Source organism: Rhizobium sp. FG113 (assembly GCF_057809895.1).
The window spans coordinates 114,612-229,954 of record NZ_JBMDKV010000001.1 but is presented as its reverse complement, the minus strand read 5'-3'; the positions used below and the strand labels follow the sequence as shown (position 1 = coordinate 229,954).

The window sequence follows — 115,343 nt, the reverse complement described above, 5'->3', positions numbered from 1 at the left end:
CGACGACAGGCCGCCATCATTGACGGTGACATTGATGACACGCGCGGTCGTGCTCGGGTTGTCGCCGGTGTTGGAGAAGGTGATGGCCTTGATCGCGGTGGCGTAGCTCGCCTTGGTGGCCGAGCCCGTCAGCGTAACGGTGACCTGCCCGGCAACGGAGGTATCGACCGATCCGGTGATGCCGCTCGGCAGGGTGCCGACGGTCAGCACATCGCCGGCCTGCGCGTTGGTGAGGACGATGGTCGCCGAGCGCATGTTGGTGCTGTCGAGATCGCGCACGTCAGTCGCCGTGCTGCCGATCGATACGCCGGCGCCGTTTTCCGTGTAGGTCGTCGTATAGTTGACGCCGGCCACCGTATCGACATTGCGGAAGGCGCTGACATTGTCGATGAAGATGTCATCCGTGCTCGGTGTCAGAAGACCGCCCGCTGCGGAATAGCTGAAGACGAGGTCGCCAGTGGCGACCACCGTTGAGGGCAGGTTGATGGTGACGGCGGTTCGGCCCCAGGCCGTCGTGCCGGCGGCCGATGCGGCGACCGTGGACGGTGATCCGGTCGCACCGTTGAAATAGGTGATCGTGGCGGTATTCGGCGTGCCGTTCAGCGTGCCCGTGGTGATGCGCGCATAGAGCACGCCGCCGATCGTGACATCCACGGTTGCCGGCGTGTTGTTATCGTTGGAGATACCGAGCAACAGATCGTTGCTCCAGCCCACATCGAATGTCAGCTGCGCTGCACCAGACGGCGCAAGGCCATCGGTCCAGCCTGACACGTTCGCTTGTGTCAGCGTGCCGGTTCCGCCGTTGAGCGTCCAGGCAAAGCCGCCGTTGGCCTGCGCGCCCGCGGTGCCGCCGACCGTCCAGCCTGTGGTCCCCGGCGTGCCGCCATTGGTGATGATCTGCGTCGGCGTCGTGCCGGAATTGAGGTCGACGATGGGTGCCTGGGCATAATAGCCGAAGTCGGCCGCGAGGTTGGCGGCGCCGATCGTGGCGAGCGCAAGCGATTGGGTCGTGCTTCCCGTCGTAAGCGTCGCCGTACCAAGCACACCGTTCGCGTCGGTGACGCGCACGATGTACTGGCCGGGGAGAACGCCGGTGAAGAGATAGTTGCCGTTGGCGTCTGTCGTATCCGTCGCCAGAATGCGTTCGCCGGTGCTTACCAGGCCGTCGCCGTTGACGTCATCGATCAGTTGTACCGTGACACCGCCGATGCCGCCATCGCCGGTGTTGAAGGTGCCGCTCTTGTCGTTGTCGGCGAAGATCTTGTCGCCGATCGTCCCCGTCGGCGGCGTCCAGCGCGCAGCGTCGGAGATATTGGTGAGCGCGGTCGTGCCATTGGTCGTGATCGTCACGGCCGATCCGATGGCAACACCCGTGACCGGGTTGATCTGGCGAATATCGGTGCCGACGATATAGGTGTTGCCATTGATGTCACCACCACCCTGCGCACCAGTGCCGCCCGTGGCATTGGTGATGCTGTCGATAATCGCGCCGGTAGTCAGATTGTAGCGGGTAATGCCAAGCGTGGTGATGCTAAGCAGCGTGTTGTTGGTCGCATCGATCGCGAAGTCGCCCCAATCGTTCGCTGCAGTGATCTGCGCGCCGAATGCCGTCGCTCCGGCCATGGTGCGGCCATTGTTGCTGAAGGTGATGCGGTAAATCTGGTCGTTGCTGCCGGAAACGTTCTCGACGCCGAGATAGAGGCCGCCGTTGTAGAATGTCGCGGCGCCGCCGCCGACGCCGGTCGTGCCCGTAACAATATTGGTCGCGGCACCCGTGGTCAGATCGGAATCGACTAGGATATGGGTGTTGTTGATGTAGTCATAGGCAAACAGAGCCCTGTTGCCTGAAACGGCGTTGCTATCGGTGTAGTAGATCAGGCCATTTGACTGATCGGCTGCCAGCGAGTTGATGGTGTCCGACATGGTGATGCCGCCGACGCTTCCCGGCACCGTCGTAATCATCGTCGCCTTGCCGGTCAGAACATCGACGCTGTAGATCGAGCGCCCGGCCGAAACCAACAGCGCCCCATTGCCGTTTGACGCGGCGATGTTCAGCGTATCGGCGTAATCCGCATGGCTCTTGTCCGTGCCGATGAGGTCGGAGGCGATATCGCCATCGTGGTATTCGAGATCCCAATTGCCACCGAGGGCCGCACTTCCCGTCGGGTCAGTCGAGGCGGCGACGTCGGCGCCGGTGAGGTAGCCGAGCATCTTGACGGCGTTCGTGCCCGTTTCACCCTCGGCGAAATTGCAGCCGTAGACGAGAATATCGGCATTATCGGTCAAGAAGCCGCGTATCGACGTCAGGTCGGCGGCGTAATCCGTCGCCATCGTCGTTGCCGTCAGCGACGCCGAGCCGAGCTGCAGGAAACCTTCCTTGCCGTGCGAGATGATGTGGATCGCCTCGACATCGTGCATGGACGAAAGCGTCTCGGCGAGTTCGTGAACACCGTTCTCGTTTGGATCGACCACGATGATCTTGAAATTGTCGCCCAGGTCTTTGACCAGCGCCTGGTAATCGGGCACGGAGGAATCGATCACCACCACCTGACGCGGCTGTGCGACGGCTGATGTCTCGGGTGCTGCCGAGGCGGCCTGGTGTTCGGCAAGTGCAGCGACCAGCGCATCATGACCATCGCTGGCGCCGTCGTGCTGCGCGGTCTCGGCGGAGCCGTGATCCCCTTGATCCTGGTTAGCTTTTTCCTGGGATTTTTCCACGGTCGCCGCGCCGGCAGCGTCGAATGCGATGCGTTGTTCCAACTCCATCAACATCGAGCCGTATTTCGGCTTGGCATTCCTACCCCGCATCTTTTCGACGCGGTCAGGGGCGGGGCGAACGTAGCGTTCGTTCATGGGGTTTCCTCCACGACAGATCGTTTTCGTTTGGCCGGGTGCCCGTACTATCCCGGCATGTCAGCGATGTTAGTCATCCTCAGAACCGACTCCCAATGTCGGCTTTTTCAACCGTAGTGAGCAGAGAATTAACAAATTCCTAATTTTCCGCACAAGCAATTAGTTTGTACTAAATCAACCATGACAGGAGCTTGCGGCCGTATCCATCCGAGACATCATTTAGCACACACCAATAAAGAATGCTCTGAAAAATTGTGTTTTGTTAAGTCTTGATTAACCATGTTAGCAAAGACTGAAGGCAATCAGGCGGCAGTTTCGCATTCAAAGTACTCGTCATGATTGTGTATTTTACACCCTTGCAATTGCATTTCCGCAGACTTCGCCCATGTCAGACACCGTTGTCTGCGGTACAGGTTCGAGGAATGAATGAATGAAAATCCCCGTATTTCTGGTCGTTTCCGTCAGTTTGATCGCGAGCGGATGCACAGTTACGCCGAAACCGTTACCCCCTGAGGCACATGCAAATTTCGGTAAGGAGAGGCTTGCCCTTGCCACCGCCAATCAGGAGCCCATTTCAGACAAGGTAGACTTGTACGAGGCCATGGCGAGGGCCTTGAAGTACAACCTCGATACGAAGGTAGAGGTCATGCAGGCGGCGCTGAAATTACGGGAGGCGGATCTGGTGAGCTATTCCGCACTGCCTAAGATTGTAGCCGGCGCAGGGTATGCCGGCCGCAGCGAAGCCGACCCCACCGAGGCATCTACCCGCGATGATAGTATTGTCACAGCCGATCTAACATCCTCCTGGAACATCCTCGATTTCGGCCTCTCCTATGTGCGCGCCAAGCAGGCGACCGACGAAGTGCTGGTTCAGGATGAGATGAAGCGGCGGATGGTCAACAAGGTCATCGAGGATGTTCGCACGGCCTATTGGCGCGCGGTGAGCTACCAGCGTCTCGTCGGCCGCATGCGCGCGCTGGAAGGCCGCGTCGCTCGCGCGCTCAAGGATACCCGCAATCTTTCGTCCAACGGCGAAACGTCGCCGCTGGTAGCGCTGACGTATGAGCGCGAACTGATCGAGGTCAAGCGCGAGGTGGAGCTGCTGGAAGGCGAACTGCTGGTCGCCAAGACGCAGCTTTCCGCTCTGATGAACGTGAAACCCGGCACGGAATTCACGCTCGAGGTTCCCAAGCGCCGCGATACGCAGCTGAAGATCAGCTACACCTCGCAGGAGATGTTCAATATCGCTGCGACCAACCGCCCGGAGATGCGCGAAATCTCCTACCGGCTGCGGATCAACGAGCGCGAGGTGGATGCGGCACTGCTCGACCTGCTGCCCGGCATCAACCTTTACGCTGGCCCGAATTACGACTCCAACGACTATATCGCCACCAACGACTGGGTGTCGTGGGGCGCCAAGGTCAGCTTCAATCTGATGAAGCTCGCGACCCTGCCGGCGGTCAACAAGAAGATCGAGGCCGAAAAGCAGATGCTGGATACGCGGTCGCTTTCGGTCGCGATGGCGGTGATGACGCAGGTCCATATCAGCCGCGCGCGCTATGCCCACCTGAAGCATTCCTATTCGACGGCGGCCGCTCTCTCTAACGTCTCACACCGGATCCTGACCCAGGTGCGCACCGAGACGGACGCGCAGAAGACCAGCGAGCAGATGCTGATCCGCGAGGAGATGAACGCGCTGCTGGCGGATGCGAAGCTCGATATGGCCTATGCCGACCTGCAGAACGCCTATGCGAACATCTACGCATCGCTCGGCATCGATCCGTTCCCGCAGACACTGCGCACCACCCAGCCCGTGAAAGAAATGGCTGGCGAGTTGCGTGACATGTGGCTGGAGCGCGGTGAATTGAAGACAGACCTCGTTGCGGCCAAATAACCGCCGGCATGGGAGACCGTGATGAAGCACATAGCGGCATCCGTTCTGATGATACAGCTCTTGGCAGGTGGCGCAGCTTACGCCGCCGGCAATGATGCGGTGGATGCCACGGCATCGCTGGAAGGGCTGCGCGGCATCGTTCGCGCCGCCGATGAAGCCTCGATATCGAGCGATCTCGGCTTTGCCATCGCCACCCTGCCCTTCAAGGAAGGCGAGAGCTTCAACAAGGGCGACATCCTCGCCACCTTCGAATGCGGAGATATCCAGGCCCAGCTCAAATCCGCCGAGGCGGCGCTGGCGGCTGCCCAGATCGCCGTTGCCAATGACGAACGCCTGGCACGCTCGAATGCCGCCGGCAAGTTCGAGGTCGACATATCGCGCGCCAAGGCCAACCAGGCCGCGGGCGAGGCAGACGCCTATCGCAGCAAGCTTGGGCGCTGCACGATAAGAGCGCCCTTCGACGGCCGGATCGGCGCCATGCCCTCCCACGCGCATGAAACCCCCGAACCGAGCCGCCCGATCATGCATATCGTCGCCAGCAACGACCTGCTTGTCGACGTGCTGGTACCTTCCGTCTGGCTGCGCTGGTTGCGCGAAGGCGAAGAATTTTCGTTGAGCGTCGACGAGACGGCCAAGACCCTGCCGGTCGATATTATCCGCATCGGCGCGACCGTCGATCCGGTCAGCCAGACGGTGAAGGTGACCGGGCGTTTTTCCGGCCAGGCCTCCGGCGTCCTGCCGGGGATGAGCGGCCCCACAGTGTTCAAAGTCCCGAGTGAGTAGGCTTACGCAGATGCAAGGTGTCGAAAAGCCAGTCAACGATCCCATCAAGCTTCAGCCACCGGCAGCGGCCGCCGCCCAGCACGCCTACGAACTGTTGCTCAGGATCGAAGCCGATGCGCGCCGTGTCGAAAGCGTCGGCGAACTGCGCTTCCTCATCGCCAACGAGACGATGAAGCTCACCAAGGCCAGGCAGATCTTCGTGCTATCGGTATCCAAGGGCGTCTTCAAGGTCGAGACGGTGTCCTCGATCGGCGCGGTGGACAGAAACGCGCCACGCATCCGCTTCGTCGAGGGCGTCATCAGGCAGCTGTCGCGCGAGGCAGGGCTGGCAAAGATCAAGGCCTTTACCCTTCCCGCCTATTGTCCGCCCGGCGAGATCGAGCAGGACAGCTATCCCTTCCGCTTCATGGCCTGGGTGCCATTTCAATTACGCGACGGCCATATCTTCGCGGGCATGCTTTTGGCGCGCGAAACGCCATGGCCGGAGGCGGATCTGCTACTGGCCGAAAGGTTGGCCGAGACCTATTCCCACGCGTGGCGGGCGCTGAGCGGACCAAGACGCCTGAAGCGCAATCTGCCGATCAAGCCGCTGATCGGCACCGCCGCCTTGCTGGCAATAGCGGCGATGTTCATCCCCGTCCACATGACGGTGCTGGCGCCGAGCGAGGTGGTTCCGGTGGCGCCGGAGATCGTCGCGGCACCGCTCGATGGCGCGATCGAGGAGATTCTCGTCAATCCGAACGCAAGCGTGGTCAAGGGGCAGCCCCTCTTCAGGCTGGCCGATACAGCCCTTCGAAACGAGCTGCGCGTCGCCGAACAGGACGTGAAGGTGGCGCAGGCGAAGCTGATGCAGATCAGCCAGCGCGCCATCGCCGACCCGGAAGCCCGGCGCGATCTGGCGGTGACCCGAAGCGAATTGAGCGTCGCATCGGCCAAGCGCGATTACGCGGCCGACATGCTGGCGCGCACCAGCGTGAAGGCTGAAACCGACGGCGTGGTCATCTTCACCGACAAGCGCGACTGGATCGGCCGGCCAGTATCGATCGGCGAGCGGGTGATGGAAGTGGCCGACCCCAAGCGCGTTCAGCTGCGGATCGACGTGCCGGTGGCAGACGCGATCGCGGTCGAGAACGGCGCTGCGGTCAGCGCCTTTCTGGATGCCGATCCGCTGCATCCGGTCGCGGCGAAAACGCTATCGTCCTCCTTCGATCCGCAGATGATCGAGGGCAACATTCTGGCCTATCGCATCTATGCCGGATTTGACGCCGTGCCCGAGCGTGGCCTTCGTCTCGGTATTCGCGGGACGTCGCAGATCTTCGGCGAGAAGGTGCCGCTGGCCTACTATCTGTTCCGGCGGCCGATTGCCGCGATCAGGCAGCGGCTGGGTCTATGAGCGTATCACCCTCGCCCGATCTCCGGCTGCCGCCCTTGCGCGAGGATCTGCAGATCGTGCGCGGCGGCACCAGCCTGTCGGGCGAGCCGGTCTGGATCGTGCTTGATCCAGTCCGCAACCGCTTCTTCCGCATCACCTTCGAGATGTTCCAGCTGCTGACGCTCTGGAACTTCGCCCGCTCGCTGCGCGGTCTGATCCAGGCCGTGCAGGCGCAGTTCGGACGGCTTCCCGAGCAGGAGGAGATCTATGCCGCGATGCGGATGCTGGAGACGAGCTTTTTCGTGACCGAGCCGGCATCCGCGACCTGGCGCGCGCTTCATGCCAGCGCGACACGCCGCCATTCGCTCTTCATGCGGCTGATCCACAATTACCTCTTCTTCCGCATTCCGCTGGTCAGGCCGGATCGCTTTATCCGAAAGACCGCGCCTTACATTACGGGGCTTTTCAGCCCGGCCTTCCATGCTTTTACCATATGCGCCGCCATTCTCGGCCTCTATCTGGTGTCCCGGCAGTGGGATGCCTTCACCGGCACGTTTCCCTATATCTTCACGCTTGAGGGCATCGTTGTCTCGGTAATCTCGGTCGGCTTCATCAAGTCGATGCACGAGTTGGGCCACGCCTATGTCGCGCACCGTCACGGCTGCCGCGTTCCCACCATGGGTATCGCCTTCATGGTGCTGGTGCCGCTGCTCTATACCGACGTCAGCGATGCATGGCGGCTGAAGTCGCGTTTCGATCGGCTGAAGATCGACACGGCAGGCGTGCTGACCGAGATGCATATCGCCGTCTTTGCGCTGCTTCTCTGGGTGTTCCTGCCGGATGGCCCGTTTCGATCCGCGGCTTTCGTCCTTGCGGCGACCGGCTGGGTGCTCAGCCTCATCGTCAACCTCAATCCCTTCATGCGCTTCGACGGCTATTACATCTTCGCCGATCTCCTCGGTGTCGAGAACTTGCAGCCGCGCGCTTTCCGGCATCTGCGTTGGCGGATCCGCCATCTACTGTTCAACACCGGCGAGGAAAGGCCCGATCGCTTCGGTCCGAAACTCGACGTGATCGTGACGCTCTATGCGATCGCCACGACGATCTACCGGCTGTTTCTCTATTTCGGCATCGCGCTCCTCGTCTATCACTTCACCATCAAGATCGTGGGCGTGATGCTGTTTGCCGTCGAGATCGGCTTTTTCATCCTTAGGCCGATCCTGTCCGAACTCCGGGAGTGGTGGACCATGCGCCATGACATCATCACGAGCAGACGCAGCTATCTGTCGCTGGCGATCTTCCTTGCCATCGTCGCATTGCTCTCGCTGCCGATCTTCAAGAGCGTCTCGGCCCCGGCGGCGCTTTATCCCAACGAGTTCACGCGGCTTTTCCCGATGGAGCCGGGAAAGATAGAGGCGATCGGGATCAAGCGCGGCGACGTTGTGAAGAAGAACGACGTCCTGTTTTCCATCGTCCGCCCCGAGCTGCAGCAGGAACTTCGCACCACGGAAATCGAGGCCGAACTGACGCGCTACCGACTGGCGCGCGTGCTGGCCGATCCGCAAAACCTCGTCGACCGCGGCATCCTTCAATCGCAACTGGCCGCACTTGAGGCCAAGCGTGACGGGCTTGCGCGCCGGCAGGCATCGCTGATCGTTCGCGCACCGTTCGATGGCACCGTGATCGACATCGATCCGCAGGTTCATCTCGGCCGCTGGATCAGCCGCAAGGACCAGCTCGCGACCATCGCCGGCGCATCCGGCATGGCGGCACGCGGCTTCGTGTCCGGCGGCGACCGCGGCCGCCTGGAAGTCGGCGCGACGGGCCACTTCATCCCCGACGATCTCACGCAGTCATCGCTGCCCGTGCAGCTCACCTCCATCGCCTCGGCGGGCGCCTCGGAGATCGATATTCCGCAGCTGACATCCGAATATCACGGCGAGATCGCAGTTCACCCGCAGAACGCCCATGAACGTCTGCGCCTCAGCCCTGTTTCGGCACAGTATGCGATTACCGCCGAGGTATCCGGCAAGGCTTTGTCGGAGACCGTCAGGGGCGTGGTTGTACTGAACGGCAAAGGCGAAAGTATTGCCGGCCGCGTCTGGCGTCAGGTTGTAAAAGTTCTGGTCCGCGAGGCCGGCGCCTGACGTTTTCGTAACAACTATGAAACCATAGGCCGCACGCTACCCTTGAATAGCTTACTAAGGATAGTATTTTGGATGATGAGGAATCGACTGAAAGGATGCGAAAATGCGCCTCTTCAAGAGAAGAACAAGTCATCATGGTCTGTGGCAACGCGACAACGCGGGTCGCGCCTTTGCGAGCCACGGACGCTTTCGGCTGACGATCAATGGCGCGGATGAACGCTGGTTCTATCGTGTAACAGATATGCGCGGTGAACTGCCCGCCGTCGACAGCAGCCCGTTTCCGAGCGAGCAGGCAACGCTGAGGGCCGCGCAGGCCGAGCTTGAGGAAAATGCCGACCAGCTTCCGGCGCCGGCGGAATACTAACGCTGCAAGTAGACACCACATCAATGTTGGTTGTCAGCCTTTGGCACCGGTGGCGGTTTTCGCCTTCACCAGATGGCTATCTGTCTTCCCCAGCCAGATCATGGCCAGCCGGTCACCGGTCTGCTTTGCCAGATACATGTAGTTGTCCGCACGCTTCACGAAGGAAGCCGCGTCGTCCTCCGGCTGCAGCAGGGTGACGCCCATCGCAGCACCCAGTTCGACAACCACGCCTTCGACGGCGATCGGCTTGAAGATGCGATCCACCGCATCCTTGAGCGTGAGCTCGACGTCGTTCAGATGCGAGGGATCGACCTCCAGAAGAACGACGAACTCGTCGCCGCCGATGCGCGCGATGAAATCGTTGGCACGAAAGCTGTCGCGGAAGCGGCTGGCGATGATCCTCAGCACCTCGTCGCCGGCGGCGTGTCCCATCGTGTCGTTCACAGCCTTGAAGCCGTTGAAATCGATGAATGCCAGCGCCAGGAGCTTGTCGGTATCGTCGCGCCGCTCCAGGTGCTCGGCCAGAACCTCATCGAAACAGGCGCGATTGGGCAGGCCCGAGAGCGCATCGGTGCGCGCCGAAGCGCGGAGCGCAAGCTCGATCTCGTGCTGATGGCGAACACGCGCGGAGACGTCGAGAATGACTTCGACATCGAAGGATACACCATCGATGACCGTGCGCTGCGCGGAGATAAGCGTCGGCAGGATCGTTCCGTCGGCATGACGGATATCGACTTCCTCCAGCACATAGCCCCCGTCTTCGGCGAGCATGCGATGGCGCCGATCTCGCGCCGGGCTGCTGATCGCGGCCCCTTCCGAAATCAGCGTTCTGCCACTGATATCCTCCCATTTCAGGCCCGTAAGCCTGAGATAGGCGTCGTTCACTTTAAGGTAACTGGATGTCTCGGTGTCGCTGGTCGACACGGCCATGGCGATCGGTGCGAACTCGAACATTCGCATCAATATCGAAGTCAGGATCTCTGGTGGAAGTATCTCTTCGTCGGCCATACACGTGATCGCAACAGGTATGGCAGGTTGTGTAACAGACGAAAGTTAAGCTCTTCTGACTTAAAACGCTAATTTACCAAACACATGGCAACGATGCATTCCCGGGTTCCGCGCGCGATAAAATCGGAGCCGCCGCTTTGCAACCGGTGTGATTGCACCTATCTTGCGTCATCATCGTCAACGAACAAGGGCTCCTGTGTTTCTCGAAATTGGAATTGTGGTCTTGCTCACCATCCTGAATGGTGTGCTCGCCATGTCGGAATTGGCTGTCGTGTCTTCCAGGCCCGCCCGCCTCAAAGTTCTCGCCGATCACGGAAGCAGAGGAGCCGCACAAGCCATCAAACTTGCCGAAAACCCCGGCAGGTTCCTGTCGACCGTGCAGATCGGCATCACGCTCGTCGGCGTCCTCTCCGGCGCCTTTTCGGGCGCCACGCTCGGTAGCCGCCTGACGGCATGGCTGCAGCTTCAGGGCATGTCGCCGACAGTGGCCGATGCAGTGGGTGTCGGTACCGTGGTCATCGCCATCACCTACCTGTCGCTGATCGTCGGCGAACTCGTGCCGAAGCAGATCGCGCTGCGCGAACCGGAAGCCGTCGCGGCCAAGGTCGCGCCCGCCATGGCGGTCCTGTCGAAGATGGCGCTGCCGCTCGTCTGGCTGCTCGATGCATCCGGTAAGCTCGTCCTCAAGCTCTTGGGGCAATCCGGCAAGGGCGGCGACAATGTCTCCGATGAGGAGATCAAGACGGTTCTCGCAGAAGCGCAATCGGCGGGCGTTATCGAGAGCGAAGAATCCGCCATGATATCAGGCGTGATGCGGCTTGCCGACCGCACCGCGCGTGCACTGATGACACCGCGCCGCGATGTCGAGATCATCGACGTGGACGACAGCCTCGACGAAATCCGCGCCCAGCTGCACAACACCAAGCGCTCGCGCTTGCCGGTCAGAAAGGGCAGCTCGGACGAGGTTCTCGGCGTGCTGGCGGTCAAGGATTTCTACGACGCGATGTCCGTTCAGGGCACCGCCGACCTGAAGGCGATCACGCAGGACGTGCCGATCGTCTCGGATCTCTCCAACGCAATCAGCGTCATCCAGGCGATCCGCACGTCGCCCGTGCACATGGTGCTTGTCTTCGACGAGTATGGACATTTCGAAGGCGTCATTTCCTCCGGCGACATCATGGAAGCGATCATGGGCGCGCTGCAGGATGGCCCGATCGACGAACAGGCGATCGCTCGCCGCGACGACGGGTCCTATCTCGTTTCCGGCTGGACGCCGATCGACGAGTTCGCGGAATTCATGAGCCTGAAGCTTGGCGACGATCTCGAATACCAGACCGTCGCGGGTCTCGTTCTCGAGGAGCTGAAGCACCTTCCGGTGCTTGGCGAAAGCTTTACCAAGGATGGCTGGCGCTTCGAAGTCATCGACCTCGACGGGCGACGGATCGACAAGATTCTGGTCAGTTCGCTGGACACGCGCCAGACGGCAGACGTCGAGTAATCAGGTTGGAAGACATGTCGCGAGCGGTATCCGGTCAGGATATCCGCTCGCGGCGCAATGCCTATCTCAGCGCTTCATGTCAGGGCAGACATACGGCACCTTGGAGACGCTGTAGCGGTGCTCGACCGTATCCTTCCCTGCTTTCACGCTCAGTGTCAGCTGGCTCGGCGACACCGATTTCACCTTCGCGGTGATTTTGGCGCCATCCTCGTCCCAGGTAACGGTATCGTGAGAGGTGCGGCTCCATTTGCGGAGCGCGTAGGTTTCCCAGCAGGAATCCATCAGCAGGCTGCCATCGGCCATGAACACCATCATCACGCCGGGAAGGCCGGATTGCGATTTCGTCTCGATCCACGCCCGGCCGACAAGCGGGTCGGCGGCCGGCGTCTGAGCCGCCGCGATCGGCGCCACCATCGTTGCCATCGTTCCCGCCGCAATTGCCAACGTCTTGTATAGATTATTCAATTCTCGCTCCTCCATTCTGGAATCATGTCCCAAGAGATAAGGATCGAAGCGACAGGATTGTGACCGTCGAGCGATTTTCTTGCGGTCATGTCGCTTTGCGGGACGCTCGACAACCGGCCACCCGGATGCGCGCGCCTTCCCCACCTTCCGCGCCGCGCTCGATCCGCCGAACGCCCAAGCAGCGAGTCCAAGGATGGCCCAACTGTCCCGATAATCCATTCCTCATAAACGATACGTTAGGGATCTGTTGACCATAATCGACTGCAAAGCGACCTCGCCGATCGCAAGCATCCGGCCATCGCACCCTTCAACAATGACGGAAGTCGTGTTCGTGTACCATGCAGTCTTTTCCGTTCCCGTGACCACGCTGGCCCTGGCTGTGTCGCTTGCAGCGCATCGCATGGTCTTGATCGCTCTGGTCATATTCGCGGCCATGGCCGGCGCCGCACAGGCGGCCGCCGACGACCGCGCGCTGAAACTCTATTTCACCCACACGGGAGAGCGGGCGACGATCGTCTTCAAGCGCAACGGCAAGTTCGATCCGAAGGGCCTGGCGCAAATCAACCGCTTCCTGCGCGACTGGCGCCGCAACGAGCCGACCAAGATGGATCCGCGCCTGCTCGATTTGGTGTGGGAAGTCTATCAGCGCAGTGGTGCCAAGCAACCCATCCACGTCGTCTCCGCCTATCGCTCGCCCGCTACGAACAACATGCTGCGCACCCGCTCGCGCACCACAGGCGTCGCCAAGAAGAGCCAGCACATGCTGGGTAAGGCGATGGACTTCTACATTCCGGGCGTGAAGCTTGCCACCTTGCGTGGCCTTGCCATGCAGATGCAGGTGGGCGGCGTCGGCTATTATCCGACCTCGGGCTCGCCCTTCGTGCATCTCGATGTCGGCAATGTTCGCGCCTGGCCGCGCATGTCGCGCCTGGAATTGGCGCGGCTTTTCCCAAGCGGCCGCACGCTGCATCTGCCGGCTGACGGCCGTGCATTGCCCGGTTATGAGCTGGCGCTCGCCGACCAGAAGAAGCGCAACCGCCCTGTCGCGATCGAGACCATCCGCACGCCTGAGAGCGATGATGACGAAGGCGCTCCGGCACCCTCCCGCGCTCTCGTAACCGCGATGCTGCCGGTGCCGCAGACACGCGCCGAACGCGGCCTCGAGCTTCAGCTTGCACGGCCGACGCCGCGCGCCGACAATACCGATAGCAAGGTTCCCGACCTCGCCTCCCTCACCGTGCCACTGCCAACCTTCAGGCCGGCGCTCGATGAAACCACCACGGCAAGCGTTCCCACGCCCGCCGCTCCTGTTTTGCTCGCCACCGCCGTCACCGGCAAGGGATCGGCGGGGCAGCTTCTCTTTGCCCGTCACGCAGGCGGCTCGCTTGCCGGCGGGGCGGCAAAGCGTCCTGATATGACCGCGGTCGCTCCTCGGGAACCGCAGGTCGTATCGGCAGGCGTCGGCGCCATGTCCGGCAAGGCGCTGGTCGCTTGGGCCTTGCAGCCACCGGGTATGAAGATCGAGATGACCGCGCCGCGGCCATCGGGCATGCGCCTGACGACGCTCGAAGATGTCGGTCCAGCAATGGATAGCGACACCGACGAATTTGCCGAAGAGGAATTCGATGAGGACCGCTTCGCTCTCGACGGCTAGAACAAGCCTTCTGTTGCGGTCCCAGCCAACGGTCAGTATTGCGTGAAATCGCCGGTTTCCGATTGCAGCAACGTCAGCGGGTAACGGGCCGGATGGTGTACGAGCGCGGTCATGTTGACCGGCCGATTGCGATCGTCAAAAGCGATCTGGTCGACCGTCAGCACTGCCGCCGGCGGCGCAAGCTGCAGCAATCGCGCCTCGTCTTCGCCGGCCAGACGGGCGCTCAGCGTCGTCTGCCCACGTTTCGGAAATATGCCGTAGCGCTGGCGCAGCTCTTCATAGAGCGAGCGGTTGGCGATGCCCCAATCGAGATCGAGCAGCCCCGGCACACGCCCGGCCGGAATCCAGTCGGTCTGGATCACAGCCGGAATATTGTCGAGCAGACGAAGGCGCGATAGCACCACGACCTCCGCGCCGGGCGCGAGGAAGAGCGGCCTGCTGACTTCGAGCGGCGCCCGCACGAGGCTTGCCTCGATCAACTGGTGACCCGGCGTGCGGCCATTGGCCAGCGCAATGCTGGTGAAGCTCTTCAACACCTGCAGCTCGAAGCCGCCGCCGCGTTCCGTGACATAGAGCCCCTTGCCCGGCTGGCTATGAACCACCCCCTGCTGGATGAGTTCGCGCACCGCGTGGCGAATGGTGATCCGGCTCACATCATAGAGATCGACGAGTTCGCGCTCGGAGGGCAGCTTGCCGCGCAAAGGCAGACGCCCGTCGCTGATCGCCGCCAGCAGCGCCTCATACACCTGCTTGTGCAGCGGCCGGGGGTCGTCGCGATCGATGACGCCGCGTGTTGCGATCAATGTATCCTCGGTTTCGAGCGTCTTCAAATTCGATTTTCCCTGGGCCTTGGCCGCCTTTGCCAATGTCATCTTCAACGCAATTCTCTCGAAAGTCCATATTGACATAACTGGTCATAACCAGTCCTATTATCGCAAGGAGCCAGAAGAGCCCCGACGATGCCGTGCATTATCACAATCAAGGGAACCCATCATGCTTAAGAAGAGCCTTGCCGCCCTCGCGTTCTCCGCCGCCCTCTGGAGCGGAACGGCCCACGCTGAGACGATTTCCGTATTTTGCGCGCCGACGGAATTCGAGCTGTGCACCAATGTCGCCAATGCCTGGAAGGAGAAGACGGGCAATGAAGCGAAGATCAACAAGATGCCGGCGCTGCTCGATGACGCCATCCCGATCTATCAGCAGCTGATTGCCGCGAAATCCACCGATATCGACGTGCTGTTCCTCGACGTCATCTGGCTCGGCATGTTCAAGAACGGCCTCCTTGACCTGAAGACCGTCATCCCGCAGGCAGATCAGGACAAGCACTTCGCCTCCACGCTCAATGCCGCCAAGCTCGACGGCAATCTGGTCGCGATGCCTGCCTACATGGACGTTGGCCTGATGTTCTACCGCAAGGATCTGCTCGAGAAATACGGCAAGCAGCCGCCGAAGACCTGGGATGAGCTGGCCGCGACCGCCAAGGAAATCCAGGACAAGGAGCGCGCCGACGGCAAGGGCGACATGTGGGGCTATGCCTGGCAGGCCAAGAGCTATGAAGGCCTGACCTGCGACGCGATCGAACTCGTTGCATCGAACGGCGGCGGCACGATCATCTCCGACGACGGCAAGGTCACGATCGACAACCCGAAGGCCGCCGAAGCCATCGAAAAAGCCAAGGGCTGGATCGGCTCGATCAGCCCCGAGGGCACGCTGAACTACGACGAGGAAGCCTCGCGCGCCGTCTTCGAATCCGGCAACGCCGTGTTCCACCGCAACTGGCCCTATGTCTGGGGCACGTCGCACAAGGAAGGCAGCGCCGTTGTCGACAAGGTCGGCGTCATGCCGCTGCCCGTCGGCACGGAAGGCCAGAAGTCGAGCGGATGCCTCGGCCCGATGTATTACGGCGTCTCGAAGTACAGCGCCAAGGCTGACGTCGCGGCCGATTTCGTGAACTTCATCACCGGCCCCGACATGCAGAAGAAGCGCGCGCTTCAGGATGCGGTCAATCCGTCGATCCCGGCGCTCTACACGGACCCGGACGTGCTGGCGAAGATCCCCTTCCTCAAGGACAACCAGCAGGCCTTCGCCGATAGCGCCGTGCGTCCCTCGGGCTATACCGGCACCAGCTACAACCGCGTGTCGCAGGCTTTCTATCGCTCTGTCCACGACATGCTGTCTGGTGGCGGCGATATCAAGTCTGGCCTGACCTCGCTCGCCGGGCGGTTGGAAAAGCTCAAGGAAAGCCGTTGAGCCTCGACTGAACGCACGGGGGCAGGCCCACGCGTGGTCTGCCCTCGTCTCGCGCATCGCAAATCGCCGCCATCAAGGGGGCGAACCTTTTATCGTGATCAAGTCCGGGTGAAAAATGGCATCGGTTTCGCTTGAATCCGTTTCGAAGAATTTTGGGACGCACACCGTCATTCAAGGCGTCGACCTCAGGATCAACGACGGCGAGTTCGTCGTCTTCGTCGGCCCTTCCGGCTGCGGCAAGTCAACGCTTCTGCGCATCGTTGCGGGGCTTGTCGCCGCATCCAAGGGTGTCGTGACGATCGGCGGCGAGGACGTGACCGATGTCCCGGCCTCACGACGCGGCGTCGCCTTCGTCTTCCAGTCCTATGCGCTCTATCCGCATATGAGCGTCGCCCGCAACATCGGCTTCGCGCTGGAAACACTGGGCATGGCCAAGGACGCCATCAGCCAGAAGGTCTCGTCGGTGGCACGCATGCTCAAGGTCGACCACCTGATGGATCGCCGGCCGCGCGAACTTTCCGGCGGCCAGCGCCAGCGCGTGGCGATCGGCCGGGCACTGGTGCGCCAGCCGGAAATCTTCCTGTTCGACGAGCCGCTGTCGAATCTCGATTCCGATCTCAGAATGGAAATGCGCATGGAGATCGCCAAGCTCCATGATGACCTGAAGACGACGATGATCTACGTCACCCATGATCAATCCGAAGCGATGACACTCGCCGACCGGATCGTCGTTTTGAACCACGGCCGCATCGAGCAGGTGGGAACGCCGCAGGAGCTCTACCACGCCCCCGATAACCGCTTTGTCGCAAGCTTCATCGGCAGCCCCCGGATGAACTTCCTGGCCGTCTCGCCGAAGACAGGCGCAGATGCCGGCACGATCGTTGGGCCCGGCAATCTATCGATCGCCATGGTCGCCAACAATCCGGCTGGCCCGATCGCCGAGATCGGCATCCGACCGGAAGGACTACGCCTGGTCGGCGCGAACGAAGGTCGCATCACCTGCACGCTGGAGCGCGTGGAGGACCTCGGCCACGAGCATTTCGCCTATTGCCGGATCACCGACGACACCGTCTGGGTGATCCGTGTCGCGAGAGCACCGGCGCATGATCTCATCGGTCATCCTGTCGGCCTGGATTTCACTGATACCGCCGTCTTCGCCTTTACGGCCGACGGCAAGCGCGTTCTGCTCAGCCAGCCGGCCAGCGGACAGGTGAGCCAACCATGAGCGCCAAACTTGCCCGCCGCGATTACCGGGCCGCATGGCTGTTTCTGGTTCCCGTCATCGCCGTTATCCTCTTGGTCGCCGTCTGGCCGCTGAGCCGGACCTTCTTCTTCTCCTTCACCGACGCCTATCTCGACGACCCCTCCGTCTATTCCATGGTCGGTCTCGACAACTTCATGGAGGTCATCAACGATCACAGCTGGTGGGTTGCGGTGAAGAACACGCTCGTGTTTACCGTCATCTCGGTCGCGATCGAGACGGCGCTCGGGCTTGCGATCGCCCTGCTGCTCAACGAGATGATCCCGGGCCGCGGCCTAGCGCGCGCCGCCATTCTGGTGCCCTGGGCCATTCCCGTCGTCGTCGCCACCAAGATCTGGGAGTGGATGCTCAACGACCAGTTCGGCGTGATCAACAAGATCCTCACGGGGCTCGGCGTGGTCGATCACGGTATCGCCTGGACGGCCAGCAGCTCGCTGATCATGGGCGTCGTCATTTTCATCGACGTGTGGATGACCACGCCTTTCATGGTGCTGCTCATCCTCGCCGGCCTGCAGCTGATTTCTCCGGAGATCTTCGAGGCCGCCGAAGTGGACGGCATTCCCGCCTGGAAGCGCTTCTGGTCGATCACCCTTCCGATGCTGCGCCCGGCAATCGGCGTCGCCGTTCTCTTCCGCGTGCTCGACGCGCTCAGAATGTTCGACCTTGCTTATGTCCTGGCGGCGAGCAACGAGAACGTCATGACCGTATCGATCTACGCCCGCGACCGGCTGATCAGCTTCCAGGAGCTCGGCGTCGGTTCGGCAGCGTCGACCTGGGTCTTCCTGCTCGTGGCGCTGGTCGCAATCATCATCATCGGGGTTCTTCGCCTCGACAAAGCGGCGGGGACCTGATCGATGGCCAATGCAATCGCACAGAAGGCGCTGCGCAAGCCCGCCGGCTACTATCGCATGAGACGGCGCGTCGTGCGCGGTCTGCAGATCTTCGCGCTGCTGCTCGTGCTCGTCTATACGCTGTTCCCATACTACTGGGCCTTCGTCTCCTCGACGAAGCAGGGTGCCGCACTCTATCGCTCGGCCCTGATGCCGGCGCTGGATTTCACTTACTACCGGCAGCTGATCGACAACCCGGTCTTCATGGGGTCGCTGCTCAACTCGGCCTATGTCGCGATATCGACGACTTTCCTGTCGCTGATCATCGGGCTGTCGGCCGCCTATGCGCTCGGCCGCATCGAGTTTCCGCAGCGGCGCGCGATCCTGATGATCGTCCTGATGATCTCGATCTTCCCGCAAGTGGTCGTGCTCTCGGGCATGTTCGAGCTGATCAACTGGCTGGGGCTCTTCAATCGCCCGAGCGCGCTGATCCTCACCTATCTACTGTCGACCGTACCCTTCACGACGTGGATTCTCACCACCTTCATCCGTGAGTTCCCACGGGAACTGGAAGAGGCCGCCATCATCGACGGCTGCTCCCATTTCCGCATCCTGATGAAGGTGCTCCTGCCGCTGATGGGACCGTCGCTCGCCAGTACCGGCATTCTCGCCTTCATCCTCGCCTGGAACGAGTTCCTGTTCGCGCTGACATTCACGCTGACCGACGAGAACCGCACCGTGCCGGTGGCGATCGGCCTGATCGCGGGCACAAGCCGCTACGAATATCCGTTCGGGCAGATCATGGCGGCCTCGATTACCGTCACGCTCCCCCTCATCGCCGTCGTGCTTATCTTCCAGCGGCGGATCGTGGCGGGCCTTACCGCCGGCGCCGTCAAAGGCTGACAGATACAAGGATCAAGACCATGGACATGCTTGTGAAGCTCTACGAGCTGAAGCGCGACCCAGCACTCGACAGCCGCATGACGTCGCAAGGGGTCACCATCCGCCGCGTGCTGGTGCCGGAGCTGCCGGCGCTGACATCGTGGATCGAACCGCGCTTCGGCGCCGGCTGGGCGGCTGAGGCGACCGCCGCCACCATGCGCCAGCCGACCACCTGCTTCATCGCCATCCAAGCGGGGGAGCTCATCGGCTTTGCCTGCCACGAGGCGACCGCCAAGGGGTTCTTCGGCCCCACCGGCGTCGATCAGGCGGCCCGAGGCAAGGGTGTCGGGCACGCCCTTCTTCTCGAAACGCTGCTCGACATGCACGCGCAGGGCTATCCCTATGGCGTGATCGGCGGCGCCGGGCCGATGGATTTCTACCGCAAGAGCGTCGGCGCGATCCCGATCGAGGGCTCCGATCCGGGTATTTATCGAGGCATGCTGTCGCTCGCTCACCCGAGCGAAATCTCCTCATAAAGGACACGATTTCGGACGCGTCAGCGCCGTATTTCAGCCTTTGATTTCAAAAATACCTGCTGTACCGGCGCAGCTCTGCTTCGCCGGTACAGCAGGCGTTGTGGCCGGTTTCGACGGTGCCGGCGACCGGTGCGTCTGTCACAAAAATTGATTTTAAGATGGACAATTTTTGTATATCGCCCTATATACGCAGCTAAGGAGCACAGTGCTCTATCGAAAATGACAGTATCAAAGTTCGAATACGTGACCTTTTGTCATATCGGATAGATATTTTCGATATAATATATTTTCCTCGGACGAATTTGACTTATGAATTGTCGATTTGTCTCAGCAACACAACGGATAATACATCCTGATCCAGAAGATATTCTGCAGATCGTGGACGTATGCGAATAAAGGAGAATGCCTGGCCTCTCGAGCTCGGCGCCAAGATTATATGAATGCTGCAACTGAAACAGACGCGCCGACATCATCGGCTTCGACCAAGATCAGTCTCAACAACATCTACAAAGTTTTCGGCGAACACCCGAAGAAAGCCCTGGCGCTACTGCGCGCAGGCAAGTCAAAATCCGAGATCCATGCAGCAACGGGCTGCTCGATCGGCGTAAACGACGCCAGTTTCGATATTCGCGCCGGCGAGATCTTCGTCATCATGGGCCTGTCGGGCTCCGGCAAATCAACGCTGCTGCGCCTCCTCAATCGGCTGATCGAACCCACATCCGGCTCAATCAAGATCGATGGCCGCGATATCACCGACATGTCGCGCAGTGAGCTGATCGCGCTTCGCCGCCGCGATATCAGCATGGTCTTCCAGTCCTTCGCGCTACTTCCCAACCGCACCGTTCTCAGCAACGCCGCCTTCGGTCTTGAGGTCGCAGGCGTCGGCGAAGCCGAGCGTCGCGAGAAGGCATTGGCCGCGCTGAAGGCCGTCGGCCTCGACGGCTATGCCGACAGCCGCCCGGATCAGCTTTCCGGCGGCATGAAGCAGCGTGTCGGTCTTGCCCGCGCGCTCGCCAGCGAGCCCACAATTCTCCTGATGGACGAGGCTTTCTCTGCGCTCGACCCGCTGATCCGCACAGAAATGCAAGATGAGCTCGTTCGCCTGCAGTCCGAGCACAGCCGCACCATCGTCTTCGTCAGCCACGATCTCGACGAGGCGATGCGGATCGGCGATCGCATCTGCATCATGCAGAACGGCAATGTCGTGCAGATCGGCACGCCCGACGAGATCGTCACCAAGCCGGCCAACGACTACGTCCGCTCCTTCTTCCGCAATGTCGATGTCGCGCATGTCTTCAAGGCCGGCGATGTCGCTCGCAAGTCGCAGGTCACGATCATCGAGCGCGAAGGCGTTTCGGCCGCGGCAGCACTCGAGCGGATGAAGAACTACGACCGCGAGTACGCAATCATCCTCGGCCGCGACAAGACCTATCACGGCATGATCAGCCAGACATCGCTGATCGAAAAGATCAGGGCGAAGACGGCCGACCCCTATCGCGGCGCCTTCCTGCCCGAGATCGAGGCCATTCCGGCCGACGAGCCGCTGTCGAACGTTCTTGGCAAGGTGGCGGCCAGCCCATGGCCGGTTCCCGTCATTGACGGCGGCAAGCGCTATCTCGGCTCCATCAGCAAATCCGCGCTGCTCGAAACGCTCGACCGCGCCGGCTGATCACAAACACATCGGATAAATCATGAACTTCGATATCGGAAACGGCATCGACGCTGCCGTCAATTATGTGCTCGACAACTTCTCACCCGTGCTTGATTTCATCGCGGCCACGATCGGCTTCGTGACATCAGGCATCCAGAACGCTCTGCTCGCCATCCCCATGCCCGTTGGCATCGCGATCTTTGTGATCCTCTCGCTCTGGCGCGTCGGCATCGGCTTTGCGGTGTTCACCGCGCTCGGCCTGCTGCTCGTCAACCACATCGAGCTCTGGGGCCCGATGATGGAGACCCTGTCGCTGGTCATCGCCGCGACGCTGATCGCCATGCTCATCGGTCTGCCGCTCGGCATCGCCATGGCCCGCAAGGATTCCGTCGCCGCGGTCGTACGCCCGGTCCTCGACCTGATGCAGACGATGCCTGCTTTCGTCTACCTGATACCCGCCGCGATGTTCTTCGGCCTCGGCGCTGTGCCGGGCGCGATCGCGACGGTCATCTTCTCGATGCCGCCGGTGGTTCGCCTCACCAACCTTGGCATCCGCCAGGTGGATGGCGAGTTCATCGAGGCGGGCAATGCCTTCGGCTGCACGGCGACCCAGCTCCTGTTCAAGGTGCAGCTTCCGAACGCCCTGCCCTCGATCATGGCGGGCATCAACCAGACGATCATGCTGTCGCTGTCGATGGTCGTGATCGCCTCGATGATCGGCGCCGGCGGCATCGGCAACACGGTTCTGACCGGCATCCAGCGCCTCGACGTCGGCACCGGTTTCGAGGGCGGCATCGCCGTCGTCATCCTCGCCGTCATTCTCGACCGCATCACCCAGAGCCTGGGTAAGCCGCGCGCCGCATTCTGGCAGGGCTTCTTGCGCAAAAGCGAAAGCGAAGAGCTGAAGCCGGCGACGGCCTGATCTCCAGCAACTCATCATGGCAGGCCGCGGCCTGCCAAATGCGAACCTTCAAAAAAGGAGCACTCATGTTCAAAACACTCGCAACTCTCGGCCTTGCCGCCGCTCTCGTCAGCGGCGCGGTCACCTCGACCATGGCGCAGGACGCCAAGCCGGTGAAGATCGGTTGGGCCGCCTGGTCCGACGCCGAATTCGTAACCAAGCTCGCCGCCAAGGTGATCGAAACGAAGCTGAACCAGAAGGTGGAGCTCGTGCAGGCCGACGTCGCGCCGCTCTACCAGGGTGTCGCGCGCGGCGATCTCGACACGATGATGATGGCCTGGCTGCCGCAGACCCATGCCGACTACTATGCCAAGGTCAAGGACAAGGTCGAGACGCTCGGCACGGTCTATGACGGCGCCAAGCTCGGCTGGGTGGTTCCCGATTACATTCCTGCCGACCAGATCGGCTCGATCGAGGACCTGAAGAAGGAAGACGTGCAGAAGAAGCTCTCCGGCACCATCCAGGGCATCGATCCGGGCGCCGGCCTCACGCGTCTCTCTGAAAAGGCGGTGAAGGATTACGGGCTCGACGGCTACAAGCTGCAGATCTCCAGCGAAGCCGGCATGCTGACGACGGTCGACCGCGCGATGCGCGGCGAGAAGTGGTTCGTGGCCACCGCCTGGAGCCCGCACTGGATGTTCGGCAAGCACAAGCTGCGCTACATCGATGACCCGAAGAAGTCGCTCGGCGAAGCCGAACATGTCGATATCCTCGCCCGCAAGGACTTCAAGTCCGACAATCCCAAGGTTGCCGCCTTCCTGTCGCGCATGAACCTGCCGATCCCCGATCTCGAAGCGGCGATGTTTGCCGCTCAGGAAACGTCATACGACCAGGCCGTGGATAAATATATCCAGGACCATCCCGACCAGGTGAAGAGCTGGATCGGCGACGAAGGCTGATCGCATTCTCGCGCCTCGCCCGATTTTTGGCGGGGCGCGACCCTTCGACCGAACAGGAGCGATGAATGTATATCGACCGCCTGCAACCGACCGACGCCGAAGACGATACGATGGGTGGGCGCATGTCGCTCGCCCGCGACGCGGTGAAGCTCTCCATCGAAGCCGCCGCGAGCAACCTAGGCATCACGCCGGACATCTGGGCATCGTGGGAAAATGATCGCGCGGCACCTGCCGCCGGCAATCTGGAAACGATCGCCGACACGCTTGAGGTCAGCCTCGCATGGCTGCTGCGCGGCCACGGGGCGGGACCCACATGGCCGGTTGCGAACGATAACGCGCATCGGCCAAGCTGAACGGAAAGCCGCTATGCGGCCGACCGATCACCGCACACAGACACAAGGAAATGACAATGGATACGAAAGCGATCACCGCCGAACTGGCACAGCATGTCCCTGTTACCTCCACGCTGGAGAACGTCATCGAGGACGTCGCACCTGTCGATCTCGCAGACATGCATACGCTCTATTCCGACATGGGCTGGCTGATTGCCGAGCGGTTCTCGACGCTTGAGGACAAGCAGCGGGTATTCGAGCTGATCGAGCTCGGCATGCGCAACGGCGACGGAAGGCTGAAGGACGCCGTCTCCACCGGACTGATCGAGGCGATGATCTCACGCACGGGCGCCCAGCCGGCGAGATGGCGCCAGATATCGGCCGAGCTCGGCCCGCTGTCGTCCGCCTACGTCAGGCAGTAATCGAACTAGCCGGCCGTGCGATTTTCAATGCACGGCTGGCAGTTTGGGTTTGCGTGGGGGCGCAGACCTGTCATACGAAGACGCGCAAGCAAACAGACGCAGGACCTCCCCCATCATGCCAAGCTCCCTCATGCCCGTTTTCGACGGCCACAACGACGTATTGCTCCGGCTCCAGCATTCGGGCATCGCGCAGCCGGCCAAAGCGTTTATCGAGGGAGAGGCGACCGGGCATATCGATCTTCCCAGGGCGCGCGCCGGCGGCCTAGCCGGCGGGCTCTGCGCCATCTACATCCCCTCGCCCAGCATGGGGAGGGACGCCAATGGCGACTTCCTGACGCCCGCGCAGCCGGAATCGCTGAACCGCACCCTGGCGATGGCCCGCATTCTCTTCGACATCGAAGCGCAGCGCGCCGGCGGGCTGAAAGTCTGCCGCACGGCGGCCGATATCCGCAAGTCGATCGAAACCGGCGCCTTCGCAGCCGTGATGCATATCGAGGGCGCCGAAGCGATCGCCGCCGATCTCGATGCGCTCTATGTGCTGCATCAGACCGGACTTCGCACGCTTGGACCAGTGTGGAGCCGGCCGAACATCTTTGCCTACGGCGTTCCGTTCCGCTTCCCGTCATCGCCCGATATCGGCCCCGGACTGACCGACACCGGCAAGGATCTGATCCGCGCCTGCAACGAGCTCAATATCATGGTCGACCTCTCGCATATGAACGAGCAGGGCTTCTGGGATATTGCCAAGCTCTCGAACGCACCGCTCGTCGCCTCGCACTCCAACGTTCACCAGATCAGCCCGCACAGCCGCAACCTCACCGACCGTCAGCTCGACGCCATCCGCGACACGGGCGGTCTCGTCGGCATCAATTTCGGCGTGCTCTTCCTGCGCGATGACGGCACGCGCAACGCCGACACCAGCCTCGACCTCCTGGTGCGCCACGCCGCCTATATCGCCGATCGCATCGGCATCGACCACGTCGCGCTGGGCTCGGATTTCGATGGCACGACGATCCCGGCAGCGATGAAGGATGCGACCGGTCTTCCTCTGTTGATCGACGCGTTCCGCGCCGGCGGCTTCGATGAGGAGGCGCTGGTCAAGATCACCCACGCCAATTGGATCAACGTGCTCGAGCGCACTTGGGGCGGCTGAGCCGATGCCAACCGCAGCATAAACCGCCGAAAACCACGGACTATTTGGAGACGTGTTCCGGCTTCCCCCTGGTCTTCGTGGAAGCGAAGTCCTCAAGCTGCTTTTCGGTCATCGAATCCACCATCTCGCGGGATGCGCCCTTGAGCTTGCTCTTCGGCGTTTCGCCGCGCTTGGCGGACAAGGCTGCACCGGCAGCCTTCTGTTGCGCTTTCGATTTTGCGGGCATGATCGTCTTCTCCCTTTCCTCCTGAACTCATGGCGACAGCGAAGGTTCCTGCGAAGGCGCGCGCAGTCACTCCAACCGCACGATAGAGTTTCTCGATCGCCGATCCTTTCCTTTTCGAAAGAGAGATTTATCTAACGCTCTGTGACTAAAAGATTTTTCAACGGAGTGGGATCCAAATGGCTGCATCTATACTGATCGGAATACTGATAACCTTCCTGGTCATCATCCTTGTCTTGTACCTTGTCGCCCGCCTGCCGATCGATGCCAGAGCCAAGCAGATCGTGCAGATCATCGTCATCATCATCGGCATCATTTCGCTTTTGAAATATCTGGCGGTTTTCTAACGCCGGGGCTCGATCGATGGAGGGATCGCATTGAGCCTGATCCGTGGCAAAAGCACCGAGAAGACGAAGGCCAGCTTTCCGGAGCTGTTCTTCGATCTCGTCTTCGTCTTCGCGCTCATCCAGCTGTCGCACACACTGGTCGAGGACTTCAGCTCGACGACGCTGGCGGAATCGATCCTGCTGATCCTGGCGATCTGGTGGCTGTGGGTTTACACCACCTGGATCACCAACCTGCTCGACACCGACAAGGAAGCGGTGCGGCTGCTGCTTTTCGCGCTGATGTTCGGCGGCATATTGCTGGCGATCGCGTTGCCCGAGGCCTTCAAGCATCAGGGACCGGCATTCGCGGCGCTATACTGCGCCATGCAGCTCGTGCGCTCGGTTTTCATGCTCTACGCCTACAGCGGCGTCGACCGGCCCTCATACCTCACCTTCGTGCGCATCACCGTCTGGGTGATCGCTTCCAGCGTCTTCTGGATGATCGGCGGCTTCGCCAGCCTTGAGGCGCGCGTCGCCTTCTGGGCCGTCGCGCTTTTGATCGAATACGTCTCGCCTTTGGCGCGCTACTGGGTGCCTGGATTGGGGAGTTCCCCGCGTGAAACGCTTGACATATCGGGCGAGCACATGGCCGAGCGCTGCGCGCTCTTCGTCATTCTATGCCTCGGCGAGACCATTCTGACGACGGGCAGGACTGCCGCGGAGCACATGCAGTCGAACCTGTCGGTCATGGTGTTCTGCAGCGCGTTTTTGACGACGGGCTTCATGTGGTGGATCTATTTCCACCACGGCCAACAGAAGGCCGCCGACAAGGCAGAGGCGACCTCAGCGCCCGAAACCGTGGCCCACGGTCTTTTCACCTACGGGCACCTGCCGATCGTCGCCGGCATCATCCTGACCGCCGTCGGCGAGGATTTCAGCCTGTCGCATCCCGAAGAGCATAGCAGCCTTAAGACCACGCTCGCCATTCTCGGCGGACCGGGATTGTTCCTGATTGGAAATATCTGGCTGAAATTGACAGCCGCGCGCAAGCTGCCGCTCTCTCACATCGCCGGGCTCGTCATCCTGCTCGCAACCGCCGTTCTTCTGCCGGTGCAGCAGAATTTCACGATACAGATGGTGAGCACCGTCACGCTGCTGCTCGTCGCGCTGTGGGAATATCTGGCATTGCGAAAGGCGAACGCGACCACCGCGTGAGCCGCATGATTCACTCATCGGCGAGCTACATCCGGATCGCCGAAATGACGACCCGGATGCGACCAAACCGAAGCTTAACCAGCAGCGCCGATCTTGTCCTGCGTCTTCGTGTCGAAGTCGCTGGCGTCGTGACGTTCCCACAGCTGGCTCGATGGTTCGCCGGAGAGACGGTTGACCATGCGCCCGCGCTGAACCGGCTTGCGCTCGCCGATCTGATCGGCCCAGCGCTGGATATTCTTGTATTCCTGAACCTGCAGGAACTCCGCCGCTTCGTAGATCCAGCCCTTCACCAGCCCGCCGTACCAGGGCCAGACGGCCATGTCGGCGATGGTATATTCGGCACCGCCGAGATATTCGCTCTCGGCAAGACGACGATCGAGCACGTCGAGCTGGCGCTTGGCCTCCATCGCGAAGCGGTCGATCGCATATTCGATCTTGGTCGGCGCGTAGGCATAGAAGTGGCCGAAGCCGCCGCCGAGATAGGGCGCGCTGCCCATCTGCCAGAACAGCCAGGAGAAGCATTCCGCGCGCGCCGCCGGCTCCGTCGGCAGGAAGGCCTGAAACTTTTCGGCGAGGTAGGTGAGGATCGAGCCGGATTCGAAAACGCGGATCGGCTTGGCACCGCTGCGGTCGACCAGCGCCGGGATCTTGGAGTTCGGATTGGCCTCGACAAAGCCGCTGCCGAACTGATCGCCATCGCCGATCCTGATCAGCCAGGCATCATATTCGGCACCGCTGTGGCCGGCGGCGAGAAGCTCTTCGAGCATAATCGTCACCTTGACGCCATTCGGCGTGCCGAGCGAATAAAGCTGCAAAGGATGGCGCCCGACCGGCAGTTCCTTCTCATGCGTCGCGCCGGCGATCGGCCGATTGATGTTGGCGAAACGCCCGCCGCTGTCCTTGTTCCAGGTCCAGATCTTTGGCGGCGTATACTCAGTCGAATTGGCCATGCTTTGTCTCCAGTGGTGGCGTCTTCATGCGATACGCAACCCGTCTCGATTGCGCTGAATGCGGATAGGTTAGTGTCAGATCTTTCGCCCGACCTCGGCGATCATTTCGAAGGATTGGAGGCGCGCACTGTGATCATAAACGTCGGACACGATCATCAGTTCGTCGGCGCCGGTTTCCTCGATCAGCTTCTCCAGGCCGGCGCGGACCGTTTCCGGCGAGCCGATGATCGAGCGGGCGAGCATCTGCTGGGCCTGCGCCTTCTCCATCGGCGACCAATAGGTCTCGATATCGTCGATGGGCGGCTGGCTCAGCCCGCGCGTGCCGCGAAACATGTCGGTGAAAGACATCTGCTGTGTTGTCGCAAGCCGGCGCGCCTCGGCATCGGTTTCGGCGGCGATCACGTTGACGCCGACCATGGCGTAGGGCTGCGACTGCTGCTCGGACGGCTTGAAGCGGGTGCGATAGATCTGCAGCGCCTGGAGAAGAAGTTCCGGCGCGAAATGGGAGGCGAAGGCATAGGGCAGACCGAGTTCGGCCGCGAGCATGGCGCCGAAATTACTGGAGCCCAGAATCCAGAGCGGCACTTCGGTGCCGGCGGCGGGCACCGCCTGTATCCGCTGGTTCGGGCCGGCGGGTGCCAGAAATGCCTGCAGCTCAAGCACATCCTGCGGGAACTGGTCGGCCGACTCTGGCGAGCGGCGCAACGCGCGAAGCGTCATCTGGTCGGTTCCAGGCGCGCGGCCGAGGCCGAGATCGATGCGATCGGGAAACAGGCGCGCCAGCGTGCCGAACTGTTCGGCGATGACATAGGGAGAATGGTTCGGCAACATGATGCCGCCGGCGCCGACCCGGATCGTCTTTGTGCCCGCCGCGAGATGGGCGAGAACAACAGATGTCGCGGCACTCGCGATCCCGATCATGTTGTGGTGTTCGGCAACCCAGATGCGCCGGTAACCCCACTCTTCCGCATGCGCGGCCAGATCGCGCGCGTTGTCGAGGGCGCCACGAGCGTCCGTCTCCTCCGTCACGCGAACAAGTTCGAGGATGGAAAGAGCGGCCATGGCAATACCTTTGTAATCAACAAGTGGAGGCAACCGCTGAAGACGGCCGCCCTAATCGAAAGGTATATGGAGTCCGCGACGCGCCCGAACAATGGTTGGGACGTCCGCTTTTTTTGAGATCGGGCATCGCTCGGGCCGATGAGCCCCACCTAGGTGGCGGTCTTGCGGTTCCAGCGCCCGCTCATCTTCGCAGCACTGCCGCCGAATGTCAGGCCGAGCATGATCGCCGCCCTATAGAGACGGATGAGAACGACGACGACGAAGGCGAGCGCCCGCGAGCGCAGGCCCGCTATGCGATCCGAGCGGATGATGGAGAAGAGGCTTGCTGCCGGCGAGAGCGCCACGGCGAGCGTGCGCGCGACCCAGCGCAGACGCCAGGCCGACTTCGCCTGGATGCGCACGAAATCATGCGCGGTGTGCCGATCCCATTTCTGTGCGAGTTCGGCAAAGGTCTTGCGGGCGGGATGATAGACAATCATGCCTGGGCAGTAATTTGTGCGATAGCCCTGACGAAGCGCACGCTGCCCCCAGTCGCGGTCCTCGGCGACTTCGATGCCGCCGAAGCGGCCGACGGCCGAAAAGACCTCGGCGCGCATGGCCAGATTGCCGGTTCCGGTAAAGCCCTGCTTGGCGATGTATTCCTTCATTCGGTAGGCGAACACGCTCTCATAGGCTTCGAGCATCGTCAGATGATCGGCGTCCTCATAAGCGATGCGCACATCACCGCCCAGGATGGAGCGCTCGGGATCGGTCGAGAATTGCCGCTCGATCTCTGCAAGCCAGGCCTTGCCCGCGAGGCAATCGGCATCGATGAAGGCCAGTATCTCGCCGCTGGCATGCGCTACACCCCGGTTGCGCGCCGGCCCCGGCCCCGGAATGGGTTCCGAGAGCAGGGTGACAGAGGCGAAGGCGGCGCAGGTCTCGACCGGCAGCACCTTCGAGCCATTGTCGACCACGATGATCTCGACTGCCTGCTTCATGCCGGTTTGCCCGGCGAGTGACGCAAGGCAGGCGCTGAGCGCCTGCGGCTGGTCAAGATGCGGGATAATGACGCTGATCATTGACGTCCAATCTGTGGTCGAACAGGGTTCGGTAGGCGTCGAGATAGCGGTGCGCCTCGGCCGTCCAGCGGAAGCTGCGCTCGGCAACGGCGCGACCGAGCATACCCATCTCCTCACGCCGCTCGGGGTCGTCCACGAGCGAGACGATGCCTTCGGCGAGCGCGCGCGGCGAATGCTCGGCGACAATCATCGCTGCATTGCCCGCGTCGTTCGTCGCCTGGCGCAGATTGAACTGCACGATCGGCAGGCCGAGCATCATGTATTCGAACACCTTGTTCATCGACAGCTTGTCGTTGAAGTCGTTCGGCGGGTCGGGAATGATTCCGACATTGAGCGCCGAAAGGTGCGCGAGCAGTGACGGCCCGCTGAGATAGCCGGTGAAGCGCAGCCGGTCGCCGAGCTGCCTTTCGGCGGCGAGCGCCTTCAGGCGGCCGAACTCCGGCCCGTCGCCGATAATCAGGCAATTGATATCGTCGCGCTTCTGCACGTGAACGATGTCGTGCATGGCCTCGACCAGCGTATCCACGCCATCCTGCGCGCCCATGATGCCGATATAGCCGATCAGGTGCTTGCCGGGAACGACCAGCGATTGCTCCGCTTCCGTCAGCCTGAAACGCGAGGCTTCGGGATAGCTTTTGACCACGACCACCTTGTCGGGAGACATGCCGCCGCGCGCCACCGCTATATCGCGGAAGGTCTCGTTGGTGGCGATGCTGACATCGGCAACGCGGAAGGTCTGGCGCTCGAAGAACTGCACCAACCTGTAGAAGAAGTCCTTGCGGCCGAACTTGCTGACATAGAGCTCGGGGCTCAGATCATGATGGTCGAACACAAAGTAGGTGCCGAACAGGATCTTGTGCACCAGAGCCACGAGAAACATCAGGTCCGGCGGATTACAGGCCTGGATCGCATCGATGCGCTGGCGGCGGCGAACGCGGAACGACAGATAGAGCTGGTTGATCAGCGCCGTCGCGTATTCCCTGAAGTAGCCGGCGGCCGTGTCGGCCTCGCGCAGCGGATGGCGATAGATATGAATGCCGTTTATCACCTCATAGGCCTCGTTGTGGCCCTTGCCCATCGGGCAGATGACGGAGACTTCATAACCCGCGTCGTTGAGCGCCTGCGCTTCCTGCCAGACGCGACGATCGAACGGAACCGGAAGGTTCTCGACCAAGATTAGAACGTGTTGATTCATAGAAATGGTGGCCTCCCATACGCGTCTGGTGAACACGCTGAGCCACGACCATACGGTCTCGCTACCGTAACTCTCTAGTTAGCTAACAGGATAATCGATAGACCTTTTGTGTAACTACCGCTCAATCTTAAGAGAGGCTATGAACACTTCAGTAATACTTGCATCAATGCTTTCAAGCATAGTGTCTCGAGTGGTTGCAAAGGAAGTGGCGGGCTGTGTCAAACACTGTTTTGAAAGCGACGGACGGGAACGTCGTGATATGCCCGATCACCGCAGGCGACATCGCCTCGGTCGCGGACTTCCTGCACGCGGAATTGAACAGTAGGCTCTCCCCCGCCTTATGGGCCTCCTCGATCCGTCCCTCATGGCAAACCACGGCACCGAACCACGGCTTCATGCTTGTGTGTGACGGTCGCGTTGTCGGCGCGCAGGTCGCCTTCTATTCGGAGCGCCGCGTCGGCGATCTCATGGAAAATGTCTGCAATCTCTCCGCCTGGTGCGTGCACGAAAGCTATCGTTCGCACGGCCTGAGGCTGCTCCGGGCTATACTTGGCCAGCAGGGCTATACTTTCACCGATCTTTCGCCGAGCGGCAACGTCGTTCCCCTGAACCGACGCCTCAACTTCAGCGACCTGGATACCGCCGCCGCACTGATCGTCAATTTACCGATGCCACGTATCGGGACCGGCATCCGCATCACCTCCGATCGGAAGGCTATCGAGGCAAGCCTCGACGGGCGCGATCTGGAGATCTACCGCGACCACGCCAATGCGCCCGCCGCCCACCACATCGTGGTGACGCGCGGCCGGCAGCGTTGCTACGTGATCTTCCGCAGGGACCGTCGCAAGCAGCTGCCGCTGTTCGCATCGATCCTCTATGTCGGCGATCCCACGCTGTTCCAGGACGCCGCGCAGCAGGTCTACGGCTACCTGCTGACCCACTTCGGCATCCCGATGACACTGTTGGAAAACAGGCTCGGCATTACCCGCCCGCGCTTGTCGATCGCCCTTCGCTCGCCGCGGCCGAAGATGTTTCGAAGCAGCCGGCTGGGGGCCGATCAGGTCGATTATCTCTACAGCGAACTCACGTGCGTGCCTTGGTAGTAGGAGAGTAGGTACACATGCAATCGGCAATCAAGATCAACCTGTCCCACCTCGTCCTCCAGGCCGCGCAGAAGCATGGCGACCTGCCCGCGCTAACATACAAGAACGAAACCGTAAGCTACGCCGAGCTGTGGAGACGGGTCTGCGGCTTTGCCACCGCCATTCGCGAGCTCGGCGTGCAGCGAAGCGACCGCGTGGCCGTGCTGCTGGAAAAGCGGATGGAGACCGTGGTCTCGATCTTTGGCACGACGGCGGCGGGCTGCGTTACCGTTCCGGTCAATCCGCTGCTGCGGCCGCCGCAGGTCGCCTATATCCTCGCGGACTGCAATGTCCGCGTCCTCGTGACATCGCATGATCGGTTGCTGCAGCTGCAGGAGCATATCGCCGATCATCCCGCACTTGAGCATATCGTGCTCGTCGATCAGGTCTCCGGCGATATTCAGGGGTTCGACATCAGGAAGGTCAGCCTGCATGGCTGGGCTCCGTCATTTTCTCAGGAGAAGGAAAACGCGCCACCCATCGTCGCCGTCGATTACGACATGGCGGCCATTCTCTATACATCGGGAAGCACGGGAAAGCCGAAGGGCGTCGTTCTCAGCCATCGCAACATGATCGTCGGCGCCGAGAGCGTCAGCCACTATCTGAAGAACGGCCCTCATGACACCATCCTGTCGGTGCTCCCGCTGAGCTTCGACGCCGGCCTGAGCCAGCTGACGACCGCGTTCAATTCCGGCGCGCATGTCGTCCTGATGAACTACCTGCTGCCCGGCGACGTCATCCGCCTCTGCGAAAAGCACAAGGTGACGGGCATTACCGGCGTGCCGCCCTTCTGGATCCAGGTGGCAGCACTCGACTGGCCGACGGAGACCGCCGCGCGCCTTCGCTATTTCGCCAACACCGGCGGCCGCATGCCGAAGGCGACGCTCGATCGGCTGCGCAGTTTGTTTCCCCGCGCCCTGCCCTATCTGATGTATGGCCTCACCGAAGCGTTCCGCTCGACCTATCTCGACCCGTCCGAGATCGACCGCCGGCCGGATTCGATCGGCAAGGCGATCCCCAACGCCGAGATCCTCGTGGTCCGGCCCGATGGTTCGCGTTGCGATCCGGGTGAACATGGCGAACTCGTCCATCGCGGCCCGCTGGTCTCCATGGGTTATTGGAACGACCCTGCCCGCACCGCCGAGCGTTTCCGCCCGGTGCCGGGCAGCGAGGCGAGTTGGCGCGCGCCTGAGCTCGCCGTCTTCTCGGGCGACACCGTCGTTGCCGACGAGGAAGGCTTCCTATTCTTCGTCGGTCGGCGCGACGAGATGATCAAGACATCGGGCTACCGGGTCAGCCCCACCGAGATCGAGGAAGTGGCCTATGCCACCGGTCTCACCAAGGACGCCGTCGCGCTTGGCGTGGAAGACGGAGCGCTCGGCCAGCGGATCGTGCTGGTCGCAAGCCCCATCGCCAGTTCGCTCGATGTCAGCGCCCTGTTGACCGCATTCCGCCGGACCCTGCCGCAATACATGGTTCCGTCGCAGGTGGTCGAAATGAGCGCCATTCCAACCAATCCGAACGGCAAGTTCGATCGGGTTCTATTGAGGGAGCAATTAGGTTCGTGAGTTCGCACCCTTCCATTTCCATGTTCGAGCCGGTCGGAACCTGTATGGCCGTGGGCGGCATTCCGTTGGACCGCCTGGCCGAACGCGTCGGATCGACGCCGTTCTTCGCCTATGATCGAGCCCTGATAACCTCGCGCATCGGCTATCTCCGCTCCATTCTGCCCGCCGACGTCAAGCTCAGCTACGCGGTGAAGGCCAACCCGATGGCGGCCGTCGTCCAGCATCTCGCCGACCTCGTCGACGCATTCGACGTCGCCTCGGCATACGAGATGAAAACGGCGCTGGACACGCCGGTGCAGGCAAACAACATCAGCTTCGCCGGTCCGGGTAAGACGACGGCTGAGCTGACGCAGGCGGTTGCCGCCGGTGTGACGATCGAGATGGAGTCGGCCAACGAGGCAGCCCGGGTCGCAGACATCGGCCACAGGCTCGGCATCCGGCCGCGCGTGGCTCTGCGCGTCAATCCGGATTTCCAGGTCAAGGGCTCCGGCATGCGCATGGGCGGCGGGCCGCAACAGTTCGGCATCGATGTCGAGCAGGTCCCGGATCTTCTCAGAACGCTTCGTGTCGCCGATCTCGACCTCCTCGGCTTCCACGTCTTCGCCGGCTCGCAGAACCTGCATGCCGACATCCTTTGCGAGGCGCTGACGCGCAATGTCGCGCTGCTGATGCGGCTTGCGCAACAATCGCCGTGGCCGGTTCGCTATCTGAACCTCGGCGGGGGCTTCGGTATTCCCTATTCCGAGAAGGATCAGCCGCTCGATCTGGTGCCCGTCGGCGCCAAGCTAAAGGAGCTGATCGAAGGCGAAATCCGGCCACAGCTGCCCGATGCGCGCGTAACGATCGAGCTCGGCCGATACATCGTCGGCGAGTCCGGCGTCTACGTCACGCGCGTGGTCGATCGCAAGGTCTCGCGCGGGCGCACCTATCTGGTCGTCGACGGGGGAATGCATCATCAGCTGGCGGCATCGGGCAATCTCGGCCAGGTCATCCGCCGCAACTATCCTGTCGTCATCGGCAACCGGATGCAGGAGAGCGAGCGCGAAGCGGTGTCCGTCGTCGGCTGCCTGTGCACGCCGCTCGATCTGCTCGCCGACAACGTGATGCTGCCGCCGGCCGAGATCGGCGACCTGGTCGTCATCTTCCAGGCCGGCGCCTATGGCCTGACCGCCAGCCCGACGGCGTTCCTCGGGCATCCGATGCCGGTGGAAGTTCTTGTCTGATTTGATTTCAACCGGCGGGTAGCCGGCAACATTAAGAGGGGTATCATGAATTCGTCTACCTTCGAGGCCGTCAAGGACGTCATCATCGAAACGCTCGGGATCGAAGACCGGGACCGGATCGAGACCGCGTCAACGCCGCTGCTTGGCAACATCCCGGAGCTCGATTCCTTCGCCGTACTGAGCCTCGCGGCCGCGCTCGAAGAACGTTTCGGCTTCCAGATCGACGACAGCGATTTCACCGGCGAGGTGTTCGAAACCGTGGGGTCTCTGGCACAGTTCGTCGATCGCAGCCTTGTGGATCGCAAGCAGCTTCACTAGCAACCGTGGCTTCGCGGCCAATCAACGGTGGGGGATAAAGTGGCAGTCATGGAACGAGATCGTACGATCACGCGCGATACGGGAGGCGCCTCCCCGGCGCTCTCCGTCATTATCGTCACCTATAACAGCGCGCAAGCGCTGCCGCCGTTGCTCGATTCGATCCCGGCGGGTCTTGCCGGCATCGATCGCTTCGAGGTCCTGATCGTCGATAACGAATCCAAGGATGGATCGGCGGAGCTGGCCGAGGCGCATCCGGTTTCGCCGACCGTGATCCGCATGGGCTACAATGCAGGCTATGCCGCCGCCATCAACGCGGCAGCAGCACGGGCGCATCCGGGATCGCACCTGCTCATCCTCAATCCGGATTTGCGCCTCTATCCCGACGCAGCGCGGCCGCTGGTGGAGCGCGCAGAAAAGACTTCGACCGGCGTCGTCGTGCCGCTCAACTACACCGAAGAGGGGCGGGTCGATCCGACGCTCCGGCGCGAACCGTCGATCATGACGGCCTGGGCCGATGCCCTGCTCGGAGGTACACTCGCCATGCGCGTTGGTCTCGGAGAAGTCATCGGCGGCACGGCGCGCTACGGCCGCAGCGGCACCGTGGAATGGGCAACGGGATCGGCGCTGCTGGTATCCTCGCGGGTACGGGAGCTGATCGGCGCGTGGGACGAATCCTTCTTCCTCTACAGCGAGGAAGTCGATTATCTCCGGCGCGTCCGCGAGGCCGGGTTCGAGGTGGTGTTCGAGCCGCGCTCGCAGGTCATGCATGAAAGCGGCGGCAGCGGCCGCAATGCGCGCCTCTTCGCCCTGATGACCGCCAATCGCATCCGCTACTACGGCCGCCACCACAATGCCCTGCAGACATCGATCTTCAGGCTGGGCATCGCGCTCGGCCAGGCAATCCGCTGCTGGCGAGGAGCGGCGCACCGGGCGGCGCTGTCGAGCGCGCTAATGCCGCTGAAGTCGCCGACCGAATTCATGGCGATCCGCCGGAGTTGAGAATGGCAAGGACGGCGCTCCGGATCATCAACTTCCACGGCATCGGCGAGCCTGAACGGCCACTGGAACCGGGCGAAGCACCCTATTGGCTGAGCACCGCGCGGTTCAACGACATGCTTGATCGCATCGCCCATCATCCCGAGCGCGACGCCCTGGCGATCACCTTCGACGACAGCAACACATCCGATCTCACGATCGCAGCACCTGCCCTCGCCAAGCGTGGCCTGACGGCGCAGTTCTTCGTGCTGACCGGCCGGATCGGCGAGCCGGGGTCGCTCGGTAAGGCTGATATCAATGCGCTTGTTGACATGGGCATGCCGATCGGCAGCCACGGCATCGCCCACCGCGACTGGTCGAGCCTTGCCCCGGCCGAACTCGACGAGGAATTGAAGACGTCGAAGAGCGTGCTGGAAGATGCGTGCGGTTTCGAGATCACGGACGCGTCCATCCCCTTCGGCCGATACAATGCCGCAGTTCTATCGCGGCTGCGGAGCGCGGGATACAAATCCGCCTATTCCAGCGACAAAGGGAGCGCCGATTCCGCTGCGTTCCTTCAGGCCCGAACCTCGGTTCGATCCGACACGACGGATGATGCGCTGAGCGACGCGCTATCGGGAGACATGCCCGCGATGAGCCGACTGCGGAGAGCGGCCCGCATGCAGCTGAAGCAATGGGTCTGACTCTCTAGCGCGGCCCCCAGCAGTCAGGATTGCGCCGAGGCCCGCACCGCCGCTTCGGCTCCCATCACGCCATTGAGGTTGGCGGCACCCTCGGCTCTTACCCGTGGCAAGCTCGCCGGATATTCCCGCTGCACGAAGTCGATGATCTTCTCGCGCATCTCGCAGCGCAGGTCGAAGGTCTTCGGTGCATTGGAGGCTGAGACGAGGATGCGGATTTCCATGACGTTTTCTCGGAAATCGGTGACCTGCACGGCGACCACGCGCTTGTCCCAGAGCTTGGAGGCGGCGGCTATTTCCTCGACTTTCGTGCGGATGACGGAGACGGGCACAGAATAGTCGAGATAGATCATGACGGTCCCGATCAGCGCCGAACTCTCCCGCGTCCAGTTCTGGAACGGGTTCTCGATGAAATAGCTGAGCGGCAGGATCAGCCTTCGCCAATCCCAGAGCTTGACCACCACGTAGGTCGACGTGATCTCCTCCACATTGCCCCACTCGCCCTCGACGATCAGCGCATCGTCGATGCGGATCGGCTGGGTGATCGCAAGCTGTATGCCGGCGAAGACATTCTTCAGCACCGGCTGCAAGGCAAGGCCGAGCACGATGCCGGCAACGCCCGCCGAGGCGAGCAGGCTCACGCCATATTGCTGCACGGCCGGAAAGGTCATCAGCCCCGCCGCGATCGTGATGGCAACGATCATGAAGGCGGCGATGCGCTCGCCGATGCGCGATTGCGTGACGTGCGTGCGGGCGAGCAGATTGTCTTCGGCGTCGAGCTTGAAGCGGCGCAGATAGACCGTCATCCAGATGTGCAACGTGGTCTTGCTGATCCAGCCGACGACAGCGATGAAGCCAAGCAGCAGAATGTGGCGGATGAGCTCGGCCTGCGGCGTCGTCAGCGGCGCGATGGTGGCGCCGAGCGAGAGCGTCAGGGTGAGGATGCTCAGCCGAAGCGGCCGGCGACCGCGCGACACCAGCGACCGCCAGAATAGATCCCGCGTTTCGACCACGCGGCTCAGAAAGCGAAAAGCGAGGCGATGGATCATCAGGCCTACGGCCAGCGCGGCGACCAGCACGCCAATGCTGACCAGCCAAGCAGGCAACCATGCGGTCGCCTCCTGAAAGTCGAGAATGAAGCGTTCCATACGACATCAGCTAGAGTGCAATGCAGCATGGGAAAGACCGGTGGCGAAAATCAGGCTTTTCGTGACCGGCCGTGCTTGCCGGAAACATCGCGCCCCAAGCGGACGCGCCCTGGCCTCAACGTTAAGTCAGAGCCAGCGAAACCGCGCCCTGCCGCGTCGATCGATGCGGTGAAGCGCGATCGGCGTGGATCTGCCGCTGATCGTATCTAGCAGGCGGATGCTCTGTTTTCCGGCAACGAGCGCGAGGAATCGCGGGCATCCGCGGATCGTTCCGCCGTTGTCGTTCTCGGTAAAGATGCAGGGCACGGAAAGAGCCGTCCCATACACGTTCATTCGTCCACTCTTTGGCATGCGCAAATCCTATCGCTTTGCGTCGCCGTGTAGTGGAGCCGTGATTCCTTCATATGACAATTGCGTGATAATTTTGGACATGTGTGAAATTGCCGGCGCCGCGCATTTTCGCGGTCGCTGATAGTGCCCGCGCGAAGGCGTAGGACGACACCAGCTGCGGGCAAGGCCCGCCACTTATCTTCTTCGCGGCAGCGGGCACGGCCCCTGTTTGGGGAGAGACCACCTGCAATTTCAGGTTCAGACAAGCCACACAACCTACCTTCGGCTCTTAGCTGCGCGGGCTTGGGTGACCGTTTCCTCATTCAGACCTTGGGCCGGAAGCCGCCTGCCGTTCGCTATCGGGGTTTCGACCTGGCTTTTTATTGACGCCATTTGAACATTTGGGATTGATGAGCATGACGACGGTTGCATCCACGCTGACGATAACGCAGATCAGATCCCTTTCGTCCGCGGCGGTCGCAGCATGGACAACCGACGACATCGCGTCGCTGTCCACCGCCCAGGTCAAGGCTCTATCGTCCTCTCAGATCGCAGCGCTCGATGTCGAGGACGTCGAGGCGATGAACTCGCAGCAACTCAGCGCGATTGCCAAGACCTCCATCGTCGGCTTCAGCTTCGATCAGCTGCACGCGCTCAACAAATATGCCATCGAGAGCCTCACATCCGTCCAGGTCTCGGCCCTCACCACGTCGCAGCTGGGCGCCTTGACGACCGAGCAATCGGAAGCGCTGACCCCGAACCAGATCAAGGCGCTTTCCACCGCACAGCTCGCGGCACTCAGCCCCGAGGACATCGCAACCTTCTCGACCGCCGATATCGCCGCCATCACCAAGGCCATTCAGGGTCTCGGTACGGCGGCACTCGCGGCCCTGTCTCCCGATCAGATCGCGGCCTTGAACACAAGCGCCGTCGCGTCGCTCACGAGCAGCCAGGTCGGTGCATTGAGCGCCGATCAGGTCGAAGCGTTTTCGCCGTCGCAGATGGCGGCGATGACCTCCTCGCAGCTGGCAGCACTCGGGCCTGATGACATCGCCATGCTGTCGCTCGAAGACATTGCGGCGATCAACACCAAGGCCATGAAGCGCCTGAACCTGTCTGCCCTGTCGCCCGACCAGATCGCGGCGATGACGACGGCCCAGGCGAACACGCTGACGACGGCGCAGCTCGCCTCGCTCGATGTCGGACAGATCGAAGCGCTCTCGCCGGGCCATATCGCCGCGCTCAGCTCCAGCGCGTTGGCGAGCCTCACAGCCGGACAGATCGAGGCGCTCAGCCCCGAGCAAATCGAAGCCTTCACGCCGCAGCAGGTGAAGGCACTCAGCTCCGACCAATTTGCCGTCCTCAACCCCGATGGCATTGCGGCGTTCTCGGTCGCCGATATCGCAGCCATCAGCAGCAGGGCAATCGCCGGCATCAGCCCCGATTCCATCGCGGCGCTGTCGACCGCGCAGATCGCCGCCCTCGGCACCGGTTCGATTGCCAGCCTGACGACCGGGCAGCTCGGGGCTTTGAACGACGAACAATTCCGGGCGCTGTCCTCGGTACAGGTAAAGGCGCTGAGCTCCGGGCAGCTCGCAGCGCTCGACGCCGCCGATATCGAAGCCTTCTCGACAGCCGCCATCGCCGCGATTTCCAGCCGCGCCATGTCGGGCCTGAGCACGGATGCGATCGGCGCGCTGTCGTCGGCCCAGATCGCCGCCATGTCCACCAGCCTGATCGCAAATCTCACCGGCAGCCAGCTTGAAGCCTTGAGCGCCGACCAGATCGCGTCATTCTCGACCAGCCAGATCACCTCGCTCGGCGCACAGATCGCTGGCTTCAGCACCGGGCAGCTGGAAGGTCTCTCGACCGGCAAGATCGCGGCGCTGAGCACGGCCGCAATCGCCAGCCTGACGACCGACCAGATCGACGCGCTGAGCGTGGAGCAGGCCGAGGCCCTGACGCCCGCGCAGGTCAAGGCACTAAGCGCGGCGCAGATCGCGGCCTTCGGTGCCGACGATATCGCAGCCTTCTCGACAGCCGATATCGCCGCGATAACCAGCAAGGGCTTTACCGGGCTCAGCATGGATTCGCTCTCCACCGCGCAGATCGCGGCGCTGTCCACCGCCCAGATCGCGAATCTCGGAACGGACCAGCTGGCCGCCCTGACCACCGACCAGACCGAAGCGCTGTCGCCGACACAGGTGAAGGCGCTGAGTTCGGTTCAGCTCGCCGTGTTCGACGCAGAGCACCTCGCGACCTTCTCCACCGACGATATCGCCGCGATTACCAGCAGAGCCGTTGCCGGCCTGACCACCGATATCATCTCGACCTTCTCCACCGCCCAGATCGCGGCGTTGAACTCGACGACGATCCCGCGGCTTACAAGCATGCAGATCGCAGCACTTAGCACCGATCAGGTCGAGGCGCTGACGTCGGCACAGGTCGCGTCGCTGACCTCCGTACAGCTCGCCGCGATCGATGCCGATCATATGGCGACCTTCTCGACGGCCGATATCGCCGCGATCACCAGCAAAGCGATCCCCGGTCTCAGCACCGATATCATCGCAACCTTTTCCACCGGCCAGATTGCCTCGCTGACGACGGCGCAGGTGAGCGCACTGAAGACGACGCAGCTCGCGGTTTTGAGCACCAGCCAGGTCGAGGCATTCACTCCGGCGCAGGTGGCATGGCTGAGTTCGCTGCAGCTCTCGGCGCTCGGCGAAGACGGGATCGCAACCTTCTCGACGGCCGATATCGCGGCGCTCTCCAGCAAGGCGGTCCCCGGCCTCAACGTGTCCAGCCTGTCACCGGGCCAGATCGGAGCCTTCACGACCGCCCAGATCAGCGTGCTGAAGACGCTACAGATCTCCACGCTCGGCACAGACCAGATCGCGGCCCTCTCCGCCGCCCAGATCGCCGCCTTGAGCACCACGTCGATCGCCAGCCTGACGACCGACCAGATCAACGCCCTTAGCTCGGCGCAGGTCGAGGCTCTCTTGCCGCTCCAGGTGATGTCACTGACTTCGCTGCAGCTTGGCGCGCTGGACGCCAGCGATATCGCGACCTTCTCGACTGCCGATATCGCCGCGATCACCAACAAGGCCCTCCCGGGCCTCAGCACGGATGTACTCGCAACGCTTTCCACCGCCCAGATCGCGGCCATGAGCACGAGCGCGGTCGCAAGCCTGACGAGCGACCAGATCGGCGCTCTCAGCACAGCGCAGGTCGAAGCGCTATCGCCGGCGCAGGTGAAGGTTATGAGCTCGGCGCAGATGGCGGCGCTCGGCGCAGATGACATCGCGACCTTCTCAACCGCCGATATCGCCGCTATCACCAACAAGGCCATCTCGGGCCTCAGCGGCGACGCTATCGAAGGACTGACGAACGATCAGATCGCAGCGCTCAACACCAGCGCCATCGCCAGCCTCACCAGCCTGCAGATCGGCGCGATGAGCACATCGCAGATCGAGACGCTGTCGCCCGTGCAGGTGGCGGCGCTGACGTCCCTTCAGTTCTCCGCGCTTTCTGCCGAGGACATCGCGACCTTCTCGACCGCTGATATCGCGGCAATCACCAACAAGGGCCTGCCCGGACTCGGCACCGATGCGGTTGCGGGCCTGACCACCGCGCAGATCGCCTTGCTGAGCACGAGTGCTTTGGCCAGTCTCACGAGTGGGCAGGTCGCAGCACTCGGAACGGACCAGATCGCTAAGCTTTCGACCGCACAGGTGAAGGCGCTGACATCGGCGCAGGTCGCGGCACTCGGCGACAACGTCGCCATTCTCTCGACCGGCCAGATCGCCGTCCTGACGCCATCGGGCATTACGGGCCTGACATCCGATCAGATCGACGCGCTGAGCAGCGCGCAGCTTGGCGCGCTTAGCACCAGTCAGATCGCCGCGATGACCACCAAGCAGGTGGCGGGGCTCAGCACGGGCGACATGGCCGGACTGACCACACAGCAGCTGGCCGCCATGAGCTCGTCCGGCGTCTCCGGCCTGTCGACCAGCCAGGTCGCGGCCCTCAGCAACACACAAATCCTGGCGCTGTCGACCAAGCAGATGGCGGCACTCAGCTCCTCTCAGATCGGCGCGCTGCGCACGGACGACATCGCGGCACTCTCGACAGCGCAGATCGCTGCTCTCTCGGTTGCCGGCATCACCGGACTGACCTCGCAGCAGCTGGCGGCACTTTCGACCGCGCAGGCGGAGGCGCTCACCAGCAACCAGGTCGGAACGCTGAATTCCAGCCAGCTATCGGTCCTCGGACCGGATGATGTCGTGACCTTCTCCACCAAGGATATCGCCGCGATCACATCAAGCGCGCTCGGCGGAATGTCGACGGACACGATCCGGGCCCTGACGACGGCCCAGATCGCCGCGCTGAGCAAAAATGCGATTGCAGGCCTCACCACCCAGCAGCTTGCGGCGCTCAGCACCGCCCAGGCGGAAGCGCTCACCAGCAGCCAGATCAGCGGTCTGAGCTCCTCGCAGCTCGCCGCCCTCACCGCCGATGACATCGCGACCTTCTCAACCAAGGATATGGCCGCCATCGGCTCCGGCGCCATCGCCGGCCTGTCGACCGGCACGATCGCAGCACTTTCCGCCAGCCAGATCGCCGCGCTGAACACAGCGGCCATCACGGGAATGACGACCGGCCAGATCGCAGCACTGCGCACCGATCAGGTGGAGGCGTTGACGTCAGCGCAGATCGGAGCGCTGAGCTCAAAGCAGACCGCGGCTCTCAGCACCGACGATATCGCTATCCTGTCGGCGAAGAACATTGCCGCGATCAACTCCGGCGCCATCGCCGGCCTGTCGGCAGCCGCCCTCGCGACGCTGACGACAAGCCAGATCGCGGCACTCAGCACCGCTGGCATCGCCGGCCTGACCGTCGATCTCATCAGCGCGCTCAGCAGCGACCAGATCGGAGCGCTGACCACGAGCCAGATCGCAGCCTTGAGCTCGCGGCAGATCGGAGCGCTTGGCACCGACGACCTCGCATCGCTGACGACCGCCCAGGTCGCGGCATTGAGCACGGCCGGCTTGCCCGGTCTCAGCAGCGACCAGATCGCGGCATTGAGCACCGATCAGACTGAGGCCCTGACCAGCCTGCAGGTCGGCGCCTTGAACTCAAGGCAGATTGCAGCCCTGGGCACGGACGATCTCTCGCACTTTTCCACCGCCGATATCGCCGCCATCGGCTCGGGCGCCATCCTTGGCCTTTCGACTGGCGCGATCAGCGCGCTGTCGACGGCTCAGATCGTCGCCGTGAGCTCGGCCGGAATTTCGGGTCTGTCCAGCGGCCAGATGGCCGCGCTCGGCTCCAACCAGGTGGAGGTGCTCACGACCGCGCAGATCGGCGCTCTCAGCTCCAAGCAGGTCGGGGCGCTTGCCACCGACCGTATCGCGGCGCTTTCGATCGACCAGATCGCGGCCTTGGGCACGGCAGGGATCGCGGGCCTGACCAGCGATCAGATCGGCGCGCTCAGCGTGCGCCAGGTCGAGGCGTTCACCAGCGTTCAGGTGGGCGCGCTGAACTCGAAGCAGATCGCCGCACTTGGAACGGATGATCTCGACAGTTTCAGCACCGCCGATATGGCCGCGATCACCTCCAGCGCGATCGCAGGGATTTCGACATCGGCGATCGCCTCGCTCTCGGGCGACCAGATCTCTGCCCTCAGCCCCACTGGCATTGCCGGCCTCACCAGCGACCAGATCGGAGCGCTGCGCACCAACCAGGTGGAAGCACTGACGACCGCTCAGGTTGGTGCGCTGACCTCCAAGCAGATCGCGGCGCTGAACACGGCCGACATCGGCGCGTTTTCGCCGGAACAGATCGCGGCACTGAGCACGGCTGGCATAGCAGGGCTTTCGACCGGCCAGCTCGTCGCACTGCACAGCGACCAGATGGAGGCGCTGACCAGCATACAGATCGGCGCGCTCTCCTCACGACAGGTCGCGGTTCTGACGCCTGGCAATCTTGACGGCTTCACAACGGCCGAGATCGCGGCGATCAGTTCGTCGGCAATTTCCGGACTGTCGACCGCAGCCCTTGCCTCGCTCTCGCCAAGCCAAATCGCGGCGTTGAGCACCGCAGGCATTGCCGGCCTCAGCACGGACCAGATCGCGGCTCTCAGCGTCGACCAGGCCGAAGCGCTGACCAGCACGCAGATCGGCGTGCTGAGCTCCAAGCAGATCGCCGCACTCGGCACGGATGACCTCGACAGCTTCACCACCGCCGAAATCGCGGCGATCAGCTCGGCCGCCATCTCCGGATTGTCGCCGACGACGATCGCCTCGCTATCGGCCGAACAGATCGGCGCGCTGAGCACGGCGGGTATTGCCGGTCTCTCCACCGCCCAGATCGCGGCCCTGAGCACAAGCCAGGTCGAGATGCTGTCGACAGGCCAGATCGGCGCGCTGGGCTCGGCCCAGGTCGCGGCGCTCAGCACCGGCGATATCGCCGTGCTCTCGGTCGAGCAGGTGGCGGCGCTGAGCGCGCAGGGGATCGCCGGTCTCGGCAGCGCCCAGGCTGGCGCGCTGAATATCGATCAGATGGAAAGACTGTCGACAAGCCAGATCGCGGCGCTCGGTTCGGATGCGCTGAAGGGACTGACCTCGTCGAGCCTCGACGCGCTGACGCCCGCCAAGCTCGCGGCGATCAGCTCCGGCGCCATGAAGGGGCTGTCGACGGGCTTCATCGCGTCACTCTCCACCGAGGAGATCGCGGCTTTCGGCAGCTCCGGGGTTTCCGGCCTGACCAGCGATCAGATCCACGCACTGAGCACGGATCAGTTCAGCACCTTCTCCACCAACCAGATCGCGGCTCTGAGCTCGACCGGGCTTGCCGGCTTGACGACCGACCAGCTGCAGACGCTGTCGACCGAAGAGTTCGCGGCGATTACGCCGACCTCGATCAAGGGACTGACGACAGCGCTGTTCTCAACCCTGCCGTCGAACGACATCGCTGCGCTGACAACGGGTCAGGTGGCGGCGCTCAGCTACAGCCAGGTCGTGGCCATGAGCTCGGCGCAGATCGGAATGCTGTCGACCACCCAGATCGGTGCGCTCAATGTGGTTCAGGCCGCGGCCCTTGGTCCGGATGATCTCGCAGGTTTCTCGCCCGAGAGCATCATCGCACTCAGCTCCAGCGCGGTTTCGGGCCTGAGCACGAGAGCGCTCAGCGCGCTGACGGTGAGCCAGGCCGAAGCCTTTACGCCGGCGCAGATCAACGCGATGACCTCAGCCCAGGTGCAGGCGCTGACCAACGGCCCGCTCTCTGGCGCAAGCGCCGCCGCTGCGACCACGACGACGGCCACCACGCCGCCGGAGACAGCGACCTCGGCCGCAACGGCATCGGACACGAGTGAGCAGGCGCAGGTTGCGTCGGTGATCATGTCCTATCTGGAATAGGGTCGGCACGGCTCGAATGCGACTGCAGGCGCGGCGTTACTCGATGCTGCGCCGCCTGATTTCTTACCGGAGCACCGCCACCGAGTAGGCGGCAGCGCTGTGGATCAGCCGCGATACCGCAATGCGTCCACGAGGACAGCAAAGGCGGCGGATGGTTGGCGGCGGCTCGGGTAATAGAGATGATAGCCGGCAAATGGCGGGCACCAGTCCTCCAGCACGCGCACAAGCCTGCCGTCAGCGAGATGCTCGGCCACCATATCCTCCATCACGAAGCAAAGGCCGAAGCCGGCGACAGCCGCACGAACGATCATGCGGACATTGTTGAAGGTAAGCTGGCCATCGACGCGAACCCTGACCTCGCGCCCGTCCTTTTCCAGCTCCCATGTATAAAGCCCTCCCGCGCTTAACAGGCGCAGATTTATACAGGTGTGGTCGGCAAGATCCTGCGGCAGGACCGGCTTGGTCTTGCCTTCGAAATAGGCTGGTGACGCAACCACGGCCATGCGCAAGGCGGGACCGATGCGCGTCGCGATCATGTCCTTCGCCAGCGCTTCTCCCAGCCGGACGCCCGCGTCGAACCGTTCGGTGACGATATCGATCAGGCCGGAATCAATGCTGAGCTCGACGTGAATGTCGGGATAATCGACGAGCATTCGTTCGAGCGTCGGCCAGAGCACGGTGTTGGCCGCATGCTCGGAGGTCGTGATGCGGATCGTTCCGGCCGGCCTTTCGCGCAGTTCGCTCAGCGAACCGAGCTCCGTGGCAATGCTATCCAGCGCGGGCCGCAACGTACCAAGCAGGCGCTCGCCTGCTTCCGTCGGCGCAAGGCTCCGTGTCGTGCGCGTGAGAAGCCGGACGCCTAACCTTGTCTCCAAACGCCTGATCGTGTGGCTGAGCGCCGATTGCGAGGTACCAAGCTTGGCTGCGGCGCGCGTAAAGCTTTGCTCTTCCGCCACCATCAGGAAAGCATTCAGATCGACCAACTCTTCGCGCTGCATTCATGAACCCCGGACATAACTCCACCGACGTATAGCGCCGATCTCGCCGATTGTCTCGCTCGCTGAAAAGCAACCGGATAGCAGGGGAAGAACGAAGCGCTGGGTGGTATTTCGCTTGACGAGAAATTCGATGCTCCGCACGATCCAGCACAGAGCCGCCGGCGACCGTTGGGACATGACCGGAATTGATCGATGCGTTATTTTAGAGTTCATATTTACCGAGCCGTTTCATGCCCGGCTTGCCGCCAAGAGAACCACCTAGGCAATGTAGATGACCGAAGATCCTGATGTCGTAGTCGTTGGCGCCGGCGCCGCTGGCACAGGCGCTGCCCGCGGTCTCGTCGAAGCCGGGTTGAAGGTCCTGGTTCTGGAAGCCCTACCCCGGACCGGTGGCCGCGCCTTTACACAACAAGCGGCAGGCAGTGTCGTCGATCTCGGCTGCGGCTGGCTGCACTCCGCCGACAGAAATCCCTGGGTCGGCTTGGCTGGCGAGATCGGCTTTGATGTCGATCGCGGACCGTCCGCCTGGGGCGATCAGTTCCGTGATCTGGGTTTTACCCAATCCGAACGAGATGATGCGTATCTGGCGTTTGAACGTTGGACCGAGCGTGTTGCGACCAATCCTCCTCGCTCCGACGTCGCCGCCGACGCGATCGATCCGGCGGACGGGTGGACAAGTTATCTGCAAGCGCTGAGCGGCTACATCAGCGGAGACGAACTCGCGCGCATTTCCTGCAAGGACTACGCCGCCTACGACGAGGCCTCGACCGATCTCAACTGGCGTGTGCCCGCGGGCTACGGCACGCTTGTCAGCGCCGCAATGCCTGGTGAGGCGATCGTCAGTCTGTCCACGCCCGTTGAGGCCATCACGCTTGACGGGCGGCGCATCGAGGTCAAGACAGCTTCAGGGACAGTGCGCGCCAAAGCGGTGATCGTCACGACATCCACCAACGTATTGGCAGGAGATTCAATCCGCTGGCCATCCGCCTTGGACCCCTGGCGGCAGGCGGCGCAGCGTCTGCCTCTCGGCTGGAACGAGAAACTGTTTTTCGAAATCACGGGATCGGCGCCCTTCGAGGATGAGACCCACCTCATCGGCGATCCCCGGGATGCATCGACCGGCAGCTACTATATTCGGCCGTTCGGCCAGCCCGTGATCGAGTGCTACCTGGGCGGTGCGGGCGCGCGCCTCGTGGCAGCAGAAGGCCATGAGGCTGTATTCGCCCGCGCGACGGATCAGCTCGTGCGTCTCTTCGGCGGCGACATCAGGCGTAATCTTCGTCCGCTCATAGCGTCGGATTGGGCAAGAACGGCTTCGATCGGAGGTGCGTATAGCCACGCCCTGCCCGGCCAGGCCGACGCCCGTATCGCGCTTGCCAAACCCTTCGACGAGCGCGTTTTTTTCGCAGGCGAGGCCACCCACACGACCGATTTCTCGACCGCACACGGTGCGCTTCAAAGCGGGCAACGCGCGGCGCGCGAAGTCATCGCAGCGCTTACTGCCATCCACTCGTAGCGTTACGGGCCTACTCGATACCAACGGGCGCGGCATCGTTTGCCCGCATGCAGGTGGCCGACATCGGAGACGTGCCGATCGACACCCTGACACACGGGCGAGCAGCGAGAATTCGCGGGAAGCACGGCGATTCACCGGTTTGAAACCTGTTCGTGCGACAAGGACGGTTCAAGGGCAACGCCCTGAAGGCCAAGCCGTGTTGCACTGAGGTACGGAAAAATGAGACCGTTCGCCGTTCTTTCCGCGAGAGTTGTTCTTGCTGCCGCTCTCTTCAGCGCCGGCGCTCCGCTGGTTGCCAACGGCACCGAGGAATGGATCGGATCATCCCGCCAATGGTCGATCGGCTATGTCCATAATGGCGGCGAGCCCTATTGCGCGCTGGTTTGGGACAGCATGACGGGAAAGACCGTCGAATTCCGCGAAAGCCTCAAGGATGCCTCCTGGATCATCAAGAACGATGCATGGTCGCTCCCGGAGCACCTCTCCACACAAGTTTCGGTAACAGGCAAGAGCAACAGCATGGAGGTGCCCGCCATCGGCGCCGACAGCAAGAGCCTGCGTGTCTGGAGCCTGCCTGGGAATTCTAACGCGGGCGGTGTTCAGGGTATCATTCGCGCCGCACTCAGCGGAATGGCTGACATCAACGTCTCGTTCCAGGGCAATGAGCCCGACTGGGTCATTCCGACATCGCGAATCTATCCCATGCATGCCACCTATGCCGGCTGCATCGAGCGGCTGTCGAACAAGAAACCGGTGAAGATCGAAAGCGCCACGACGAACCCGTTCTGAAACTTTGAGCGCCGGAATCCGGAATGCTTTTCCAGCGCAGAATCCGAGCCCGCGACACCCTCGCCGCTCGTTATTCATCCGTCTAAAATAGCACTTGCCACCATGCAGCCGCTGGCGATATATCCAGCGCAGGGTTGGAGACGTTAAGGTGCTGTCTCCCTCCGTCGGTGCCTGACGCGTGAATCTTCGAACCACGTAGGACGAGCCTGATGGACTTTTGCAGATTTCCCGGATTGACGCCGAACGCGCCGCTTTTCGTAGATCATGGTTCGCCTGCCTGCATGCGCTCGAAACTGCCACTTTTCGCCTGCTGTCGTTAAGACAGCTAACCGAACGGCGGACGAGCGCGGCGAGCATTTCGCGTTGCAGGCTTTCCATTTTCGTTTGCCGGATATGCAATGAGGCTATTCAATGGATAAATCACCGAACCCACCGGCGCTGTTAGGTCGCCTGTGGCTGGTATTGCTCGGCGTGATCGTCACGCTCGCCGGGCTGTTTTTCGCGATCGGCGGCGGCAAGCTCGTCTCGCTGGGCGGCAGCTGGTACTTCCTGCTCGCCGGCATCGGACTGGTCATCGCAGGCCTGCTCATCATCCGGCGCAAGCCGCTGGGCGCCCTGCTCTTCGGGCTCATCTTCGTGCTCTCGGCCATCTGGGCGATCTGGGACGCCGGCTTTGAGTTCTGGCCGCTGATCTCGCGACTGCTGGCGATTGCCGTCGGCTCCATCGTCGTTGCGCTCTCCTTCCCGCTGCTGCGTCGCTCGGCTGGCCGCACGCCCGCTTACGGCGCTTCGTTCGGCCTTGCTCTGATCCTCGCGATCGGCACCGGCGCAGCCTTCTACGGCATGTTCATCCCGCATCCGCCGGTCGTGGCCAGCGGCGCCGGCCCGGCCCGCACGCCGGTCGATCCAGCCCGCGAGCAGAAGAACTGGGAAGCCTACGGTAACACCTCGGGCGGCAGCCGCTTCGCCGCACTCGACCAGATCAACGTCGACAACGTCAACGATCTGAAGGTTGCGTGGGAATACCACACCGGCGACACGCCGATCAGCCCCGGCGCCAACGGCGCGGAAGACCAGGAAACCCCGCTGCAGGTCGGCGACCGCGTGTTCGTGTGCACCCCGCACAACAACGTCATCTCGATCGACGCCGATACCGGCAAGGAAATCTGGAAGGCCGAGATCAACGCCAAGTCGTCCGTCTGGATGCGTTGCCGCGGCCTCGCTTACTTCGATGCGACGCGCGCGCTCGAACAGCCTTCGGCACCGAACTCCACGCCGGTTACCGCGGTTAACGTCGCACCCGGCGCGCTTTGCGAACGCCGCATCCTGATGAACACGATCACCGCCGAGCTGATCGCGCTCGACGCCGACACCGGCGCATTCTGCCCTGACTTCGGCACCAACGGCCGCGTCGACCTCAAGGTCGGCATGGGCCAGGCGGCTGATCCGAGCTACGTGCTCACCTCGGCGCCGACGCTTGCCGGCACCACCGTCGTTGTCGGCGGCCGCGTTGCAGATAACGTCAGCACCGACATGCCTGGCGGCGTCATGCGCGGCTTCGATGTCGTGACCGGCCAGCTGCGTTGGGCATTCGACCCGGGCAACCCGAACATCACGCTCCTGCCGCCTCCGGGCGAAAGCTACACGCGTTCGACCCCGAACGTCTGGGCGTCGATGTCCTATGATCCGGCTTCCAACACCGTCTTCATGCCTGTTGGCAGCCCGTCGGTCGACCTTTACGGCGCGACCCGCACCGACCTCGACCACAAGTACGGCGCCTCTATGCTGGCGCTGGACGCCACCACCGGCCGTGAGAAGTGGGTCTACCAGACCGTTCACAACGATCTGTGGGACTTCGACGTTCCGATGCAGCCTTCGTTCATCGACTTCCCGAAGGCCGATGGCACGACGGTTCCGGCTCTGGTGTTCGGCACCAAGGCGGGCCAGCTCTACGTGCTCGACCGCGCAACCGGTCAGCCGCTGACCAAGGTCGACGATGTCCCGGTGAAGCCGGGCAACATCCCGAACGAGCCGTACTCGCCCACGCAGAAGCTCTCTGTCGGCATGCCGCAGATCGGTGCCAAGACGCTGACCGAAAGCGACATGTGGGGTGCGACGCCGTTCGACCAGCTGCTGTGCCGCATCGCCTTCAAGGGCATGCGCTACGATGGCGTCTACACGGTTCCGGGCACCGACCTCGCGCTCAACTTCCCGGGCTCGCTGGGTGGCATGAACTGGGGCGGCCTTTCGACCGACCCGAATTCCAACTACATCTTCGTCAACGACATGCGCCTCGGCCTGTGGATACAGATGAAGGAAGCCGCACCGACCAAGGCCGTCAACAGCGGTGGTGAGTCCGTCAACACCGGCATGGGCCTCGTGCCGATGAAGGGGACGCCTTACGCGGTCGACAAGAACCGCTTCCTGTCGGCGCTCGGCATTCCCTGCCAGGCTCCGCCGTTCGGCAGCCTGACGGCGATCGACATGAAGACGCAAAAGATTGCCTGGCAGGTTCCTGTCGGCACCGTCGAAGATACCGGCCCGCTCGGTATCAAGATGGGTCTGCCGATCCCGATCGGCATGCCGACGCTCGGCGGCACGCTCGCCACCCAGGGCGGCCTGATCTTCATCGCCGGTACGCAGGACTTCTACCTGCGCGCCTTCAGCACGGCGACCGGCAAGGAAGTCTGGAAAGCCCGTCTGCCCGTCGGCAGCCAGGGCGGCCCGATGACCTACAAGTCGCCGAAGACAGGCAAGCAGTACGTCATCATCTCGGCCGGCGGCGCACGCCAGTCGGATATCCGTGGCGACTACGTCATCGCCTACGCTCTGCCGAACTAAACGTCAGCGCAAAGCAACAGAAAGGGGCCGTTCAGCGGCCCCTTTTTTGTGCATGAACGAGATTTGTCACATATCGTGCAAAAAAGAGTGAAAACCTATCTGCGCCCTTGGCGATCTGCCACGTCGGCTGCATAATGTGAGTCTGACGAGTATCGCGGCTATCGGCTACAGACTGTCCCGAACTTCGTAAGCGCATTGTAATAAAATAGTCTGACGCGTTCTATCTCGCGAGCCGACACGTAGCGATCCCGTCCTCATTCAACCGGCCGCGGGAGAGCAAAGATGCAGAAGAGCGAAAGCGACGTATTCGATCTGTTTTCGGAGATCTATACGAACGCCGCGCAAGAAGAGCTAAGTCTCCAGGAATACCTCCTGGCCTGCCGTGATGACAAACGACTATATGCCACCGCGCAGGAACGCATGGTGGAAGCCATTGGCGAACCTAAACTAATCGACACCAGCGCCGATGAGCGATTAGGCCGCATATTCTCCAACCGCACCGTCAAGATTTATCCCGCCTTCGCCGATTTCTATGGAATGGAAGACACGATCGAGCGGATCGTCGGCTATTTCAGATATGCCGCGCAAGGTCTCGAAGAGCGCAAGCAGATCCTCTATCTCCTCGGTCCCGTAGGCGGCGGCAAGTCGTCTCTCGCCGAACGGCTGAAGAAGCTGATGGAGCGCTTCCCGATCTACACGCTGGCGATCGACGGACAGGTGAGCCCGGTCTTCGAATCACCACTCGGTCTCTTCCAGCCCGAGCGCATGTCCGATCTCCTGGAAGACAAATATGGAATTGCCAGACGCCGTCTCACCGGGCTGATTTCTCCCTGGGCCACCAAGCGGCTCGACGAGATCGGCGGCGATATCTCGCGCTTCAGCGTCGTCAAGCTGATGCCATCCAGGCTTCGCCAGATCGCCATCGCCAAGACCGAACCGGGTGACGAAAACAATCAGGACGTCTCGGCGCTGGTCGGCAAGGTCGATATCCGCCAGCTGGAGAACTACAGCCAGGCCGACCCCGATGCCTATTCCTACAGCGGCGGCCTCAACCGCACGACGCAGGGGTTGCTCGAATTCGTCGAAATGTTCAAGGCGCCAATCAAGGTACTGCACCCGCTGCTGACGGCAACGCAGGAGGGCAGCTATAACGGCACCGAGAACTTCGGCGCCTTCCCCTATCAGGGCATTGTCGTCGCCCACTCCAACGAATCCGAGTGGCAGCAGTTCAAGAACAACCGCAACAACGAGGCCTTCCTCGACCGTATCCTCGTGGTGAAGGTGCCCTATTGCCTGCGCGTGACCGAGGAACGGCAGATCTATGAGAAGCTGCTGCGCGAAAGCGAACTCGCCAAGAGCGCCTGCGCGCCGGAGGTTCTCGAAAATCTGAGCCGCTTTACGGTGGCGACACGCCTGATCCGGCATGAGAACTCGCCGCTCTACACCAAAATGCGCGTCTACGACGGCGAGAACCTGAAGGACACCGATCCCAAGGCGAAGTCCGTACAGGAATATCGCGATGTCGCCGGCGTCGACGAGGGCATGAACGGCATCAGCACCCGTTTCGCCTTCAAGGTACTCTCGGAGACCTTCAACTATGACACCAAGGAAGTCGCCGCCGATCCCGTGCACCTGATGTATATCCTCGAGCAGGCAATCAAGCGCGAGCAGTTTCCGAAGGAAATGGAGGCCAGTTACCTCGACTTCATCAAATCGGAGATCGCCACCCGCTATGCCGAGTTCATCGGTCACGAGATCCAGAAGGCCTATCTGGAATCCTACAGCGAATATGGCCAAAACCTCTTCGACCGCTACATATCCTATGCGGATGCCTGGCTGGAGGACCAGGATTTCAAGGATGCCGATACCGGCCAGATTCTGAACCGCGAAATCCTGGACAGCGAGCTGTCGCAGATCGAAAAGCCTGCCGGCATCGCCAATCCCAAGGATTTCCGCAACGAAGTGGTGAAGTTCACGCTGCGGGCAAGGGCGCGCAATGGCGGCCGCAATCCGGCATGGACGAGCTACGAGAAACTGCGCGAGGTGATCGAAAAGCGGATGTTCGGTCAGGTCGAGGATCTGCTGCCCGTCATCAGCTTCGGTTCCAAGAAGGACAGCTCGACCGAGAAGCAGCATGACGAATTCGTTCAGCGTATGATCGAGCGTGGCTATACCGCGCGCCAGGTCCGCCGACTGGTCGATTGGTACATGCGGGTGAACAAGGCCGGTTGACGATGCCAAAACCGGAGCCAAAGCGAGGGATTGGCGCATGCCGAATTTCATCGACCGCCGGCTTAACCCGAAGGACAAGAGCCTCGGCAACCGGCAACGATTCCTGAAACGCGCCCGCGACGAGCTGAAGCGGGCGATCAAGGATCAGATCAAATCCGACAAGATAGCGGATGTCGACACCGCCCATGGTGTTCCGATGCCGGCGCGCGGCGCCGGTGAGCCGAGCTTCCGCCCCTCCTCCACATCGGGCAACCGGGAACATGTGCTGCCGGGAAACAAGGAGTTTTCCGCGGGCGACCGGATTTCGAAGCCCGATGGCGGCGCGGGCGGCGGTGGCGGACATGGCGCGGGCGGCGGCGGAAGTGATGACGACTTTCAGTTCATCCTGTCGCGCGAGGAGGTGCTCGATCTCTTTTTCGAGGACCTCGAACTTCCCGATCTGGTGAAATTGAGCCTCAAGGAAACAGTAACATTCAAGCCGCAACGCGTCGGCTTCACCACCTCGGGTTCTCCCACCAACATCAATATCGGCCGCACCATGCGCAACAGCTTCGGCCGGCGCATGGCCTTGCAGCGGCCGAGCGAGCGGCAGGTGAAGCTCATCACCGACGAGATCGCTGCGCTCGAAGCAGAGACGCCGCTCTCGACCGAGACCCGCCGCAAACTGACAGCCCTGCGCGACGAGCTGACGACTCTGGAGCGCCGCCGCCGGCGGATTTCCTATGTCGATCCCGTCGACGTCCGCTTCAACCGCTTCGAGCGCCAGCCGGTGCCGAACGCCAATGCCGTGATGTTCTGCCTGATGGACGTCTCGGCCTCGATGGGCGAGCGCGAGAAAGATCTCGCGAAGCGCTTCTTCGTGCTGCTGCACCTCTTTCTCAAGCGCAGATACGGCCGGATCGACATCATCTTCATCCGGCACACCGATGAGGCGCATGAGGTCGACGAGGAGACGTTCTTCTACAGCAAGCAGAGCGGCGGCACGGTGGTCTCCACGGCACTCGAGGAGATGCAGCGGATCATCGAGGCACGGTACCCAGCCGACATGTGGAACATCTACGCGGCCCAGGCTTCCGACGGCGACAACAGCAGCGGCGATTCCGAGCGTTGTGCGGCACTCCTGCGCGGCGACCTGATGCGGCTTTGCCAGTATTACGCCTATGTCGAGATCATCGACGAACGGGAGACCGAAATATTCGGCGCCACCGACAACGGCACCTCGCTATGGCGCGCCTACCGCACCGTCGATGGCGAGATCCCCAACTTCCACATGGCCCGCATCGCAAGACCAGGCAATATCTACCCGGTCTTTCGCAAGCTCTTCAGCCGCAAAGCCGGCGCGCGTACGCATAACTGAGGAAAGACCGATATGGCGAAGCGAGCGGAGAGTTCCGAGCTGCTGTTTGAAGGCTCCGACTGGAATTTCGGAACACTATCGATCGTCCACGACGCCATCCAGGATATAGCGATCGGCGAGATGGGGCTCGACATCTATCCGAACCAGCTGGAGATTATCTCGTCGGAACAGATGCTCGACGCCTACTCCTCTGTCGGAATGCCGCTAATGTACCAGCACTGGTCCTTCGGCAAGCGCTTCATCTACGAGGACAGTCTCTATCGCAAGGGCCACCGGGGGCTCGCCTACGAGATCGTCATCAACTCCAACCCCTGCATCGCCTATCTGATGGAGGAGAACACGATGGCCATGCAGACGCTGGTCATTGCGCACGCCTCCTTCGGCCACAACCACTTCTTCAAGAACAACTATCTGTTCCGCCAATGGACAGATGCTGGCGCCATTCTCGGCTACATGGACTTCGCCAAGAAATATATCGCCAAGTGCGAGGAGCGACACGGTACCGAGGCGGTCGAGGCGATCCTCGATTCCGCCCATGCGCTGATGGACAACGGCGTCTTCCGCTACCGCCGCCCTCCCCGCCTCTCCTCCGAGAAGGTGCGCGAGCGAGCACGTGAGCGACTGGAATATGAAGAGCAGACCTACAGCGACCTCTGGCGCACCCTGCCCTCTTCCGTCGATAGCCGTGATCCGCACGAGGCGGAGCGTAATGCCTCTGAACGCAAGAAAGCGCTCAATCTGCCGGAGGAGAACCTCCTCTACTTCATTGAGAAGCACAGTCTGATCCTGGAGCCATGGCAGCGCGAGATTCTCAGGATCGTGCGCATCATCGCCCAATATTTCTACCCGCAGCGGCAGACCAAGGTGATGAACGAGGGGTGCGCGACCTATGTGCACTACACGATCATCAATCGCCTGTTCGATCAGGGCAAGATCAGCGAAGGCAACATGCTGGAGCTCTTGAGCAGCCACTCCAACGTCGTCTTCCAGCCAGGCTTCGATGATCCCCGCTTCTCGGGCATCAACCCCTATGCGCTCGGCTTCGCGATGATGCAGGATATCGAACGCATCTGCACCAATCCGACCGACGAGGACCGGAACTGGTTCCCCTCCATGGCCGGCAACAACGACCCGATGGGGACTTTGCGCGACGCATGGGCGAACCACCGCGATGAATCCTTCATCCTGCAATATCTGAGCCCAGCCGTGATCCGCAAATTCCGGCTCTTCCGGCTGTCCGACATGGCGGCCGACAAGTTCTGCGAGGTCTCCTCAATCCACAACGAGCGCGGCTACGCGGAAATCCGCTCGGCTCTCGCCCGCAGCTACGACGTCAGCGCCAGGCAACCCGATATCCAGGTCGTCGACGTCGATCTCCTCGGCGACCGCCGGCTTCGGCTGAAGCACACGGTCAATGACGGCCTTCTTCTCGAAGAAACCAGCCGCAACGAAACCCTCACCCATATCCGTCATCTCTGGGGATACGAGGTCAGCCTCTCCGGCGTCGATGGCGCGAGCGGCAACGTGCTCTACGATCATTCGACGGGATAAGCGTCCTGACGAGCGTCAGAACCCGAGACGCCCTCCCATCAGCTTTGCAGCGCTACAGGTCCTCCATTGCTTCTGACGAGCGACATCAGCATCGGTCCGATCGCGAACTCACCCTTCTCCGTACGCCGCGTCAGGTCTCGCAAGTAGCCGCCCGCCGAGTTGATCTTGGTGGCGCGCTGGAGAATGCAGGCGATGACAGTCGCGGCGTTGTCGTAGCCCATGATGGTGCAGGCGTCGTGATAAGCCGACGGTGTGACCCCCAGCATCGATTTGACGACGGATGCGGCACTGATGAGATCCCGCCAGCTGCGGATGCCACCACCAGGGCCGTAGGCCGCGATATCGGGGCATGCCTGCAGTACGAGGCCGAGCGGGAAGGATTTCAGTTCTGATCCCCGGTTATCCCCAGCCTTCGAAATGATCGTCGCAGCTCTGTCATCGGAGCCGACCATGTTAGGTTCAGGCAAAGACGGAATGGATACGGAGACAGATGTCCGAGAAGACGCGGTGTGTGCATCCTCCCGATCTTGCTCGACCTTATGCCCATCCGCGTGTTGCCGGTTCGCGATTTGAGCAGGCGCTTCAGAATCAAGAATAGATTCGGAATTGGAATTCTGTATGTGGCGCTCATTTTGATAGGGATTGGCGCTCAAATTTTGCAATTTTATTTGTAGATCCAGATGGTTAAGCACTTTCAGGCGCAAACGTTCGATCAGATCGCAAACAACCTCCAGCTCGGTGGTCGTTGGAGCGCGCGGAACGCTTTCGACGATGTCGCGAAACTCGTTGAAAGTCTGAGCCCATTCGCCCGGAACCTGGTCGGCGATCGCGGCTTCGATCAGCTTGGCGATATCGCGGCGAAACAGGCTGATCTGTTCGCGCAAATGCTGAACATACAATTTCTCCGCCACGACCTTTGCCGCGAGATGCTCGATCTCCTCGGCACGTGCAAGCAAAGGCGCAAGCGAAAAGCCGAACGCATCGCGAATGGAGCCGGAGCGATCCTTGCGCGCATAACGCTTTCCGTTCGGGCTGTCCTTGCGGGTCAAAAGACCGGCATCGACAAGCGCCGCCAGATGACGCCGGATGGTCTGTTCGGCCATCCCATGAGAGCGCAGGGACAGCTGGGCATTGGAGGGAAACACCACCAGCCCGCTTTCTTCCGACAGTTCGTTTTGCGGATAGAAGCTCAGAAGCGCGTTCAAAACGGCGAGCGCACGATCCGTCACGCCGAGCAAGGGCTTGGCCTCGCACAGGGAACGGTAGAGCTTCCACTTATCGATCGAATATCCCGGCTTGATCTGCTGGGCTCTGACCTGATTTGCGAGCATGCCAAGCGACATCGCTCGCCGCCCAAAGGGCGTCGTTACAAATTGGCCTTCCATCACCATCACCTTTTCCAAGGCAAAAGAAGTTCGTCCACCAAAACGGTGCCAAAGATGCTTGACAGTGATTCGAGGAAGTGCGATTCTCTAGCTGCTAAACCAATGAGAAGAGCTTCCGCGACGGCAACGTCCGGGGGCTTTTTTCTTTTGCGGCGTTATCCTTTGCTCTTGTTGTCTACGGACTGCAGGAATTCGCCGTGAAGCGTCTCCATGCGATCATTCAGAAAATCGACGAAACTGGTCGGCACTGCCTTGGTGAAGCTGATGCGCGGACCTGATTTCGGGTAGCTGACGGTTGCCAGAAGAAAGCCGTTCGCACGGATCTCGGCTGTCTGCGGTGTCTCTGTAACGGCAGGCTTGGCGGCAGCGGTCTTGAGGGCCGCAAGTGCCAAGGCGAAGCGATCGGTCTCCGAGCTGCGCTTGACCTCCGATAGAGCCTCTTCCACGCATTCGGCGGCATCAGGACGCGCCACGAAGATATCGACGAACTCGATCCAGCGGCGGCGACCGATATCCGGCGCCGAGCCGATGACAAGCATGGTGGTGCGCGGAACGGCCGATGCGATGCGCAGCATTTCCGAGATATGCGACTTGCCGGTTGCCAGCGACGCCGAAATGATGTCGCGCTTGTATCCTGCCTGTTCCTGAGACAGCGCGAAGGCGCATTTCTCGATGAAGGACAGATCGTTGCGGTTGGCGTTTTCTTCGCCCTGGAAGACGATCGCTTCTTCGTCCGTAAGCTCACGGACGATGGCGCGGAACTTCAGGCCGAGTTTCTTGGCGGCTGCCAGGCGGCGGCGACCGAAGACGATCTGATACGGCTTGGGGCCATTCTTGAACGGACGGATCAGGCCCGGCACGATCTGACCGCGCTCGCTGATCGATGCGGCGATGTCTTCGATGGCGCTATCGTCATAAGCACCGTCGAAGCGATCGGGAATGGTCGAGGGTGCGACGTCATCGGGATCGACATCGACGATATGGTCGCCATCCTTCAGCAGGCGATCGAGAACCTCGCCCTTCTCCTGAATCTGGCGCACGCCGGCAGCGACTTTCAAAAGGTGCGGCGAAGTTGTCTTGGTCTGTGGCGGTGTCGCCGATGGCTGGTCGAGCTGACCGAGCACATTGGCGAACATGCCTCGCGAATCCTTGCGGCTCATTCACGCCCCCATGCATTCCAGAGTAGTTTTTCGATCTCGGCATTTGAGGCGTTGATCGATTCCATGGCACGGTCGTAGGTCTTCGGTGCGGAGAACCTGGAGCGCTGCACTTCGTAAAGGCTCTGCTTCCAGGTCAGCGCATCGGCAACGGCCGTGGATTTCGTCACCATGTTCAGCAAGAGATCATCGCCGAAGACCTGACGCATCAGCGCGGTCATGTTGGCCTGCGGGTGATCGTTGGCTTCGAACTTGGTGACGAGAAACTTTGCGAAATCCCACTGCGCCGAAGCGCCCATGTCGCTCAGGATCTGCATGTAGGAGGATGCGAGCTCCAGGAACTTGCCGGTGGAATCGACATCCAGCATATGCGCCGGCACCGGGATGATGACGGCGGTCGCAGCGGTCAGCGACGACAGCGTCAGGAAGTTCAGCGACGGGGCGGAATCCATGAGGATCACGTCATAGTCGTCGGCAACCTGCTCGAGCGCCTGCGAGACACGCAGCAGGAAGCTGGTGCCACCGCTCTTGCGCATCTCGAGAGCAACCGCGGTTTCGAACTCGGTGAGGTCGAGACCGGCGCAGATCACGTCGAAGCCTGCGATGTGGGTCTGGTGAATAAGCGAACGTGTCGGCTTTGGATCCTCGAAGCGGATCGCGGCATAGAGCGTTTCGTCTTCGCGCGGATTGAAATCCGCAAGGTTCCCGTGGAGGCTGGTCAGCGATGCCTGCGGGTCGAGATCGACGGCCAGCACGCGGTAGCCCTTGAGGGCGAGATAGTGGCCGAGGTGGATAGTGGTCGAGGTCTTGCTCGATCCGCCCTTGAAGTTGGTGACGGCCAGAACTTGGCAGGCTTCGCCGTTGACGCGCCGCGGGTTCATCCACTTCTTGCGGCCCTTCTCGGCGAGCGTCATGCGCAGTTCGAGTATCTGTTCCAGAGAATACATGCGGCGGCCATTGGCCGTTGTCTCCGGCGCCGGCCCTTTTTCCTTCACGACGATCTGGCGGATGTAGGCTTCGGAGACATCGAGAAGCGATGCGACTTCCGACGACGTGAACTTCCGTAGTTCTCTGCGGGCGTCAGGTGGATATTGTGCCATCGATAGGTTTTGCAGAGCCAGTTCCAGCTTGGTGGAAAAGCTCTGCATGAAGTCGAGGCTGCTCAAGTGCCGGTTCACGATTCTATCCTCAATTCGGGTTCAATAACCTAAGCGCCGAGATGGTTAATGCTGAGTTAACCCGCCTGTTGTTTCGCTAAAAAACGATAATTCGCACTTTTTGCGTAGTTGAAGAAGTAGCGCGATTCGCAATTGGCTGCAAATTGCCGAGTTCCCCGCGGGGAACGTCGATTTGGCCACCCATCAGGCGGCAGCGGCGCTCTGTTCCCCGCGGGGAACTCGATCGGTCGATCGAGGGTGTCGCGCCCCACAGGGCCATGGCCCGGTTGTCGTCGGCTTGCTTCGTGCGCGCCGATGATCGGCGACTGCAGCTGATCCCAGTAAGATCATCGGAACGATAACACGGCCCGCCGTCGGCGTCTCGCCCCGTGAGGGGTTTTGAACAGGTGGTTCACGCGTCGTCGTGCTGCGACCGACGCATGGCCGGCTGCCGTTGGGAGGGCGATGCTACCTGTCCGGTGCCGACGGATGGTGCTCCCCTGTCCCTCCTCGGCCGCATGCCTGAGGCGCGCAAGCCGCCTGTCCGGTGTTGGTTGGAGAGAGGTTGCGTGCTGCATTGATCACACGAGAGCGCCTGCCGGTGCTTCACTCTATATCTCCCGACACCCAAGTCGCGTGCCGGTCGCCGCGATCTCGTATGTCGCCGGATCTTCTCAATCGTGGTGGCGCCGGGTTGGCGATGGCGCCAAAACAGAAAGGGCGCTCAACTCTTTCGAGGAGCGCCCTTCTTTCCCGGACAGCAAAAGCGTGTGAGCTCACGGCTCACTCTGCAGGCTATCGATACGGGTGTGAAAGATAGATGATGCGGGGATTAGCTGATTTCAAGAGTGGACGGCGGGTGACGAATTGACCGGCGGATTACGTCCCGCCCCCGATGGAGACGTCTTCGCTCCGACCTTCATTTTCAGTCGCAACCGCGGGCGAGGGGTTGCGCTCGCGCCTTCGTGCCCGAGCCGGGTTGCCGGATCGCAATCCCTGAGCAGACACTGACGACGGATCGATGCCCGCTTTCTTCGCACGGGTCTTGACGATCAGGTTGACCGACTGCGGTGTCAGCATCCGTCGCGAGACATTGCCCCATTGATCGATTTTGCGGAAGACGGGCCCGGTCTCTATGTCGCCCTCCCGTATCCATTCCATCAGTGCCTTGGCCGCCTCGCCAGATAGGTGCAACTGGTTGCCGCGTTCCGCCGCGCCGATCCTGACGGTCAACCGAGTGCGACGGGAGTACCGTTTGTGAATATCGTTGCTGCCTCCGATGGACAGGTCTTCGACGCGGAGACTGGCGGCCTCCGCGCGACGTTGGCCGCCGGCCTCTGCCGCCAGCAACAGGATCGCGCGATCGCGGCGACCGACGATGCCATCTTTCTTGCAGGTCTGGAGAAGACGGCGGAGGATATCGTCTGTTATTGGCATGGCGCTCATTGAGACCGGCGTGTGCCCGCCATTGTGCTTCGCCTGCTTGATGGCCCCTTTGACAGACGCGCTGTCGAAGGGGCCGGACAGGCCACGCTCTCGCGTCAGTAATGCCCAACTTGCGATCCGTCGACGAACGGTCGAAGGGGCATGTGGGAGGGAGCCTCTGAGAAGGGTCCGCTGGCGCAGACTGTCCTCGACGTGGCGCGGCATGCAATCACTCTGTCCATCCGGCGCAGCGGCTGCACAATGAAGGTGCTGCGAGATGAAGGTGTGAACCATCTCTTCTGGCGTTGGCCAGGGCAAGGGCCTCTCAGTCGTGGCGCGAGCCCAAGCCTGAAGATAACCCAAATCAGAGGCGAGAGCGCGGAGTGTATTCTGCGCGATATTTCTCTGCGCCAGTCTTTTCAAGATAAGGGTATCTTCATCCGTCAGTAGCTGCGCGAGCTGGTCGCGCCGGTCGAATGGGAAGATGCTATCAAGAATGTCGAGCGTCTCCGCGCGCGAAAGCGCCTGCGGATCGAGCGTCTCTTGAATATTGGGGTGAATTTTCCGCATGCCGTGCTGATCGTCAACCGTAGAAAGTCGCGACTATACAGACTCTCCGACTCGATAGCGATCACTATCGATAACTGTCAAAAATGAGCCCCGAAAATGGCTCGTACGAGTCAGTAAAGAAAACCGCTCGTTATCTTCCGTATTGGAAAAATACCGTTTCAAAACAATGCAATGCTGATGGTGAATTTTGTCTGAAGATCGCACTCTTCGCGCTCGCTCCAATGCAAACTGTATAGCAATTACCGTACGATCTGGCAATCGCCTCCAGGCCTAAGCGCCGTTTTCATCAGCGAAATCGCCGCCTTCTTTCCAAACCGAACGCCGGTCTTCGCGGCAGCGGAATAATCGGCCAGGCGGAAAGAGCTGTCATATTTATAGCCTCAGCGCCCTCGCATCCTGCGCGGATAAAATGCTAGCCTGCCGTAAAAGAAGACTGCGGAGGCTTGATATGACGAAGAAGACGCTTGGCGAGAGGACACTGGGGGACTGGCAGGCGCTTGCCGAGAAGGAACTTCGCGCTTCGCCGGATACGCTCGTGTGGAAGACGCCCGAGGGAATAGACGTCAAGCCGCTCTATACCGAAGCCGATCAGAGCGCTGTCGCGCAGCCGGGCTCGCTTCCGGGCTTCGCACCCTTCACCCGCGGTCCGCGCGCGACCATGTATGCGGGCCGGCCCTGGACGATCCGGCAATATGCGGGCTTCTCGACCGCCGAGGCATCCAACGCGTTTTATCGCGAAGCTCTGGCATCCGGCCAGCAGGGCGTCTCCGTCGCCTTCGATCTCGCCACCCATCGCGGCTATGATAGCGACCATCCGCGCGTCGAGGGCGATGTCGGCAAGGCGGGCGTGGCGATCGATAGCGTCGAGGACATGAAAATCCTCTTCGACGGTATTCCGCTGGAGAAGGTCTCGGTGTCGATGACGATGAACGGCGCGGTCATTCCAATCCTTGCGAATTTCATCGTCGCTGGCGAGGAGCAGAGCGTATCGCGCGCAACGCTTTCCGGCACCATCCAGAACGACATCCTCAAAGAGTTCATGGTCCGCAACACCTACATCTATCCGCCCGAGCCCTCGATGCGAATCGTCGCCGATATCATCGAGTACACCTCCAGGGAGATGCCGCGCTTCAATTCGATCTCGATTTCCGGCTACCACATGCAGGAGGCGGGGGCGACGCTGGTGCAGGAGCTTGCCTTCACGCTGGCCGACGGGCGCGAATATGTGCGGGCGGCAATCAACAAGGGGCTCGATGTCGACGAGTTCGCCGGCCGCCTCTCCTTCTTCTTCGCGATCGGCATGAACTTCTTCATGGAGGCCGCCAAGCTGCGCGCGGCGCGTCTCCTCTGGACGCGGATCATGGAAGAGTTCGCGCCGCAGAAGGCATCGTCGCTGATGCTGCGCACGCACTGCCAGACGTCGGGCGTGTCGCTGCAGGAGCAGGACCCTTATAACAACATCATCCGCACCGCGTTCGAGGCAATGTCGGCAGTGCTCGGCGGCACGCAGTCGCTACACACCAATTCCTTCGACGAGGCGATCGCGCTGCCCACCGAATTCTCCTCGCGCATCGCGCGCAACACTCAGCTTATCCTGCAGCACGAGACCGGCGTGACCAAGGTCGTCGATCCGCTGGCCGGATCCTACTATGTCGAGAGCCTCACGAACGAGCTTGCTGAAAAGGCCTGGGCGCTGATCGAAGAGGTCGAAGCGCTTGGCGGCATGACGAAGGCCGTCAACGAAGGGCTGCCGAAGCGGTTGATCGAGGAAGCCGCCACGCGGCGGCAGGCGGCGGTCGACAAGGGCGACGAGATCATCGTCGGCGTCAACAAGTATCGGCTGGAAAACGAAGAACCGATCGACATTCTCGATATCGACAACAGCGCCGTGCGGGCCTCGCAGATCAAGCGTCTGGAAGAGACGCGGCGTCGCCGCGACCCAGCCAAGGTGGCGGAAACGCTGAAGCGGCTGCGCGAGGTCGCTGAGAGCGGGAAGGGCAATCTGCTGGAGGCTGCGGTGGAAGCGGCGCGGGCGCGCGCCAGCGTCGGTGAGATCTCGGATGCGATGCGCAGCGTTTTCGGCGATCACACGGCGGAGCCCGAGGTCGTGAAAAACGTCTATGGCAATGCCTATAGCGATGAGCCGGAGCTGCAGCAGTTGCGGACGCGGATGACAGCGATTTCCGAAGCACTGGGTGGAGCGCCGAAAATCATGGTCGCGAAGCTCGGACAGGATGGACACGATCGCGGCGCCAAAGTCATCGCCTCAGCGTTTGGGGATATCGGCTTCGATGTGCTGGCGGGGCCGTTGTTCCAGACGCCGGAGGAGGCGGCGAACCTCGCGATATCGAGCAAGGTGCATGTGGTCGGCATGTCGTCATTGGCCGCCGGCCACAAGACGCTGGCGCCGCAGTTGATCGACGCGCTGAAGGGGAAGGGCGCCGAAAACATCATCGTCGTGGTCGGCGGGGTCATCCCCCGGCAGGACTATGCCTTTCTCACCGAGCATGGCGTGGCGGCGGTGTTTGGGCCCGGAACCAATGTGATGGATGCCGCCAATTCGGTGCTCGACCTCCTTGAAGGCAAGCGCCGAAACCAGTGAGTTGGTCGTCATCCCCGGTCGCCAGCTTCGACCGCTAATATAAAGCGCTGGGTTGCGCTCCGGCCCACTTCCCCAAGTCGATGTTTCCGCTACATAACTGGCGGGAGCAACCGGTCGACGTCTATGAAACCTGATGAATTTGATTTTCTCGCCCATGACGGCGAGCTCGCCCGGCTTATCCGTGGCTTCGACTGGGAGAAGACCTCTCTCGGTCCACTAGCGCTATGGCCGAACGCCGTGAAGGTCACGACCTCGACCATTCTGCAGTCGCCCGTGCCGATCGTGACACTCTGGGGCGAAGACGGCGTCATGATCTATAATGATGCCTATTCGGTCTTCGCCGGCGGTCGGCATCCGCAGCTCCTGGGATCGAAGGTCCGCGAGGGGTGGCCCGAAGTCGCCGATTTCAACGACAATGTCATGAAGGTCGGACTGGCCGGCAAGACACTCGCCTATCAGGATCAGGAACTGACGCTGTTCCGCACAGGCAAGCCCGAACAGGTCTTCATGAACCTCGATTATTCGCCGGTCATGGACGAGGACGGCCGTCCTTGCGGGGTGATCGCGATCGTGGTCGAGACGACAGCCAAGGTCGCGGCCGAACGCTGGCGCAATGGCGAGCAGGATCGGCTGCGGCGCATGTTCGAGCAGGCGCCGGGCTTCGTCGCGATGATGCATGGCCCTCGTCATGTCTTCGAGCTGACGAACGCGGCCTATAACCAGCTTGTCGGCGGCCGTAATGTCGTCGGCATGTCGGTGCGCGACGCGCTGCCGGAGCTTCGCGGGCAGGGCTATTACGAGTTGCTCGATCAGGTCTATACATCGGGCGTCGCCTATGAGGGGCGGGCGTTGCCGGTCGATCTACAGGTCTCTCCCGACGATCCGGTCGAGCGCAAATATGTCGATCTCGTCTATCAACCGGTGACGGAACCGGATGGCAGCATCGTCGGCGTCTTCGTGCAAGGCTCCGATGTGACCGACCGCGTCGCGGCCGAGGAGGGGCTGCGGGCATCCGAACGGCAGAGCCGGCAGATCATGGATGGCGCCATCGATTACGCCATTCTCGCTCTCGATCTGGATGGGATCATCCTGCGCTGGAACGAGGGCGCGCGCCGCATCTTCGGCTGGACCGAAGACGAGGTCGCCGGCAAGCATTGGCAACTGCTCTTCACGCCCGAGGATCGCGCGGCCGATAAGGCGAACGAGGCGATGGCGGCGGCGCTGAGACAAGGCAATGCTCATCACGACCGGTGGCATGTCCGCAAATCCGGCGAACGCTTCTGGGCCAATGGCGAGATCCGGCCGATCCGCGACGAGGATGGAACGCCCGTCGGTCTGGTCAAGGTTTTGCGCGACCGCACGGAAGAACACCTGACGGCGCAGGCGCTGAGCGACGCAGAGGCGCGGCTGCGCCGGGCGCAAGAGGCCGGCGGCGTCGGCGTGTTTTCGCTCGATCTCGAAACCAATGTGCTCAACGCCACGCCGGAATTCTGCAAGATCTACGGATATGAGGATGCCGCGGATGTTCGCATCGAAACGCTGGAAGGGCTGATCGTCGAGGAAGACCGCGAGATCAGCTCCAATGGCAGGACGCGCGCGGCCGGCGCCTCGCCCCTGAACGTCGAGTACCGCATCCGCCGTGCCGATAACGGCCAGAAACGCGTCATCGCCCGCAAGGGAGAGTTCGAGCGCGATGCCGACGGTAAACCGTTGCGCTTCGTGGGCGTCGTGCAGGACGTGACCGACCGGCGCAAGGCGCAGCGCGAACTGCGGGAAAGCGAGGCCCGCTTCCGCGCGCTCGCCCAGGCTATCCCCAATCACGTCTGGACGGCGCGGCCCGACGGCCAGCTCGATTGGTTCAACGAGCGCGTCTATGAATATGCCGGTGCCGCACCCGGCGAACTCGATGGCGGCGCCTGGACCAAGATCGTCCATCCCGACGATTTCACCGCCATGGCCGACCGCTGGCGATCCGCCTTGTCGTCGGGTGAGGCCTATGAGACCGATCTCAGGCTGCGGCGTGCCGATGGTTCCTATCGTTGGCACATCGCCCGCGCGGTGCCCTCGCGCGACGAGGATGGCCGCGTCTTCCGCTGGATCGGCACCAATACCGACATCGAGGACCAGCGCGAGACGCGCGCGAAGCTTGAGGCGCTGAACGAAACGCTCGAGCAGCGCGTCGCCGAGCGCACGGCCGACCGCGACCGGATGTGGCGGCTCTCGACCGATATCATGCTGGTCGCCGATTTCGAGGCCAAGATAACGGCGGTCAATCCGGCATGGAAGACGGTCTTCGACTGGGAGGAGAGCGAGCTCATCAACCGGTCGTTCCTCGATTTCATCCATCCGGAGGACATGGCGACGACGCTGGCCGAAGTCGGCAAGCTCAGCGAGGGTGCCACGACCTTCTCCTTCGAAAATCGCTACCAGGCTAAGGATAAAAGCTACCGCACCATTTCCTGGACCGCGGTTCCCTATGACGCGTCCATCCATGCGGTCGGCCGCGACGTGACGGAAGAGCGCGAGGCGGCGATCGCGCTCCGCAACACGGAGCTTGCCCTGCAGCAGGCGCAGAAGATGGAAGCCATCGGCAACCTGACCGGCGGCGTTGCGCATGACTTCAACAATTTGCTGCAGGTGGTGGCGGGCAATCTCCAGCTGCTGTCGCGCGATGTCGTCGGCAACGACAAGGCGCAGCGCAAGATCACCAACGCGCTGGCCGGCGTGGAGCGCGGCGCCAAGCTCGCGGCCCAGCTGCTTGCCTTCGGCCGCAGGCAGGCGCTCGATCCGCGCGTGGTGAATGCCGGTCGGTTGATCCGTGGCATGGACGAGATGATCCGGCGCACGATCGGCGAAGGCGTCGAGGTGGAAACGGTCGTCTCGGGCGGCCTGTGGAACACGCTGGTCGATCCGATGCAGATCGAAAACGCACTGCTCAATCTCGCGATCAATGCCCGCGACGCGATGGAAGGGTTCGGCAATCTGACCATCGAGGCTGGCAACTCCTATGTCGACGACGCCTATGCAAGGCAGCACCAGGATGTCATGCCCGGCCAGTATGTGTCGATTTCGGTGACCGACACCGGTTCGGGCATCTCTCCCGATCTCCTGGACAAGGTGTTCGAGCCGTTCTACTCGACGAAGCCAGAGGGGAAGGGCACGGGGCTCGGCCTCTCCATGGTCTATGGTTTCGTCCGCCAGTCGGGCGGGCATGTGAAGATCTACAGCGAGGTCGGGCACGGAACGACGGTGAAGATGTATCTGCCGCGCTCGCTGCAGCAGGAAGACCTGCAGGTGATCGATCCGCATGCCCCTGTTGAGGGCGGGCCGGAGACCATTCTCGTTGCTGAGGATGATGAGGGCGTGCGCACCACCGTGGTCGAAATGCTGCAGGAACTCGGCTACCGGGTTCTGAAGGCCAGCGATGCGGCGGCCGCTCTTTCGGTCATCGAAAGCGGCATCCACATCGACATGCTCTTCACCGATGTCGTCATGCCCGGACCGCTGAAAAGCAGCGAGATGGCGAAGAAGGCGAAGGAACGCCTGCCTGGGCTCGCCGTGCTCTTCACCTCCGGCTACACCGAAAACTCCATCGTCCACGGCGGACGGCTCGATCCCGGCGTGCAGCTGCTCTCCAAGCCCTACACGCGCGAGGCGCTCGCCCGCAAGATCCGACATGTGATCGACGAAACGCAGAAGAACGCGGAACGCCGAAAGGAGACGTCCATCGCAGCCATACCCACGCCCGTCTCGCCAGCCGCATCACAGACGCTGCGAGTGGTTCTGGTCGAAGACAATGCGCTGATCAGGATGGCGACCGCCGACATGCTGGCCGAACTCGGCCACGAGGTGCTCGAGGCCGAATCCGCCGAGGAGGCGCTCCCACTCTTTGGAAGCGAACCGATCGATGTACTGGTGACCGATCTTGGTCTGCCAGGCATGTCCGGAGACGATTTCTGTCGCGAGGTGCGCAAGCGCTGGCCCGAGATCGGCATCGTTTTCGCGACGGGCTCGGAGAAGAAGCCCGAGATGGATGACAGTTCAAGAACGGTCCTGCTGCTCAAGCCACACGGGCTGGATGAGCTGAAGAATGCCTTGGACGCTGTCGGGGGCACGAGCTGAGCGGGCGATGCCGCTCGGCAACGGTCGGCGAGCGATACTCTGCTCGCGAGGTTTCAAGGCGGACGGCCAAACCCTGGCCGTCCGCCTTTTCATTTGACTAGTCTCGGCGTCCTTATCGAGCGCCCGCCTGCAGGCCGGCCGCATCGGAAAGGATCGCGGTCGCCTCGTTCAGGAGAACGTCCTTTGCCTTCTTGCGCGCATTTTCGAGCGCGATATCGGCCGTCAGGCTACGCTCGTTGGATTGCAAGCCATCGTCGTTGGTGGTGTCGACGCCGTCATCCAGCTGTGCGCGCGACTTCAAGCGGTTTTCGCGCGCGGTCAGCTCCTTGCGGCGGTCGGCTTCGTTGAGCGAGATCACGCCCTTGTCGCGCTGCGCCTTGAGTTCGGCAACGTCCTCGATAAGACGCTGGAAGTCCGGGTCGGTTTCAACACGCTTGTCGTGAAGGGCCTGCAGCTTCGGCAGTTCGGCCTTGAGGTTGCCGGACTGCTTGTAGCGCGCGGGCTTGATCTGCGCCCAGGGGAGCGCGTTGTCGTAGCTGGTCTCGCCGAAGGTCTTCGGATCGGAGAGACCGGGAAGGGCGATGTCGGGGGTTACGCCGCGCAGCTGCGTCGTGCCGCCGTTGACGCGGAAGAACTGGGCGATCGTCAGCTTCAGCTCGCCGAATTTCGGCTTGTCGTTGCGCGCCACCTGGTCGAGGTTGACCACGGTCTGCACGGTGCCCTTGCCGAAGCTCGGTTCGCCGATGATCACGCCGCGACCATAGTCCTGGATGGCGGCAGCGAAGATCTCGGAAGCGGAAGCCGAGCCGCGATTGATCAACACGCCGACCGGGCCGGTCCATGCCGGTGTCGGCAGATCGTCGCTTTGAACCTCGACCTTGCCATCCGCGCCGCGCTGCTGGACGACCGGGCCCTTGCCGACGAACAGGCCGGTGAGGTCGATCGCTTCGGCGAGCGAACCGCCGCCATTGTTGCGCAGGTCGATCAGCACGCCGTCGACATTGTCCTGCTTGAGCTCGGTCAGCAGCTTGGCGACGTCGCGGCTGGCGCTTCTATAGTCCTTGTCGCCCTTGCGGCGGGCTTCGAAGTCCTCGTAGAAGGCTGGCAGCGTGATCACGCCGATCTTGCGGGTGACGTCGCCGTCCTTGACAGGGAGAACGGCCTTCTTGGCCGCCTGCTTGTCGAGGCTGATCTTGTCGCGTACCAGGCTGATGACGCGATGACCGCCATCGGCGCCGGCATCGGCAGGCAGGATATCCAGGCGGACGATCGAATCCTTCTCGCCACGGATCAATTGCACGACCTCATCCAGACGCGTGCCCATCACTTCCTTGATCGGACCGTCGGCGCCCTGGCCGACACCGGTGATGCGGTCGCCGACCGCAAGCTTGCCGGAAAGCTGCGCCGGGCCGCCGGGAACGAGTTCGCGGATCGTGGTGTAATCGTCGCGCTCCTGCAGCACCGCGCCGATGCCGACAAGCGAAAGCTTCATCGAGATATCGAAATCGGCCGATGCGGTGGCGCCGAAGTAGTCGGTATGCGGATCGATCGATGTCGAATAGGCGTCCATGAAGGACTGGAAGACGTCGTCGCTCTTGTATTTATAGGCGCGCTCGAGCGCGTTCTTGTAGCGCTTGTCGAGCGTGTCGCGAATAGTGGCTTCGGTCTGGCCGCCGAGTTTCAGCCGAAGCCAGTCGGCCTTCACCCGCTTGCGCCAGAGATCGTTGCTCTCGGCTTCGGATTGCGGCCAGGGTTTGTCGTCGCGCACCAGCGCGTAGTCTTCCTGCGCGGTGAAATCGAAGCCCTTCTTCAGGAGATCGCGCGCATAGGTCATGCGATCGACGATGCGCTGTTCGTAGAGGTTGAAGATCGAGAAGGGGAGCTTCAGGTCTTCCGTCTTGATCGCGTCGTCGATCTTGGTGCTGTCGGCCATGAAGGTGTTGATGTCCGACTGCAGGAAGATCATCCGATCCGGATCGAGCGACTTGATGAAGCGATCCATGATCTTGACCGAGAGGTTGTCGTCGAGCGCGACCGGCCGATAGCTGTAGCGCGTCAAGAATTGCGCGCTCAGCTGTGCCGCCTGTTCCTGCTGCTTTTGCGGCGCCAAAACCGGCACCGCTCCCATGTCCAGCGCATGGGCCGTGGGCGCAATCGCCAGGAGAATGCCGAGGAAACCGTATTTAATGCGCATCAAGCTCTGATCCAATTCCGACTGCTCGCGTTTGTCTACAATGTAGGTGGAGCAATTATGGTTTTTTAGCAACCGGGTTGATTGGACGGACGAAGTCTGACGACGATATCATCTACAACTTTTGGTGAGACCGGCGTTATGGCGGGCACTCGCGGGGATAAGGACCGTGCCGCGCCATCAGAAGCGCGGCGGCTCAATGCCCTCAGAGCGGTATGCCGCGATCACCGTATTGGCCATCAGCATGGCGATCGTCATCGGCCCGACGCCGCCGGGCACCGGTGTTATCGCACCCGCGATCTCGCTGCATTCCTCAAATGCCACGTCGCCGACGAGATGGGTCTTGCCCTCGGCATTGCCCTCCACCGGCACGCGGTTGATGCCGACATCGATCACCGTTGCTCCGAGCTTCACCCAATCCCTGCCGACCATCCGCGCCCGGCCGACCGCCGCCACGAGAATATCCGCCGTGCGGCAGAGCGCGGGCAGGTCCCGCGTGCGGGAGTGCGCCGTGGTTACGGTCGCATTGGCGGCAAGGAGAAGCGCCGACATCGGCTTGCCGAAGAGGTTCGATCGGCCGATGACGACGGCGCTGAGCCCTGAGAGATCGCTGCCATGGACGCCGCGAACGAGCACCATGGCGCCGGCGGGCGTGCAGGAAATCAGTCCTCCATCAAGATCGCCGGTCGCGACCTTGCCAGCGTTCACCACATGCAGGCCATCGACATCCTTCTCCGGCCGGACCGACTGCGTGATTTTCTCGGCATCGAGATGGGACGGCAGCGGCAGTTGCACGAGAATGCCGTGCACGGCCTCGTCCTCGTTCAGGCTTGCAACGAGGGCTGCAACCTCGCCCTGCGTCGCGGTCGCCGGAAGCGAGTGCTGGATGGAAGAAAAGCCGCACTCCTTGGCCATCCGACCCTTGGCACCGACATAGGCGTGGCTCGCCGGATCGTCGCCGACGATGATCACCGCCAGCCCCGGGGTAACACCGGCGCGATCACGCAAAGCCTCGGTCGCGGATTTCACGGATTGGATGACGGCGGCGGCAGATTGCCGGCCGTCGATCAGGCGAGCAGCCATCGAAGACCTCGTTGGGAAGAGAATTATGGGAAAGTCGGGTGGGGAGGGCAGGCGATGTTGTCGCCTGCCCGGTCACCTCAAACGAGCGTCTTGGCGGCTGCCAGGACCTCTTCGCCGACATGAACCTCATGGCGGGCTTCCGGATATTTCCGGTCGCGGACATCGTCGGCGAATGACCGGAACGCTTTCACGCGCATTTCCTGCAGGCGCGCCTCCTCGGCGGCGAGATCGGCATATTGCTTGCCGTGGCGCGGCACGCGGCTGGTGCCGGTTCCGAGCACGTCGCAGGAGAAGAGATACTGGGAATCGCAGACGGCGCCGCAGCCCATTCCAAGCGTGATCAGCGGCGTCGAGCGCGTGATCCACTCGGCGATCGCCACGGGGACAACCTCCATCTCGACCGCCCAGGCGCCGGCCTGCTCATAGTCCTTCACCCGACGATAGATCGATGCCGCCTCCTCAGGCGTCTTGCCGATCGAGCGGAAGTTCGTCCAGGTGGCCCAGCGCGGCACCAGGCCGACATGGCCGCTGACGGGAATGCCCTCCTTGGCCATCGCCTCCAGCAGGCGCAGAGAGCCGGCGAAGTAGATACAGCTGGCGCCGAGATCGAGCGCGCGAAAGCCTTCGCGGATGGCGCTCGATTCGTCGTGAATGGCGCCCTGCACATGGGCTGCCTGGATGAAGGCGGTGGGGGCTGCCTTGCGTATCCTGGGTAGCTGCTCATCCACCTCGCAGGTGAACATCTCGATGCCGGCTTCGGCTGCGGCGGCTGCCTCCGCCGGGCTATCGACATGCATGGTCAGGAATTGACGCTTGCCCTTGAGCGCGCGCAGATCGGCTACGGTCAATGCACGGGTCATGCCTGGTTGCCTTCCTGGGCTTGCCTGCGGGCGTTCTCGCGTTGCAGCTTCTTCTGCCAGCGCGCGTTCATCGCCTCATCGCCATCCTTGGTGCCGTCGTGCCAGGTGCCGAACCACTTGTCGAACGGGATCAGGCCGTCGGCATAGTTCACCTCGAAATACTTGTGGTGGAGGTAGTGGGCATAGGCGTGCGTATCGAGCCCGCCTTCCTCGCCCGCCTCGATCTTGTCGAAGCCGACATGGCCGACCACCGCGCCGAGCGCCAGCGAATGCAGATTGTAGATGGCGACCAGCGGGTGCGAGAAGATCACCAGATGGATCAGCGCTTCACCGAAGAAGAGCAGGTGCTCGACCGGGTGCATGGCAAGAGACGACCAGGGCGATGGATTGACCGAGTTGTGGTGGACCGAGTGAACGAACTTGTAGAGTGCCGGAATGTGCAGCGCGCGGTGGATCGCGAAGAAGTAGGCTTCGTGGAACACGGGCACGAAGAGCACGATGCAGGCAAGCCAGACCGGATTGTCCTGGAACGTCGCCATCGGCACGTAGTTGTTGGCGAATGCCCAGAGCGTCACGACCTCGATCGCGGTCCAGATCGTGACACCGGTGCCGACGCCGCGAATGATGCTGTCATAGGCCTGCGAGCCGAATAGGAAGACGGTGTTCTTCTTGTCGGCCGGGAAATTCGGATTGTACTTGAAACGGTTTTCCTGGCGGCGAAGCTTGTAGAGCCGCAGCTCGATGACACCGTAGAACAGGAAGAACGCCGCGAGGTTGCGCGCGAAGATGAGCGCGATCCAGCCGACGGAGAAGGTTTTCGTCGTCTCGGTGCCTGGCGTCAGGAAAAACCAGAAGATCGCCGCGGTGACCATGAAGAAGGCGTTCCACGGAAAGAAGTAGTTCGGCAGCCACTTCAGGAATTTCAGAGGATTTGGCGGCAGCACGAAAACCGGTGCCGGCGTCAGCACGCCGTTTGGCGTCCAATGGCCTCTCTTGTCTCTCTTGCCGAATTTTGAATCGTCCATGACTTGCCTCCCGCATGCGTCATTGGTTGGGTAAAGCCGGATTGTCTCCGGCGAGGAGTGCCTCCGCCTCCTTGCGGACGCACGCCTCTTTGATGCTCTATCGTGCCCCCGGCGTCGGCTGAAGGCAAAGCCTATGATGATACTTTTGCATCATCGAAGCCGTGCGCGATCGCCTATCCCATGCGTTCCGACGCATACGAACCAGGGCTCGCCGGGAAGACGATCGTGCGGTTGCCGTTCATGAACACCCGGTGGTGGATATGGGCGTGGATTGCGCGCGCCAGCACCTGGCTCTCGACGTCGCGGCCGATCGAGACATAGTCCGATGCCGACTGCGCATGCGTGATGCGGGCGACGTCCTGCTCGATGATCGGGCCTTCGTCGAGATCGGCGGTGACGTAATGCGCGGTGGCGCCGATCAGCTTCACGCCACGCTCGAAAGCCTGCTTGTAGGGGTTGGCGCCCTTGAAGCTCGGCAGGAAGGAGTGATGAATGTTGATGATCCGCCCCGACATCTTCTCGCAGACGGCGTCGGACAGCACCTGCATGTAGCGGGCGAGAACGATCAGCTCCGCGCCGGATTGCTCGACCACCTCGAGCAGGCGAGCTTCCGCTTGCGGCTTGTTGGCCTTGGTCACGTTGACATAGTGGAAGGGGATGTCGTGGTTGACCACGACCTTCTGATAATCGAAGTGGTTGGAGACGACGCCGACGATGTCGATCGGCAACGCGCCGATCTTCCAGCGGTAGAGCAGGTCGTTGAGACAATGGCCGAAGCGCGAGACCATCAACAGCACCTTCATCTTGGCGCTGCTGTCATGAAACTCGCAGCTCATGTCGAAGGCCTTCCTGATCGGCTCGAAGCCGGTGACGATCTCCTCGATCGGCGTGCCTGCCTCGCTTGCGAAGGTCAGCCGCATGAAGAAGAGGCCGGTCTCGAGGTCGTCGAACTGCGAGCTGTCGATGATGTTGCAGCCCTTGTCGGCGAGAAACCCTGCGATGGCGGCGACGACGCCGCGCGTGGACTGACAGGTGACGGTGAGAACATGAGACTTCATGGTAATATCCAATTGCAGCCGACCCCGAAAGGGCGGCGGTTGAAACAAGGTCGGGGCCCGAGCCGAGGCCAAAGAATGGGGCGAGGTCAGGCCGCCAGCAGCGACTTCAGCTTGACATCGGCCTGCGCGAGTGCTGCCGGATCGACGGTCTTGCCCGAGGCGATCAGCATTTCCGCCAGCCGGATGTCGCGGGCGATGCCATTGCCCGGACCGATGCCGCTTGCCGAAAGCAACCGCCCGTCGGCACCGATCTGGAAGATGATGAAGGCGCCCTCGCTGATGTCGCGGCGAACGGAGGTAACGGCGCCTTCGGCAAGCCCGGCCACCTGAAGCGTCAGGTCGTATTGATCCGACCAGAACCATGGCACGGCGGTGATCCGCTCATCCGCGCCCATGAGATTGGCCGCCGCGAGCATCGCCTGCTCCTGGGCGCTGCGCCAGGATTCGAGCCGTACCCGCCGTCCGCCATAAACCGGGATCGGGAAAGAGCAGCAGTCGCCGGCGGCGAAAATATCGGGGTCGGTGGTCCTGAGGTGGTCATCGACCATGATGCCGTTTTCGATCGTCAGCCCCACCTTTTCCGCGAGCTCCACATTCGGGATCGAGCCGATGCCGATCACCGCGATGTCGGCATCGATCGTCCGGCCGCCGGCCAGGCCGATCGAGACGCCATCAGGGCCGATCTCGAAAGTCTCGATCCGGCTCTCGCACAGGATCTCCACGCCTGCCGTCTTGTGGCGCGAGGCCACCGCATGGGCGATATCCTCGGGCACGCCGCGCGAGAGAATGCGTGTCAGACCCTCGATCAGGGTGACGGTGGCGCCAAGCCCGCGCGCGATGGCCGCGAGCTCGAGGCCGATGAAGCCGCCGCCGACAATGGCAAGCCGGCTACCCTCGTGCAGATGCCGCTTGATCGCCAGCGCATCGGCATGGGTGCGAAGCGTCAGAACGCGCTCGGATCGTTCGGCGATACCGGGGAGCGGACGTGGGCGCGCGCCGGTCGCAAGCAGCAGCTTGTCATAGGCAAGCGTCGTTCCGTCCGAGAGCTCGACGGTCTTGTTTATGCGGTCGATCCCGATCGCGTCGGCGCCCAGGCGAACGTCTATACCGCGCTCCTTGTAGCCGTCGCCATCCATGATGAACTTCGGATCGGCGCCGTCGAGGATGCCGTTCTTCGACAGCGGCGGCCGCTCGTAGGGGTGAAGCGTTTCGGCGCCCACAAGCGTGATCGCGCCGTCGAAATTGCGCTCGCGCAGCTGCAGCGCGGCACGTCCGCCGCACTCGCCGGCGCCAATGATAACGATAGAGGACATGGCTGTCTCCGTACGACCGGTTCGCTTGATGTCAGGCGGGGATGGCGAGCAGGACTTCGCCCGCTTCGATCTTCGCCTGATAGGTGTTGAGGCTCTTGCAGGCCGGCGGCCGGCGCGGCGTGCCGGTGCGATAGTCGAAGGCGCCCGAGTGCTTGGGACATTCGATCTCGTAATCCATCACCAGGCCGTCGGCGAGGTGGATGGCCTCGTGCGAGCAGAGGCCGTCGGTGCAGAAGACCTCGTCTTCAGGGGAGCGGTAGACCGCATAGGTGCGACCGCCATGGTCGAAGCGTATGACGCCTTCCTGCTCGATGTCGTCAAGGCGACAGGCCGATACCCAATTCATGATGTGCCTCCTCATTAGGCTCGGCGTTCGCCGAGATATTGAGCCCGCTCATGGCGGGCCTATACGGTCTCTATAAAATCTGCGGATCCTCCTCAGGCCCGCCGTAGTCGTCTCGATCTAGGCCTCGACCCGCTGCGGCTGGCCCGTCGCAAGCGAGCGCTGCACCGCCTGGGCGATCCGATGCGCTGAAAGCGCATCCTCGCCCGAAACCGCGACAGGCCGTCCCTCGCGAACCGCGTCGACAAAGGCCTGAAGCTCGCCGGAAAACGCGCCTTCGTAGCGCTGCAGGAAGAACGGCAGTGGATTGGGCTGCGTCTGTCCATGCGCCGATCGCGTGACAACCCGGGCGGGCGTCATGTTCTCGCTCTCCAGCGATGCGTCCGATCCGAGAACCTCGACGCGCTGGTCGTAGCCATAGGGCGTGGCGCGGGTGTTCTCGATGGTGCCGATCGCTCCGGAGCGGAATTTTAGCATGATCGTCGCGATGTCGATATCGCCGGCCTTGCCGATCTCGGGGTCGATAACGCAGCCGCCGAATGCCGATACTTCGACCACTTCGTCGCCGGACAGAAAGCGGGCAAGGTCAAAATCGTGAATTGTCATGTCCATGATCATGCCGCCGGACGAGCGCACATAGTCGATCGATGGCGGCCAGGGATCGCGGGAGGTGATGCGGATCGAGCGAACCTGCCCGATGCTGCCCGACTGAACGGCCTCGCGCATCGCCACGGTGTTGGCGTCGAAGCGCCGGTTGAAGCCGATCTGCAACAGACGACCCTTGTCGGCACAAACGCGAATGGCCTCGGCAATGCCTTCTTCGTCGAGCGCCAGCGGCTTCTCGCACAGGATATGCAGGCCGGCCCGCGCCGCAAGCTTCACATGCTCCAGGTGGAGCGCGCTGGGAGAACCGATCACCACCGCCTCCGGCGCGCCTTCCGAAAACAGCGCTTCCAGGCTGCGCCGTGCGACAACGCCATACTGGCTTGCCAGCGTCTCGGCGCGCGCCGCGTCGGTGTCGAAGACGCCGGTCACTTCCACGCCGCGCACTCTGCGCGTCAGGTTGGAAAGGTGAACCTCGCCGATGCGCCCGGCTCCGATAACCGCAACGCGGACGGTGCGTGAAGACGACACGGCGGGATGTGATGGATCAGTCATGATATCGATGCTTCCTGTTCAGGCGCATGGCGCCTCTTCCTCCGAACATGACCGGAATATCCGTCCGCCGAAGGCTTGGCGCAACGTCGATATTGACGCAATTGCATCATTCGCTAAGGTCCGGGGAAGGGAGCGAGGGAGGATGTTCCGTGGCGAGAAAGCCGAGCATGGAGGACGTCGCGGCGGCGGCCGGCGTTAGCCGGATCACTGTCGACAGGGTGCTGAACGGCCGTGGCGGCGTGAAGCCGAAGACCGAGCAGCTGGTCATCGAAACCGCCAAGGCGCTCGGCGTCGACCGCGCGCTCAGCATGATTCCGACGCGTATTCTGCGCATCGGCGTTGTGCTGCAGAACAATGTGAATTCATATTATGTGAAGCTGCGCGAAGGCTTCGTCCGTGCCGCCCAGCAATACAAGCGCTACAACATCCGCGTCACCTTCTGGTATTTCGAGCAGATCAAGGCCGATGCCGCGATCAAGACGCTGACCAGAGCCGCCGCCGAGTGCGACGGCCTCGTCGTCATCCTCTTCGACGACCCGCAGGTGACGACCAAGGTGGAGGAACTGTCGCGCAAGCTTCCCGTCGTCACCGTCGCGTCCGACCTGCCCGGCACCGGCCGCATCGATTATGTCGGATCGAACGCAATTCAGGAGGGGCGCACGGCGGGGGCGCTCATGGGGCGTTTCCTTGGTGACGCCGGTGGCGACGTGGTCGTTATCGTCGGCCTTCACCAGCTTCTGGAACACGACCAGCGCGCGGTCGGCTTCCGCGACATTGTCGGCCAGAATTATCCGAGCTGTCGGGTGGTCGAGACGTTCCAGAGCTATGAGCAGGAAAACATCCGCAAGGATTTTCGCGCTCTGCTGCGCCGGCATCCGGGTCTGCGCGGCGTCTACAACATGTCGGTGGGCAATCCGGTTCTGGCCGAGGAGCTGAAGGTGATCGGAAAGGACCAGTCCGTATGCGTCATCACCCACACGGTAACCCCGGAGCGTGTGGCGCTGATGGACGATGGCGTCGTCGATGCGATCATCGATCGCGAACCCTTCATGGACGCCCGGCGGGCGATCGAAATCCAGCTCCACCATGCCGGCCGCTTCGCGGAGGAAGACATCACGCCACCCCAACGGCCGCAGATTTTCATCCGCGAGAACGTCCGGCTCGAGTGATTTGCAACCGCCGGTGCATCCCAATTTGATGCAAAAGTATCATTTCTCTCATTGTCAGGCGCCGCCCCTCGCATCACCCTTACCAGCCAGAAAAGTGAACACGGAAGCGAAGGAGGTCGCGCCGTTGTTCCACGCGGCGGGCGTGCTCCAGTGCACCGCTTCACGATTTGGAGGGAGGACATGATGTTCGGCATCGACAAGAACGCAAGGCGGCAAGACTGTCCCGCCGCTGGCTGTCCCAGCATCTTCACGCAATTTCATAACCGCGACGCCGTTGCTCGAAAGAGTTCTGCCATGCGGCAATCCTGCCCGCTCGCTTCGCGAGGGCATCGCTAGCCCGCTGCCGAACGACGACTGAACCCCTTTTTTCTAAGACTGTCGGCCACTCCGCTCACACCGGAGATCGCGGTTCCGTGCCCGGTCGGCAGAGGAGAAGCTTATGAGTGAAGATGCTGAACCAAGGACGCCCACGATGCTTATCGCGGCGCGCGGCATAGAAAAATCCTTCCCTGGCGTTCATGCCCTGCGCAGTGCCCGGTTCGATCTCGCCCGTGGTGAAGTCCATGCCCTGATGGGCGAGAACGGGGCTGGAAAATCCACGCTCATGAAGATCCTGACGGGTGTCTATCAGCCAGACGCCGGCGAGATCATCCTCGAAGGCGCGCCGGTCTCGTTGCATGGGCCGAAATCGGCGCAGGCAAAGGGGATCAGCATCATCCATCAGGAACTCTACCTGATGAACCACCTGACCGCCGCGCAGAACATTTTCATCGGCCGCGAGCCGCGCTTTGGCCTTGGCATGTTCGTCGACGAAACGGCGATGAACAAGGCGGCGGCGGCCCTCTTCAAGCGCATGAAGGTGGATATCGATCCGCAGGTCGAAGTCGGCGACCTCACCGTCGCGCGCCAGCAGCTGGTCGAAATCGCCAAGGCGCTGTCCTACGATTCCAAGGTGCTCATCATGGACGAGCCGACCTCGGCGCTGAACGAGACCGAGGTCGATCACCTGTTCGCCATCATCGAGGACCTGAAGTCGCAGGGCGTCGGCATCGTCTACATCACCCACAAGATGGACGAAGTCATGCGCATCGCCGACCGCATCACCATCATGCGCGACGGCCAGTACATCGAGACGCTTCCCGCCAAGGAGACGCCGATGTCGAAGGTGATCTCGCTCATGGTAGGCCGCGAACTGGCCGATGCCACGCGCGCCGAGGGCGTGTCGAGTGAGGAAGAGGTGCTGCGAGCTGTAGGTCTCAACCGAGGAAACGTTATCCGCGACGTGAGCTTCACGCTTCGCAAGGGCGAAATCCTGGGCTTTGCCGGGCTGATGGGCGCAGGGCGAACCGAGGTGGCGCGTGCGATCTTCGGCGCCGATCCGCTGGAATCCGGCGAGGTCCACGTTCACGGCAAGCGCGCTGCCATTCGCAGCCCGCAGGATGCGGTCCGCCTTGGCATCGCCTATCTCAGCGAAGACCGAAAGCATTTCGGCATCGTGACGCGCATGTCGGTCCGCGACAACGTCACCATGGCCTCCTGGCCGCGCTTCACCTGGGGCGGCGTCTTCATGCGCGACGGCGCGCTGGAGAAGGTCTCGGCCGAATACGTCAAGACGCTCAAGGTCAAGACCCCCTCGGTGGAGCAGGAAACCCGGCTTCTCTCGGGCGGCAATCAGCAGAAGGTGGTCATCGCCAAGTGGCTGCTGCGCGATTGCGACATTCTCATCTTCGATGAACCGACGCGCGGCATCGATATCGGCGCGAAGGCTGAAATCTACGCTCTGCTCCAGAAGCTGGCGGCACAGGGCAAGGCGATCATCGTGATCTCCTCGGAACTTCCGGAAATCCTGCGCCTGTCCCACCGCGTGGTGGTGATGTGCGAAGGCCGGATCACCGGCGAACTCGATGGCAATACCGCGACACAAGAAGCGATCATGACCCTGGCGACACGGCGCCAGGTAACGGCCGCGTAAAGGGAACACGAACATGACAGACGCAACCTTTCAACCCACCGCCGCTCACAAGTCGAGCTTCTTCTCGGCCGCGGCCTTGCAGAAGGCGGTCGCCTTCGTCGTGCTGATCGCGCTCCTCGCCTATTTCAGCATCGCCACCAACAACTTTCTCACGCAGGGCAACCTGATCGGCATCATGCAGGCGACCGCGGTCAACGGCGTGCTTGCCGTCGCCTGCACCTTCGTCATCGTCTCCGGCGGCATCGATCTTTCGGTCGGCACGCTGATGACCTTCTGTTCGGTCATAACCGGCGTGCTTCTGACCTTTCTCGGTCTGCCGATGCCGCTCGGCATCATCGGCGCGCTTCTGACCGGTGCCTTCTGCGGCGCCATCTCCGGCATCGTCATCGCCAAGTTCAAGATCCCGCCCTTCATCGCCACGCTCGGCATGATGCTGATCCTGAAGGGGCTGTCGCTGGTCATCTCGGGCGTCAAGCCGATCTACTTCAACGACACGCCGAACTTCCCGATGATCTCGATCGACTCCTTCGTGGGCCAGATCGTGCCGGGTCTCGAAATTCCGAACGGCGTGCTTATCCTCTTCGTCGTCGCCATCATCGCCTCGATCATCCTCAACCGAACGCTGCTCGGCCGCTACATCTTCGCGCTCGGCAGCAACGAGGAAGCGGCGCGTCTTTCGGGCGTCAATGTCGACCGTTGGAAGATCGTCACCTATGCACTCGGCGGTCTCGTCTGCGGCATCGCCGGCCTCCTCATTGCCTCGCGTCTCAACTCCGCGCAGCCGGCGCTCGGCCAGGGCTATGAGCTCGATGCCATCGCGGCTGTCGTCATCGGCGGCACCTCGCTCAGCGGCGGCCGTGGAACGGTGCTCGGAACCATCATCGGCGCCTTCATCATGTCGGTCCTGAACAACGGACTGCGCATCATGGGCGTGGCGCAGGAATGGCAGATCGTCGTCACCGGAATCATCATCATCGTTGCCGTCTTCGTCGACATGATGCTGCGCAAGAAAAACTAAGCAGGGAAGGGAGCAGCACAGGGGATTTCTGACTGTTTGGATACCACTTTCGCCGCCCGGAGGAGGGCGGCCACCATCAACGGAGGAAGACATACAATGAAACTGAAAACCGCAATCGCCGCACTCAGCCTCGCTTCGGCTCTGTCCGCGCCCGCCTTCGCGCAGGAACCTTATTTCGCGATCATCTCGAAGGGATTTCAGCACCAGTTCTGGCAGGCCGTGAAATCAGGCGCCGAGCAGTCGGCGAAGAAGAATGGCGTCACCATCACCTTCGAAGCGCCGGAAACGGAAGCCATGATCGACAAGCAGATCGACATGCTGAACGCCGCGATCGCCAAGAAGCCGCAGGGCCTCGGTTTCGCAGCGCTGGACTCGCAGGCGGAAGTGCCGCTCCTGAAGAAGGCGCATGAAGCCGGTATCCCGATCGTCGCATTCGATTCCGGCGTCGACAGCGATCTGCCGCTCGCGACCTGCTCGACCGACAACCTGAAGGCCGCCGCCGCCGCCGCCGACAAGATGGCGGAAGCCGTCGGCAAGGCCGGCGAGATCGGCATGCTCGTCCACGACCAGACCAGCCAGACCGGCATTCAGCGTCGCGACGGCTTCAAGAACCAGATCGAGAGCAAATATCCCGACATCAAGATCGTCGACATCCAGTACGGTGGCGACCCGCTGGTGGCGACCGAAAGCGCCAAGGCCATGCTTGCCGCGCACCCCGAGATCAAGGGCATCTTCGCCTCCAACGAAGGCTCGGCGATCGGCCTCTTGCAGGCGGCGCGCGAAAGCAAGGCGAAGATCATCGCCATCGGCTTTGACTCCGGCAAGCAGCAGAGGGCCGCGATCGCGGACGGGTCCGAATATGGCGCGATCACCCAGAACCCTGTCGGGATCGGTGAATGCGTCGTGGATTCGCTCGCCAAGGCGATCAAGGGCGAGAAGCTCGACAAGGTCATCGACACCGGTTTCTACTGGTACGACAAGAGCAATCTGAGCGACCCGAAGGTTTCGGCCGTTCTCTACGATTGATCCTCCCCCGCGGTGGCTTTTAGCCGGGCCACCGCCCATTTTTCCGGTTCGCATTGACGAACCATTGACGGCCCATCTTCTCCCGCGCCCATCCGGCCCCTCCAGCCCAAGGCGCACAAACGGCGGTACCCAGGCGACGTTCTCCCCGCCTCGGTGCCGCCGTTTTTCGTTTTCGTCCCGCTGGTGGGGCCCGATCGATCCCGCGAAATTGGGAAAATAATGAGAAAACGTTTTCCCACGTTGACTTTGCATTTGAGAAACGCTTTTCTCACCTCCGCGAGAAGGAGGAGATCGCGTGGTCGCTCGGAGCAACCGTGTCACAATTCATGACGTCGCCAAGGCTGCGGGCGTCAGCGTTTCGACCGTGTCGAAGGCGCTGAACGATACCGGCCGGATGGCGTCGGAGACGCGCGAGAGGATCAAGTCGATCGCAGCCGATGTCGGCTTCCGGCCGAATGCATTGGCCCGCAGCCTTCTCTTCAACAGAAGTTTCACGGTGGGGCTCCTCACCAACGATACCTACGGCCGTTTCACGTTGCCGGTGATGTCCGGAATTTCCGAAGCGCTTGTCGATCATGGCGTCTCGGTTTTTCTCTGCGCCATCGAGGATGATCCAGCACTCGCCAAGGTTCATGTCGACGCCATGCTGGACAAGCAGGTGGATGGCATCATCGCGACGGGCAAGCGGATCGACAGGTCTCTCCCGGTCGATCTCGCTGGCCTGCCGGTGCCCGTCGTCTACGCCTTCACCGAAGGCGTGCCGGGAAGCGTCGTGCTGACGGCGGATGATTCAGACGGCGCGCGGCTTGCCGTCGAGCGGCTTCGCAAGGTCGGGCGTAAAAGGATCGTCCATGTGACGGGTCCCGACAGTTTCGTCTCGGCCGTGGAGCGCGCCGATGCCTTTCGCCAGGCCGTCGGCCCGGATGCGCTCGTCGTGCACGGCGCATGGACGGAGGCCTGGGGGCATGAAGCCGTCGCCATGCTTTGGGGCGACGACAAGCCGACGCCCGACGGCATTTTCTGCGGCAACGACCAGATCGCGAGAGGCGTGGTGGACGCCTTGCGCGAACGAGGCGTCCGTGTGCCCGAGGACGTGTCGATTATCGGTTTCGACAATTGGGAGATCTTCGCCGACCAGACGCGGCCGGCGCTGACGACGGTCGACATGAATTTGAAGGAGCTCGGCCGAACGGCCGGGCTGACGATCTTGGATCTTGCCGAGGGCCGAACTGTCGAGCCCGGTCTGCGCAAGCTTCCATGCAAGCTCGTTATTCGCCAGTCCTGTGGTGGAAACCGGGAAATCTAAAGGGAGGCGGGGCGCGGTTGCCCCAATGATTGGAGGAAATCATGCATAAGAGAATGCTTGCAGCGACGGCATTGCTGTCGATATTCCTGGCCTCGGCGGCATCCGCCGAAACCGTTAGCATGTGGGTGCGTTCGGGCAGCGGCGGCGGCGCCTTCAAGGCGGTTATCGACGCCTACAACGCGGCCAATACTGACAAGGTCGAACTCACCGAAATCCCCTCGGACCAGATGGTCCAGAAATACGCCACGGCGGTCGCCGGCGGGCAGGCGCCCGATGCGATTTCGCTGGACCTGATCTACACCCCGTCCTTCGCCTCCGCCGGCCAGCTCGAGGACATGACGGATTTCGCCAAGTCGCTCAGCTACTTCAACGCGCTGGCGCCCGCCCACGTTAAGCAGGGCACCTATGAGGGCAAGGTCTACGGCCTGCCGCTTCTGGTCGAGACCTCCGTCTTCGCCTGGAACAAGGGCCTGTATAAACAGGCTGGCCTCGATCCGGAAAAAGCCCCTGCGTCATGGGAAGAGATCGCGTCCAATGCCGAGAAAATCCATAAGCTCGGTGCCGATAATGCGGGCTTCTATTTCTCCGGCGGCGGCTGTGGCGGCTGCATGATCTTTACATTCGCACCTCTCGTGTGGGGTGCCGGCGCGGATATCCTCTCTGAGGATGGAAAGACCGCGACACTGGATACTCCCCAGATGCGAAAGGCCGTCGAAGACTATCGTACGATCGTCAAGTCGGGCGCCGTGCCTGCCAGTGCCGCGACCGATAACGGCGTGGACTTTCTGAAGTTCCTCGGCGGCAAGATCGGCCAGCAGAGCCTCGGCGCTTTCGCCATCGGCACGATGATCACGCAGCATCCGGAGCTCGACTTCGGCGTGGCTATGATCCCCGGCGTCGACGGCAAGCCGTCCTCCTTTGCCGGTGGCGACAATATCGTCGTTACCAAGGGCACGCCGCATGTCAGCCAGATCCAGAAGTTCCTGGAGTTCGTCTATTCCGAGGAGGGGCAGACGATCATGGCCAAGAATGGCAGCCTGCCGACGCGCACCGATATCGCCGAGCAGGTCCTGAAGGGACAGGATCCGCGCCTGCTCGTGGCCGCCGAAGCGATCAAGGTCGCCAAGACACCCTACACGCTGCAGTTCAACGACCTGATCAACAGCCCGAACAGCCCGTGGTCGCAGTTCATCAATGCCGCCATGTTCGGCGATGACGTCGACGGCGCATTCGCCAACGGCCAGGCCGACATGCAGTCGATCATCGACAGCGCGCAATAATGCTTCAGGACGGGATCGCGACCCGATCCCGTCCTGTCATTCCCCAAAATAGAACGAGATCAAAGATGACGACTGAAATCATCTCCGTCTCTCCGAAGCGCAGGCGGCGGCGGAGAGGGGGCTGGCGGGGCGTTGCCTATATCGCGCCCGCAATCGCCCTGGTGACCGTGTTCTTCGTGTTGCCTCTGCTCTTCACCGTCTGGATGAGCCTGCACCGCTGGCCCCTCATGGGCTCGCCGCGCTGGATCGGCATCGGCAACTACACGCGCATGTTCAACGATCCCCGTTTCTGGACATCGCTCGGCTTCACCGCGCAATACACGCTTGTTGTCACGATCGCGATCTTCGCGCTGGCGTTTCCGCTTGCCTTCTTCGTCGACAAGCCGCGCCGCTTCGTGTCGGGCTATCGGACGATCATCTTTCTCCCCGTCGTCATCGGCCTGGCGTCTGCGTCGCTTCTGTGGGTCTGGCTCGCCAATGTCGATAGCGGCCTGTTCTCGCCGGTCTTCGAAATGCTCGGCCTCACACAGGGGCGGCGCAACCTGCTCGCGACCTTTGACAGCGCCTTCCTGACGATCATCGTCATGGTCGTGTGGAAGGTCGCCGGCTTCACGATGATCATTCTTCTGACCGGCCTTCAGGGTATTCCGGCCGAGCTGACCGAAGCGGCGCGCATCGATGGCGCCGGAGCCTGGCAGCGCTTTCGCCATCTGACGCTGCCCTTGATGCGCAGAACCATGGCGCTCGCGCTCATCCTGTCGGTCACCGGATCGATCCTCGCCTTCGACCAGTTCTACATCATGACATCAGGTGGACCGCAAAACCGCATGATCTCGATCGTCTACTACATCTTCAACCAGTCCTTCGTGTCGTTCAATCTCGGCTACGGCGCGGCTCTTTCCATCGCGCTGCTCGTCATCCTGGTGGCGCTCAGCATCGTACAGCTCTGGCTGCTCAAGGTTGGGGAGGACCGTCCATGACCGGCCGCACAGCCCTTCGCGCCCGCCGCAATGCGCGGCGCGCCACAAGCTATCATGTCGCCGGTGCCGCGATCGTCGTGTTCTTCCTGGCGCCGTTTGCGATCATGCTCATGTCATCGTTTCGCCCACGCAGCGAAACGGCGCTGCCGCCATGGCCGCTCACCGGCATCAGCGGGCTCAGCGTCGATGCCTACCGAACGCTCGACACATTCGGCGCTGGCATCTGGCATCATATGCTGAACTCGCTGATCGTCTCGGTCGCGACGGTTGTGCTTCACGGTGGCGATCAGCCTGCTCGCCGGCTACGGCTTCTCGCGTTACCGGTTCCCGTTCAAGAACGTGCTGTTCATCCTGATCATCGCCACCTTGATGATCCCGTTCCAGTCGATCCTGACGCCGCTTTTCATCATTCTCTCCCGGCTGGGGCTGAACAATTCGCTGTTCGGGCTGACGCTCGTCTACGTCACGCTGCAGCTGCCTTTTTCCGTCTTCATGATGCGCAATGCGTTCGACGCGGTACCCAAGGAGATCGAGGAGGCGGCCCGCATCGATGGCGCGCGCGATCTCGGTCTTCTCGCCCGCGTGCTGTTTCCGCTGGTGCTGCCGGGTGTCGTGACCGTCGCGATCTTCGCCTTCCTCAATGCCTGGAACGAGTTCTTCGCGGCACTCGTGCTTCTGTCCAGCAATGAGAAATTCACGCTGCCGGTGCTGATGACCGCCGTGCGCTCATCCAGAATGGGCGCCATCGATTGGGGCGCGGTGCAAGCGGGCGTCGTCGTCATGGTCATTCCCTGCCTGCTCGTCTTCCTGCTTCTGCAACGCTTCTACATGCGCGGCCTGATGGCCGGCGCCGTCAAGTAATTCAAAGGAGAATTTGAAACATGACTACCGAAAACAAGAGCCAGTTCCGCCCGGTCGCGGTTCCCGATGTCGAGCTCAATGGCTTCTGGGGCAAGTGGCAGGATGCGGTGTGCGATTCCACGGCGGCGATCCTGCTCGATCGCTGCGAAAAGGCCGGCATGATCCAGGCGATCGACGTGAACCAGCCAAGCCCCGGTGTCGTCATCCCGATCGACGAGAAGTGGACCGGCTCGACCCAGATGTTCTGGGATTCCGATCTCGGCAAGTCGATCGAAACCATCGCCTACTCGCTCTACCGCAAGCCGAACGCCCAGCTCGAGGCGCGCGCCGATGCCATCATCGACATGTATGAAAAGCTGCAGCAGGAAGACGGCTATGTGAACGCCTGGTTCCAGCGCGTGCAGCCCGGCAAGCGCTGGACCAACCTGCGCGATCACCACGAGCTCTATTGCGCCGGCCATCTCATGGAAGCGGCCGTTGCCTATTACCAGGCAACCGGCAAGCGCAAGCTGCTCGACATCATGTGCCGCTATGCCGACCACATGATCACGGTCTTCGGCCATGGCGAAGGCCAGATCCCCGGCTATTGCGGCCATCAGGAAGTGGAGCTCGCGCTGGTGAAGATGGCGCGCGTGACGGGCGAGCAAAAATACCTCGATCTCTCCAAGTTCTTCATCGACGAACGCGGCCGGCAGCCGCACTTCTTCACCGCCGAAGCGCTTCGCGGCGGCCGCGATCCTAAGGACTATGTGCACAAGACCTATGAATACAGCCAGGCGCATGAACCCGTGCGCGAGCAGGAGAAGGCCGTCGGCCACGCCGTGCGCGCCATGTACCAGTATTCCGGCATGGCCGACATCGCGACCGAATACCATGACGACACGCTGACCAATGCGCTGGAGACGCTTTGGGACGACCTGACGGTGAAGCAGATGTACGTCACCGGCGGCATCGGCCCGGCGGCGATCAACGAGGGCTTCACCGATTACTACGACCTGCCCAACGACACCGCCTATGCCGAAACATGCGCCTCCGTAGGCCTCGTCTTCTGGGCAAGCCGCATGCTCGGCCGAGGCCCGAACCGCCGCTATGCCGACGTCATGGAACAGGCGCTGTACAACGGCGCGCTGACCGGTCTTGCGCTCGACGGCAAGACCTTCTTCTACGACAATCCGCTCGAGAGCACCGGCAAGCACCACCGCTGGGTCTGGCACCGCTGCCCTTGCTGCCCGCCGAACATTGCCCGCCTCGTCGCCTCCGTCGGCTCCTACATGTACGCGGTCGCAGACAACGAGATCGCCGTTCATCTTTACGGTGAGAGCAGCGTCAAGGCCAAGCTCAAGGGCGGCAACGTCAAGCTGACGCAGCACACCGATTATCCGTGGAATGGCGATATCCGCATCGACGTGGATGTCGACGGCACGGCCGAATTCGGCCTCGCGCTGCGCATTCCCGAATGGGCCGAGGGCGCTTCGCTGAAGGTGAATGGCGAGACGGTCGATCTGGCCTCGTCGGTCATCGATGGCTACGCGCGCCTCAACCGCGCCTGGAAGAAGGGCGATGTCATCGCGCTCGATCTTCCGCTGGAGCTGCGCCCGCAATACGCCTCGCCGAAGGTCCGCCAGGACGTCGGCCGCGTCGCGCTCGCCCGCGGCCCGCTGATCTACTGCGTCGAGGAAACCGACAACGGCCACGATCTCAACGCCTTCGTCGTTCCGCAGAAGCTTGCCGGTCACCGGACGAAGACGATCGAAGGGCTGAATGGCGCGGTAGCAGTCGAGCTCGACGTTTCCAGGGAAGACGCAAGCGGCTGGAACGGTTCGCTCTATCGTACCCGTCCGGCCGAGCAGGTGCCGGCGACCGTCACGCTCGTCCCCTATCATCTCTGGGACAACCGCGAGCCGGGCGCCATGCTGGTCTGGCTCCAGACCGGGAAGTAGGCCGATGGTCTCGATGGAAACAGCGAGCGTCTCGCTCAAGGACGTGCGAAAATCATACGGCAGCCTGCCTGTCGTGCATGGCATCGATCTCGACATCAAGGAGGGGGACTTCGTCGTTTTTGTCGGCCCCTCCGGCTGCGGAAAATCGACCCTGCTCCGGATGATCGCGGGCCTCGAGGAAGTGACCGATGGCGAGATCAGCATCAAGGGGCGGGATGTCACTGATCTCGACCCCTCCGATCGCGGCATCGCCATGGTCTTCCAGTCCTACGCGCTTTATCCGCATATGTCGGTGCGGGAAAACCTCGCATTCGGCCTGAAGATGGCAAAGACCGACGCGGCGGAAATCAAGCGCCGCGTCGACGAGGCGGCCGGCATCCTGAAGATCGACCATCTTCTCGATCGCCGTCCGGGCCAGCTCTCCGGCGGCCAGCGGCAGCGCGTGGCCATCGGCCGCGCGATCGTGCGCGAGCCCGATGTCTTCCTGTTCGACGAGCCGCTGTCGAACCTCGACGCGGAGCTGCGCGTCTCGATGCGCATCGAGATCGCCAGGCTCCATCGTGAGCTCGGCAACACGATGATCTATGTGACGCACGACCAGACCGAGGCGATGACGCTGGCCGACCAGATCGTCGTGCTTCGAAACGGACGGGTCGAGCAATCGGGATCGCCACGGGAGATCTACGAAAACCCGTCCAACATGTTCGTCGCCGGCTTCATCGGCTCGCCCAGGATGAATTTCCTGAAGGCGGTCGCCCAGGGCAATGGTCGCTTCGACATCGCGGCGAAGAGCTTCGAGGATCAGGGGCTGCCGGCGAGCCTTGCGCGCGGAACGGAGTTCATGATTGGCATTCGGCCGGAGCATATCGTGATCGACGAGGCAGCCGAAGGGTCGATTGCCGCGCGCGTCGAGTTCTTCGAATATCTCGGCGGCACGCGCTATATCTACTGCGCACTCGAAGACGGTCAGAACCTCGTCGTCGAGCAGAGAGCAGGCCCCGATATCGAGCCCGGCGCGGTGATCGCGCTCGACCTGTCGTCCAGCCAGCGGCTGTTTTTCGATGCCGAGGGAGGGCGGTTGCGCGTTTAGAGGCTGTCAGGCCCGGGCGAGCGAGAACAGCTTCCCTCGAAAAAGAAGCACGATTGTTCCCGCTGCCAACACAGCGATCGCGGCCGTCACCAGCCAGAGCAACGGCATGGCGAGCGTCGACAGGATGCCTTGTTCGCCGCGGGCGACCATGCGGATCAGATCGGCGGCGAGCGCGGTCAGGCCGAAGGAGAAGGCCCAATAGGAGGCAGCGAATGGTTGCTTCGCCACCCATGGGAGAAGGCGAAGCGCCAGGAGCAGTTGCAGCATGGCGTAACCCACCATGGCATGGGCCAGCAGATCCGGCGCTCCGTTGGTCACGCTCAGATAGGCGGCTGCACCCACTGCCGGCGGTGCGAGCTGGATGCCGATCGTCGGACGCAGGGGCTCGGCCAGTTCCGCGGCATTGAGCAGCCGGTTCAAGATGACGGATTCCATCGCCAGCCACGAGAAGAAGCCCGCGCCGAAGGCCAGTTGCGCCAGATCGGAATAGCCGAGTGCCGCGCCGACGATTGCCGCGACATAGCATCCGGCAACCGTCGGGAGATACAGAACCGGCGTCGTCGTGGTCGGATCGCGTCCGCCCTGCCACAAGGCACCCGTCCGCCATATCGCGAAGGCGAGCGTCCAGAGCAGGCCTATCCAATAGAATGCCAGCGCCAGCGCGCCGGAAAACGGCGCGACCATCGCTGCGCAAAGCATGGTGGCGACACCGATGAGGCCGATGAAGCAGCACTGGACGGGATGCTCGATCTCCTTGCGCGCCTCCTCGGCGAAGAGGATACACTTCAATCCATAGAGAAAAATGAGAACGAGCCAGACCGCGAGCGCGAGAAGCGCAATGCCGTCTCCGACAGCGGTGGGAAGCGCGAAGTGCCCGGCGGCCGCGCGCCAGGCGTTGGAAAGGCCCGCTATGCCGAGCACGATGCCGAAGGCCGATGCGGGAGCGACAGGAAGCCGCCTTCCAGTGGCTGCGGTAGCCTGATCAGGTTGCGATGGCATTGCGGTCATGTGGACTCCGAGGCTGGAACGGATGGTTACGACGACTGAAATGCGATCTTGCTGACGGTGATGCCCCCGCCAAGGCTTCGCTCAGGCCCACGGTATAAAGAGCCTGTTGTATCAGTATTGCAACAAACGGCGCGACCAAATCATCGAAATTCTGCGAGACCCTCTCAATGCCTGTGTGGCAGCGACTCTTTGCCCCGGCCTGCTGGGGCCTGGATGGCTTGCGCTGATCGACCGTAACGTCCTAATACGCGGCCGCGTAATTTAGACGAGGCCGTTTTAAGCATGAAGTCGAAGTCCAGCCGTGCATCACACGAAGCGATCGCGCTTGCCGCTGATGTCAGCGTCAGCACGGTCGATCGTGTCCTGAACGAACGCGGCGGCGTTACGGAGGAGAAGGCGCGGCGCGTCGTCGAGGCCGCGGCGCGATTGGGCTTCGTGCGGGTTCTTCCCGAGATCTGGCACACGACGAAACGCATCGAAGTGATCCTGCCAAAGAATTCGACGCCGTTCTGGCAATCGCTGGATGATGCCTTTGTCCGCCACGGTGCCGCGCTGCCGCGGCACTATGTGATGCAGCGGACACACTTGAGAGAGAACGATGCCGCGCTTTGGCGACGCGCCATCCTCAATCCCGCGGCGCCGAGGGCGGCCTTGATCATAGCGGCCGATGCCGGAGCCGAAATCGCGCCTGCCTTGCAGGAGGTCATGGACCGGGGCGAGATTGTGGGGACATTGACGACGGAGATTCCGGGCCTGTCCGGCCACACGCATAGCGGCATCGACAATGTTGCCGCCGGTCGCACGGCCGGCAAGCTGATGGCAGGGCTGCTTCGGCGCGAAGGCGTGCTGGCCGTTCTGCCGCCACATGAGCGGCGTGTCGAACATACACAGAGGATCGAAGGCTTCCGCCAGATGGTCGCGGATCGGTTCGAGGTACAGGTGCATCCGACCTATGACCGCAATCACAAGCTATCCAGTCTTGTGACAAACCTGCTCGATAAACACGGTGTGGTGGGGATTTATGACACTGGTCACGATTCGGTCGAAATCGGCGAGACACTGAGAAGGCGTGCCGATCGGCCGGTCTGGATCGCGCATGAGAAGAGCAGCGTTCACCAGTCATATCTGAAAACGGGGGTTCTCGACTTCGTTCTAGATCAGGATCCGAATCAGCAAGCATCTCATGCACTGCTTGATGTTCTGCACCGGTGTCGCGAAGAAAAGTTCATGCTCGTGCCGGTGCAGAAGCCGGAACTGAGGATTTACTGTAGCGAAAATCTCTAAGAGAGCGGCACGAAACCCAACAGTTGACAATGCGCAAACTTGATGGACTTCCATCAAGGAACATTGTTGCTGCATTGCAGCAGCCGGATTAGTCCTTTTGTCGCAGCGCACAAGACATCTTGTCGCGGGTGCTGCGAATTCGCCAATGGGCAAAACCAATTCTCGGACGCGGTAGTGGCATCGTCGATGCAAATCGAAGGGTGCCATTGTTTGAAGCGTTCGTCGGGACACGGCATATGGAAGACAAATCACTATCAACTTTGAAGCTCGGCAGACGCGGTGTGCTCGGCCTGGGCATCGCGGGTGTCACTGCGGTTGCGTTCGGCATCTGTCCTGGCGCAGCTTTCGCGCAGGAAGCTATTGACGAGAAGGCTTTTCTGGCGCTTTCGCAGCGCCTGACCAATCGTGCCACGCTTGATGCGCAAATCTCGGCACGCGCATTCGCCGCGCTTTCGGCCGAGGATGCGTCGTTTCCGGCAGCCGCCCTGAAGCTCAGCCAGGCGATGGATCAGGCCGGTCTCACCGACATGCGCAACTTCAAGGAATTTGCGGCCGCCAATCCGGATCTGTCGCCGACCGCGATGAAGATCATCTCGGCCTGGTATCTCGGCTACACAGGCACGCCCGAAGGCGAAGCCAATCATGACGATGCCCGCTTCGTCGCCTTTGCCGGTGCGCTGATGTACGAGCCGACCAAGGACGTCACCATCGTTCCCACCTATGCACGCGGACACACCAACTACTGGGTCGAACCGCCGGCAAGCCTCGCTACCGACTAACCTCCCTCCCTCTCCCAATTCAACTCATTGATAAGCTGGCCTCTTCCGGGACCGGCCAGCCCAGGATATTGTCATGGCTACCCAATACGACGCCGATGTGATCGTCATCGGCTCCGGCGCGATCGGCAGCAACGCCGCGCATCTGCTTGCTCAACGCGGCAAGTCCGTCATCATCCTCGAAACGGGTGAGTGGATCCCGCGCTGGAAGATCGTCGAGAACTTCCGCTCCTCGCCGCGCAAGAACAACCTCAACGATCCGTATCCGACATTCCCCTGGGCGATGTCCTCCTTCGATAAGGATTACATCGAGAACACCGGCAATTTTCACTACGTCCCCTATCAGCTGTCGCTGGTCGGCGGCACGACGTGGCACTGGGCGGCGGCGACTTGGCGCTTCCTGCCGAACGACATGAAGATGAAGTCGCTCTATGGCGTCAGCAATGACTGGCCGATGGAGTATTCCGACCTCGAGCCCTGGTACGATCTGGCCGAATACAATCTCGGCGTCGCCGGCAGCGATACGGACGACCAGTCCGGCCACGGTGGTGGTGCGCACCCGCCGCGTTCCAAGCCCTATCCGGTCACGGCGGAAGGCGAAACCTATTACTTCCAGCGGCTGAAGGAGCGCATCGGCGCCGAAGGCTACAATTTCATCCACGAGCCAAACGGTCGTACCAACAAGCCCTATGACGGCCGTCCCGCCTGCTCGGGCAACAACAACTGCATGCCCGTCTGTCCCATCGGCGCGATGTATTCTGGCGATGTGCATGCCCGCCACGCCCAGGATACCGGCGCCAAAATCATCACGAACGCCACGGCCTACAATCTGGAAAAGGGCGAGGGCGGCAAGATCGTCGCCGTCCACTACCGCACGCCGAAGGGCGACGACGTCCGGTTGACGGCAAAGGCCTTCATCGTTGCCGCCAACGGCATCGAAACGCCGAAGCTGCTGCTCCTTTCCGACGTCGCCAATTCCAACGACCTGGTCGGCCGCCACCTGATGGACCATTCGGGTATCAGCCTGATCTTCACCGCCGACGAGCCGCTCTGGCCCGGTCGCGGCCAGGTGCAGCAGGGCGCGATCTTCAAGTGGCGTGATGGTGACTGGCGCGGCCAGCACTCGGCCATCAAGCATGCGCCGCACAACAACGTGCCGAACCGCGACGTCGCCGAAATGCTGATCAAGCAGGGCGTCGTTGGACCGGAACTCGACGAGCAGATCCGCCATCTCTCCGCCCGCTGGGTGGTGATCGAAAGCATGTTCGAAACCCTGCCGCGCGCCACCAACCGCGTGACGCTGTCGACGACGAAGAAGGATGCGCTCGGCATTCCGACGCTCTCCTTCAACTATGATCTCGACGGCGACGAGTATGTCGAGAAGGCACGCGATCTGTGCATGGAAGACTACGGCACGTTCGTGCGCGCCATGGGCGGCAAGGTCATCAACGACAAGACCGGCTGGCAGAACCACGCCCACGTCATGGGCACCGTGATGATGGGCGCCGATTCCAAGACCTCGGTGACCAATCATGAGGGCCGTACCTGGGACCACGACAACTTGTTCCTGTCGACGACCGGCCTCCTGCCGTCGTCGAGCGTTCTCAACCCCACCCTTGCCGGTATCGCGCTCGGTCTGCGCACTGCCGACATCATCTCCAAGGAGGTCTGAGATGCGCAACACGATCCTTTCGCTCTCGGCCGCCGTCGGCGCTCTCGTCTTCTCCGCTATGCCGACCTTCGCGCAGGACGCCGACCTCAAGGCTCTGATCGAGCGTGGGCACGCGGTGTCCATCGCGTCCGACTGCATGGCCTGCCACAGGACTGCGGCGCCCGACGGCAAGCCGTTCGCCGGCGGCTACACGATCGCCTCCCCGATGGGTCCGATCGTCGCCCCGAACATCACTCCCTCCAAGGAGTTCGGCATCGGCAACTGGACGGAAGCGCAGTTCATCGATGCGGTCAGAAACGGTGTCGCCCCTCGCGGCCATCTCTACCCGGCCATGCCCTACACCGCCTATCGCGGCATGACGGATGAGGACATCCACGCGCTCTACACCTATCTCACCCACGACGTTGCGCCGGTGGACGAAGCGCCGTCGGCAAAGACGACGCTGCCATTCCCGTTCAACCAGCGCATCGCGATGTTCGGCTGGAACCTCCTGTTCAACCGCGCCACGCCGTTCGATAGCGCGGCGGTCGCGCCGGGTGCCGCCGAGCGCGGCAAGTATCTCGTCGATGCGCTCGCCCACTGCGGCGCCTGCCACACTCCGCGCAACACTTTCATGGCCGAAGATGCCGGCCAGTATCTTGGCGGCGGCGATGTCGGCGGTTGGCATGCGCCGAACATCACCTCCGATCCGATCAGCGGCATCGGCGGTTGGAACACGCAGGAAATCGTCGCATACCTGAAGCACGGCAATGCCGTCGGCAAGTCGCAGGCCGCAGGACCGATGGCCGAGGCGGTCGAGCACAGCTTCCGCCATATGTCGGATGAGGATCTGACGGCGATGGCTGTGTATCTGAAGACGGTGCCGCCGATCCGCGCCGCCGGTCAGACCGTGCCGGCCTTCGCGCACAAGGATGCAAAACCTGACGATATCGCCAAGCTCGACTACGCGATCGACCGCTCGCCGGCCGCCATGCAGAATGGTTCGTCCGTCGACGGCCAGGAGCTCTATGTCAGCGCCTGCGCAACCTGCCACCAGCTGAATGGCTCGGGCACGGAGGACCAGTTCTATCCGTCTCTGACCAGCAACCGCGCAACCGGCGGCCTGACGGCAAGCAACCTGGTCATGGCGATCGTCGAGGGCATTCACCGCCCGACGAACGACGTCACCGTGGCGATGCCGGCCTTCAAGAACCAGCTGACCAACGCGCAGATCGCTGCCGTCTCGAATTACGTTCTGGCGCGCTTCGGCAACGATACGCTGAAGGTGAGCGAGCAGGACGTCGTCACATTGCGCAATGGCGGCGAGGTGCCGCTGCTGATCAGGGCGACGCCTTGGCTAATGTGGGGCGGCGCCTGCGCGGCAGCCATCGTCCTGATCCTGCTGATTGGGCTGTTCCTGCGCAGGAAGCCGGCGGTAGCCTGATCTTCTAAGAATAAAGGCGCCTCTCCTTTTACGCGGAGGGGCGCCTGAACTGCTTCGTCGGGGCCGACGCTCGCCGAAGTCCCGCCGCCTGCGGTCGGTACTCGCCTGATACCGTCCGATCGTCCGTCTTGACGGCGGAGGGATTATTCGGACGGTTGTTCGACAGGGCTCGCCGAACTGATCTTCTTCAGTAGGCCCTTCAGCTGCGCGAGTTCATCGGCGTCAAATTGACGAAACTGCGCCATATGCACCTCCAGTAAGGGTGCATCGATGTTCGCCAGAACCTGGTTGCCGGTCTCCGACAGGACGACCCTGACGATACGACGATCGCTTTTATCATTTCTGCGCTTGACGAGTCGGTCGCGTACAAGGCGATCGATCAGCCTCGTGACGTCAGCGCGCGGGTCCGTCATCTGATGGCGGATCTCATTGACCGTCGCGCCGGCCGGCCCAGCGCGGCGAATTGCCCGCAACGCGTTGTACTGTTTGCCGGAAACACCGTTGGACGCAAAAAGATCGGCTACCGGCGCGCTGACAATCTCCGCTGCCCTGATCAGGAACAGATAGGCTTCCTGTTCCGTGAGAACCTTGCCGGTTTCCGCGGCGATCATCTCCGGCATGCGAAAGTCGCCGACGCTTTCAATTTCCTCAGTCAATTCAGAGCCGTTTATCGTTTGGTGTTGGGCTTGCACCTCGGAAAATACATCAAAAACAAGCGTAGCAAAGTGCGAGTCTGCTCAAGCTGGATGCAACGAGTTGCTGCATATGGGCGCACCCCAGGAAAAACACGATTGAGTTTCACGCAAACTCGCGATCCGTCAAACCATTAGGACGCAGGCGAGATCATCTCTCCGCAGCGTGTTCGATCCCCGTCAAACACGGCATCCTTGATAACGCGCTGATCGTCCACCGACAGTTTGACGATGCAGGTGTGCGTTCGTGTCTTGAGTTTAAGGCTCTCGGTTTCCTCCGTCGCCGACTGGCTGTCTCGTCCCGAAACCGTCCGGATCACACTCGGCGCAGCATATTGTTCGGTATAACTCTTTTGCCAGAAAACGGTGTGGCGGCCACCGATACGGTTTTCGCCTGTCGGTTCGCCGAATATGGACGTCGCCTTTGCAAGCGGCTGGCCGCGAAGCGAGGCCAGGTCCGAGGCGGTGGGGCCGGTCTCGGAAGAAACGCAGGCCGATGTGGCCGCAACGATGGAGAGCATGGCGACAAGGCGCGCGGCCAAGGAGCAAGCACGTCGAAAAGCGGCTTGCTGCGGCATGTGATGTCTTTCCATAGGCAATTCCCTTTCTGGCCTTTTGGGGCGCTGCCTCGTCAAGGCGGCCGTAGGATCGGCACCCGATGATGCTGATCCACCTTTCGGTCCCTTCTCGTGACCGGGAGGCCGACCCAGAGGGTAGACGCCATTTCACGGTTTGCATCAAGCCCGATAACGGACGAATTCTAGAACATCCAGGCGGAGCCGCACACGGCGGCATCACTTGTTTGTTAATAACATAATATGTTGAGAACATATATGTTGTTTGCGTTGGACGATAGATGCTCGGCTGTATGGTGCACGGCAATGACCTGCGCGGCTTTCACGTATCGTCCGGCGCCTCGATATTCAAACAAGGAACTCACCATGAATACAGCCGCACTTCGCCGCCTGGACATTGCAGCGCGGATTTTGATGTCGATCCTCTTCCTCTACAGCGGGGTCGGGAAGCTGATGGACCCGGCATCGGTTGCGACGCGACTGACCGATTTCGGATTTCCCGTACCGATGCTGATGGCCTATCTGGTCACCGCGTTCGAGCTTGTTGCTCCCATCGTTCTGATCGCCGGCTATCAGGTTCTGGTGGTGAGCGTGCTTCTTGCCGGCTATACGGTGTTGACGGCCCTAATGTTTCATCAGTTCTGGGCGGCCGCGCCCGCCCAGCAGGCCGGCCAGTCGATCAACTTTCTGAAGAATCTGGCCATCGCCGGTGGCTTCTGGTTTGTCGCGAGAACCGAGCTGGAGTTTCGCCTGTCGGCAGGGCGTCCCGTGCTCGATCCACTGAAAAGCGCGCAGTAAGGTCTCTATCGAACGCGTCTCAAGCAAGGCATCGCCTTGCTTGAGAAACTTGTCCGCTGGCCCTTTGTCGAAGCCGATGGTCCAACTTCGTGAACCCTCTAGTCGAGCATGACCATATGGGCCGGCAGCTGCTCTTCAAAAAACTTCGAGAATGTGGCGATACGCGGCGGCAGAGCCTGATAGGGGGGGTAGTAGAGCGTCAGCCAAAGCTCCGGCGGCGCCCAGCCCGGGAGCACATGCACCAACCGGCCGGTGCGGATATGCTCGGCGATGTGAAAGCCCGGAAGCATGGCGACGCCGACGCCATCGGCGGCCATATCGGCGAGCACTTCGCCATTGTTGGCGCTGAATGCGCGGCCGGCCGCGATCGAGATGCTCGATCCGCCGTCCGACAGGGCCCAGGTCTCGCGACGGCTCTCGCCGCTATAGGCGAGGCAATCGTCTGGCGTCAGTTCGTTCGGATGCTGCATCTCCGTGAAGCGGCTGCCGGGCGCTGCCACCAAAATCCTCGGCACCGCCCGGATCTTGCGCCAGATGGTGAACTTGTCCGAAGGGGCGGACGAAATGCGGATCGCGAGATCGTAGTCGTCGTCGATGATGTTGACCAAGCCGTCCGACAGCGAAACCTCGAAGCTCATCTTCGGATAGAGCTCGCGGAAGCCCGAAAGAATTGGCGTGAGGATCGTCTTCCCAAGCCAGGTCGGCGCGCTGATCCGCAACCGCCCCTGGTCGGATTTATGCGCGTTCTTGACATCCTTGCGGGCATTTTCGAGCGCTTCGATCGCCGGCTGGATCTGCGCAGCGAAGACGGCGCCATCCGTCGTCAGCGACACCTGACGCGTGGTGCGCACGAAGAGCTGGACGCCGAGATCGTCCTCGAGTGCCGCGATCGCGCGGGTGACGGCGGCGGGCGTCATGTCGAGCTCGCGGGCGACCTGGGCGAAGTTGCGCTTTGCGGCGGCGAGCAGGAAGGTTTTCAGGGCTTTATAGTCGTTCATCTCAATTATTTCAAAAATCGCAATTCATTCGACAGGAATATTGCAATTCCGCAATGCAATCAACCCGGTTACATCTCTGGTCATCGAAACGGCAACGCCCACAGAGAAAGGCAACGGCCATGATCAAGGATATCAAGGGACTGCACCACGTCACTTCGATGGCGTCGGATGCCCGAGAAAACAACCGGTTCTTCACGAACGCACTCGGCCTGCGCCGCGTCAAGAAGACCGTCAACTTCGACGACCCGAGCGTCTACCACCTCTACTATGGCGATGAAAACGGCACGCCCGGCACGGTCATGACCTACTTTCCTTTCCCGCACATGATGACCGGCCGCCCCGGCGTCGGTGAGGTCAGCGAGACGCAGTTCTCCATCCCGAAGGGATCGCTGGCTTTCTGGAAAGACCGCCTGACGGCCCAGGGTGTCGTCGGTCTGAAGACCGACACGGTGTTCGGCGCCAACCGCCTGCGCTTCGCCGGCCCTGATGGCGACGGACTAGCACTGATCGAAACCGCCGAAGACGCCCGCGCCCCATGGCTTGCCGATGGCATCTCGGAAGACAATGCGATCCGCGGCTTCTCCGGTGCGCGCTTCGACCTGCACGACACCGCCGCCACATCGGAACTGCTGCAGTTCATGGGCTATGAGCGCGCCGAGGTCGAAGGTGATGTGACGCGGTTCATCATTCCCGGTGGAAATGGTGCCGACACCATCGACATCGCGTCGCTGCCGAAAACGCCGTTTGCCCGCCAGGGTGCCGGTTCTGTCCACCACATCGCCTTTGCCGTCGAGAACCGCGAAAAGCAGCTCGAAGTGCGCAAGGCCCTGATGGACACGGGCTACCAGGTAACGCCGGTTATCGACCGCGATTACTTCTGGGCGATCTACTTCAGAACGCCGGGCGGGATCCTGTTCGAAATCGCAACCAACGAGCCCGGTTTCGACCGCGACGAAGATACCGCTCACCTCGGCGAAGCCTTGAAGCTGCCGACCCGGTATGAGGCCTATCGCGGCCAGATCGAAGAGAATCTCGTCCCGCTCGCAGCATAACCCCGCACGGCAAACTGCCGCGCCCCTCTAACACCAACAATTTCCGCCTTCGAACGGCTGCCTGAGGCAGGCAGCCGACCGCCGGAGGCATCTCAATCCTTAAGCGCCAGACCGGCAATCAAAACCTAAACGGAGAAATCAAATGTCCAAGCTCGAAGTCCTGACCCCTGCAAACAGCCAGCTCATCTTCATCGACCAGCAGCCGCAGATGGCTTTCGGTGTCCAGTCGATCGATCGCCAGACGCTGAAGAACAATGTCGTCGGTCTCGCCAAGGCGGCCAAGATCTTCAACATCCCGACCACGATCACCACGGTCGAGACGGAAAGCTTCTCCGGCAACACCTTCCCGGAACTGCTCGGCGTCTTCCCCGAGAACGACATTCTGGAGCGCACCTCGATGAACTCCTGGGACGACCAGAACGTGCGTGACGCCCTTGCCAAGAACGCCGCCGGCGGCCGTAAGAAGATCGTCGTCTCCGGCCTCTGGACGGAAGTGTGCAACACCACCTTCGCGCTCTCCGCCCTCCATGATGTTCCCGACTACGAAATCTACATGGTCGCCGACGCTTCCGGCGGCACCTCGGTCGACGCCCACAAATATGCGATGGACCGCATGGTACAGGCCGGCGTCATCCCCGTTACCTGGCAGCAGGTCATGCTCGAATGGCAGCGCGATTGGGCCCGCAAGGAAACCTACAACGCCGTCACCTCGCTGGTGAAGGAACATTCCGGCGCCTACGGCATGGGCATCGACTATGCGGTCACGCATGTCCACGGCGGCGCCGAGCGCGTCAGCCATGGCAAGCGCATCGGCCCTAACCCAGCCAAGTAATCACACATCGCCGCCGCTTCCGCAGGATCGAATGTCCAAATGCGGAAGCGGCTTTCATCTAGAGTCGAGGATGCCCCATGAAACTCTATCTTCTTTCCATCGGTGCCGGTCTTCTGGTCGGTATCGTCTATAGTTTGCTCAATGTCCGCTCTCCCGCGCCACCGATCGTGGCTCTTGTCGGCCTGCTCGGCATTCTGGTTGGCGAACAGCTCATTCCCTTCGCCAAGACGCTGATCGCCAAGGAGCCCGCAGCAGTCTCCTGGATCAACCAGATCAAGCCGCACATGTTCGGTCATCTGCCAAAGGGCGAGAGCCGCAATGACGTCGTCGTGTCTCGCCAGGATCAGCACAAGTCTGCTAGCTGACACCGCAAGAGGAGATTTGCTTGCGGCGGGGCCCAGCCCGGCCAATCCCGGCGCAAAGCGTTGAAATCAATATTAATAATGAAGCCTGGAGCATTTCCCATGTTCGCCGACCTCATCCTCCACCACGGTTTGATCACCACGCTCGATCGAACCAATCCAACCGCCAGCGCCGTCGCCATCAAGGACGGTGCCTTTCTCGAAGTCGGCACCGATGCCGAGATCATGGCGCTCGCCGGCCCGGACACCAAGATCGTCGACCTCAAGGGCAAGCGCGTCCTGCCGGGCCTGATCGACAACCACACCCACGTCGTGCGCGGCGGTCTGAACTACAACATGGAACTGCGCTGGGACGGGGTTCGTTCGCTGGCGGATGCCATGGACATGCTGAAGCGCCAGGTGGCGATCACACCGGCCCCGCAATGGGTTCGCGTCGTCGGCGGCTTCACCGAACACCAGTTCGCCGAAAAGCGCCTGCCGACGATCGAGGAGATCAATGCGGTTGCGCCCGACACGCCGGTCTTCCTGCTGCATCTCTATGACCGCGCGCTCTTGAACGGCGCTGCGCTCCGCGCCGTCGGCTACACCCGCGACACGCCCAACCCGCCCGGCGGCGAGATTACCCGCGACGCCAACGGCAACCCGACCGGCATGCTGCTTGCCAAGCCGAACGCCGGTATTCTCTACTCGACGCTGGCGAAAGGCCCGAAGCTGCCCTTCGACTACCAGGTCAATTCCACCCGCCACTTCATGCGCGAGCTCAATCGTCTCGGCGTCACCGGCGTGATCGATGCCGGCGGCGGCAACCAGAACTATCCCGATGACTACGAGGTCATCCAGAAGCTCTCCGACGAAAACCAGCTGACCGTTCGCCTCGCCTATAACCTCTTCACACAGAAGCCGAAGGCCGAGAAAGAGGATTTCCTCAACTGGACGTCCTCGGTCAAATACAAGCAGGGCAACGACTACTTCCGCCACAATGGCGCCGGCGAGATGCTGGTCTTCTCCGCCGCTGACTTCGAGGACTTCCGCCAGCCGCGCCCGGAAATGGCGCCGGAGATGGAAGGCGAGCTCGAGGAAGTGGTGCGGGTTCTGGCCGAAAACCGCTGGCCCTGGCGTATGCACGCCACCTATGACGAAACCATCTCGCGTTCGCTTGACGTGTTCGAGAAGGTCAACAAGGACATTCCGCTCGAAGGCCTCAACTGGTTCTTCGACCATGCCGAGACCATCTCGGAGCGTTCGATCGACCGTATCGCGGCACTTGGCGGCGGCATCGCCACGCAGCACCGCATGGCCTATCAGGGCGAATACTTCGTCGAGCGCTATGGCCACGGCGTTGCCGAAGCCACGCCGCCGATCAAGCGGATGCTCGACAAGGGCGTTAACGTCTCGGCCGGCACCGACGCCACCCGGGTCGCCTCCTATAATCCATGGGTTTCGCTCTCCTGGATGGTAACCGGCAAGACGGTCGGCGGCATGCAGCTCTATCCGCGTGCCAATTGCCTGGACCGCGAGACGGCGCTCAGGATGTGGACGGAAAAGGTCACCTGGTTCTCCAACGAAGAGGGAAAGAAGGGCCGCATCGAGAAGGGCCAGTTCGCCGATCTCGTGGTCCCCAGCAAGGACTTCTTTGCCTGCGCCGAGGACGAGATCTCGTTCCTCACCTCCGATCTGACGATGGTTGGCGGCAAGATCGTCTATGGCTCGGGTGATTTCGCCAAATATGACGAAAGCAACATCCCGCCCGCCATGCCGGATTGGTCTCCGGTGCGCAAATTCGGCGGCTACGCCGCCTGGGGCGAGCCCGAAGGCGCCGGCGCACGCTCACTGCGCCGCACGGCCATCTCCACCTGCGGCTGCGCCAGCGACTGCGGTGTCCATGGCCACGACCACGCCGGCGCCTGGACCTCGAAGCTTCCGATCGCGGATCTCAAGGGCTTCTTCGGTGCACTCGGTTGCTCCTGCTGGGCCGTTTGAGGCTGACGCGATAACCGAACGACGTATCATCTTGGGCAGCGGGAAACCGCTGCCCAAGCCTGTTTTGCAAGCGTAAAAAAGCTCTCATGGATAATTGCGGATAATGCAATTAAATCGAAACTATTGATGCAATTGTTGGCGGCAATGGTTCCCGTCAATATGGCTCCATCAGCCGAACACAGCGCCGCTCGAACCGACCGGCCAAGATCGCAGGAGCAAAGATGACCAGCCACTCACCTTCAACACAGCGCAGGCTTCTGACCGATGTCGTTTCGGCGCCTGCCGTGCGAACCGCCGCGCTGCTCGCGCTTTGCGCCGCCTATATCCAGGGCCCGCTCACCAAGACTTTCGATTTCGGCGGCGCAGTCGCCGAGATGGAGCATTTCGGTCTCCACCCGGCCCCGGTCTTCGCCGTCGTCGTCATCGCATTCGAGCTGACCGCATCGGCCATGGTCGTGTCGGGAAAGCTGCGGTGGATGGGCGCTCTCGCGCTCGCCGGGTTCACTATTCTCGCGACCTTCATCGCGCTTCGTTTCTGGGAACTGCCCGCCGGCATGGAACGGATGATGGCGACCAACGCCTTCTTCGAACATCTCGGCCTCGCAGGCGCCTTCATTCTCGTCACCATCTTCGACATCACCAAGGGAGCTGAACAATGAGCACCGCAAAATCCTCAGGGGGCAGCTTCGCTCCACTCGCCCAACCCGTCTTCGCCGTTCTCTGGGCAGCCACCGTTCTCGGCAATACCGGCAGCTTCATGCGAGATGTCGCGAGCTCGTGGTTGATGACCGATCTCTCGGCCTCGCCGGCCGCGGTCGCTATGGTTCAGGCGGCGGGCACGCTGCCGATCTTCCTTCTCGCCATTCCGGCCGGCGTGTTGACCGACATTCTCGACCGCCGCAAGTTCCTGATTGCAGTGCAGCTGCTGCTCGTCTCCGTCAGCATCAGCCTCATGATTCTTGCCCAGACGGGTATGCTTTCGGTCAGCGCCCTGATAGGTCTCACCTTCCTCGGCGGCATTGGCGCGGCACTGATGGGGCCAACCTGGCAGGCGATCGTGCCTGAGCTCGTCAAGCGCGAGGATGTGAAAAGCGCGGTTGCGCTGAACTCGCTCGGCATCAATATCGCCCGTTCCATCGGCCCGGCAGCGGGGGGTATCCTGCTTGCCGCGTTCGGGGCGGGTCTTACTTACGGGGCTGACGTTGCCAGCTATCTGGTCGTCATCGCAGCGCTGATCTGGTGGCCGCGCGCCAAGAGCGCCAACGATGCCCTACAGGAGAATTTTTTCGGCGCCTTCCGGGCCGGCCTTCGCTACACCCGTGCCAGCCGCCCGCTGCATGTCGTGCTGTTGCGTGCCGCGATCTTCTTCGCCTTCGCCAGCGCCGTCTGGGCCCTCCTGCCGCTCGTCGCCCGCCAGCTTCTCGGTGGTGATGCAAGCTTCTACGGCATCCTGCTGGGCGCGGTTGGCGCTGGTGCGATCGGTGGGGCGCTTGTCATGCCGAAACTGCGCCAACGCTTTGATGGCGATGGGCTACTGCTCGGTGCAGCGATCATCACGGCGGCCGTCATGGCTATCCTGTCGCTCGCTCCGCCAAAGCTGGTTGCCATCGTCGCTCTCCTCTTCCTCGGCGGCGCATGGATCACCGCTCTGACGACGCTGAATGGCGCGGCCCAGGCTGTCCTTCCGAACTGGGTGCGTGGTCGCGGTCTTGCTGTCTACCTCACCGTCTTCAACGGCGCGATGACGGCCGGCAGCCTCGGCTGGGGTGCCGTTGGTGAAGCGGTCGGTGTCCCTGGCGCCCTCTTGATCGGCGCCGCCGGTCTGCTCGTCGCCGGTCTTATCATGCACCGTGTAAAGCTGCCTGCCGGCGATGCCGACCTGGTCCCGTCCAGCCACTGGCCGGAGCCGCTTGTCGCCGAGCCTGTCGCCCATGATCGTGGACCGGTTCTGATCCTGATCGAATACAACGTCGAAAAGCACAACCGTTCGGCCTTCCTTCGTGCCTTGAACGACATGTCGCAGGAACGCCGCCGCGATGGCGCCTATGGCTGGGGCGTGACGGAAGACTCCGCTGATCCGCAGAAGATCGTCGAGTGGTTCATGGTGGAATCCTGGGCGGAGCATCTGAGGCAGCACAAGCGGGTGTCGAACGCCGATGCCGACTTGCAGGGCAAGGTGCTTGCCTACCACTCGGGGCCAGACAAGCCCGTCGTCCGGCACTTCCTGACGATCAACCGCCCGGGCATGGCTTAAGAAATAGAGACGAAGAAGGGGGCCGCGAGGCCCCCTTTTTTCCGTTTGTCTAGACAGCTGGGGCCATCCTCGCTTCTTTCGTCAGCGCAGTCGCGTCAGGTCGACCGGGCGATTGTTGATGATCGCCTCCATTGAGAAAAAGCCTGTCACCGTGGCGAGATCGAAATTCGTGATGAGCTTCTGATAGAAGGCATCGTAGCCCGACATGCCTTTCGTCACAACCTTGATAAGATAATCCCAGTCGCCGCCGATGCGATAGAAGTCGATCACCTCGGGCAACCGCTCGACATGCGCCCGAAATCCCTCGCTCCATTCTTTCGAATGATGGCGTGTGCGGATCATGACGAAGACCGTCAGGTCGAACCCGAGAGCCTTCAGGTCGATGTCGCTGTGCGATCCCCGGATCAGTCCGAGGGAGTGCAGCCGTTGCAGCCGGCGCCAGCAGGCATTCTGCGAGAGGCCGATCTTCTCGGCCAGATCGCGCTGCGACAGGGTCGCATCATTCTGCATGGCGCTGAGGATCTTCATGTCAAACGCATCGATTTTTGCAGTGGAATCGTTCATTTGACACGCTCTGCCAATCAGTGTTGGTATGGTTTCCGCGAAATAGTGTGAGGCGACGCGATTTGTGTCAATGCTCACGCCGCGCTCGATCGAGATGGGCACGCGCATCTTGCCACTTACCCACATGATGATGTGGGTACAGGCGATCCTATCGTCCCGCCTTGTGGCTGACGGCAGGCGCATACGCGATGAAAATCAAAATGCCTGTCAAACAAGCGTCATGAAAATTAATTTCACAGTTCCAACTTTTTCCGTGTTTCGTGTTGACGAGATCGAATTTTTGTCTCAACTTGACGAAAATAAATTACGTAAATGGGAACGAGAGCAGCATGAAAGTGGGAATTATCGGGCTAGGTTTCCGGCTCGGCTATCTGGGCTACGTCTTCAAGTCGATTGATGAAAGCTTCGAGATCGTCGGCTATGTCGATCCCGAGCCCGCAGGTCTGCCGGGTCTCGTCGAGAAGGGCGTTTCCGTTGGCAAATCCTATGCCACGCCGCAGGAGCTGATCGCCAACGAAAAGCTCGATCTCCTGATGATCGGCTCGCCCAATCTCTTCCATCTCGAGCATATCCGCATCGGTCTCGAAGCCGGTCTGAAGGTGTTCTGCGAAAAGCCGATCGTGACCACGATCGCCGAAAGCATCGAGCTCGCACGCCTGATGGCCAAGTTCGGTCACGAGCGGCTGATGGTCGGTCTGGTTCTGCGCTATTCGCCGCTTTATCGCGACCTGCAGGCGGTTCAGGCGGCCGGCAATCTCGGCCAGATCGTCTCGATCGAGGCGTCCGAGCATATCGAGCCCTACCACGGCGCATTCTTCATGCGCGACTGGCGCCGCTATGAGCGTTATTCCGGCAGCTTCATGCTGGAAAAATGCTGCCACGATCTCGACCTTTATAACGGCATCGCCGGCGCGCGGCCCGAGCGGGTCGCAAGCTTCGGCGGCCGCAAGAGCTTTACGCCGGCAAACGACCCGGCGCGCGAAGGCATCAACGACCTCGAGCTGTTCCATCGCAAGCCGAGCGGCTGGAAGGGCACCGACAAGGTGTTCGACAGCGATGCCGACATCATCGACTATCAGGTTGCGATCGTCGAATACGCCAATGGCGTGGGCATGAACTTCCACACCAACCTCAACGTTCCCGACCAGTTCCGTCGTTTTGCGATCATGGGCTCGCGCGGGATGGCCGAGGGCGATTTCGTGCGCGGCTATCTCGATGTGCATGAGCAGCTCACCGGCAAGAAGGTCGTCGAGAACAAGTATGCGGCTACCGAACTCTCGCAGCACTATGGTGCCGACGAGCAGATGGCGGTCGACATCCTCGACAGCGTTCGCACCGGCACGGTGCTGCCCGTCTCGACCCTGAACGCGCTTGAAGCCGGCATTCTGGCGCTCTCCATGGACGAGGCTCGCATCAAGAAGACGGTTGTCGACCTGCGTCCCGTATGGGACAAGTTCGACGAGGCGCTCCACGCCAGAGCGGCTTGAGGAGGGCGGCAGGATGAACGTTCAAAGAAGCAACCTCATCTTCGCCTGGATCCTTCTCCTTCCGGCAGTCCTCTATGTCGCGGTAATCGTCGCTTACCCGCTCGTCGATACGTTCATTCTGTCCTTCACCGATGCGTCACTCAGAAAAGTGACCAATTGGGTGGGCTGGGCGAACTATGAGAAGATCTTCAACGCGACCTTCGCGGACGTCATCGTCCGCACCTTCATCTGGACCTTCTTCTCGGTATCGCTGAAGATGATCATCGGCACCTTCGGCGCATCGCTGCTGAACAGCGCGGTGCCCGGTCGCTCGCTGTTTCGTTTGCTGACCATGCCGCCATGGGTGGTGCCGATGGCGATCGGCATCTTCATGTGGGGCTGGATGTATAACGGCCAGTTCGGGATGATCTCGGGCATGCTGCAGCGCATCGGCTTCGTGGATGGCCCGGTGGCCTTCCTCGCCTATGGCAACACGGCTTTTTGGGCAACGATCATCACCGACGTGTGGATCGGCGTGCCGATGGTCACCATCTATTTCCTGGCGGCCATCCAGTCGATCCCGAAGGATCTTTATGAGGCGGCCTGGACGGATGGCGCGGGGCGTTTCTATCGTTTTCGCCGCATCACCCTGCCGCTGATGGTGCCGTCGATCATCACAATGTCGATGCTATCCCTCATTGCCACGTTCAACTCCTTCGATATCATCTGGATCCTGACGCAGGGCGGCCCCAGCGGACAGACCACGACGATGATCATCGATACCTACCAGACGGCCATCGGCTCGAAGAAATATGGTGAGGGTGCGGCCCGCGCGGTGCTGATCTGCATCTTCCTCTCGGCATTCTGCTTTGCCTATTTCCGTGTCACCCGTCGGCTCAACCCGGAGAAGCGCGCATGAAGAACGCGGCCATGATCGATCGCTACAGCTGGTGGGAAATCCTGCTGATCTACCTTGGTGTCTTGGTGTTCCTCACCTTCGTGCTGGCGCCGTTCGTCGAAGGCTTCCTGGTGTCGCTGAAGCCGCTCAGCCAGCTGTTTTCGTCGCCCTATCGCTTCTGGCCGGAAAACGGCTCGTTCGAGGCCTATCGCACCATGTGGATCAGCGTTCCGGGCTTCGGGCGCTATATCTTCAACTCCTTCTTCATCTCGATCATCGTCACGGTGATCGTGCTGGCGCTCGTCATCCCGGCGTCCTATGCCTTCGCGAAGTTCGAGTTTCGCGGCATGGGCCTGCTGCTTGGCGCGTTCCTGACGGTCAACATGTTCTCTGGCGCCGTGTTGCTCATTCCGCTGTTTCGGCTGATGCGCACGCTCGGCGTGCTCAACACCTATTTCGCGATGATCGTGCCTGGCGTGGCATTCCTCATTCCTTCGGCCATCTGGCTGCTGCGGACCTACATGATCCGTATCCCGCAGGAGCTGAACGAGGCCGCCTATATGGATGGAGCCAGTCATTTCTATACGTTGCGCCGCGTGATCCTGCCGATTGCCATGCCGGGGATCATCGTCGTCGCCATCACCACTTTCATCGGCGCCTACGCGCAGCAATTCATCTTCGCGCTGACCTTCAACTCGAAGACCGAATACATGCCGTTGCCGGTGGGGCTCTTCGCTTACTTCGGTAAGCAGGAGGTTATCTGGAACGAGCTGATGGCAGCCTCCTTCGTCGGCATTCTGCCCGCGATGGTCATCATCTTCTTCTTGCAACGATATCTCGTCGGCGGTCTGACTGCCGGTGCGGTAAAACAATAACAAGTGAACAGCTAACTAACGGGAGTATTGACGTGAGCATCGCTTTCAAAACTAGCCTTATGGCACTGGCCTTGCTCGGCTCGACGGCGCTTGGCGCCATGACGGCCGAAGCTGCCGACAAGGAAATCAGCTGGATCTATTGCGGCGACAAGATCGACCCGATCCACGAGAAGTACATCAAGGAATGGGAAGGCAAGAATCCGGGCTGGAAGGTTGCGCCTGAAGTCGTTGGCTGGGCACAGTGCCAGGACAAGGCTACGACGCTTGCCGCCGCGGGCACGCCCGTCGCGATGGCTTACGTCGGCTCGCGCACGCTCAAGGAATTCGCCCAGAACGACCTGATCGTTCCGGTTCCGATGACCGACGACGAGAAGAAGGGCTACTACCCGCACATCGTCGACACGGTCACCTTCGAGGGCAACCAGTGGGGCGTTCCGATCGCATTCTCCACCAAGGCGCTCTACTGGAACAAGGATCTGTTCAAGCAGGCCGGCCTCGACCCCGAGAAGCCGCCGACAACCTGGGCTGAAGAAATCGCTGCTGCCAAGACCATCAAGGAAAAGACGGGCATCCCGGGTTACGGCCTGTCCGCCAAGACCTTCGACAACACCATGCACCAGTTCATGCATTGGGTTTACACCAACAATGCGACCGTCATCGACGCCGATGGCAAGGTCACGCTCGATAGCCCGGGTGTGCTCGCCGCTCTCCAGGCCTACAAGGACATCACGCCTTACTCCGAAGAAGGCCCGACCGCCTACGAGCAGAACGAAGTTCGTGCGATCTTCCTCGACGGCAAGGTCGGCATGATCCAGGCCGGTTCCGGCGCTGCCGCCCGCCTCAAGGACACCAAGATCAACTGGGGTGTGACGACGCTGCCGCTCGGACCGGACGCCAAGGGCCCGGGCACGCTGCTCATCACCGACAGCCTGGCGATCTTCAAGGGTTCTGGCGTCGAGGACAAGGCGATCGAATTCGCCAAGTACATCACCTCGTCGGATATCCAGCCTGAATACGAACTCCAGGGCGGCGCCGGCCTGACACCAATGCGTCCTTCCGCGAAGGTCGACGAATTCGTCAAGGCCGATCCGTCGTGGAAGCCGTTCATCGACGGCATCACCTATGGTGGTCCCGAGCCGCTCTTCACCGATTACAAGGGTTTCCAGAACTCTATGATCGAAATGGTCCAGTCCGTCGTGACAGGCAAGGCCGAACCGGCTGACGCCATCAAGAAGGCCGCTGGCGAGATCGAAGCGTTCAAGTAAGCCTTTGTTGGGGATCGCGGGCGCGCAACACCCGCGATCCCTTCGCTATCGAGAGTAAGCGCCGCGCGTGGCGGTGACCGGAGACAGGTTTTGGGACAGTTATTTCTCAACAAGGTTCAGAAATTTTACGGCGACTTCGAGGTTCTGAAGGGCGTTCAGCTCGAGGTGAACAATGGCGAGTTCGTCGTGTTCGTCGGCCCCTCCGGCTGCGGCAAATCCACATTGCTTCGCATGATCGCCGGCCTGGACGCGACGTCCGCGGGTGACATCGTGATCGACGGCGTCCGTGTAAACGATCTGCCGCCGGTAAAGCGCGGCATCGCCATGGTGTTCCAGTCCTATGCGCTCTATCCGCACATGAGCGTTTTCGAGAATATCGCCTTTCCGCTGCGCGTCGAAAAGATGGAAGAGCAGAAGCTCAAGGCCAGGGTCGAAAACGCGGCCCGGATCCTGCATCTCGACCAGCGCCTGCAGCAGAAGCCGGGCATGCTGTCCGGTGGTCAGCGCCAGCGCGTGGCGATCGGCCGCGCGATCGTGCGCGAGCCGAAGATCTTCCTGTTTGATGAGCCGCTCTCCAACCTCGACGCCGCGCTGCGCTCAGACATGCGCATCGAGCTCGCGAAACTGCACCGTCAGCTCAAGGCGACCATGATCTACGTCACCCACGACCAGGTCGAGGCGATGACGATGGCGGACCGCATCGTCGTGCTCAACGCCGGCGAGATCGCCCAGACGGGCGCGCCGCTCGAGCTCTACCACAAGCCCGCCAACATCTTCGTGGCCGGGTTCATCGGCAATCCGAAGATGAACTTCCTGCCGGTTACCTGCACTGCCGTCGGCGACAAGAGCGTGACCGTCGAATACAAGGGGCAGTCGCTCACCGTGCCGGTCACGCCACGCGCAGGCGTCGTCGGCAAGACGCTGACGCTTGGCGTACGCCCTGAACATATCCAGCTTGCATCCGGCGATATCTCGCTCACCATCACGCCGAGCGTCATCGAGCGTCTCGGCGCGCAGACGGTCGCTTACGCAGCGCTGAATGGCGAGGGCGAGAACTTCTGCGCCACGCTGTCAGGCAGCGTCGGCGTGCGACCGGAGCAGCCGATGCTCGTCGGCATCAACGCGGTGGATTGCCACCTCTTCGACGACGCCGGCATCGCGTTCGAACGCCATGTGGCGTTGACCGATATCGACCTCAATCTGCTGAACCCGACCGCGCTCGCCTGATCGCGAGCGCTCGTCGCGCCATCAGCGAGCGAGAAAATTGTAGAACAGGGTGTTGGTCGGATAGGCGTAAGCGCCCCGATCAACGATCCCGTGGCGGTACATGCAATTGCGCAGTGCCGTCACATGCCACAGGCTGTTGACGTCGGTCGAGCCGCGGCGAAACGCTTCCTGCTCGCAATAGGGATAGGTGTGGTCGAAGCGGGCCAGAATGGTCGGGTCGGAATCGACGGGGACACCGGAATAGGTTTGCCATTGCGATGGCGCCTGCGCGGCGGAAATGCACGCCAGGCTTCCTGCAATTCCCAATGCAATCAACGCTCTCATGAATGGTCTCCCATGACGTCGCCGGAATATTGGCGCATCAATAAAATGCGCCAGATATGGCAAACTTCAAGGAGGATTATCCAATGGCGTTAGCGGCCGGTGAACGGCCGCCAATCCGGCGCTTCGGTTACCAGACGAGCCCGCGCGCGGCCACGTCCTCGACGCGGGTGACGACGCCATCACGATGGAAGACCATCGTGTCGAAGAGGTTCGAGACCACGCAGGTGTGGTTCGGGATGATCAGGAGCTTGTCGCCGATCTGCGGGCGGGCGCCCTCGCATTTCGAGAGGTCGATCACGCCGTGCTCTTCAGACAGACCGGTGATCGAAGCCTGCGGATAGCCGACCACCTGACCGTAATCCGTGAAGCCGAGCAGGTCGGAGGTCAGCGTTTTCGAGCCCGCATCGATAACGGCACGATCCCCCGTCGGGCGGGAAACGACGGTGACGAGAATATGCATGGCGCAGTCGTCCACCGTGCAATGGCCGGCGCGGACCATGGAGCGGTCATTATAGATATAGGTGCCGGCCCGGTGTTCGGTGGCGGCGGGAACCAGATGGGCGTCGAACAGGCTCGGCGATCCGCCGTTGCTGACGATAGGGCAGGCGATGCCTTCGGCGTCGAGCAAGGCCAGCGTTTGCGATAGAAACGCCTGGACCTCTTTAGCGGCTCCCGGCTTCGGATAGTTCAGCAGTCCACCGAAAGTCAGGCCCGCCGCAGCGTCAATGTGCTTGGCGAGCGTCACGGCCTGCGCGGGCTTCTGCACGCCGCAGCGTCCGGCGCCGGTATCGCATTCAACCAGAACCACAAGCGGCTTGCGCGCGGCGAAGTAAGCAGACAGGCCGTCGACGGTATAGGCGCTATCCGCGACCACCTTCAGCCCGGATATCCGCTCGTTCAGCGCCGCCAGGCGTTCGAGCTTCTGGGCGCCGATGATGTTGAAGGTGATGAGGATGTCCTCGAAGCCCGCGTCGGCGAAAACTTCGGCCTCGGTGACCTTCTGGCAATTGATGCCCTTGGCGCCCGCCGCTACCTGTTGGGCCGCCAGCGCCGGAATCTTGTGCGTCTTGATGTGCGGGCGGAAGTCGATGCCGTGCGCGTCCATGTAGGCCTGCGTGCGAGCAATATTGGCCGCCATCCGGTCTTCGTCGATGATCGGCCGAGGTGTCGAGAGTTCCGCGACCTTGTCGCCGGGCTTGGCGACGACGGCAAATGGGTTGTTGTGCATCTGAGGCTACTCCATGTTAGGCGCCGTGGGGATCGGCGATCATGGGCCAGATATCCTTGCGCGCGCGCCGATACGGCGTCTTCGCCGGATTGTTAGGATAAGGCGTGCCGGCCGCGCAATAGATGATTTCGGACGCGATCTTCGAGAACGAGGCGTAGAAGTGGTTCGTCGACTTGATGACGAGAATCTTCTTCTGCGTCGGATCGATGGACATCACCGAGAACAGGCTCGGATCGAAGCTCTGGGCGCGCGTCGAGTTCAAGATAATGTCGATGCCATCAAGCACGACGTGCGCCGCATCGCCGAAGGGCGCGAAGCTTTCGCCGAAGCGCATCTCGGCATTCG

General features: G+C 61.8%; 92 protein-coding genes and 1 pseudogene (2 of these 93 cut by a window edge). 61 read left to right on the top strand and 32 right to left on the bottom strand.

Annotation, left to right across the window (positions count from 1 at the left end; all coding sequences use genetic code 11):
* Window positions 1–2,853: the 5' end (the start) of an Ig-like domain-containing protein gene (locus ACODTZ_RS00975; RefSeq protein WP_489023105.1), read on the bottom strand. It extends 22,335 nt beyond the left edge of the window; only the first 2,853 of its 25,188 coding nucleotides appear in the window; it begins with the start codon at window positions 2,851–2,853; its stop codon lies beyond the left edge, outside the window.
* A 613-nt stretch (window positions 2,854–3,466) separates the two neighbouring features.
* Between ACODTZ_RS00975 and ACODTZ_RS00970 the strand changes: the two genes are divergently transcribed.
* From ACODTZ_RS00970 to ACODTZ_RS00950, 5 genes are all read left to right on the top strand, one after another.
* Window positions 3,467–4,747 (top strand): TolC family protein, encoded by a 1,281-nt coding sequence (locus ACODTZ_RS00970; RefSeq protein WP_489023103.1) that lies wholly within the window; start codon window positions 3,467–3,469, stop codon window positions 4,745–4,747.
* 21 nt (window positions 4,748–4,768) lie between these two features.
* Window positions 4,769–5,530 carry an efflux RND transporter periplasmic adaptor subunit gene (locus ACODTZ_RS00965; RefSeq protein ID WP_489023101.1) on the top strand — a complete coding sequence of 254 codons (762 nt, stop codon included), beginning with the start codon at window positions 4,769–4,771 and terminating at the stop codon, window positions 5,528–5,530.
* Between the two features lie 10 nt (window positions 5,531–5,540).
* Window positions 5,541–6,923 (top strand): efflux RND transporter periplasmic adaptor subunit, encoded by a 1,383-nt coding sequence (locus ACODTZ_RS00960; RefSeq protein WP_489023099.1) that lies wholly within the window; start codon window positions 5,541–5,543, stop codon window positions 6,921–6,923.
* Window positions 6,920–9,049, top strand: coding sequence for a site-2 protease family protein (locus tag ACODTZ_RS00955; RefSeq protein WP_489023097.1), 2,130 nt, complete (start codon window positions 6,920–6,922; stop codon window positions 9,047–9,049). The genes ACODTZ_RS00960 and ACODTZ_RS00955 overlap by 4 nt, the downstream gene beginning before the upstream one ends.
* A gap of 103 nt (window positions 9,050–9,152) precedes the next feature.
* On the top strand, window positions 9,153–9,413 hold the full coding sequence (locus tag ACODTZ_RS00950; protein ID WP_489023095.1) for a hypothetical protein: 261 nt from the start codon (window positions 9,153–9,155) through the stop codon (window positions 9,411–9,413).
* A gap of 33 nt (window positions 9,414–9,446) precedes the next feature.
* On the opposite strand, the gene ACODTZ_RS00945 is transcribed toward ACODTZ_RS00950, so the two are convergent.
* On the bottom strand, window positions 9,447–10,367 hold the full coding sequence (locus ACODTZ_RS00945) for a GGDEF domain-containing protein (protein WP_489023093.1): 921 nt from the start codon (window positions 10,365–10,367) through the stop codon (window positions 9,447–9,449).
* A gap of 250 nt (window positions 10,368–10,617) precedes the next feature.
* On the opposite strand from ACODTZ_RS00945, the gene ACODTZ_RS00940 reads away from it, so the two are divergent.
* On the top strand, window positions 10,618–11,919 hold the full coding sequence (locus ACODTZ_RS00940; RefSeq protein ID WP_111560779.1) for a hemolysin family protein: 1,302 nt from the start codon (window positions 10,618–10,620) through the stop codon (window positions 11,917–11,919).
* Window positions 11,920–11,985: 66 nt separating this feature from the next.
* Here the strand turns inward: ACODTZ_RS00940 and ACODTZ_RS00935 are convergent, their stop codons facing one another.
* Window positions 11,986–12,384: a hypothetical protein gene (locus ACODTZ_RS00935; RefSeq protein ID WP_489023091.1), complete on the bottom strand. Its 399-nt coding sequence runs from the start codon at window positions 12,382–12,384 to the stop codon at window positions 11,986–11,988.
* Window positions 12,385–12,697: 313 nt separating this feature from the next.
* Between ACODTZ_RS00935 and ACODTZ_RS00930 the strand changes: the two genes are divergently transcribed.
* The gene (locus tag ACODTZ_RS00930; protein ID WP_489023089.1) at window positions 12,698–14,038 is read left to right on the top strand and encodes a peptidoglycan L,D-endopeptidase MepK; all 1,341 of its coding nucleotides are present in this window, start codon (window positions 12,698–12,700) and stop codon (window positions 14,036–14,038) included.
* 32 nt (window positions 14,039–14,070) lie between these two features.
* Here the strand turns inward: ACODTZ_RS00930 and ACODTZ_RS00925 are convergent, their stop codons facing one another.
* A complete protein-coding gene (locus tag ACODTZ_RS00925) occupies window positions 14,071–14,910 on the bottom strand; it encodes a GntR family transcriptional regulator (RefSeq protein ID WP_489024750.1) in 840 nt (279 codons plus the stop codon).
* A 121-nt stretch (window positions 14,911–15,031) separates the two neighbouring features.
* On the opposite strand from ACODTZ_RS00925, the gene ACODTZ_RS00920 reads away from it, so the two are divergent.
* The 11 genes from ACODTZ_RS00920 (at window position 15,032) to ACODTZ_RS00870 (ending at window position 25,215) form a co-directional block, all read left to right on the top strand.
* On the top strand, window positions 15,032–16,288 hold the full coding sequence (locus tag ACODTZ_RS00920; protein ID WP_111560781.1) for an ABC transporter substrate-binding protein: 1,257 nt from the start codon (window positions 15,032–15,034) through the stop codon (window positions 16,286–16,288).
* Between the two features lie 115 nt (window positions 16,289–16,403).
* Window positions 16,404–17,513, top strand: coding sequence for an ABC transporter ATP-binding protein (locus tag ACODTZ_RS00915; RefSeq protein ID WP_489023087.1), 1,110 nt, complete (start codon window positions 16,404–16,406; stop codon window positions 17,511–17,513).
* Complete coding sequence (locus ACODTZ_RS00910; RefSeq protein WP_112425135.1) at window positions 17,510–18,400, top strand: carbohydrate ABC transporter permease; 891 nt, start codon at window positions 17,510–17,512, stop codon at window positions 18,398–18,400. Before ACODTZ_RS00915 ends, ACODTZ_RS00910 begins: the two co-directional genes overlap by 4 nt.
* Before the next feature lie 3 nt (window positions 18,401–18,403).
* Entirely contained in the window at window positions 18,404–19,282 is an 879-nt protein-coding gene (locus ACODTZ_RS00905; protein ID WP_018896683.1) for a carbohydrate ABC transporter permease, read from the top strand.
* Between the two features lie 20 nt (window positions 19,283–19,302).
* The gene (locus ACODTZ_RS00900; protein WP_489023084.1) at window positions 19,303–19,797 is read left to right on the top strand and encodes a GNAT family N-acetyltransferase; all 495 of its coding nucleotides are present in this window, start codon (window positions 19,303–19,305) and stop codon (window positions 19,795–19,797) included.
* 436 nt (window positions 19,798–20,233) lie between these two features.
* Entirely contained in the window at window positions 20,234–21,466 is a 1,233-nt protein-coding gene (proV, locus tag ACODTZ_RS00895; protein ID WP_111560786.1) for a glycine betaine/L-proline ABC transporter ATP-binding protein ProV, read from the top strand.
* Between the two features lie 22 nt (window positions 21,467–21,488).
* The gene (locus tag ACODTZ_RS00890) at window positions 21,489–22,370 is read left to right on the top strand and encodes an ABC transporter permease (protein WP_489023081.1); all 882 of its coding nucleotides are present in this window, start codon (window positions 21,489–21,491) and stop codon (window positions 22,368–22,370) included.
* Window positions 22,371–22,435: 65 nt separating this feature from the next.
* Window positions 22,436–23,308 (top strand): glycine betaine ABC transporter substrate-binding protein, encoded by an 873-nt coding sequence (locus ACODTZ_RS00885; protein WP_313760354.1) that lies wholly within the window; start codon window positions 22,436–22,438, stop codon window positions 23,306–23,308.
* A 65-nt stretch (window positions 23,309–23,373) separates the two neighbouring features.
* Window positions 23,374–23,661, top strand: a complete 288-nt coding sequence (locus tag ACODTZ_RS00880) for a helix-turn-helix domain-containing protein (protein WP_489023079.1) — start codon at window positions 23,374–23,376, stop codon at window positions 23,659–23,661.
* 56 nt (window positions 23,662–23,717) lie between these two features.
* Window positions 23,718–24,062, top strand: a complete 345-nt coding sequence (locus ACODTZ_RS00875; protein ID WP_112435343.1) for a hypothetical protein — start codon at window positions 23,718–23,720, stop codon at window positions 24,060–24,062.
* A gap of 115 nt (window positions 24,063–24,177) precedes the next feature.
* Complete coding sequence (locus ACODTZ_RS00870; protein WP_489023077.1) at window positions 24,178–25,215, top strand: dipeptidase; 1,038 nt, start codon at window positions 24,178–24,180, stop codon at window positions 25,213–25,215.
* Window positions 25,216–25,255: 40 nt separating this feature from the next.
* Here the strand turns inward: ACODTZ_RS00870 and ACODTZ_RS00865 are convergent, their stop codons facing one another.
* Window positions 25,256–25,441, bottom strand: a complete 186-nt coding sequence (locus ACODTZ_RS00865; RefSeq protein ID WP_112435344.1) for a DUF3008 family protein — start codon at window positions 25,439–25,441, stop codon at window positions 25,256–25,258.
* Between the two features lie 176 nt (window positions 25,442–25,617).
* Here ACODTZ_RS00865 and ACODTZ_RS00860 point away from each other — a divergent pair, with 176 nt between their 5' ends.
* Both ACODTZ_RS00860 and ACODTZ_RS00855 read left to right on the top strand, forming a co-directional pair.
* On the top strand, window positions 25,618–25,785 hold the full coding sequence (locus tag ACODTZ_RS00860; RefSeq protein ID WP_018896674.1) for a Thivi_2564 family membrane protein: 168 nt from the start codon (window positions 25,618–25,620) through the stop codon (window positions 25,783–25,785).
* Window positions 25,786–25,815: 30 nt separating this feature from the next.
* Entirely contained in the window at window positions 25,816–26,979 is a 1,164-nt protein-coding gene (locus ACODTZ_RS00855) for a low temperature requirement protein A (RefSeq protein WP_489023075.1), read from the top strand.
* Window positions 26,980–27,053: 74 nt separating this feature from the next.
* On the opposite strand, the gene yghU is transcribed toward ACODTZ_RS00855, so the two are convergent.
* The 4 genes from yghU to ACODTZ_RS00835 all read right to left on the bottom strand — a co-directional run bounded on the left by yghU (window position 27,054) and on the right by ACODTZ_RS00835 (window position 31,247).
* Complete coding sequence (yghU, locus tag ACODTZ_RS00850; protein WP_112435347.1) at window positions 27,054–27,929, bottom strand: glutathione-dependent disulfide-bond oxidoreductase; 876 nt, start codon at window positions 27,927–27,929, stop codon at window positions 27,054–27,056.
* A gap of 75 nt (window positions 27,930–28,004) precedes the next feature.
* Entirely contained in the window at window positions 28,005–28,991 is a 987-nt protein-coding gene (locus ACODTZ_RS00845) for an LLM class flavin-dependent oxidoreductase (RefSeq protein ID WP_489023072.1), read from the bottom strand.
* Window positions 28,992–29,140: 149 nt separating this feature from the next.
* Entirely contained in the window at window positions 29,141–30,052 is a 912-nt protein-coding gene (locus tag ACODTZ_RS00840) for a glycosyltransferase family 2 protein (protein ID WP_489023071.1), read from the bottom strand.
* Window positions 30,024–31,247 (bottom strand): glycosyltransferase family 4 protein, encoded by a 1,224-nt coding sequence (locus tag ACODTZ_RS00835; protein WP_489023069.1) that lies wholly within the window; start codon window positions 31,245–31,247, stop codon window positions 30,024–30,026. The genes ACODTZ_RS00840 and ACODTZ_RS00835 overlap by 29 nt, the downstream gene beginning before the upstream one ends.
* Window positions 31,248–31,462: 215 nt before the next feature.
* Here ACODTZ_RS00835 and ACODTZ_RS00830 point away from each other — a divergent pair, with 215 nt between their 5' ends.
* The 6 genes from ACODTZ_RS00830 to ACODTZ_RS00805 are packed head-to-tail and all read left to right on the top strand — an operon-like array spanning window position 31,463 to window position 37,177.
* Entirely contained in the window at window positions 31,463–32,350 is an 888-nt protein-coding gene (locus ACODTZ_RS00830; protein WP_489023067.1) for a hypothetical protein, read from the top strand.
* A gap of 17 nt (window positions 32,351–32,367) precedes the next feature.
* A complete protein-coding gene (locus ACODTZ_RS00825; RefSeq protein WP_489023065.1) occupies window positions 32,368–33,957 on the top strand; it encodes an acyl-CoA ligase (AMP-forming), exosortase A system-associated in 1,590 nt (529 codons plus the stop codon).
* Complete coding sequence (locus ACODTZ_RS00820; protein WP_489023063.1) at window positions 33,954–35,180, top strand: pyridoxal-dependent decarboxylase, exosortase A system-associated; 1,227 nt, start codon at window positions 33,954–33,956, stop codon at window positions 35,178–35,180. The genes ACODTZ_RS00825 and ACODTZ_RS00820 overlap by 4 nt, the downstream gene beginning before the upstream one ends.
* Before the next feature lie 45 nt (window positions 35,181–35,225).
* Complete coding sequence (locus ACODTZ_RS00815) at window positions 35,226–35,498, top strand: acyl carrier protein (RefSeq protein ID WP_489023061.1); 273 nt, start codon at window positions 35,226–35,228, stop codon at window positions 35,496–35,498.
* Window positions 35,499–35,546: 48 nt separating this feature from the next.
* A complete protein-coding gene (locus tag ACODTZ_RS00810) occupies window positions 35,547–36,497 on the top strand; it encodes a glycosyltransferase (protein WP_489023060.1) in 951 nt (316 codons plus the stop codon).
* A 2-nt stretch (window positions 36,498–36,499) separates the two neighbouring features.
* Entirely contained in the window at window positions 36,500–37,177 is a 678-nt protein-coding gene (locus ACODTZ_RS00805) for a polysaccharide deacetylase family protein (RefSeq protein ID WP_489023058.1), read from the top strand.
* Window positions 37,178–37,200: 23 nt separating this feature from the next.
* Here ACODTZ_RS00805 and ACODTZ_RS00800 read toward each other — a convergent pair whose 3' ends face one another.
* Complete coding sequence (locus tag ACODTZ_RS00800) at window positions 37,201–38,322, bottom strand: mechanosensitive ion channel family protein (RefSeq protein ID WP_489023056.1); 1,122 nt, start codon at window positions 38,320–38,322, stop codon at window positions 37,201–37,203.
* 126 nt (window positions 38,323–38,448) lie between these two features.
* Window positions 38,449–38,655 (bottom strand): hypothetical protein, encoded by a 207-nt coding sequence (locus tag ACODTZ_RS00795; RefSeq protein ID WP_018896661.1) that lies wholly within the window; start codon window positions 38,653–38,655, stop codon window positions 38,449–38,451.
* 413 nt (window positions 38,656–39,068) lie between these two features.
* Between ACODTZ_RS00795 and ACODTZ_RS00790 the strand changes: the two genes are divergently transcribed.
* On the top strand, window positions 39,069–46,070 hold the full coding sequence (locus ACODTZ_RS00790) for a beta strand repeat-containing protein (protein WP_489023054.1): 7,002 nt from the start codon (window positions 39,069–39,071) through the stop codon (window positions 46,068–46,070).
* Between the two features lie 104 nt (window positions 46,071–46,174).
* Here the strand turns inward: ACODTZ_RS00790 and ACODTZ_RS00785 are convergent, their stop codons facing one another.
* Window positions 46,175–47,068, bottom strand: coding sequence for a LysR family transcriptional regulator (locus tag ACODTZ_RS00785; RefSeq protein WP_112435352.1), 894 nt, complete (start codon window positions 47,066–47,068; stop codon window positions 46,175–46,177).
* Between the two features lie 271 nt (window positions 47,069–47,339).
* Between ACODTZ_RS00785 and ACODTZ_RS00780 the strand changes: the two genes are divergently transcribed.
* From ACODTZ_RS00780 to ACODTZ_RS00755, 6 genes are all read left to right on the top strand, one after another.
* Window positions 47,340–48,584, top strand: coding sequence for a flavin monoamine oxidase family protein (locus tag ACODTZ_RS00780; RefSeq protein WP_489023051.1), 1,245 nt, complete (start codon window positions 47,340–47,342; stop codon window positions 48,582–48,584).
* 219 nt (window positions 48,585–48,803) lie between these two features.
* Window positions 48,804–49,373: a hypothetical protein gene (locus ACODTZ_RS00775; RefSeq protein ID WP_489023050.1), complete on the top strand. Its 570-nt coding sequence runs from the start codon at window positions 48,804–48,806 to the stop codon at window positions 49,371–49,373.
* A 411-nt stretch (window positions 49,374–49,784) separates the two neighbouring features.
* Entirely contained in the window at window positions 49,785–52,214 is a 2,430-nt protein-coding gene (locus tag ACODTZ_RS00770; RefSeq protein WP_489023049.1) for a glucose/quinate/shikimate family membrane-bound PQQ-dependent dehydrogenase, read from the top strand.
* Between the two features lie 282 nt (window positions 52,215–52,496).
* Window positions 52,497–54,446 carry a PrkA family serine protein kinase gene (locus ACODTZ_RS00765; protein WP_018896655.1) on the top strand — a complete coding sequence of 650 codons (1,950 nt, stop codon included), beginning with the start codon at window positions 52,497–52,499 and terminating at the stop codon, window positions 54,444–54,446.
* 37 nt (window positions 54,447–54,483) lie between these two features.
* Window positions 54,484–55,803 (top strand): YeaH/YhbH family protein, encoded by a 1,320-nt coding sequence (locus tag ACODTZ_RS00760; RefSeq protein ID WP_489023047.1) that lies wholly within the window; start codon window positions 54,484–54,486, stop codon window positions 55,801–55,803.
* 12 nt (window positions 55,804–55,815) lie between these two features.
* Window positions 55,816–57,354 carry a SpoVR family protein gene (locus ACODTZ_RS00755; protein ID WP_111560800.1) on the top strand — a complete coding sequence of 513 codons (1,539 nt, stop codon included), beginning with the start codon at window positions 55,816–55,818 and terminating at the stop codon, window positions 57,352–57,354.
* A 38-nt stretch (window positions 57,355–57,392) separates the two neighbouring features.
* Here the strand turns inward: ACODTZ_RS00755 and repC are convergent, their stop codons facing one another.
* From repC to ACODTZ_RS00735, 4 genes are all read right to left on the bottom strand, one after another.
* Entirely contained in the window at window positions 57,393–58,739 is a 1,347-nt protein-coding gene (gene repC / locus ACODTZ_RS00750; protein WP_489024748.1) for a plasmid replication protein RepC, read from the bottom strand.
* 155 nt (window positions 58,740–58,894) lie between these two features.
* Window positions 58,895–59,899: a plasmid partitioning protein RepB gene (gene repB / locus ACODTZ_RS00745; RefSeq protein ID WP_111560802.1), complete on the bottom strand. Its 1,005-nt coding sequence runs from the start codon at window positions 59,897–59,899 to the stop codon at window positions 58,895–58,897.
* On the bottom strand, window positions 59,896–61,074 hold the full coding sequence (repA, locus tag ACODTZ_RS00740; protein ID WP_047504819.1) for a plasmid partitioning protein RepA: 1,179 nt from the start codon (window positions 61,072–61,074) through the stop codon (window positions 59,896–59,898). Before repA ends, repB begins: the two co-directional genes overlap by 4 nt.
* Window positions 61,075–61,932: 858 nt before the next feature.
* Window positions 61,933–63,048 (bottom strand): integrase, encoded by a 1,116-nt coding sequence (locus ACODTZ_RS00735; protein ID WP_489023044.1) that lies wholly within the window; start codon window positions 63,046–63,048, stop codon window positions 61,933–61,935.
* Between the two features lie 448 nt (window positions 63,049–63,496).
* Here ACODTZ_RS00735 and scpA point away from each other — a divergent pair, with 448 nt between their 5' ends.
* Together scpA and ACODTZ_RS00725 are read left to right on the top strand one after the other, a co-directional pair.
* A complete protein-coding gene (gene scpA, locus ACODTZ_RS00730) occupies window positions 63,497–65,650 on the top strand; it encodes a methylmalonyl-CoA mutase (protein WP_489023043.1) in 2,154 nt (717 codons plus the stop codon).
* A gap of 123 nt (window positions 65,651–65,773) precedes the next feature.
* Window positions 65,774–69,772, top strand: a complete 3,999-nt coding sequence (locus ACODTZ_RS00725) for a hybrid sensor histidine kinase/response regulator (protein WP_489023041.1) — start codon at window positions 65,774–65,776, stop codon at window positions 69,770–69,772.
* Window positions 69,773–69,884: 112 nt separating this feature from the next.
* Here ACODTZ_RS00725 and ACODTZ_RS00720 read toward each other — a convergent pair whose 3' ends face one another.
* The 8 genes from ACODTZ_RS00720 to iolG form a co-directional block, all read right to left on the bottom strand.
* Window positions 69,885–71,966, bottom strand: coding sequence for a carboxy terminal-processing peptidase (locus ACODTZ_RS00720; RefSeq protein ID WP_209235754.1), 2,082 nt, complete (start codon window positions 71,964–71,966; stop codon window positions 69,885–69,887).
* A 177-nt stretch (window positions 71,967–72,143) separates the two neighbouring features.
* Window positions 72,144–73,046 carry a bifunctional methylenetetrahydrofolate dehydrogenase/methenyltetrahydrofolate cyclohydrolase FolD gene (gene folD, locus ACODTZ_RS00715; RefSeq protein ID WP_489023040.1) on the bottom strand — a complete coding sequence of 301 codons (903 nt, stop codon included), beginning with the start codon at window positions 73,044–73,046 and terminating at the stop codon, window positions 72,144–72,146.
* 77 nt (window positions 73,047–73,123) lie between these two features.
* Entirely contained in the window at window positions 73,124–73,906 is a 783-nt protein-coding gene (locus ACODTZ_RS00710; RefSeq protein WP_489023038.1) for a 3-methyl-2-oxobutanoate hydroxymethyltransferase, read from the bottom strand.
* Complete coding sequence (locus ACODTZ_RS00705; protein WP_489023037.1) at window positions 73,903–74,931, bottom strand: sterol desaturase family protein; 1,029 nt, start codon at window positions 74,929–74,931, stop codon at window positions 73,903–73,905. The genes ACODTZ_RS00710 and ACODTZ_RS00705 overlap by 4 nt, the downstream gene beginning before the upstream one ends.
* A 173-nt stretch (window positions 74,932–75,104) precedes the next feature.
* Complete coding sequence (gene purU / locus ACODTZ_RS00700; protein WP_489023035.1) at window positions 75,105–75,989, bottom strand: formyltetrahydrofolate deformylase; 885 nt, start codon at window positions 75,987–75,989, stop codon at window positions 75,105–75,107.
* A gap of 86 nt (window positions 75,990–76,075) precedes the next feature.
* Window positions 76,076–77,302: an NAD(P)/FAD-dependent oxidoreductase gene (locus ACODTZ_RS00695; RefSeq protein ID WP_489023033.1), complete on the bottom strand. Its 1,227-nt coding sequence runs from the start codon at window positions 77,300–77,302 to the stop codon at window positions 76,076–76,078.
* Between the two features lie 31 nt (window positions 77,303–77,333).
* Entirely contained in the window at window positions 77,334–77,648 is a 315-nt protein-coding gene (locus ACODTZ_RS00690) for a MocE family 2Fe-2S type ferredoxin (RefSeq protein WP_018896640.1), read from the bottom strand.
* A 117-nt stretch (window positions 77,649–77,765) separates the two neighbouring features.
* Window positions 77,766–78,803: an inositol 2-dehydrogenase gene (gene iolG, locus ACODTZ_RS00685; protein WP_489023030.1), complete on the bottom strand. Its 1,038-nt coding sequence runs from the start codon at window positions 78,801–78,803 to the stop codon at window positions 77,766–77,768.
* Window positions 78,804–78,952: 149 nt separating this feature from the next.
* Here iolG and ACODTZ_RS00680 point away from each other — a divergent pair, with 149 nt between their 5' ends.
* From ACODTZ_RS00680 to ACODTZ_RS00635, 10 genes and pseudogenes are all read left to right on the top strand, one after another.
* On the top strand, window positions 78,953–79,972 hold the full coding sequence (locus tag ACODTZ_RS00680) for a LacI family DNA-binding transcriptional regulator (protein ID WP_489023028.1): 1,020 nt from the start codon (window positions 78,953–78,955) through the stop codon (window positions 79,970–79,972).
* A gap of 439 nt (window positions 79,973–80,411) precedes the next feature.
* Complete coding sequence (locus ACODTZ_RS00675) at window positions 80,412–81,944, top strand: sugar ABC transporter ATP-binding protein (RefSeq protein WP_489023026.1); 1,533 nt, start codon at window positions 80,412–80,414, stop codon at window positions 81,942–81,944.
* A gap of 13 nt (window positions 81,945–81,957) precedes the next feature.
* Complete coding sequence (locus tag ACODTZ_RS00670; protein WP_209235746.1) at window positions 81,958–82,962, top strand: ABC transporter permease; 1,005 nt, start codon at window positions 81,958–81,960, stop codon at window positions 82,960–82,962.
* Window positions 82,963–83,058: 96 nt separating this feature from the next.
* Complete coding sequence (locus ACODTZ_RS00665) at window positions 83,059–83,988, top strand: ABC transporter substrate-binding protein (RefSeq protein ID WP_047504854.1); 930 nt, start codon at window positions 83,059–83,061, stop codon at window positions 83,986–83,988.
* A 295-nt stretch (window positions 83,989–84,283) separates the two neighbouring features.
* Window positions 84,284–85,294, top strand: a complete 1,011-nt coding sequence (locus tag ACODTZ_RS00660) for a LacI family DNA-binding transcriptional regulator (RefSeq protein ID WP_489023023.1) — start codon at window positions 84,284–84,286, stop codon at window positions 85,292–85,294.
* 41 nt (window positions 85,295–85,335) lie between these two features.
* Window positions 85,336–86,574, top strand: a complete 1,239-nt coding sequence (locus ACODTZ_RS00655; RefSeq protein ID WP_209235743.1) for an ABC transporter substrate-binding protein — start codon at window positions 85,336–85,338, stop codon at window positions 86,572–86,574.
* A 65-nt stretch (window positions 86,575–86,639) separates the two neighbouring features.
* On the top strand, window positions 86,640–87,554 hold the full coding sequence (locus ACODTZ_RS00650; RefSeq protein WP_111560818.1) for a carbohydrate ABC transporter permease: 915 nt from the start codon (window positions 86,640–86,642) through the stop codon (window positions 87,552–87,554).
* A pseudogene (locus ACODTZ_RS00645) lies at window positions 87,551–88,415 on the top strand (carbohydrate ABC transporter permease). Before ACODTZ_RS00650 ends, ACODTZ_RS00645 begins: the two are co-directional and overlap by 4 nt.
* A gap of 20 nt (window positions 88,416–88,435) precedes the next feature.
* A complete protein-coding gene (locus ACODTZ_RS00640; protein WP_489023020.1) occupies window positions 88,436–90,355 on the top strand; it encodes a glycoside hydrolase family 127 protein in 1,920 nt (639 codons plus the stop codon).
* A gap of 13 nt (window positions 90,356–90,368) precedes the next feature.
* The gene (locus ACODTZ_RS00635) at window positions 90,369–91,445 is read left to right on the top strand and encodes an ABC transporter ATP-binding protein (RefSeq protein ID WP_489024746.1); all 1,077 of its coding nucleotides are present in this window, start codon (window positions 90,369–90,371) and stop codon (window positions 91,443–91,445) included.
* A 6-nt stretch (window positions 91,446–91,451) separates the two neighbouring features.
* On the opposite strand, the gene tehA is transcribed toward ACODTZ_RS00635, so the two are convergent.
* Window positions 91,452–92,366, bottom strand: a complete 915-nt coding sequence (gene tehA / locus ACODTZ_RS00630; protein ID WP_489023018.1) for a dicarboxylate transporter/tellurite-resistance protein TehA — start codon at window positions 92,364–92,366, stop codon at window positions 91,452–91,454.
* Window positions 92,367–92,735: 369 nt separating this feature from the next.
* Between tehA and ACODTZ_RS00625 the strand changes: the two genes are divergently transcribed.
* The 4 genes from ACODTZ_RS00625 (at window position 92,736) to ACODTZ_RS00610 (ending at window position 97,608) form a co-directional block, all read left to right on the top strand.
* Entirely contained in the window at window positions 92,736–93,737 is a 1,002-nt protein-coding gene (locus ACODTZ_RS00625; RefSeq protein WP_489023016.1) for a LacI family DNA-binding transcriptional regulator, read from the top strand.
* 236 nt (window positions 93,738–93,973) lie between these two features.
* On the top strand, window positions 93,974–94,516 hold the full coding sequence (locus tag ACODTZ_RS00620) for a sugar dehydrogenase complex small subunit (RefSeq protein WP_111560823.1): 543 nt from the start codon (window positions 93,974–93,976) through the stop codon (window positions 94,514–94,516).
* Between the two features lie 73 nt (window positions 94,517–94,589).
* On the top strand, window positions 94,590–96,185 hold the full coding sequence (locus ACODTZ_RS00615; RefSeq protein ID WP_489023014.1) for a GMC family oxidoreductase: 1,596 nt from the start codon (window positions 94,590–94,592) through the stop codon (window positions 96,183–96,185).
* A gap of 1 nt (window position 96,186) precedes the next feature.
* Window positions 96,187–97,608 carry a c-type cytochrome gene (locus tag ACODTZ_RS00610; protein ID WP_489023012.1) on the top strand — a complete coding sequence of 474 codons (1,422 nt, stop codon included), beginning with the start codon at window positions 96,187–96,189 and terminating at the stop codon, window positions 97,606–97,608.
* A gap of 143 nt (window positions 97,609–97,751) precedes the next feature.
* On the opposite strand, the gene ACODTZ_RS00605 is transcribed toward ACODTZ_RS00610, so the two are convergent.
* On the bottom strand, window positions 97,752–98,228 hold the full coding sequence (locus ACODTZ_RS00605; protein WP_247750430.1) for a MarR family winged helix-turn-helix transcriptional regulator: 477 nt from the start codon (window positions 98,226–98,228) through the stop codon (window positions 97,752–97,754).
* A 206-nt stretch (window positions 98,229–98,434) separates the two neighbouring features.
* A complete protein-coding gene (locus tag ACODTZ_RS00600; RefSeq protein WP_489023010.1) occupies window positions 98,435–98,878 on the bottom strand; it encodes a hypothetical protein in 444 nt (147 codons plus the stop codon).
* A 363-nt stretch (window positions 98,879–99,241) separates the two neighbouring features.
* On the opposite strand from ACODTZ_RS00600, the gene ACODTZ_RS00595 reads away from it, so the two are divergent.
* Window positions 99,242–99,673, top strand: coding sequence for a DoxX family protein (locus ACODTZ_RS00595; protein ID WP_489023008.1), 432 nt, complete (start codon window positions 99,242–99,244; stop codon window positions 99,671–99,673).
* 98 nt (window positions 99,674–99,771) lie between these two features.
* Here ACODTZ_RS00595 and ACODTZ_RS00590 read toward each other — a convergent pair whose 3' ends face one another.
* Entirely contained in the window at window positions 99,772–100,671 is a 900-nt protein-coding gene (locus ACODTZ_RS00590) for a LysR family transcriptional regulator (RefSeq protein WP_489023007.1), read from the bottom strand.
* A 119-nt stretch (window positions 100,672–100,790) separates the two neighbouring features.
* On the opposite strand from ACODTZ_RS00590, the gene ACODTZ_RS00585 reads away from it, so the two are divergent.
* From ACODTZ_RS00585 to ACODTZ_RS00560, 6 genes are all read left to right on the top strand, one after another.
* Window positions 100,791–101,723 carry a VOC family protein gene (locus ACODTZ_RS00585; RefSeq protein WP_112981476.1) on the top strand — a complete coding sequence of 311 codons (933 nt, stop codon included), beginning with the start codon at window positions 100,791–100,793 and terminating at the stop codon, window positions 101,721–101,723.
* A gap of 142 nt (window positions 101,724–101,865) precedes the next feature.
* On the top strand, window positions 101,866–102,555 hold the full coding sequence (locus ACODTZ_RS00580; protein WP_111560831.1) for a hydrolase: 690 nt from the start codon (window positions 101,866–101,868) through the stop codon (window positions 102,553–102,555).
* 77 nt (window positions 102,556–102,632) lie between these two features.
* Complete coding sequence (locus ACODTZ_RS00575; protein ID WP_489023004.1) at window positions 102,633–102,920, top strand: XapX domain-containing protein; 288 nt, start codon at window positions 102,633–102,635, stop codon at window positions 102,918–102,920.
* A 99-nt stretch (window positions 102,921–103,019) separates the two neighbouring features.
* Entirely contained in the window at window positions 103,020–104,897 is a 1,878-nt protein-coding gene (locus tag ACODTZ_RS00570; RefSeq protein ID WP_113177413.1) for an amidohydrolase, read from the top strand.
* A gap of 221 nt (window positions 104,898–105,118) precedes the next feature.
* Window positions 105,119–105,556, top strand: coding sequence for a DoxX family protein (locus tag ACODTZ_RS00565; RefSeq protein ID WP_489023001.1), 438 nt, complete (start codon window positions 105,119–105,121; stop codon window positions 105,554–105,556).
* The gene (locus tag ACODTZ_RS00560; protein ID WP_489022999.1) at window positions 105,553–107,151 is read left to right on the top strand and encodes an MFS transporter; all 1,599 of its coding nucleotides are present in this window, start codon (window positions 105,553–105,555) and stop codon (window positions 107,149–107,151) included. The genes ACODTZ_RS00565 and ACODTZ_RS00560 overlap by 4 nt, the downstream gene beginning before the upstream one ends.
* An 81-nt stretch (window positions 107,152–107,232) precedes the next feature.
* Here ACODTZ_RS00560 and ACODTZ_RS00555 read toward each other — a convergent pair whose 3' ends face one another.
* On the bottom strand, window positions 107,233–107,715 hold the full coding sequence (locus ACODTZ_RS00555; RefSeq protein ID WP_026282647.1) for an Lrp/AsnC family transcriptional regulator: 483 nt from the start codon (window positions 107,713–107,715) through the stop codon (window positions 107,233–107,235).
* A 329-nt stretch (window positions 107,716–108,044) separates the two neighbouring features.
* Between ACODTZ_RS00555 and ACODTZ_RS00550 the strand changes: the two genes are divergently transcribed.
* From ACODTZ_RS00550 to ACODTZ_RS00530, 5 genes are all read left to right on the top strand, one after another.
* Window positions 108,045–109,202 carry a Gfo/Idh/MocA family protein gene (locus ACODTZ_RS00550; RefSeq protein WP_111560836.1) on the top strand — a complete coding sequence of 386 codons (1,158 nt, stop codon included), beginning with the start codon at window positions 108,045–108,047 and terminating at the stop codon, window positions 109,200–109,202.
* A gap of 13 nt (window positions 109,203–109,215) precedes the next feature.
* Window positions 109,216–110,100 carry a carbohydrate ABC transporter permease gene (locus ACODTZ_RS00545; protein WP_018896583.1) on the top strand — a complete coding sequence of 295 codons (885 nt, stop codon included), beginning with the start codon at window positions 109,216–109,218 and terminating at the stop codon, window positions 110,098–110,100.
* Window positions 110,097–110,954 (top strand): carbohydrate ABC transporter permease, encoded by an 858-nt coding sequence (locus ACODTZ_RS00540; RefSeq protein ID WP_018896582.1) that lies wholly within the window; start codon window positions 110,097–110,099, stop codon window positions 110,952–110,954. The genes ACODTZ_RS00545 and ACODTZ_RS00540 overlap by 4 nt, the downstream gene beginning before the upstream one ends.
* A gap of 59 nt (window positions 110,955–111,013) precedes the next feature.
* A complete protein-coding gene (locus tag ACODTZ_RS00535; RefSeq protein ID WP_018896581.1) occupies window positions 111,014–112,219 on the top strand; it encodes an ABC transporter substrate-binding protein in 1,206 nt (401 codons plus the stop codon).
* Window positions 112,220–112,309: 90 nt separating this feature from the next.
* On the top strand, window positions 112,310–113,446 hold the full coding sequence (locus ACODTZ_RS00530; RefSeq protein ID WP_489022995.1) for an ABC transporter ATP-binding protein: 1,137 nt from the start codon (window positions 112,310–112,312) through the stop codon (window positions 113,444–113,446).
* Window positions 113,447–113,467: 21 nt separating this feature from the next.
* On the opposite strand, the gene ACODTZ_RS00525 is transcribed toward ACODTZ_RS00530, so the two are convergent.
* The 3 genes from ACODTZ_RS00525 to ACODTZ_RS00515 form a co-directional block, all read right to left on the bottom strand.
* Complete coding sequence (locus ACODTZ_RS00525; protein WP_047504923.1) at window positions 113,468–113,770, bottom strand: hypothetical protein; 303 nt, start codon at window positions 113,768–113,770, stop codon at window positions 113,468–113,470.
* A gap of 127 nt (window positions 113,771–113,897) precedes the next feature.
* Entirely contained in the window at window positions 113,898–114,998 is a 1,101-nt protein-coding gene (locus ACODTZ_RS00520) for a D-TA family PLP-dependent enzyme (RefSeq protein WP_489022993.1), read from the bottom strand.
* 16 nt (window positions 114,999–115,014) lie between these two features.
* Window positions 115,015–115,343, bottom strand: partial view of a M81 family metallopeptidase gene (locus ACODTZ_RS00515; protein ID WP_489024744.1) — the 3' portion only. 1,132 nt of this gene lie beyond the right edge of the window; only the last 329 of its 1,461 coding nucleotides appear in the window; its start codon lies off the right edge, out of view — the gene reads right to left on this strand; its stop codon occupies window positions 115,015–115,017.

Coding starts and splice junctions, on each gene's coding strand:
- ACODTZ_RS00965 (WP_489023101.1), top strand. CDS start 4,769: ATGAAGCACATAGCGGCATCCGTTCTGATGATACAGCTCTTGGCAGGT.
- ACODTZ_RS00960 (WP_489023099.1), top strand. CDS start 5,541: ATGCAAGGTGTCGAAAAGCCAGTCAACGATCCCATCAAGCTTCAGCCA.
- ACODTZ_RS00955 (WP_489023097.1), top strand. CDS start 6,920: ATGAGCGTATCACCCTCGCCCGATCTCCGGCTGCCGCCCTTGCGCGAG.
- ACODTZ_RS00950 (WP_489023095.1), top strand. CDS start 9,153: ATGCGCCTCTTCAAGAGAAGAACAAGTCATCATGGTCTGTGGCAACGC.
- ACODTZ_RS00945 (WP_489023093.1), bottom strand. CDS start 10,367: ATGTTCGAGTTCGCACCGATCGCCATGGCCGTGTCGACCAGCGACACC.
- ACODTZ_RS00930 (WP_489023089.1), top strand. CDS start 12,698: ATGACGGAAGTCGTGTTCGTGTACCATGCAGTCTTTTCCGTTCCCGTG.
- ACODTZ_RS00925 (WP_489024750.1), bottom strand. CDS start 14,910: ATGACATTGGCAAAGGCGGCCAAGGCCCAGGGAAAATCGAATTTGAAG.
- ACODTZ_RS00920 (WP_111560781.1), top strand. CDS start 15,032: ATGCTTAAGAAGAGCCTTGCCGCCCTCGCGTTCTCCGCCGCCCTCTGG.
- ACODTZ_RS00915 (WP_489023087.1), top strand. CDS start 16,404: ATGGCATCGGTTTCGCTTGAATCCGTTTCGAAGAATTTTGGGACGCAC.
- ACODTZ_RS00910 (WP_112425135.1), top strand. CDS start 17,510: ATGAGCGCCAAACTTGCCCGCCGCGATTACCGGGCCGCATGGCTGTTT.
- ACODTZ_RS00905 (WP_018896683.1), top strand. CDS start 18,404: ATGGCCAATGCAATCGCACAGAAGGCGCTGCGCAAGCCCGCCGGCTAC.
- ACODTZ_RS00900 (WP_489023084.1), top strand. CDS start 19,303: ATGGACATGCTTGTGAAGCTCTACGAGCTGAAGCGCGACCCAGCACTC.
- proV (WP_111560786.1), top strand. CDS start 20,234: ATGAATGCTGCAACTGAAACAGACGCGCCGACATCATCGGCTTCGACC.
- ACODTZ_RS00890 (WP_489023081.1), top strand. CDS start 21,489: ATGAACTTCGATATCGGAAACGGCATCGACGCTGCCGTCAATTATGTG.
- ACODTZ_RS00885 (WP_313760354.1), top strand. CDS start 22,436: ATGTTCAAAACACTCGCAACTCTCGGCCTTGCCGCCGCTCTCGTCAGC.
- ACODTZ_RS00880 (WP_489023079.1), top strand. CDS start 23,374: ATGTATATCGACCGCCTGCAACCGACCGACGCCGAAGACGATACGATG.
- ACODTZ_RS00875 (WP_112435343.1), top strand. CDS start 23,718: ATGGATACGAAAGCGATCACCGCCGAACTGGCACAGCATGTCCCTGTT.
- ACODTZ_RS00870 (WP_489023077.1), top strand. CDS start 24,178: ATGCCAAGCTCCCTCATGCCCGTTTTCGACGGCCACAACGACGTATTG.
- ACODTZ_RS00865 (WP_112435344.1), bottom strand. CDS start 25,441: ATGCCCGCAAAATCGAAAGCGCAACAGAAGGCTGCCGGTGCAGCCTTG.
- ACODTZ_RS00860 (WP_018896674.1), top strand. CDS start 25,618: ATGGCTGCATCTATACTGATCGGAATACTGATAACCTTCCTGGTCATC.
- yghU (WP_112435347.1), bottom strand. CDS start 27,929: ATGGCCAATTCGACTGAGTATACGCCGCCAAAGATCTGGACCTGGAAC.
- ACODTZ_RS00845 (WP_489023072.1), bottom strand. CDS start 28,991: ATGGCCGCTCTTTCCATCCTCGAACTTGTTCGCGTGACGGAGGAGACG.
- ACODTZ_RS00840 (WP_489023071.1), bottom strand. CDS start 30,052: ATGATCAGCGTCATTATCCCGCATCTTGACCAGCCGCAGGCGCTCAGC.
- ACODTZ_RS00835 (WP_489023069.1), bottom strand. CDS start 31,247: ATGAATCAACACGTTCTAATCTTGGTCGAGAACCTTCCGGTTCCGTTC.
- ACODTZ_RS00825 (WP_489023065.1), top strand. CDS start 32,368: ATGCAATCGGCAATCAAGATCAACCTGTCCCACCTCGTCCTCCAGGCC.
- ACODTZ_RS00815 (WP_489023061.1), top strand. CDS start 35,226: ATGAATTCGTCTACCTTCGAGGCCGTCAAGGACGTCATCATCGAAACG.
- ACODTZ_RS00810 (WP_489023060.1), top strand. CDS start 35,547: ATGGAACGAGATCGTACGATCACGCGCGATACGGGAGGCGCCTCCCCG.
- ACODTZ_RS00805 (WP_489023058.1), top strand. CDS start 36,500: ATGGCAAGGACGGCGCTCCGGATCATCAACTTCCACGGCATCGGCGAG.
- ACODTZ_RS00800 (WP_489023056.1), bottom strand. CDS start 38,322: ATGGAACGCTTCATTCTCGACTTTCAGGAGGCGACCGCATGGTTGCCT.
- ACODTZ_RS00795 (WP_018896661.1), bottom strand. CDS start 38,655: ATGAACGTGTATGGGACGGCTCTTTCCGTGCCCTGCATCTTTACCGAG.
- ACODTZ_RS00790 (WP_489023054.1), top strand. CDS start 39,069: ATGACGACGGTTGCATCCACGCTGACGATAACGCAGATCAGATCCCTT.
- ACODTZ_RS00785 (WP_112435352.1), bottom strand. CDS start 47,068: ATGCAGCGCGAAGAGTTGGTCGATCTGAATGCTTTCCTGATGGTGGCG.
- ACODTZ_RS00780 (WP_489023051.1), top strand. CDS start 47,340: ATGACCGAAGATCCTGATGTCGTAGTCGTTGGCGCCGGCGCCGCTGGC.
- ACODTZ_RS00775 (WP_489023050.1), top strand. CDS start 48,804: ATGAGACCGTTCGCCGTTCTTTCCGCGAGAGTTGTTCTTGCTGCCGCT.
- ACODTZ_RS00770 (WP_489023049.1), top strand. CDS start 49,785: ATGGATAAATCACCGAACCCACCGGCGCTGTTAGGTCGCCTGTGGCTG.
- ACODTZ_RS00765 (WP_018896655.1), top strand. CDS start 52,497: ATGCAGAAGAGCGAAAGCGACGTATTCGATCTGTTTTCGGAGATCTAT.
- ACODTZ_RS00760 (WP_489023047.1), top strand. CDS start 54,484: ATGCCGAATTTCATCGACCGCCGGCTTAACCCGAAGGACAAGAGCCTC.
- ACODTZ_RS00755 (WP_111560800.1), top strand. CDS start 55,816: ATGGCGAAGCGAGCGGAGAGTTCCGAGCTGCTGTTTGAAGGCTCCGAC.
- repC (WP_489024748.1), bottom strand. CDS start 58,739: ATGGAAGGCCAATTTGTAACGACGCCCTTTGGGCGGCGAGCGATGTCG.
- repB (WP_111560802.1), bottom strand. CDS start 59,899: ATGAGCCGCAAGGATTCGCGAGGCATGTTCGCCAATGTGCTCGGTCAG.
- ACODTZ_RS00735 (WP_489023044.1), bottom strand. CDS start 63,048: ATGCGGAAAATTCACCCCAATATTCAAGAGACGCTCGATCCGCAGGCG.
- scpA (WP_489023043.1), top strand. CDS start 63,497: ATGACGAAGAAGACGCTTGGCGAGAGGACACTGGGGGACTGGCAGGCG.
- ACODTZ_RS00725 (WP_489023041.1), top strand. CDS start 65,774: ATGAAACCTGATGAATTTGATTTTCTCGCCCATGACGGCGAGCTCGCC.
- ACODTZ_RS00720 (WP_209235754.1), bottom strand. CDS start 71,966: ATGCGCATTAAATACGGTTTCCTCGGCATTCTCCTGGCGATTGCGCCC.
- folD (WP_489023040.1), bottom strand. CDS start 73,046: ATGGCTGCTCGCCTGATCGACGGCCGGCAATCTGCCGCCGCCGTCATC.
- ACODTZ_RS00710 (WP_489023038.1), bottom strand. CDS start 73,906: ATGACCCGTGCATTGACCGTAGCCGATCTGCGCGCGCTCAAGGGCAAG.
- ACODTZ_RS00705 (WP_489023037.1), bottom strand. CDS start 74,931: ATGGACGATTCAAAATTCGGCAAGAGAGACAAGAGAGGCCATTGGACG.
- purU (WP_489023035.1), bottom strand. CDS start 75,989: ATGAAGTCTCATGTTCTCACCGTCACCTGTCAGTCCACGCGCGGCGTC.
- ACODTZ_RS00695 (WP_489023033.1), bottom strand. CDS start 77,302: ATGTCCTCTATCGTTATCATTGGCGCCGGCGAGTGCGGCGGACGTGCC.
- ACODTZ_RS00690 (WP_018896640.1), bottom strand. CDS start 77,648: ATGAATTGGGTATCGGCCTGTCGCCTTGACGACATCGAGCAGGAAGGC.
- iolG (WP_489023030.1), bottom strand. CDS start 78,803: ATGACTGATCCATCACATCCCGCCGTGTCGTCTTCACGCACCGTCCGC.
- ACODTZ_RS00675 (WP_489023026.1), top strand. CDS start 80,412: ATGAGTGAAGATGCTGAACCAAGGACGCCCACGATGCTTATCGCGGCG.
- ACODTZ_RS00670 (WP_209235746.1), top strand. CDS start 81,958: ATGACAGACGCAACCTTTCAACCCACCGCCGCTCACAAGTCGAGCTTC.
- ACODTZ_RS00665 (WP_047504854.1), top strand. CDS start 83,059: ATGAAACTGAAAACCGCAATCGCCGCACTCAGCCTCGCTTCGGCTCTG.
- ACODTZ_RS00655 (WP_209235743.1), top strand. CDS start 85,336: ATGCATAAGAGAATGCTTGCAGCGACGGCATTGCTGTCGATATTCCTG.
- ACODTZ_RS00650 (WP_111560818.1), top strand. CDS start 86,640: ATGACGACTGAAATCATCTCCGTCTCTCCGAAGCGCAGGCGGCGGCGG.
- ACODTZ_RS00640 (WP_489023020.1), top strand. CDS start 88,436: ATGACTACCGAAAACAAGAGCCAGTTCCGCCCGGTCGCGGTTCCCGAT.
- ACODTZ_RS00635 (WP_489024746.1), top strand. CDS start 90,369: ATGGAAACAGCGAGCGTCTCGCTCAAGGACGTGCGAAAATCATACGGC.
- ACODTZ_RS00625 (WP_489023016.1), top strand. CDS start 92,736: ATGAAGTCGAAGTCCAGCCGTGCATCACACGAAGCGATCGCGCTTGCC.
- ACODTZ_RS00620 (WP_111560823.1), top strand. CDS start 93,974: ATGGAAGACAAATCACTATCAACTTTGAAGCTCGGCAGACGCGGTGTG.
- ACODTZ_RS00615 (WP_489023014.1), top strand. CDS start 94,590: ATGGCTACCCAATACGACGCCGATGTGATCGTCATCGGCTCCGGCGCG.
- ACODTZ_RS00610 (WP_489023012.1), top strand. CDS start 96,187: ATGCGCAACACGATCCTTTCGCTCTCGGCCGCCGTCGGCGCTCTCGTC.
- ACODTZ_RS00605 (WP_247750430.1), bottom strand. CDS start 98,228: ATGCCGGAGATGATCGCCGCGGAAACCGGCAAGGTTCTCACGGAACAG.
- ACODTZ_RS00600 (WP_489023010.1), bottom strand. CDS start 98,878: ATGCCGCAGCAAGCCGCTTTTCGACGTGCTTGCTCCTTGGCCGCGCGC.
- ACODTZ_RS00595 (WP_489023008.1), top strand. CDS start 99,242: ATGAATACAGCCGCACTTCGCCGCCTGGACATTGCAGCGCGGATTTTG.
- ACODTZ_RS00590 (WP_489023007.1), bottom strand. CDS start 100,671: ATGAACGACTATAAAGCCCTGAAAACCTTCCTGCTCGCCGCCGCAAAG.
- ACODTZ_RS00585 (WP_112981476.1), top strand. CDS start 100,791: ATGATCAAGGATATCAAGGGACTGCACCACGTCACTTCGATGGCGTCG.
- ACODTZ_RS00580 (WP_111560831.1), top strand. CDS start 101,866: ATGTCCAAGCTCGAAGTCCTGACCCCTGCAAACAGCCAGCTCATCTTC.
- ACODTZ_RS00575 (WP_489023004.1), top strand. CDS start 102,633: ATGAAACTCTATCTTCTTTCCATCGGTGCCGGTCTTCTGGTCGGTATC.
- ACODTZ_RS00570 (WP_113177413.1), top strand. CDS start 103,020: ATGTTCGCCGACCTCATCCTCCACCACGGTTTGATCACCACGCTCGAT.
- ACODTZ_RS00565 (WP_489023001.1), top strand. CDS start 105,119: ATGACCAGCCACTCACCTTCAACACAGCGCAGGCTTCTGACCGATGTC.
- ACODTZ_RS00560 (WP_489022999.1), top strand. CDS start 105,553: ATGAGCACCGCAAAATCCTCAGGGGGCAGCTTCGCTCCACTCGCCCAA.
- ACODTZ_RS00555 (WP_026282647.1), bottom strand. CDS start 107,715: ATGAACGATTCCACTGCAAAAATCGATGCGTTTGACATGAAGATCCTC.
- ACODTZ_RS00550 (WP_111560836.1), top strand. CDS start 108,045: ATGAAAGTGGGAATTATCGGGCTAGGTTTCCGGCTCGGCTATCTGGGC.
- ACODTZ_RS00545 (WP_018896583.1), top strand. CDS start 109,216: ATGAACGTTCAAAGAAGCAACCTCATCTTCGCCTGGATCCTTCTCCTT.
- ACODTZ_RS00540 (WP_018896582.1), top strand. CDS start 110,097: ATGAAGAACGCGGCCATGATCGATCGCTACAGCTGGTGGGAAATCCTG.
- ACODTZ_RS00535 (WP_018896581.1), top strand. CDS start 111,014: ATGGCACTGGCCTTGCTCGGCTCGACGGCGCTTGGCGCCATGACGGCC.
- ACODTZ_RS00525 (WP_047504923.1), bottom strand. CDS start 113,770: ATGAGAGCGTTGATTGCATTGGGAATTGCAGGAAGCCTGGCGTGCATT.
- ACODTZ_RS00520 (WP_489022993.1), bottom strand. CDS start 114,998: ATGCACAACAACCCATTTGCCGTCGTCGCCAAGCCCGGCGACAAGGTC.